Source organism: Pseudomonas paraveronii (assembly GCF_963681955.1).
Lineage (GTDB): Bacteria > Pseudomonadota > Gammaproteobacteria > Pseudomonadales > Pseudomonadaceae > Aquipseudomonas > Aquipseudomonas paraveronii.
The window spans coordinates 3,476,764-3,591,545 of record NZ_OY817130.1 but is presented as its reverse complement, the minus strand read 5'-3'; the positions used below and the strand labels follow the sequence as shown (position 1 = coordinate 3,591,545).

Sequence of the window (114,782 nt, the reverse complement as noted above, 5' to 3'; positions counted from 1 at the left end):
CCATGAGCTTTATCGTCGCACGATGGATCGTCGGTATTTTCACCTTTGTCAGCATGGTGCATTTGTATTGGGCCGCCGGTGGCAAACTCGGCAGCCTCGCCGCCATCCCCCAACTCCCCGGCGAATTCGCCAGCGGGCCCCGCCCGGCGTTCAAGCCCTCGGCGTTGGGCACCTTTCTGGTGGCGCTGGGCCTAGTGGCAATTGCCTTGCTCGTTTGCCTGCGGGCCGGGCTGTATTTTTCGGCGGTGTCCCATGGCGCATTGCAATGGGGCATCAGCGCGATCGCCGTGATCATGTTTGCCAGGGCGATCGGCGATTCGGAGCTGGTGGGTTTTTTCAAGAAGGTAGGTGGTTCGCGGTTTGCGCGGTGGGATACGTATTTTTATTCGCCGTTGTGCCTGGTTCTGGGGGCCGGGTTGTTGGTGGTGGCATGGAGTTGATCGTCTGATCACGCAGCGAGCCTCCACACCCGTTTTGTAGTTTGTTTGCGCTTTGCGCCCCTTCACTTGCGTGGCAGGCGTTCATCCCCGACAGAGCCCTCCCTGTGAGGTTGGGCGCATAGCGATAGCCGTTGAGCCCGCCCACTCCTTTCAGCGGGTCGGGCGTCAGGTAGCGACCACTCTGCGGATTGTAGTAGCGGTGGCGGTGGTAGTGCAGCCCGCTTTCCGGGTCGAAGTATTGACCTTGGGAACGCAGCGGGTTTTCGATTTTTTCGATGTCGAATCGGGTGATCTGGCCGTAGGCGCGGTAGTGCGCGGACCACACGATTTCGCCGTCGGGCGCGGTCAGCTCCTGCGCGGTGCCTAGGTGATCCAGTTGGTAGTGGAACGGCTTGGTGTGGTGTGGACCGAAGCCTTCCAGCAGGGCCAGTGGGCGGAAACTGTCGGGTTCGTAGACGTAGCTGCGATGCAGTTGTGCGTGGTGTTCGGCGATCAGTTTGTCGCCTTGCCAGAAAAACTCGCGGGTCGTGCCGGCAACGGTTTTGCTGATGCGTCGACCAAACGGGTCGTAGCGGTAGTGGGCGGTTTGGCCGTTGGGTCGGGTGAGGCCGATCAGGCGGTGCTGACAGTCGTAGCGGTATTCGGTGATGAGTGGGTGGTCCTTGCCGTGCCGTTCGCGGACGAGGTTGCCAAAGGCGTCGTAGTCGTAGTAGTGGTCCTCCTGGAGCGTCAGACGATCGCCAGCCGGAGTGTAGGCGAAGCGTTCCTGCGCGGCCTGGGAGTGATCGACGCGGGTCAGGCGGTTTAGCGTGTCGTAGTGGTAGCGATGTTCGCCTTTGCGCGTGTCGAGCAAGCGGCTGAGGTTGCCGGCTTGGTCGTAGCCGTATTGGCGGCGGTAGCGAGTGCCTTGGACATCGCAGATGCCATGATTGAACAGACGTTCATGGTCATCGTATTGGTAGCTGCTGAGCAGTTTGCCTTGGGCGCGTTGGTGTTCTCGGCCGGCGTCGAACAGGTGTGAAGTCAGCAGCGCGCCATTGAGTTCGACGGTCGCCAAGTGGCCGCCCTTGTCATGGTTGAACACCAACTGGTTGTTGTCCGGTAAGCGCAGGTGTTTAAGCCGGCCGCAAGCGTCGTAGCCATAGCGGAGTGTGCCCCAGCCCTGATGTTCGGCGATCAGGCGATTTTGCCGGTCATAGGCGAAAGTGAGGGGCCGGTGGTCGTCATTGACGCTGAGAAGGTTGCCTTGGCGGTCGTAGGTATATTCAACGATGCTGCCGTCGGGCAGGGTTTTCCTTGTCAACCGACCGGCGTGGTCTCGCCGGTAGTGGGTGACCAGTAGACTGCCGTCGGCGCCGTGTTCGGTTTTTTCCAGCAGGTGACCGTTGAGGTCGTAGGTGTAGGCGGTGCGTCGGCCGTCAAAGCCGATTTCCTGCTGGAGCAGGCCGTTGGGGTGGTAGTCGAACCGATAGATGTCGCCGATTTCGTTTTCGATTTCGGTGAGCAGCAATCGAACGTGGTCATAGCGGTAGTTGACCTGGGTGCCGTCCGCATTCAAGCGGCGGCTGATCAGGGGCAGACCGTCGATGTAGTCGTAGCGAGTGACGTGCCCCAGTTCATCGCGTTCGGCGGTGATTTTTCCGTAGGGGTTGTAGCTATATTCCCGCGTGCCACCGTCGGGCATGACCACACACGCTAACCGTCCGACACTGTCCCACTGGTACTGGGTCAGCGCCCCATGCTTGTCCTCTTGCGCCACCCGCCGACCGAGATCGTCATAGCGATAGCGCTTCCCGCCGCCGTCCGGCCACTGTTCCTCAAGCAGTTGCCCACGCTCATTCCACACCCGCCGCAGGCAACTGTGGTCAGGAAACCAAACCCCGATCAACTGCCCACATTTGTTGTAGCTATAGTCGGTCACGTTGCCATTGGGGTCGGTCTTACGAATGACATTGCCTTGGTCATTATGCTCGTAGTTCCAAACGGCCTGGCCACGGCGTACTACGCGTAAAAATCCATTGGCATACTCGTAGGACGTTGGCTCATCCTCCCCTGGAAAAAACGCCACCAAGCGTCCGGCGTTGTCGTATTGATACGCCTTCACCGCGCCGAGTGGGTCTTGCTCGACCGTCAGCCGACCCATGTCGTCGTAGGATTTGAAATGCTTGGCGCCATCCGGATCAACCCGCTGCACCAGTCGTGCCTGTGGGGCATTAACATACATTTCCTGGCTCCCATCGGCGTTGTGAAGGGTAACGCTGCCGTCGTCGCCCCAGACATACCGCGTGTCCATCTGCAAAAAACTGGCCCAATGCCGAACACATCGCGCAGCCTTCCCAGCCCCTTCCCACGCCCAAAAGAAACGCGCGCCGCCGGCCAACTGGCGCTCAAGAATGAGGTGCTGCTGGTCGTACCGATAGATCTCGCTTTCCCCGGCAGCATTGGCCGCTGAAGCCAGTCGTCCAATGTCGTCATAGGTGTAGGAAACCACGGTCTGCTCGGTCACCCAGACGCAGTCCGCACGCCCCTTGGCCCGCTCAACCTGGTAATCGACCGCCACCATGCGGCCGTGCTCATAACGCCAAAACAGCGAGCGACCGACACCGTTATCCAATCGCTCAATGCGCCCCAACGCATCGCGGAAAACACGCAGCCGGTTGTCGTAGGCATCGCTGATTGCGGTCAGCACACCGTTGTAGAAGTGGTAGAAACGTGACGCCTGGGACAGCACCAGCTCATCAGGCCAAGCCCCCAGATAGATCGCGGCGTCGGCCAGGCGATTGCTGATTGTCGGTCGCGCCTCAGTCGGCAAGGGCAGGACAGTCGATCGGTTCTCATGGTCAATCCATACCACCGAGTCGTCCGTCAGCGTCAGCCGATGTGCCAGCGAGTGGCCCCAGCCAAACCCCAATCCACAGTCTACGTCCACCGCACGGGTGTGGTACCACCGCGTCCACTCAAACGGCAAAATCCCGTCCAGTGCGGCATCGGTCAGTCTCAGGGAGTCCAGTGCGTGGGCATACCTGGCGTTAACCTGCTGGGGATACTCGGCCGGGCGTTGATCGATGCTGTTCAGCTCAGGGTTGATAAAGGCAATGTGGGAAACGTTAGTCATCCGTGACGTCTCGGCAAAGGGTAAGGCGTCGGAGTCTGCTGCGGAAAAAAGGCGCTGGACGAACGGCTGGAAAAATCAGAAGGGGCTGACACGGCCTGGGGAAAAACCGTATGAAACGACTTGAAAGGGCGACCCAATATGTCGATCCGACTGATTGTGATATCGATATAGACCCGGCCATTTCCGACGAAGGCACCCATTCATACAGTGCGGTAAGGCAATTTAGTGGCCCCTTTGTAACAAAATCCTCGCCAGAATCGCTTTTATTTTCAGGTGGTTAGGTGAGGAAGCAAATGCGCACTGTTGGAATCATGCTGATCGCCTGTTCCCTGGCCGGCGGCGCAGCTGCCGTGCAGGCACGGGAGCTGCGCGAGGGTGACAAGTACATGTGCAGTTGGGGCGCGGGCACGGCTGCCAGGGCTCAGGAACTCAAGCTCTCGGGCGTCTCACTGTATGCCGCGCGGCAGAAGATCCAGACCATCAAGTTCAATAAATCATGGATGCGCATGATGGCCATGGGCATCACCGAACAGACCTATGACAGTCGTTCACGGCTCAAACCCGAGGCGATTCGCCAGAGTTTTTATCAGGATTGCGTGCGCTACAAAGTGGCGCGTAAATAAGGAGGCTCTTGCTGTTCGGCAGCGCGTTTTACAAATCCACGACAATCTCTGCGTTTCAATTTGCATACTATTGCGTCCTGCATTTAGGAGGCAGGTATGCAAATACATATTCGCGTCGCGACGCAGGATGATGTCGATACGCTTTTCGCCATTCGCACTTCAGTGGCGCAGAACTACCTCAGCCGAGAACAGATGGTCGATCTCGGCATCACACCTCAGGTGTTGGCCTACCGCATTCAAGAAGCGGATTGCGCATGGATCGCCAAAGTGGACGGCCAGCCCGTTGCCTTTTCCATGGTTGACCTGGCCGAGGGCGAAGTGTTTGCGATGTTCGTGTTGCAGACACACGAGAACCTCGGCCTTGGGCGAAAATTGATGGCAGTCGCTGAGGCTGCGCTCTTTGAACTGCACGACACGCTGTTCCTGATCACCGACGGGCGCGATGAAGTCCGGGCCAATGGGTTTTACCAACGGTTGGGCTGGTCGGTGGTGGCCACTGTGGAAGGTGACGACGTTCGCTACGAAAAGAGTAGGAAACGCTGAGGTGACGAACCCTTCAGAGCCCCGGTCGCCCGACAGCTTGCGCTACTTCGCGGTCGCGGTGCTGTGTATTGCGGTGTTGTTGGGGAGCTATTTCGTGCACTTCAATACCGAAGTCGACCGCCAGCGTGAAGAGGCCGCCGAGCACCTGGCCCTCTGCAGGCAAGTGGAACGCGTGGCCAGTGCGGCGTCGACAAACAGGATTGAACTTAGCGAGAGGTGCAACCAGTTGAGAGGACAGTCGATGAAAAGTCTTATACAGCGATCGATTGATAACCCCTCTTTATAAAGGGAGATAGTGTTCGCAAGTCACTCCGGTAGTTGCACCAAAAAGTGGCGTTTATATACCTGGCCACCTTAAGAAATGTGTGGTTATTGAATGACTTACAGCGACTTCAGTCCGACGAAAGGATTAAAACCATCTTGTTACAGGTTTAGGCAATCGGTATTATAGCCGCGCGTTCACCTCCCACGGTTTATGCATTTTTAAATCCCAAGTTTCCATCAGCTACTTGGGATTTTTTTTGCCTGGGATTTGACCTCAACTTCAAACGTAAATCTCGGCAAACTCCGCGTGCATCCGTCTATTGTGTTTGTCTTGGTACCGGAGTTGGTCGCAGTTCTGTGAGCCGTTGGCCAGACTAATCATCAACGCGCATGTTCACGGGGGGAGCAGCGGCACGGTGACGCACACCGCCACTGGCACGTTCGTCAAATCCTTCGTCGAACGGCAGTAAGCAAATGGCCTGCTCACGCGAGCGGGCAGAGTGCGGAACTACAGGCGTCGCAGAAAGGATTTGACGATGTGCCGCGTGGTGTCAGTGGTGTCCAGCTCGTCCAGGGCACCATAGGCGTGCCACCGGCAATCGGTGATCTCGTTGCATGGCCGCGCTTGCGCGATGTTCACGACCGACGCCTCGAACACATGGTGCAGCGTGTCGCGCACCTTCAATTCCTGCAGGTACAGCAGCCCGTCGACGTTCAACCCGGTTTCTTCTTCCAACTCCCTCTCGGCTGCGCCGACCGGGCGCTCGTCGCGTTCGACCTTGCCGCCCGGCAACGCCCATTTCGATCTGGCCTTGCGCACGAAGAGGATGTGCCCCTCGTGTTCGCAAATCACCGTTGCGCGTATTTTCACCGTCTGTACCCCGCAGCGAAATGTCTGTCATAAAAGTGTAATGCAAATGTCGTGCTGGGTGATGGTGGCGCACCTGTGTGATGACGTGGATACTGGTCGATTGACGACAACGCACGAGGTAAACAGATGAAAACCGTACGTTGGGGCATGATCGGTTGTGGCAGTGTCACTGAGTTAAAGAGTGGACCTGCTTTCTACAAAGCGCCAGGTTCGGCTCTGGTGGCCGTGATGGGGCGCCGCGAAGAGGTTGTGCGCGATTATGCGGCACGCCACGGCATCGCCCGTTTCTATACCGACGCGCAGGCACTGATTAACGACCCTGAAGTGGACGCGGTGTACATCGCCACACCGCCCGACAGCCACCTCGAATACAGCCTGATGGTCGCCGCTGCCGGCAAGCACTGTTGCGTCGAGAAACCCATGGCACTGAATGCCGAGCAGGGCGCATTGATGCAGCGCACCTTCGAACGTGCCGGGCTGCATTTGTTTGTGTCCTACTATCGCCGTTCGCTGCCGCGGTTCCAGCAAGTGCGCGACTGGCTGCGCGACGGGCGCATCGGCCAATTGCGGCACCTGACCTGGTCCCTGTGCAAGCCGCCGGCCGTCGAAGACACCAGCGCCGCCAACTGGCGCACCGACCCGGCCATTGCCGGCGGCGGCTATTTTGCCGACCTGGCCAGCCACGGCTTTGATCTGTTCCAGTACCTGGCCGGGGACATTGTCGAGGTTGCCGGGTTTACCGCGCGACAGGCCGGGCGGTATGCGGCGGAAGATGCGGTGACCGCCTGCTGGACCTTCAGCTCCGGCGCGCTGGGCATGGGTTGCTGGAACTTTGTCGCGGACCGCCGTGAAGATCGCGTCGAGCTGATCGGCACGCAGGGTCGTATCACGTTTGCGGTGTTCGACGACCAACCCTTGCGGCTTGAAGGGGAAGTCGACGAAGTGCTGGAGGTGCCTTGCCACACGCATATCCAGTGGCACCATGTGTTGGGCATGAATGCGCATATTCGCGGCGACGCCGAGCATCCTGCGCTGGCGATCGAGGCGTTGAAGACCGATCGGATTCTGGACAAGGTGCTGCAACGCAATCCCTACCATCCTGAGTAGTTTTCTTTGGCGACGTGTTGCATTCACGACTTTCGCCGGGCGTTGGTCTGCGCTAACAATGCGGGCTTATTTTTTCAAGGAACAGACGGATGAAATACAAGGCAGCCTGGCTGGCCGTGGGGTGGGTACTGGCAAGTATGGCGACGCAGGCGGCGCCACGGGAGCAGCGGCCGGCGGGGGACTTTGATTTTTATGTGCTGTCGCTGTCGTGGTCGCCGACGTTCTGCCTGGCGCACCCGAACAACGAGCAATGCAGCGGCAAAGGCTACGGGTTTGTATTGCATGGGCTATGGCCGCAATACGCGCGGGGTGGCTGGCCGGCGTCGTGCGATGCGCAGTCGCGGCTGTCGGCCGATGAGCTGGCCAAAGGCGCGTTGATGTTCCCGACGCAGGCATTGCTCAAGCATGAATGGTCCAAACATGGCACCTGCAGCGGTCTGGGCGCCTCGCGCTACCTGCAAGCCACCGATGCGGCCTTGGCCACGGTGCAGATCCCGCAGCAATTGCAGCCGTTCAACGTGCCGGGTTACCTGGAGGCGCGGGAGATCGAGGCGCTGTTTCGCGAGAGTAACCCGGCCATGGGCAACCATGGCGTGGCGGTGATCTGCAAGGGCAAGGTGTTGTCCGAAGTGCGGGTGTGCCTGAGCAAGGAACTGCGTTTTGCCGGCTGCCCCAAGAGTGTGAAAACCCAGTGCCGGGGCGGGGATATCCGGATTCCGGTTCAGCGCTGATCAAGCGGCTGCAGCGAGTGCAATGCAATGGCCGCAGGGGCAGCGGTTGACGTCGCCACCCCGGCGCGGTCCGCCAGGTAACGCGCCGGCGGCTGGCCTACGGCCTTGCGGAACATGGTGATAAAACCGCTGGCATTCTCATAGCCCAAATCCAGGGCGACCCGCTGCACACTTTCGCCCCTGGCCAGTCGTTGCAGCGACAGGATCACATGCAACTGCCGGCGCCAGCGGCCGAAGCTCAGGCCGGACTCCTCCAGTAACAGGCGGGTCATGCTGCGCTCGCTCATGCCGATGCGCACCGCCCATTGTCCGAGCGTGGCTTTATCGCCGGGGTTGGCCAGCAGACTGTCGGCCATGCGGCGCAGCCTCGGGTCTTGGGGCATCGGCAGGTGCAGGCCTTCGATGTGCGCCTGGGCCAGCTCGTCCAGCAATGTGCCGATCAAACGTCCCTGCGCACCGTTCACTTCATACAACTGCGGGAAGCTCACCGCTTTGCCGATCAGCTCATGCAGCAGGCCGGACACCGCCAGGGTGCAGCATTGCGAGGGCAGGGCGCTGGCAGCGTCGGGGTCGATCAGCAGGCAATACACCTCCGCTTCCCCGGAGCCACGGGCGGCGTGGGGCGTACCGCCGGGAATCCACAGCGCGCACTGGCGCGGCACAATCCAGATACCGGCCTCGATTTCGCAATGAATCACCCCGCGCAGCGTGTACATCAACTGGCCTTTGCGGTGGGTGTGCTGAACGTGTTCCCAACTCTCGGACGTACTGCTCGCGCCTACGGCCACCACGGCACGTGGGATTACGTCGGCATCCTTGGCCAATAGCGGATCATGCAGGTCCAGGCGGTGGCGTTTCATAGCGGGCTCGCAGCTTGGCTGAATTGCGAAACATTTTGGCTATTCTGTGCAATGCCGTCCAGCCTTGCGAGCTTTATAGTGAGATCAATTCTCATTAAGGAGCTCTGCCATGCGCCTCGACAGTTCAACATTTCCCGTGGTGAAGATCGTTTTTGATGCGCCGAATGAAGGCGGGTCGCAGGACAGCTTCGTGATGTTCGAAGGCCTGCTGGCACGTCAGCAATCTTTTGTGTTGCTGTATGAAAAAGCCTTGGACGAACTCAATCACGCGCATTCCTACGAAGAGCGCGAGCACGCCTCGCTCTGGATGAGGAAACACCGGCAGACCCTGCGTGCGTATGTCAAAGGCATGATCCAGGTGGAGCCCTGCGCCGCCAAACGCCGGGCACTCAAGCCGTTCGCCATGACCTTCGGCCAGGCCTGGGGTTATCCGCTGCTGCTGGTGGGGTCCAATGACCAGGCATGGGCGCTGGCGCGGGATGTGCTGGATGAGCAGGTGTCGGATGTGACGTATTTCTAAGCCATACACCGCCTCCCGCCAGTGGGCCTGCCGAGTACATTGAAGTATCCTCCGCGCCCCGCTTACCACTGATTCAAAGAACGATGACAGGACAAGACATGCAGGCGCTGTTGGAGTCGATTCTCGACGAAGTTCGTCCACTGATCGGCCTCGGCAAAGTCGCCGACTACATCCCCGCGCTGGCCGACGTGCCCGCTGATCAACTGGGGATCGCTGTGTACGGCAATGACGGCACGGCCTACTGCGCCGGGGATGCCGATACCCTGTTCTCGGTGCAGAGCATTTCCAAGGTGTTCAGCCTGGTGCAAGCCATCGACCACGGCGGCGAAACCATCTGGGAGCGCCTGGGCCACGAGCCCTCGGGCCAGCCGTTCAACTCGCTGGTGCAGCTGGAGTTCGAACGCGGTCGCCCACGCAACCCCTTTATCAATGCCGGCGCGCTGGTGATCTGCGATATCAACCAGTCACGCTTTGCCGTGCCGATTCTGTCGATGCGCGACTTTGTGCGGCGCCTGTCGGGCAACCCGCAGATCCTGGTCAACAGCGTCGTCGCCGAGTCGGAAGCGCAACACGGCGCACGCAATGCGGCCATGGCCTACCTGATGAAGTCGTTCGGCAACTTCCATAACGATGTCGACGCGGTGCTGCACAGTTACTTCAATTACTGTGCGCTACAAATGAGCTGCCTGGATTTGGCCAGGGCGTTCAGCTTCCTGGCCAACGAGGGGGTAAGTGCCCACAGCGGCGAGCAGATTCTGACCGCGCGCCAGACCAAGCAGGTCAACTCGATCATGGCCACCAGCGGGCTGTATGACGAGGCGGGGAATTTCGCCTATCGCGTGGGCTTGCCGGGCAAGAGCGGAGTCGGCGGCGGCATTGTCGCGGTGGTGCCGGGGCAGTTCACGGTGTGCGTGTGGTCGCCGGAGTTGAACGCGGCGGGGAATTCGCTGGCAGGGATCAAGGCGTTGGAGTTGCTGAGTGAGCGGATTGGCTGGTCGGTGTTTTGAGGCCGCTCCCGTATGTGCAGGAAGCATCACGAATCCAAATGTGGGAGGGGGCTTGCCCCCGATTACAGTGTGTCAGTCAATACAGCTGTGACTGATCTACCGCTATCGGGGCAAGCCCCCTCCCACATTTTGGTTCGGTCAGCTATCGCCTATCAGGCAATCGCATCCCAAGCCCGATCACCGTGCTCGTCTTTGATCCGAGTCGGCAAGCCCATCACGTCCAGCGCCTTGAGGAACGGCTCAGCCGGCAGCTCCTCAACGTTGGCCATGTGCTTCACATCCCACTCGCCACGTGCAACCAGCAGCGCAGCGGCGACGGGTGGCACGCCTGCGGTGTAGGAAATGCCCTGGCTTTCAGTTTCAGCAAAGGCTTCTTCATGGCACGCCACGTTGTAGATGAACATCTCGCGCGGCTGGCCATCCTTGGTGCCTTTGACCAAGTCGCCGATGCAGGTCTTGCCGGTGTAGCCAGGGGCGAGCGAAGACGGGTCGGGCAGCACGGCCTTGACCACTTTCAACGGCACCACTTGCAGGCCTTCGGCGGTGGTGACCGGCTTTTCGGAGAGCAGGCCGAGGCTGTTCAGCACGGTGAACACGTTGATGTAGTGTTCGCCGAAGCTCATCCAGAAGCGCACGTTGGGCACGTCGAGGTTTTTCGACAGCGAGTGGACTTCATCGTGGCCGGTCAGGTACAGGTTCTGCGAACCGACCACCGGCAGGTCGTCGGTGCGTTTGACTTCGAACATGGTGTTGCTGGTCCACTGGCTGTTCTGCCAGCTCCACACCTGTCCGGTGAATTCGCGGAAGTTGATTTCCGGGTCGAAATTGGTGGCGAAGTATTTGCCATGGGAGCCGGCATTGACGTCGAGAATGTCGATCGAATCAATGCGGTCGAAATGCTGTTGCTGCGCCAGCGCGGCATAGGCGTTGACGACACCCGGGTCGAAGCCCACGCCAAGGATGGCGGTGATGTTCTTCTGTTTGCACTCTTCCAGGTGGTTCCATTCGTAGTTGCCGTACCACGGCGGGGTCTCGCAGACCTTGCCCGGCTCTTCGTGGATGGCGGTGTCGAGGTAAGCCACGCCGGTATCGATGCAGGCACGCAGCACCGACATGTTGAGGAACGCGGAGCCGACGTTGATGACGATCTGCGATTGCGTCTCGCGGATCAGGGCCTTGGTCGCTTCCACGTCCAGGGCGTTCAGCGCAAAGGCTTGGATGTCGGCGGGTACTTTGAGGCTACCCTTGGCCTTGACGCTGTCGATGATGGCCTGGCATTTGGAGATGTTGCGCGACGCGATAGCAATACGACCGAGTTCGTCGTTGTGCTGCGCGCACTTGTGGGCCACCACCTTGGCGACACCTCCTGCACCAATGATAAGAACGTTCTTTTTCAATTGCTTTATCTCTCCTTTATCCGCCAGCTTACGAAAGGCTGGACAGGTAGTCGTCGTAACCAAATTCACGAACCACCTCGACTGTACCGTCGAGTTGTTTCACTACGATGGACGGCATTTTCAGGCCGTTGAACCAGTTTTTCTTGACCATGGTGTAGCCCGCGGTGTCGATGAACGACAGCCGATCGCCGATGGCCAACGGACGATCAAATTGATACTCGCCGAAAATGTCCCCGGCCAGGCAGGATTTGCCGCACACCATGTAGGTGTGTTCACCCGCGCTCGGCGCCAGCTTGGCGTTGAGGCGGTAGATCAGCAGGTCCAGCAGGTGGGCTTCGATGGAACTGTCGACCACGGCGAGGTGTTTGCCGTTGTAGAGGGTGTCGAGCACGGTGACTTCCAGCGAGGCGCTGTTGGTGATCGCGGCTTCGCCGGGTTCCAGGTACACCTGCACGTCGTACTTCTGCGAGAAGGCTTTCAAGCGTGCGCAGAACGCGTCCAGCGCATAGCCTTCGCCGGTGAAGTGGATGCCGCCGCCGAGGCTGACCCACTTGACCTTGTGCAGCAGCGCACCGAAGCGTTCTTCGATGGTGCACAGCATCTTGTCGAACAGGCTGAAGTCGTCGTTTTCGCAGTTGTTGTGGAACATGAAACCGGAGATCTGCTCGATCACGCCTTCGATTTTCACCGGGTCCCATTCGCCCAGACGGCTGAACGGGCGCGCCGGGTCGGCCAGCAGGTAATCCGAACTGCTCACCTGCGGGTTGACGCGCAGGCCGCGGGTCTTGCCCTCGGAACGCTCGGCAAAGCGCTGCAGTTGGCTGATGGAGTTGAAGATGATCTTGTCGCAGTTTTCCAGCATCTCTTCGATTTCATCGTCGGCCCAGGCCACGCTGTAGGCGTGCGCCTCGCCTTCGAACTTCTGGCGGCCGAGCTTCAATTCATACAGCGACGACGACGTGGTGCCGTCCATGTATTGCTGCATCAGGTCAAACACCGACCAGGTGGCAAAGCACTTGAGCGCCAGCAACGCCTTGGCGCCGGACTGTTCGCGCACGTAAGCAATCTTCTGCATGTTGACCAGAAGTTTCTGTTTATCGATGAGGTAGTACGGCGTTTTGATCATTTTTGAGAGCCTGCGGCGGTGCCTGCCAAAAAAGGACACGCATTGTGCCCGCACTTGGAGCAGATCGAAAGGTTAGCGGGCGGATTTTGCGCGCCGGGTTTCCAAGCATAGTCACGGAATATGACTCTCCAACGGCATGCACCGGCCCAATGTGGGAGGACGCTTGCTCCCGATGGCGGTGGATCAGCTGGCCTATGGGGTGTCTGACACAACGCTATCGGGGGCAAGCCCCCTCCCACATTGGGATCGCGGTGTATCCAGGGCGCTGACATCAAACCGTCATCACACCACCGGGCGCGGCTCCAGCGACCGCAGCGGGCGGCACCCAGGAAAGTAATAAATTCACCTACGCGGGTGCCGACTACCAACTGACGAAGGACCTGATGGTCCAGTACTACTACGCCAACCTCGAAGACTATTACCAACAACACTTTGCCGGCTTGATTCATGTATTGCCGCTGGGCGATTACGGTTCGTTGAAAACCGACCTGCGTTACTTCAAGACCACCTCCGACGGCAAAAACAGCAGCGCCGCCGGGCGCGCCGAAGGCTACAAGTTCGGCGGCTATAGCAAAAATGGCAGCGGTGAAATCGACAACAACACCTGGAGTGCGGCCTTCATCTACTCCCTGGGGTCTCACGCGATTACTGCCGGTTACCAGCAAGTGTCCGATGACAGCAACTTTGCCCAACTCAACCAGGGCGGCCTGGTGAACAAAGGAGAGGGGGGCTCCAGCCTGTACCTCTACACCGACCGGACGGTGCAAACCTTTATCCAGGCCGGTGAGCGCACGGCCTTTGCGCAATACGCCTATGACTTCGCGGCGTTGGGCGTGCCGGGCTTGAAGGCGTCGATGATGTATTTGAAAGGCGACCATATCCTCACCGCCAGCGGGAATAACGCCAGCGAGTGGGAGCGGGATATTTCGTTGGATTATGTGGTGCAGAGCGGCACCTTCAAGAACGTCGGGTTCGGCTGGCGTAACGGTGTGTCGCGCAGTGAGGTCGTGCGGGACCAGGATCAGAATCGGCTGTTCGTGAGCTATTCGATTCCGTTGATGTAACAGCCTGTAGGAGCGAGCTTGCTCGCGAAGAACGCCAACGATCATGCGGGTTGCCTGACGGTACGCGGCGCACTTAGGTTCTTCGCGAGCAAGCTCGCTCCTACAAGGGTCAGGTGTTCAGGCGCCGTGAGGGCGGTATTAACATGAGTAGATCTTGTGATCATCAGGAATAAAATGAGTTTGTCTCACTATGCGAGTCTGCCGACAATGGCCGCCATCACTAACGGTATTGGAGTTGTAAGTCATGGCAGTCGCTCATTCCCTCGGATTTCCACGCATTGGACGCGATCGTGAACTGAAAAAAGCGCAGGAAGCGTTTTGGAAGGGCGAACTCGACGAAGCCGGCCTGCACGCCGTTGGCCGTGACTTGCGCAAGGCGCATTGGGCCTTGCAAAAACAGGCCGGCATCGACCTGTTGCCCGTCGGTGATTTTGCCTGGTACGACCAGGTACTCACCCATTCGCTGATGTTCGGGGTGATCCCTGAGCGCTTCCGCCCGGCGGATGGCAAAGCCACCTTGCAGACCTTGTTCGGCATGGCGCGCGGCGTCAGTGACCCTTGCTGCGGTGGGGCGCACGCTCAGGAAATGACCAAGTGGTTCGACACCAATTACCACTACCTGGTGCCTGAATTCAGCGTCGACCAGCACTTTCACCTCGGTTGGGAGCAGCTCTTCGACGAGGTCAAGGAGGCGCGTGACCTGGGCCACACCGTCAAGCCCGTGGTGATCGGCCCGCTGACGTACCTGTGGCTGGGCAAGGCCAAGGGCAGCGATTTCGACAAGCTCGACCTGCTCGAACGCCTGCTGCCCCTGTACGGCCAGATCTTCCAGCGCCTGGCTGACCTGGGCGTGGAGTGGGTGCAGATCGACGAGCCGATTCTGGTACTCGACCTGCCGCAGGCGTGGAAAAACGCCTTCGAACGCGCCTACAACCTGATCCAGCGCGATCCGCTGAAAAAATTGGTCGCTACCTACTTCGGCGGCCTGGAAGAAAACCTCGGCCTGGCCGCCAACCTGCCGGTTGATGGCCTGCACATTGACCTGGTGCGCGCACCGGAGCAGTACCCGACCATTCTCGACCGCCTACCGGCCTACAAAGTCTTGTCCCTGGGCGTGGTCAACGGCCGTAACGTCTGGCGTTGCGACCTGGAACACGCCCTCGGCACCCTGCAGCACGCCCATGAGAAGCTGGGCGATCGGCTGTGGGTGGCGCCGTCTTGTTCGTTGCTGCACAGCCCGGTCGACCTGGGCCGTGAAGACCAGCTCGATAGCGAGTTGAAAAGCTGGCTGGCGTTCGCGGTCCAGAAGTGCGCCGAAGTGGCCGTGCTGGCCCAGGCCGTCAACCAGCCCGAAGCGCCGAACGTGCTCGCCGCCTTGGCTGAAAGCCGCGCCGTACAGGCGGCCCGTGCCGCATCGCCGCGCATTCACAAACCGGCGGTGCAAGCCCGTGTGGCGGCGATCACCGCTCAGGACAGCCAGCGCCAGTCGCCGTTTGCCCAGCGCATCGAGACACAACGCGCCGGTCTCAAGTTGCCGCCGTTCCCGACCACCACCATCGGTTCGTTCCCACAAACCGCGTCGATCCGCCTGGCGCGCCAGTCCTACAAACAGGGCAAGTTGAGCGAGGCCGAATACGTCGAGGCGATGCACAGCGAGATTCGTCACGCCGTTGAAGTGCAGGAAAACCTCGGCCTGGACGTGCTGGTGCATGGTGAGGCCGAGCGCAATGACATGGTCGAGTATTTCGCCGAGCAATTGGACGGCTACGCCTTCACGCGCTTTGGCTGGGTCCAGAGCTACGGTTCACGCTGTGTGAAACCGGCGGTGATTTTCGGCGACCTGAGCCGCCCGCAGGCGATGACGGTGGATTGGATACGCTACGCCCAAGGCCTGACCCGCAAGGCGATGAAGGGCATGTTGACCGGCCCGGTGACCATGCTGATGTGGTCCTTCCCGCGTGAAGACGTGAGCCGCGAAGTGCAGGCGCGTCAACTCGCCCTGGCGATCCGTGATGAAGTGGTCGACCTGGAAGCCGCCGGCATCCAGATCGTGCAGATCGATGAAGCCGCGTTCCGTGAAGGCTTGCCGTTGCGCCAGGCGCAATGGCAGCACTACCTGGACTGGGCCACCGAAGCATTCCGCCTGTGCGCTTGCGGCGTGCGTGACGAAACCCAGATCCATACGCACATGTGCTACAGCGAGTTCAACGATGTGATCGAGTCCATCGCGGCGATGGATGCCGACGTGATCACCATCGAAACCTCGCGCTCGGACATGGAGTTGCTGGACGCGTTCGAAGCCTTTGCTTACCCGAACGACATCGGCCCGGGCGTCTACGACATCCACTCGCCACGGGTGCCGGACGCGTCGGAAATGGCCAACCTGCTGCGCAAGGCCGCCAAACGGATTCCGGCAGAGCGCTTGTGGGTGAACCCGGACTGCGGCTTGAAAACGCGTGGCTGGCCGGAGACTGAAGCGGCGTTGATCCATATGGTCACGGCAGCGCGTCAACTGCGCGCCGAGTTGGCGTAATACATTTCACAGAAATGCGGGCGGGGACTTGCTCCCTCCCGCATCCGGAGCGGCGACGGGTCACAGGTATTTGAGCCACGCCATATCCCGCCGCCGTGCTTTCAACCCGGCAAACCAGCGCACTGGCCAATACAGTGCAATGGGTAATAGCAGCGCCACCCACCAAATCGCGCCAACACTGTCGAAACCGAAGTAGTCGCCGTGGTCGAGGCCGAACAGCGCCACACACGCGACGTACAGGATTTTCAACACATACAGATGCAACAGGTAAAAGAACATCGGCGCTGCGCCAAATACCGCGAGCAAGCCGATCCAGCGCCGCTGCCCCGCGCGTTCAAGCGCCAGCAGCAATAACAGTCCAATGTCCAGTGTCAACGCGAGAAACAACAGCGAAGGCGGATATTTGGTGACATTGAAAAAGCTCATCAGCGTCGACAGACTGCTGTCATACATCTGCCAAGGCTTCTCGCCATACCCATTGGCGGCCCGCAACAACACGAACCCGACCAACGCACCGAGCCCCGCCCGCAACAGGTAGCGCTGACGCAGGGTCGGCGCCATGGCATTGGCAAACCACGGGCCCAGGCCGTAACCCAGCGCGATCACACCGATCCATGGCAACACCGGGTACGTGATGCGCAATCGCAGGTGATCGGACACCTCGATCCAGCTACGTTCATGCAGGATCGCCCACACAGTCTGCAGCACTGTCCCAGGAGCGAAGTGCAGCGCGTCCAGCAGGTTATGCCCGGCCATGATCACCAATGCCAACGTGATCAGCAGCGGGCGCGGTAACCACACCAGCGCGGCGAGGGCGATCATGCTCAGGCCAATCGCCCAGATCACCTGCAGATAGATGACGCTGGGCGGCAGTTGGAAGGTCCAGGCGAAGTTGACCAGGCTAAACTCCAACACAATCAAGAACAGCCCGCGCTTGAACAGAAAGGCCGACACATCGCGACGGCCCTGATACTTTTGGCCGTACAACCAGGCGGACAGCCCGGTGAGCAACACGAACACCGGCGCGCACACGTGGGCGAGGGTGCGGCTGATAAACAGCGCAGGCTCGGTGCTGTCGATACTCATCGGGTCGCTGACCTGACGGTGCAGCAGGAAGGTCTCGCGCACGTGGTCGAGCAACATGATGAGGATAACCAGACCGCGCAGGGCGTCGATGGACAGTAGGCGTTGGCGTAAGGAAACAGCGTCATTCATGGTCGACGTTCACAAGGGCAGGACGAAAACAGGATGTTATCGTATAACGTATTTATGCGCACTGCTGCGTGTTGTCACTGAGGGCGAGGACGCTCGTGCCTACCACTGGAAGAGGCTGCTGATGAGCAAGCAACGCAACGAGGCAATCCATACCCCGCATGCCGTCGTCGACTTCTGGACGCAAGCCGGCCCCAAGCGCTGGTTCGCCAAGGACGCTGCGTTCGACGCCGCGTTTCGCGACACCTTCTACGCCACTCATCTGCAAGCGGCCCGGCGTGAGCTGGAGGGCTGGTTGAGCTCGGCGCAGGGCGCGCTGGCCTTGCTTATTCTGCTCGATCAGTTCCCGCGCAACGCATTTCGTGGCACGGCGCATATGTTTGCCACGGACCCATTGGCGCGCTTGTATGCGCGGCGCATGGTAGATGCCGGGCTGGATCAATTGATCGAGCCGCAATTGCGTGCGTTTTGCTATCTGCCGTTTGAGCATTCTGAAAACGTGCAGGACCAGCAACGCTCCCTGGTCCTCAATCAGCCGTTGGATGCCAACACGTTCCATTGGGCCAAGGAACACGCGCGGATCATCGAACAGTTCGGGCGCTTTCCCCATCGCAATGAGGTGCTGGCCAGGCTGACCACGGGTGAAGAGCGGGCCTTTCTGGAGAAGGGCGGGTTTGCCGGTTAAACCGCTATTCCGCCGAGGAATGCCCCTATAAAAACTGCGCATTGTCTTTATCGCTGCCGATCTCGTAGCGTGGGCTTTCACCCAAGGAGATCCGTCATGAACCAAGCCGCGCTGCGCCTTTACGTTGATTCGCTGTTCGCCAGCCCCTATGCGATGTCGGTGTTCGTCACCCTGCGCGAAAAAGGTCTGGCATTCGACACCGTGGTCCTTGATTTGGATGCCGCGCAACACCAGACGCACGACTTTGCCCGACTGTCCGTGACCCAGCGCGTGCCGACGTTGGTGGACGGGGACTTCGCCCTGTCAGAGTCCTCGGCGATCAGCGAATACCTGGACGAGGCCTACCCCGAAACCGCGGTGTACCCGGCCGATCCAAAGCAGCGGGCGAGGGCGCGGCAGGCTCAGGCGTGGTTGCGCAGCGATTTGCTGCCGATTCGTCAGGAGCGTTCGACGTTGGTGGTGTTCTATGGGCAGCAGATGCCGCCGTTGTCGCCGCTGGCCGAGGCCGCTGCACACCGCCTGGTCAGTGCGGCGCAGGTGCTGTTGGCGGGTAATCCGGCGTACTTGTTCGGCGCGTGGTCGATTGCCGATTTGGACCTGGCGGTGATGCTTAACCGCCTGATCCTCAACGGCGACAGCGTACCGGCCGAGTTGGTGGACTACGCGCAACGCCAATGGCAGCGGCCATCGGTGCAGGAATGGGTCAATCTGCCAAGGCCCGCGCTTTAGGCCATTCCTGCGCTACGCGCCGGTCCAGCTCTTCCCAGTCGGCCATGCCCAGCACGCGAGTGGTGTTCAACCCTCGCAGATAGCCCAGCAATTGCTGGGCGCTGGCTTGGGCATCGTCCGAGTCGGCCGTCGGGTCTTGCAAGACACGTTCATAGTCGACCAGGTAATCGGCAACCCGCTCGCGATACTCCGGCAATACGGCTTCGCGGATGCGGTCGAAGGTTTTCTGGTGGGGTTTCATAGCGTGGTCCTTATAGATTTTATGTAAGCACTATTGGTTCAGATAATAGTCATCATCGAGGATTGCAAGTTCTGTTTTTTCAGGAAAAGCGGAAAATCGCCCCATCGAGACGCAGTTCAAGGAAATCGCGCGATGAGGACGTTTATTCAACTGGCTTTAATGACCCTGATGATGAGCACTGCGGTCATGATCAACCCGGCAATCGCCGATGAACTGCGTGCAGGCCATTTGCTATCAATCGACGGTAGCGTAGACTCCCTGCGGCACGAGCAGTCAGTGGGGGTGCTGTACAGCGAAAACACGGTCGACAACCTCGGCTACCTTGAACGCTACCACGACACGGCCTTGAATGGCGCTAGGGATGCCCTCGATGGGCGCATCCGCGAGGCGTTCGTCAACAGCTCCGACCCGGAGTTGGCCATCGACTGGTTGATGAGTTCGTTGCAAGGTACGTTTTTGTCGGTGACCGTTTACGACACGCTGGATGCGCTTGTGCAGGCTCACCCCGATGTGGTGGTGATGCTCGACACCCATAACCAACTGTTGACCCCGCGTAACGATCAGGTCGAAGCGCATTTTATCGCGCGCTTCTACGACGCGAACCTGCAGTACATCGCCAAGGCCGAAGGCTCGGTGCATAAGCAAGTGCCATCGGTGTGGACCCGTGACAAGGCCGCCCCGGAGATTGCCGCGCAGATCGAGCAGCAGCGTGATGTCCAGCTCGATGCCTTGAAACAATTTGATGTGTCGCTCAAGGCGTTAGTCCGAGCGGGTTGATGTGAACGTTTCCTTTTATATATTCAGGATTTTTATGCGCTCTTTTTTCGCCCCGGCCCTGGCCTTTGCTTCCTTGTTAATGGCCGGTTGTGTGTCTTCTCCGAATGCTCCGACATTGACCCTGCAAACCGCCAAGACCCCCGAAAGTTATATGCAGTGCGTGTTGCCCAAGCTAGAAAAATACAATATCACTTCGACCGTGACGCAGAACTCGCGCCACGCCAGGGTGGTGTTGACCAGCAAGATTGCCGCCGATGATGTACTGGAGGCCTACAAGTCCCAGGACGGCACCAAGGTGTTCCTGTATGAGCGCAAGCCGCTCGCGTCGACCATCACACCGTCGCGCCTGGAGTTGACGGCGCAAGAGTGCAAGTGACCGCAGGCCACCGATAAACCCTGTGGGCGGGGCTATGGTTTAAGGTGTTGCTTCGTGACTGAAGCTGTCGACAACCTTGATCAGCCCTTGAGCTGCCAACGCCACCAACTCACCGCCTTTCTCCACGGTCGCCAGGGCTGGGTCCGAGCCCATGCGCCCGTCGGGGAAACGCGTGCGGAAGTCCAGCGCTTCACGGATCGGCCCGGTGTTGGCGATCTGCGGCGAATAATCGGCGGACTTGATCGACTCCGGATAAGCCCACTGCGTCACGGCGATTTCTGACGGCGTGGCATGGCTGCCGTGACCGACCGGGAACTGTCGGTGAGCCAGCTCGTTGACGCCTTCCAGATCCCACCAGTTCACCAGTTTCAGCGCAAACCCGGCCGGTTGGCGGGCGAAGCTGGCTTCGGCGTACAGCTCGGAAAACGCCGCTTCAATCGTAGCGATGTTGCCGCCATGGCCGTTGAGAAACAGGATCTTGTCGAAACCGTGCCCGGCCAGTGAACGTACCCAGTCGCCAATTGCAGCAATAAAGGTGGATGGGCGCAGCGAAATGGTGCCGGGAAAGCCCAGGTGGTGCTGGGCCATGCCGATATTGAAGGTCGGGCCGATCAGGATGTCGGCGTGCTTTTGCGCTTGGTGGGCGATGATTTCCGGGCACATCCAGTCGGTGCCCAACAGGCCGGTGGGGCCATGTTGTTCATTCGAACCGATGGGGATCACCACCGTGCGGCTGCGCTCCAGAAACTGGCCGATCTCGATCCAGGTGGACTTATGTAGAAGCATGCGACGCTCTCTCTTATCGGTGGGGACAGGCTAACCGCCACGGATTGTACGACTACTCGCCACCTGTTGGGGTTTGCAGTTGAGGTAGGTCGAAGACTTCAACCAGCGCTGGTCCGGGTACCACGAGAACATGAACTGCCCGTCCTTGAGTTTATCCACCACCTGGCGCGCCACCTGCGGGCGTACCGCCGGGCAGCCCTGGCTGCGGCCGATACGGCCTTCGCGCTTGCTCCACAAGGGGCTGACATAGTCGGCGGCGTGAATCACCAGGGCCCGGTCACGCGCCTGATCATTGAAGCCCGGCTCGAGGCCGTCCATGCGCAGTGAGTAGCCATGAGTGCCCAGGTAACTTTCCCGGGTGCGGAACAGGCCCAGGCTGGACTGATGGCTGCCTTCACGATTGGAGAACTGGGTGGCGAAGTTTTCCCCGGACTTGGCCCCGTGGGCCACCAGGTCGCGCAGCACCAGGGTCTTTTTGCGCAAATCGAAAATCCATAGCCGACGAGCGGTCGAAGGCTGAGAATAGTCAATCACGGCCAGGCGCTCGGAACGATCCTCGCCATTATTGACCGCACACTGCACCGCGCTCAGCGCGCTTTTCAGTACAGCGGGATTGAGTTCTGGAGCCGAGCGCGCCAGGCTGCTATACAAGGAAACAGGGTTGCCGTCGGCGGCGAGCACAACGGTGCTCAGCGTAGCCACGGTCAAGGTCATCAGGCCGAGGCGGCACATAAAAGTCAGCATCTACAGTACATCCCCCCACTGTGGATTGGAGCAAAGCTATTGTTCAAAAAACACGCATGTTACTTGAGCATTTGCTTGCTCGTTGCACCGCTGGTCGCAACAGCCGACGAAGTGCTGATGGACGCGTTGCCGGTGATTCCGGCGAGCCCGGTGCAACAGGCCCTCGCGCAGTTGCCCAGCGTCTGCCCCAGCCTTGCCCCGCGCATCGACGCGGCGACATTGGCGCGCCTGCAGGCGTTCTATCAGCAGCAGGGTGATGTGCCGCTGTGGGCTGCCGCCGAACGCCGCCAGGCACTGCAAACGCAGTTGCTGATGCTGGCCGACGACGGCCTGGACCCCACCCACTATAGCCTGCCCTCGGCGGATGCCGCGGCCAATGTGCTGTGCAGCGATATCGGCACCAGCGAGCAGTACCTGCACGCCCTGCAGGATTTGCATTATGGGCGCCTGCAGCAATCGCGCTTCGAACCGCTGTGGCATTCCCAGCCGCCCACCCGCGACCCGGATACCGAGGTGTTGGCCTTCGCCAGCACGGGCTTGCACGACATGGCGCAAGCCTTCGACCAGGCCCGCCCCGCTGCGGATTTATACCGCAGCCTGCGTAACGTCTACTCCACGCTGCGCCAGCAGCCGTTGCCCCATTGGGATGCGGTCGCCAGTGGGCCGCTGTTGCGCCCCGGCATGGAAGACCCGCGCGTGCCGGAACTGGCGCGGCGCCTCTACCGTGGCGGCTACCTCGCCAGCGAACCCAAGGGCAACGGCAAGCAGTACCGAGACGAACTGGTGCAGGCGGTCAAGACCTTCCAGGTCAGCCACTCGCTGCAATCCGACGGCGTGATCGGCGCCGGCACCGTGGCCGAACTGAATATCAGTCCGTTGATGCGCCGCGAACAGTTGCGTATCAACCTGGAGCGCTTCCGCTGGCTGAGCCAGGACCTGGAGCCCGAAGGCGTGCTGGTCAACGTCGCCGCCGCGCAACTGAGCGTCTATCAGAGTGGCATCCCGGTGTGGCAAACCCGCCTGCAGGTCGGCCGCGCCGAACGCCAGACACCGCTGCTCAAGTCGCGCATCACCCGGTTGACCCTCAACCCGACCTGGACCATCCCGCCCACCATCATGCGCGAGGACAAGCTCCCGGCCATCCGCCTCAACCCCGAATACCTGCGCCAGCAAAACCTGCAAGTGCTCGACCCCGAGGGCCGCCCGCTGGCCCCCGAACACATCGACTGGGCCCGCCCCGGCAACATCCTGCTGCGCCAGGAAGCCGGTCCGCGCAACCCGCTGGGCAAGATCGTCATGCGTTTCCCCAACCCGTACTCGGTGTACCTGCACGACACCCCCAGCCAACCGCTGTTCACCAAAGGCCCGCGCGCGTTCAGCTCGGGTTGCGTGCGGGTTGAACAACCCTTGCTGCTGCGCGACCTGCTGGTGACCCCGGCAGAACGCACTCGCACCGATGAATTGCTGGCCACCGGCGTGACCCATGAATTCCGCCTGGCCACGCCGGTGCCGGTGTTGCTCGGGTACTGGACCGTGGAAGTGGATCGCCAGGGTGGGTTGGTGTATGCGCCGGATATTTATGGGCGCGACCTGGTGTTGATGAAGGCGATGGGGAGCGTGCTCTGATTTGTCACAGTCCACAGCACACCCCATGACGCTGCCTTTCGTGAAGATGCACGCCCATGGCGACGATTTCATCATCATCGATCGCCGTGGTCTGGATGATCCGATCACCGCGCAGCTCGCTCGTCGCCTCGGTCATCGTCACACCGGCATCGGCTTCAACCAGTTGGCGGTGGTGCTCGACTGTGCAGACGCCGCCGCGCGGATCAAATTCTGGAACCCCGATGGCACGCCGTTGCAAACGTGCGGTAGCGCCACGCGCGGCGTGGCCGACCGGCTGATGCACGAAGCCGGCACCGATTCCATCGTGCTGCGTACTGACCGAGGTTTACTGACGTGTGTGCGTGCGTCGGGGCGGCGGGTGTCGGTGAATATGGGCGCGCCATCGCTGGGCTGGGAAACAGTGCCGCTGGCCGAGTCGATGGACACCCTGTGGTTGCCACTCGAAGGTAACCCCGCGGCGTGCAGCATGGGCAACCCCCATTGCACCTTCTTTGTCGCGGACCTGGCCGCCGTCGACGTGGAAACCCTGGGTCCGGCACTGGAAGTTCACGCGCTGTTTCCCGCCAGGACCAATGTGCATTTTGTCCAGGTTGTTGATCGCGGGCATATTCGCCTGCGTATCTGGGAGCGCGGGGGCGGGGTGCCGCTAGGGTCCGGCTCGTGCTGCTGTGGCGCCGTGGTGAACGGAATTCGACGCGGCCTGCTTGACGATAGCGTTGAGGTGCAATGTGACGGCGGCACGGTCACCGTGCAGTGGGACGGGCAGGGCGGCGTGGTGCTGACCGGGAGCGTGGAACCGATCATGCACGGCATCGCCATGCGTCTATAGGATAAAGTTGCGCCTTGCGATGAATCTTCAGGTAACCCATATGAGCCCAGCCCAGGCCGTCGCGATCATTCTGAACAACATCACTGCACTTGAGAGCAGGCTCCCCCTCTCATGAAATGAGCTATCCGGCCATGGCGCTCACGCCAGCACCCTGTAGTCGTTCTGCTGGATCACCGGCTGGTGCTGGCCTTGGACCAGGTGAAGGTAACGGCCGTCCACCAGGTCGATGGGCAGGCAGTCGTCGATGTCCAGCACACCGTCGGTGTGGGCCTGTGACCAGTGGCGCAGCAACTGTTGCTTGCCTTTGCACGTCGCTTCCTTCTTGTCGCGGGCAACCACCAACAGGTAGTGATGCGCCTCGCCAAAGCGGTTGGCCTCGTAGCCGCCCAGGTTGATGAAGTACAGGTGGTGCGCGCCGGCCTGGGGCGCCAAATGGCTGAGCTCGACTTTCCAGCCGTCGACGCCATCGACCGCCATCCACGAATCGATATGCATACCCTTGGGGCTGCCAAACCAGGCGTCGCGTAACTGTGGGTAGGTGGCGTCCAGCGTATCCGCCACGGCGAATACCACGTCATGGACTTCGATCCTGGCCCGTGGGTGCTTACCCCCGAGCATTACGACAAACAGCATTGCAGGCCCTTCCCGGCGATTTGGCAAAAGGCAACCATACTTCGATTGAACCCTTTTGTCCGGTGAATGCCACACTGTTAACCCGCGAACACATCAGGAGGTTGTCATGCGAACCATTGATCTGGCCGGTGTTCCGGTCCCTGTCATCGGCCAGGGCACCTGGCGCATGGGCGAAGACCCGGACCGGCGCCGCGCCGAAGTCGCGGCGCTGCAGTGCGGCATCGAGGAGGGCATGAGCCTGATCGATACCGCGGAAATGTACGGCGAAGGCGGCGCCGAAAGCGTGGTTGGCGAGGCCATTCGCGGCAAGCGCGAGCAGGTGTTCCTGGTGAGCAAGGTCTACCCCCATAACGCCAGTCGCACGGGCGTACCGCGTGCGTGCGACGCCAGCCTGCAACGGCTGGGCACCGAATACATCGACCTGTACCTGCTGCACTGGCGCGGTCAGTACCCACTGGAAGAGACCGTCGAAGCGTTCGAGCGTTTGCGCGAAGCCGGTAAAATCGGCCGCTGGGGCGTTTCCAACTTTGATGTGGCAGACCTGCAGGAACTCGCTTCACCGGCCTGCGCGACCAACCAGGTGCTCTACAACATTCAAGAGCGCGGCATTGAATTCGACCTGCTGCCGTGGTGGCAACAACATCACTTGCCGTTGATGGCTTACTGTCCGATCGCGCAAGGTGGCGAGTTGCTGTCCAGCCCCACCCTCAAGCAGATCGCCCATCGGCATCAGGCAACGCCCGCGCAGGTCGCGCTGGCCTGGGTGGTGCGTCAGGACGGGGTGATCGCCATCCCCAAGGCCGTTACGCCGGAGCATGTGCGGCTTAACGCTGCGGCCGCTCAACTGGTGCTGGACGAGCACGACCTCGATGCCATCGACCGGGTGTTCGGGGCGCCCAAGCGCAAGCATCCGCTGGCGATGGTGTGACGCGATAAAACCCGCGTGGCACTGCGGGTTCATGGCATGCGGTGTCAGCCGCTCACACCATGCAACTCGCAGTATTCGTCCCAGCTCATCCCCGCCATCTGCGCCACTTCCCTATGCACTTCGAGGCGTTGCGCTTCGAATGCCTGGGCGGATTCGGCCGTCAGCTTGAGGGTCAGCTCCCAGGCAAACAGCCCCAGGCGCTCGGCTTCGGCTTCGAACGCTTCATGCAGGCGTTCGGCGCGGTATTGCGCCAGGGTTTCGCCTTTGGCCTGGGCGGCCAGTGGGTTCAGGGTGTCCAGTTGGGTGAGTACATCCGGGTGCTCATGCAGGAATCTGTCCAGCGCGAGTTGATGGGTATCGCCGGGTTGGGACAAAGGTTTACTCCTAGAAAAATGTCAGGCACCCGTGCCGGTGTCCTGGCGAGCCTGTTTACGCCGGGCGCGTTTGTGCAGGCGGCGGTTTATCCTGGTTCGTATGGGGTCAAGAACGAAGAGTAACAGGTACGCCGTCAGCACCAGCGTCAGGTCCATCCAGGTTTCGCTGATGGGCCCTGAAAACACTTCCACGAGCGCCTTGATCAGATAGAGCAGCGCAACCCCACATAACCACAGTACGGCGTTAAACATCAGTGGGTGCATAGTATTCGACCACTTGTGTTGCATCTCAAGCCAACCTCCTTGCTGCCTGCGACTTCAGCCTGTTCCCTGGTTGGAGTATCAGGGAATCCTGAAAAAGCCGCCGATTTTACCTCTTGAAGCTGGCTTAGGGATTGGTTCTTGTCAGAAAGTTCCATTGCTCAATAGCGAACGCGTCAGTGAGCGTGCTGAGGCACCTGAAAACGCACGTGTGCGACCGCAACACTGGCCAAGGCGGCCAGACGCTCGGTGAAGCGCAGTTTGAACAGTGTTTGCGCCATCCTGAGCACCCACGGTGATCGGGCGACCGTGGTGCTGCAAGTGGCGCTGCGGGGCGATCAGTTGCCAGGTTTCGTGCGCAAGCGCGCCGCGTTGGCCTAAGCCTGGGCCTGGGCTGAGCGGTATTCGCGCTGGGTCTGCTCGATCTCTTCGACCAAGCCATCGATCCGCGCCAGGCGCGCACGGTTGTCGTGGTCCCACGGATGAAAGCCCGGTTTGAAGTAGTGCAGCCACGGCCGCAGCATCCGCGGGAACACGCCCTTGGGCCCATACAAAAACTTGAGCATGCGCCAGAACCCTTGCAGGTGCCCGCCGGCCTGGCGGTCGGCAATCAGCAGGCGCAGGTGGAAATCAAACACCACCAGCCAGAAGAGCAGCGTCGTAGTCAGCATCGTCCCGGTGCGCAGCAGGTAGCGCAGCGGGCCTGGCTTGATCACGCGGTTCCACACATCGAACGCCACCGCCTTGTGCTCGGTTTCTTCGAGGGCGTGCCAGTACCACATCTGCTGGTAGCCCTTGAGCGAATCGCCGAAGCGCGAGGGGTCGCTCAGCAGGATTTCCGCGAGCATCGCGGTGTAATGCTCAAGGGCGATGGTCACCGCCAGGTTGAACGACGGCGGCAGGTGTTTTTTCTGCAGGTCGAGGAAGAATTTCAGGCGTCGATCCAGGCGATGTGCCGGCAGGCCTGCGGCGTGCAGCAAGTCGTTGTAGGCCACGTGTTCGCGGCTGTGCATGGCCTCTTGGCCGATAAAACCCTGGATCTCTTGTGTCAGCGTCGGGTCATCGATGCGTTGGCGGTAGTGGCGCACGCTGTCCATGAAAAACAGTTCGCCCTGGGGAAACAGCAGCGACAGCGCATTGAAGAAATGCGTAATGAACGGGCCTTGTTCGTGCCAGTTCTTGATGCGTTCGGCGGGCAAGGCAAAACGGATATCGCGACGGATCGGCAGCATGGGCTTGCTCCTGTTCAGAGACGGGGTTCGTCGTTGGTTTCAAGCACCGGCGTGCGTTGCTTGGGGGCCATACGCTTGCTGGCGAACACCACCAGCGCTTGATAGGCCGCCGGCAGGCAGCGGGCGAGCAGGTCGAGGAAATACGCATCGCGGCCGATGAGTACGCGCCGTTTATTCTTGCGCACGCCCTGCAGGATCACCTTGGCGGCCTGGTCGGCGTCGGTGATGAACAGCTTTTCGAAATCGGCGCGGGCCTGCTGTTCGCTGTGGATCAGAAAGCCGGTCATGTTGGCGTCGATGCGGCTGCTGCGGCAGATATCGGTGCGGATGCCGCCGGGGTGGACGCAACTGGCCGAGACGCCGCAATGTTGCAGGTCCAATTCCTGGCGAAGGGCTTCGGTAAAACCGCGCACCGCGAATTTGCTGGCGTTGTAGCCGCTCATGCCGGGCTGGGCAAACAGCCCGAACACGCTGGAAGTGTTGATCACATGGCCGTCGCCGCTGGCTTTGAGATACGGCATGAAGGCCTTGGTCCCATGCACCACGCCCCAGAAGTTGATGCCGATGATCCATTCCAGATCGCTGTAGTCCACGCCTTCGACGGTGCTCGACAGTGCCACCCCGGCGTTGTTGAAGATCAGGTTGACCTGGCCGTGATCGGCGACGCAGCGCGCGGCCCAGGCCTCCATGGCTTGGCGGTCGGACACATCCAGCACCTGGGTGGTCACGAGCACCGGTGACAGCGTCGACGTCTTGATCAACGCCAAGGTCTGCTCCAGGCCTTGGCTGTTCTTGTCCGCCAGCGCCAGGTGGCAACCTTCGCGCGCCAGGGCCAGGGCCAACGCACGGCCCATGCCGGATGCCGCGCCAGTGATCGCCGCCACGCGGCCGTTGAATGACTTCATGACAGGCTCCCTTCTGCGGTGGAGTGTGGCGCAGCCGTTGCGCGGGGAGCCGCGTCAATCGGCGCCATGCCGGCGACATAATCCTTGAGCGCAAAATGCCGGGTGATTTGTTTGAAGCGCCAGGTCGAGCCCGGCCACAGGGTGGTGTTCTTGCCGGTGCGGGGGTCGAGGTACCAGCTTCGGCAACCGCCGGTGTTCCAGATGGTGCGCGTGAGTTTGTCCTGCAGTTGGCGGTTGTAGGCCTGTTCCACCGAGGGTTTGACGTCTACCGTGGCGATGCGGTGGCGCTGCATCTGTTGCAGCGCATCGAGGATGTAAGCGACCTGGGCTTCGATCATCAGGATCATCGAGTTGTGCCCCAGGCCGGTGTTGGGGCCGATGATCAGGAACAGGTTCGGGTAGCCGGGCACCGTGGCGCCTTTGTAGGCGTGGGCGCCGTCGTGCCAGGCGTCCATCAGGTCGACACCGTGACGCCCGATGATGCAGTCGCGGGGCAGCGGGTCGGTGGCCTGGAAGCCGGTGCCGAAGATCAGGCAATCGGCCGGGTGCTTGACGCCGTCGGCGGTGATCACGCCATCGGCTTCGATGCGCAGCACGCTGTCGGTCACCACCTGCACATTGCTGCGCGACAACGCCGGGTAATAGTCGTTGGAGATCAGCACGCGCTTGCAGCCGAGGGTGTAGTCCGGCGTCAGCGCCTTGCGCAGGGAAGGGCGGGTGACGTGTTTGTGCAAATGCCGCAGGGCGATTTTCTGCACCATCCGCATCAGCCGTGGGTGCCGGGCAAAGCCCACCACGCGGCCTTCCAGCGCCCAATACAAGGCGCCGCGCACCAGCCGTTGGGTGAAGGGCAGGTGCTTGAACGCCCAGCGCTCAACCCGCGAAATCGGCCGGTCGGGCTTGGGCATGATCCACGGCGGGGTGCGCTGAAACAGGTCGAGATGCGCCACCTGCGGCGCGATCTGCGGCACGAACTGAATGGCGCTGGCGCCAGTGCCGATCACCGCCACACGCTTGCCCTTCAGGGCATAGGCGTGGTCCCACTGCTGGGAGTGAAAGCGCTGGCCCTTGAAGCTGTCCAGCCCCGGGATATCCGGCAGCGCCGGGCGCGACAAGCCGCCCATGCCCGACACCAGCACCCGCGCACTGACCTGGCGCCCATTGCTGAAGCTCAGTTGCCAGCGTTGTTGCTGCTCATCGAACACCGCCCGTTGCAGGCCCATGCCGAAGCGCAGATACGGCGCCAGCGCGAAACGTCGAGCGCATTGCTCCAGATAGGCGCGGATCTCCGCTTGCGGGGCGAATTGGCGTGTCCAGTCCGGGTTGGGCGCAAACGAAAACGAATAGACATGGGACTGCACATCGCAGGCGCACCCTGGGTAGTGATTGTCGCGCCAGGTGCCGCCGAGTGTCTCGGCCTGCTCGGCGATAAAGAAGTCAGTAAACCCGGCTTGCTTGAGCTTGATCGCCATGCACAGGCCGGCAAAGCCTGAACCGATGATGGCGATGTCGATGGAATCGCTGTGGGCATTCATAGGCTGTCCTGCATGGGCATCGGATGTGCTCCTGTTTTTGTTTTGTCTTTTAGATAGAACACCATTGCAAAGAAAAATTGAATTACTTTTTTTAAAAAATATTTTAAATAATCTACCTGAAAATATCGCCTACGCTAGTCCCTGGCTCCTCATGTGCGACGTGTCCGACGGTATGCACGAAGTTTAGGTCCAGGGTGTGGACGATGGCTGAGGCCTTGATCAATTCCGGTCGGGCGGTCGGCAGCAGGGAAGCAGAGGACCGAGCTATGGCTGTTGAATGGGTTATTGCTGCGGGTGTGCTGGTCGCAGCGAGCGTTGTGTTAGGGGGCTTCAGTGCCTGGATGACACGGCGCATTGAAGCGGCCGTTCCAGGCAATGGGCGCTTCGTCGAGGTCGATGGCGAGCGCTTTCATTATTACGACGAGGGCAAGGGCCCGGCGCTGGTGATGATTCACGGGCTGATGGGCAGCAGTCGCAACCTGACCTACGCCTTGTCCGGCCAGTTACGCCAGCATTTTCGCGTCATCAGCGTCGACCGACCGGGGTCGGGCTATTCCACCCGGCATCCGGGTACGGCGGCGGACCTGCCGGCCCAGGCCCGGCAAATCGCTGCCTTTATTCAGACGCTGGGCCTGGAAAAACCGCTGGTGCTGGGGCATTCCCTCGGCGGTGCGATTGCCCTGGCACTGGCGCTTGACCATCCCCACGCGGTCTCGGGGTTGATCCTGGTGGCACCGTTGACCCATCCCCAGCGCCTATTGCCGCTGGTGTTCCTGTCATTGGCGGTGCGCCCGGCAGGGTTGCGTCGCTGGCTGTCGCATACCCTGACCCTGCCTATCGGCCTGCTGACCAAAGGTTCGGTGGTCAAAGGCGTGTTCGCCCCCGATCCCGCTCCAGCGGACTTCGCCACCCGCGGCGGTGGGCTGCTCGGCATGCGCCCGGCCAACTTCTACGCGGCCTCCACCGAGATCAACCAGGTCAACGATTACCTGCCGGGCATGGTCAAGCGCTACCCGCAACTGACCCTGCCCATTGGCCTGATCTACGGCGCAAAGGACCAGGTGCTGGACTTTCAAAAGCACGGCCAGGCCCTGGCGAGCCGGGTGCCCGGCGTCAAGCTGCAGTTGGTGGAAGGGCGCGGCCATATGCTGCCGATCACCGCCACGGAGCGCGTGGTGGCGGTGGTGGAACAGGTGGCTAAACGTGCCCGGCCGGTGCAAAACGCCACGGTGTTGCATCCTCCGTTCGCCCTGGCGAGCAAATAGTTGTGCCCTCCGACCTGTGGTTGAACAGCGTCAATGCTTGTCCTAGACACCTGACCCTGTGGCGGGAAAAGAGACTGCTCGGTCACGTCAATAAGGGCTTGAAAAACTAGTTGACGACCTAATGATTCCGCGTTATTTATTTAAAAAAATATTTCAATGTTTATTTTGAAATGATTTTTGAAATGCCTAAGAGCGAATAACAATGAAAAAAACGTCTTTTATCGCATGGTTGATTTCCCGGAGCCTTTCGCGCTCCTCGAACCTGTTTTGCACCTGCCTCGTCCGGAGGTTGCCATGAGTCAGACCCTGGCAACTCCGCAGGTCTGGGTCGACGGCAAACGCCACCTGTGGTGGCTCGGCATCCTGCCCCTGGCAACGCCTTTACTCGCCGGCACACTGGCAATCACCAGCGGCGTGCAACAACTGTGGTGGGTTGGCGTATTGGTGATCTTCGGCCTCATCCCGCTGATCGATGGCCTGTTGGGCGAAGACGTGAGTAACCCGCCCGAGTCCGCCGTCGGCCACCTCGAATCGCAACGCTACTACCGCTGGATCATCTACACCGGCGTGCTGTTCGTCATTGCTTCGGTGGTGATCACCGGCTGGCTGGCGGCCGGCGGTATCGACTGGATCATCCACGGCGGTTTGCTCCAGGCCAGCGCCGCACTGGAGCCTTCGAGCGGGCTGGCAAAAACGGCCGCCTATATCACCTCGCGCACCCAGCTTCACGGTGAGGTCAGTGCGTTCACGTACCTGGGCATGGCCATGTCCACGGGCGCCGCGACCGGCATCGCGATCAACACTGCCCACGAGCTGGGGCACAAGCCCAAGCCGCTGGAAGTGTTCCTGGCCAAAGTCACCCTGGCGCCGACGTTCTATGGGCACTTCTACACCGAACATAACCGCGGCCATCATGTCCGTGTCGCCACCCCGGAAGATCCGGCCAGTTCGCGCCTTGGCGAGAGTTTCTGGGCCTTCCTGCCGCGTTCGGTGTGGGGCAGCACACGTTCGGCGTGGAACCTGGAGCGCGAACGCCTGCGCAAACTCGGCTTGCCGGCCTGGCACTGGAAAAACGCGGTGCTCAGCGCCTGGCTGTACAGCGTGGTGTTGTGGGGCGCGATGATTGTCTGGTTGGGGGCGGCGGTGATTCCGTTCCTGATCATCCAGGGCATCTACGGCTTCTCGCTGCTGGAAGTGGTGAACTACGTCGAACACTACGGCCTTAAACGCCAGAAGTTGCCCAATGGGCGTTATGAGCGTTGCTCACCGCGGCACTCGTGGAACAGTAATCGAATTGTCACCAATATCTTTCTGTTCCAGTTGCAACGGCATTCCGATCACCACGCCAACCCGACGCGCAGTTATCAATCGTTGCGTCACTTCGATGAATCGCCGCAACTTCCCTACGGTTATGCGAGCATGATTGTCTGGGCTTATGTACCGTACTTGTGGCGACGACGGATGGATCATCGAGTGCTCAGGCATTATGCCGGGGATATCACCCTGACCAATCTTCAACCGTCCAAGCGTTTGCACTATCTGACACAATACGGCGGCCATACTAAGACGTTTTGAGATGAACTGAGAAAGTTACCTAGCGTGCTCGGGATCTTTGTGTCGCGCGGTTTTTTATCGCCCGTCGTTTGTTGATTTCATTGCAAGAAAGTTGTTTGACCCCACAACAATAAAAGCAAGGGAAGGACGTCCACCATGCAAGCACCTGCCAAGTTCACCGCCCATATTCTATTGGCGGCATTGGGTCTGATTGTCTATCAACAGGCCCAGGCTGCCCGTATTGAACCTGCCGGCAGTGCGTTTACTGCGCAAGGCCCTATCAGTTTTTCCAAAGGCAAACTGATCAGTGCCGACTGCACCATCAAGGTGGCGGGCAAGGTCGCCGCCGATGGTTCCTCGGTCAATGTCGACAAGGTCGAATTCGACGGCGGCCTCAAGTGCAGCCGGGTCGAAGCCATCAACCTGCCGTGGATATTAGTGGCCAAAGACACCCAAAGCGGCTCGATGTCGAAGATCAGCGTGGACGTCCACGCCTTTGGCCTGGGCGGCAAGTGCGGCCCGTCCACGGCCGACGGCACCTGGGATAACGCCACCGGCAAGTTGGAAGCCGCCAATGTGCCGATTGGCGAAGACTGCAAGATCAAGACGGTGTCGATCAAGATGCCGGCCAACTTCAAAGTTGTCGAATAACTACATCCGATAGTTGCAGCGGTAATTGAATTGAAATTTGGCTGGAAAGGGAAGTTCTGCAGTTTCTCCGTGACCTCTCGTTCATGGCCATTACCCCTGGCGAAATGATTCGCCATAACATGTGAGGAAAAATAATGAAAAGTTTGAAAACCCTCGTATCGTTGTCCGCTTTGACCGTGTGCATGGGTGCTGCTTCGATGGCGAATGCTGTTAGTCTGAGCCCACTCAACACAGGGTTCACTGCTACAGGCACCATTGTCACGAAGTCTCCATCTTCGTTCCAAATTCCGATTACCTGTAACGTGACTTTTACTGGGTCTGTCAACAGTGCTGGCCTCGGCATCATTACCAGTGCAGTAGTAAGCGGATCTAGCGACGTGTGTAACTATCCACAGACAACTCCTTACTTGCCTTGGACGTTGACCGCCACAAGTCTGTCGGGCGCCGCTGCGCTTGGCACCGTCGCTGGTGTTGGCTTCAATATTAATCATGCCCCTCTGCCTGTAACTACCTGTGGTCCGTCGCCTATTTCGGTCGGTTACAGCAATACCACGCACGTCCTGACTGCGTCCGGTCAGGCTGTGGCACCAAATTGCACAGTGCAAACCTTGAACGTGACCGTTACCTCGGCCACATCCACACCCATCACCGTTGTTCCTTGATTCTGGTTTGAGAACTAAGGGCTGATCACCCGTTAAAAGGCAGGCGTCTTTAATAGGGCGCCTGCTGTTGGTTTTTTTGAATCTGTTTTTTCTTTAAAGAACGCTGTTGGGTCGCGTAGTTACTTGATTCGAGAATAACTGGAAAGGCCTGCGGAACAAGGCATACCCGGTAATACCGGCGCTTAAAATAATCAGGAGTGGTAAATGAAAAATAAAAAACAACACGCTCGCACATTATTAGGGCTGGCTATAGTGAGCGGACTGGTAGCCGCGAGTTCAGCACAGGCCGGTGGCTTCGCCACGCCAACTTTCGGGGCAGAGGGGTGGGGTCGCGCATTTGGTGGTGGTTCAATGTTTAAAGATGACCCGTCATCGGCGTACAACAACCCTGCTGCCATGGCGTTCATCGATCACAATGTCGCGCAATTCAACATCGATTACGCGCGTATCAATATCAAATACAAGGGAACGGCCAAGGATTATGCTGGCAATGATCCGGCCAAAGTCACTCTTGATCCAGTTAACGGCACTTTCGACTCCGTCCCGCGTACCGGTGACGGTGGCCAAGGCGGTTTCACTGCCTGGTTACCTACTGGTTTTATGGTTATGCCGCTGGGTGACCGTTTCGCCTTCGGTCTAAGCCAGGTCGTGCCGATGGGCGCGCGTACCACTTGGGACGACGATTGGATCGGACGCGACTTTGCTGTGGATACCCGAATCGAAACGGTGGGGGTGACCGGTTCCTTGTCATTCAAGGTCAATGATGAGTTCTCTGTCGGTGGCGGCGCCATTGTTCAGCACACCAAGGGTTTTGTGAGCCAGAACATCGACCTGTTTGCCGCTGCAGCCCTTTCGCCAGCGATAGGCGCTGCGTTTCCTTCCGGTGCGGGATACTCGCTGATACGAGTGAAGGTCGACAATACCTCGGTGGGCTGGTTCGCAGGCTTGGCTTGGAAGCCCACTCTGCAAGACACCATTGGCCTGAACTATCATGCAAAAATTAAAAACAAACTAGAGGGTAAGTACAGCATTTATGCTGATCCATTTTCCAAGGGACTGATCGACTCTGGTCTTCCTTCTCAAGCCTACCCGGGGCTTACGCTTAACTCGAATGGCGCCAATGCCACCACTCAACTGGATGTTCCCGCCAACGCGTCCGTTGACTGGGTGCACCAGTTCACCGACCGATTCACCCTCGGCGCCAGCGTCACCTGGACCCAGTGGTCATCGTTCAAAAACCTGACCTTGAAATCTGAAGGCTCCACCATTGTGGCCATTCCTTATAACTACAAGGATGCCTGGATGGTCTCCCTCGGTGGCGACTACAAACTCACCAACGACTTCACTCTGCGCGCCGGTGTGGCAACGGACCAGACGCCTACCCGGGACTCCACCCGCGACCCACGTATTCCAGACGGCGACCGGATTTTCACGTCCCTGGGCTTCGGCTACAAGATCCGGGCTATCCCAGGCCTGGGCATCGACGGTTCTTACTCCCACCAGTTTGTTGAGAAGGCCAAGCTGCAAACCCACAACCAGGATCGCCTGGGCGGTGCAACCTTGGACGGCAAGGCGGAGGCTTATGGGGACGTAGTCAGCCTGGGGGTCACCTACGAGTTTTGATCTACTGTCGCCACGCCACTGTCCGTGAGCAGTCAGCGCATCTTTCTGCCCGGCCTGGGGCTGGCATTGCATCGACGGGTCGCCCACGCGACCCGTTCCGATCCCTTCACCACTAATCAACCCGGCTGACTCTTTAGGCCGTTAATTTTTTTGTCAAATGACTAAATAAAAATTTTAAAACAAAATTTGAAATTGTCTTTTTAAGTTTGTAGTGTGGCTTTACGTCACAGGTCATTCCGATCTGTTTGGGCGTTGGCCGTCCCCTGAATCAAGTTGAGGTATCCCCATGGTGATCTGGTTATTGGTGGGTTTCGCAGCCGCGATTGCCCTGGCGTATCGACAAGCCGCCGCTATCCACTGGCTGGGCGCCGGCCTGGCCTGGCTGGCGGCCGGCTACCTGTTCAACGTGGTCGTCGTTTTCGGCACCACCGTCGTGGCGCTGCTGGTGGTGTTGCCAGCGTTGCTGATGACCATCAAACCGCTGCGCCGCAGCCTGCTGACCCGCCAGGCTCTGAGCCTGTTTCGTACCATCATGCCGGCAATGTCCGACACCGAGCGCGCGGCCATCGAGTCCGGCACTGTGTGGTGGGATGCCGAACTGTTCAGCGGCCGACCCGACTGGCAGCGCTTGCTGCAAGCCGCGCCGGCCAGCCTGAGTGCCGAGGAACAAGCGTTCCTCGACAACGAAGTCGAAACCCTGTGCGACATCGCCAACGACTGGGAAACCACCCAGGTCTGGCAAGACATGTCCCCCGCAGGCTGGCAATACACCAAGGACGCCGGTTTCCTCGGCATGATCATTCCCACGCAGTACGGCGGCAAAGGCTTCTCCCACTACGCGCATTCGCAAGTGGTGATGAAGCTGTCGACACGCTGTTCGGCGGCGGCGATTTCGGTGATGGTGCCCAACTCCCTGGGCCCGGCGGAACTGCTGCTGCATTACGGCACCGATGCCCAGCGTAATTACTACCTGCCGCGCCTGGCGCGTGGCGAAGACATCCCGTGTTTCGCGCTGACCAGCCCGTATGCCGGTTCCGACGCCGGGGCGATTCCAGACCTGGGCATCGTCTGCAAAGGCCTGCACGAAGGCGAGGAAGTGCTGGGTTTCAACGTGACCTGGGACAAGCGCTACATCACCCTTGGCCCGATTGCCACGGTGCTCGGCCTGGCGTTTCGCGCCGAAGACCCGGATGGCTTGCTCGGGCAGCCCGGTTCGCTGGGGATCACCTGTGCGCTGATCCCGACGTCCCATCCCGGCGTCAACAGCGGTCGCCGGCACTGGCCGCTCAACGCGGTGTTTCAGAACGGTCCTACCACCGGCAAGGATGTGTTCATTCCCCTGGACTGGGTGATCGGTGGCCGCGAACAAGTCGGCAACGGCTGGCGCATGTTGATGGAATGCCTGGCGGCCGGCCGGGCGATTTCCCTGCCATCGGCCAACGTCGGCCTGGGCAAGGTCGCGGTACGCGGCACCAGCGCCTATGCGGCGATGCGCAAACAGTTCGGCCTGCCCATCGGCAAGTTCGAGGGCGTGCAGGCGCCGTTGGCGCGCATGGCTGGGCATTTGTATGCCTGCGATGCGGTGCGCAAGGTGTCGGTGGCGTCCCTGGATGCGGGGGAAAAACCCTCGGTGATTTCGGCCATCGCCAAGTACCACGTCACCGAGCGCGCGCGGATGATCGTCAACGACGGCATGGATATCGTCGCGGGCAAGGGCATCTGCATGGGCCCGAATAACTTCCTGGCCCGTGCCTATCAGCAAAGCCCGATTGCGATCACGGTGGAGGGCGCGAACATCATGACGCGCTGCCTGATCATCTTTGGCCAGGGCCTGATTCGTTGCCATCCCTATGTGTTCCGCGAGATGGAGGCCGCGCGCAACCCCGACCGACGCAAGGCGCTGGAGGCGTTCGACAGTGCGATGTTCGGCCATGTGAGCTTTGTCCTCGCCAACACCACACGCGCAGCGGTGCATGCGTTGACCGGCGGGCGCTTGATTGGCGCCCCGGTGAAGACCGACCCGGCGTTGGCGTCCTACTATCGCCAGGCCAATCGGCTGTCGGTGGTGCTGGCATTGATCTCGGATGTTTCCATGGGCGTGCTCGGCGGTGCGCTCAAGCGCAAGGAAAGTATCACCGGGCGTCTGGGCGATATTCTGTCGCAGTTGTACATCCTGTCCTGCGTGCTCAAGCGCTTTGAAGATGACGGCCGGCCCCAGGCGGATTTGCCGCTGGTGCATTGGTCGGCCCAGGATGCGTTGCTGCGCGCCCATGAAGCCCTCGCCGAAACACTCGATAACTATCCGTCGAAAGCCGCGGCGGCGGTGGTGCGCGGCTTGAGTTTTCCGTTTGGCATGCCGTTGCGCAAACCCTCGGATCGGCTGCTGGCTCAGGTGGCGGATGTGGTGCAGACCCCCGGCGAAACCCGTGAGCGCTTGCTGGCCAATTCCTACATCCCACGTCCGGAAATCGACAAGCTGGCCTACGGCGAATTGGCTTTCCGCCTGTTGCCGCAGGTGGAGCTGATCGAAGCACGGCTCAAGCCCGCGATCAAACAGGGCTTGCTTGAACCGATGCCCATCGCCGCCACGGCCTTTGCCGCGTGGCGCGTCAAGGCGCGGGCGCTGGACTTGATCAGCAGCGACGAAGACGCTTTGCTCGCACGCTATGTGGAATATGCCGACCACGCCATCCAGGTCGACGACTTCGCGCAGGACTTCGGCCTGCTGGAGGCGTTGCAGCAACGCAAGCAAGCGTTGGAACCGTCCACCAAGCGTCGTACCAGCCAGGGCGAGAATGCTTCGGTCAATTGAGTGGCACTGAATGAACGCGCCCACATGGCTCGGGCGCTCATGCCGATACCGTATTGAGAGTGGATGTTTATATGAGTGACAGCTACCTTTCGTTCGTCAATTCCCCCTGGGGCCGACGCCTGGCCCAGGCCATCGGCCTGCCGCAACCGTTGCCGCTGCAACGCCATCGCAGTGGCCAGCAAGGCCTGGCCAACCCGGTGATCGTCGCCGGGGCAGGGCGCCTGACTGCGCAAGTGCAACAGATTTTCAGCGCCACCGACACGGTCGCCGCCACTGCGGCGACCCTCAAGGCGCCGTCCACGGTCAAGGTGCAGGGGGCGGTGTTCGATGCCTCCGGCGTAGTCGACCTGCAGCAGCTCGATGAGCTCTACGTATTTTTCCACGCCAACGCTAAGCGCCTCGCCCAGCATGGCCGCGTGGTGGTGCTCGGCACCGCCCCGGAACACTGCAAGGACTTGCCCCAGGCCATCGCCCAGCGTGCCCTCGAAGGCCTGGTGCGTTCGCTGGCCAAGGAACTGCGCCGGGCGATCACCGTGCAATTGATCTACGTCGCACCAGGGGCCGAAGACGCCTTGGACAGCAGCCTGCGTTTCTTTCTGTCGCGCCGTTCGGCCTATGTGTCGGGGCAGGTGGTGCGTCTGGAAAAGCCGGTGGACGGCCACGTCAGCGTCAACTGGGACAAACCCTTCGCCGGCCGCCGCGCACTGGTCACTGGCGCTTCCCGTGGTATCGGCTTGGCGATTGCCCAGGTGTTGGCGCGGGACGGCGCGCATGTCGTGTGCGTGGACGTGCCTCAGGCGCAGGACGCGCTGCAGCAGGCCGCCGCCAGTGTGGGTGGCTCGGCGCTGGCGCTGGACATCACCGCAGCGGATGCGGTGGCGCTGTTGCAGGCGCATGTCAGCCAATACGGCGCCTTCGACGTGGTGGTACATAACGCCGGGATCACCCGCGACAAGACCATCGCCAAGATGACCGAAGTGGCCTGGCGCAGTGTGTTGGCGGTCAACCTGGAAGCGCCGTTGCAACTGAGTAACGCGCTGCTGGAAGGCCAGGGCTTGAACCCCGGTGGGCGCATCGTCTGTGTGTCGTCGATTTCCGGCATCGCCGGCAACCTTGGGCAAAGCAACTACGCCACGTCCAAAGCCGGTGTCATCGGCCTGGTCCATGGCCTGGCACCGCTAGCGGCGGCGCAACAGGTTACGGTCAATGCGGTGGCGCCCGGTTTCATCGAAACCCAGATGACCGCAACGATCCCGCTGCTGATCCGCGAAGCGGGGCGGCGCATGAATTCGCTGTCCCAGGGCGGCCTGCCGACCGACGTGGCCGAGACCATCGCCTGGCTGGCTCACCCGGCGTCCGGCGGCGTCAACGGCCAAGTCGTGCGCGTGTGCGGCCAAAGCCTGCTGGGAGCCTGAACCATGGACGACATGACCCAGATCATCGACCCGCTACCGTCGCGCACCGAGTTGCTGCTGGACAGCGTGCGCGCCCTGCGCAAACCCAAGCTCGACGGCGCGCCTGAGTTGCCCAAGGCGCGCCTGGTACGTTCGGCGGTGGCGTTGTCGGCCGCCGACATCGCCACCTATGGCCGCGCCTGTGGTTTCCGGCGTGAGCAAGGCGTGCCGCTGTCCTATCCCCACGTGCTGGCGTTCCCGTTGCACCTGATGTTGCTGACCCGGCCGAGCTTCCCATACCCGGCCAGCGGCATGGTCCACCTGGCCAACCGTATTCGTCAGCAGCAGCGCTTGCACGAAGGCCAGGCCCTGCGCCTGGAAGTGTTTTGCGAGCGCTGGGTCGCCCACCCCAAAGGGCAGGCCTTGAGCATCGCGACCCGCGCCTACAGTGCCGGCACCCTGGTGTGGGAAAGCGACAGCCTGTACCTGCGCCGGGAGATTAAAAATCCCTTGGGGGAGCCTTGGAATGACGGACTGCCGTTACAGCAAGAGGGCCTGTTGCGCACCCAGCGTTGGGTGCTGCCGGCGGATTTGGGGCGGCGTTTCGCCGCTGTTTCGGGGGATTTCAACCCGATCCACACCTCGCTGATCGGCGCGAAACTGTTTGGCTTTCGCCGCGCCATCGCCCATGGCATGTGGACCCTGGGCCGCGCGTTGGCTTCCCAGCAGCCACCCGGTGGCCTGGACCAGGCCGAAGCCCATTGCGACTTCAAGCTGCCGATCTTCCTGCCCGGCCAGGTTGCCCTGTGGAATCGCCCGGTAACCGGCCCGCGCCGTGAATTGGAAGTGCGCAATGTTGCCGGGGATAGGCCCCATATGCGCGGGTTGTTCATCTGGAATGAGAGCCTTAAATGAGTGACTACAGCTTCAACCCGGCCCCGACTCGCCGCGTGGCGATCATCGGCGGCAACCGTATTCCGTTTGCCCGTTCGAACACGGTGTATGCCCACGACAGTAATCAGGATTTGCTGGTGGCGGCACTGCAAGGCCTGGTCGACCGCTACAACCTGCACGGCCAGCGTCTGGGTGAGTTTGTCGCTGGCGCTGTGATCAAGCACTCGCGGGATTTCAACCTGGCGCGTGAGTCGCTGTTATCGACCACGCTGTCCCCGCAAACCCCGGCCTACGACCTGCAACAAGCCTGCGGCACCGGCTTGGAAGCGGCCTTGCTGGTGGCGAATAAAATCGCCCTCGGCCAGATCGAGGTGGGCATTGCCGGCGGCGCCGACACCACGTCCGACGCTCCCATCGGCATCAATGAAGCGCTGCGCCGCACCTTGCTTGCGGCCAATCGCGCCAAGGCCCTGGGCGACAAGGTCAAGACGCTGCTGAAGGTGCGTCCGTCGATGTTCTTCAAGCCGCTGCTGCCGCGCAATGGCGAACCGCGCACCGGCCTGTCCATGGGCGAGCACTGCGAAGAAATGGCCAGGCGCTGGCAGATCAAGCGCCTGGCCCAGGATGAATTGACCCTCACCAGCCACCAACGGCTGGACGCTGCTTACAACCGCGGCTTCTTCGACGACCTGATCAGCCCCCATCGCGACCTGGCGCGGGACAACAACCTGCGCGCCGACACCAGCCTGGAGAAGCTCGCCAGCCTGTCCCCGGCCTATGACCGCCCGAACGGCACGCTCACGGCGGGCAACTCCACACCCCTGACCGACGGCGCCTCGGTGGTGCTGTTGGCCAGTGAAGCGTGGGCCGCCGAACACGGCTGGCCGGTATTGGCCTACCTGCGCACCGGCGAGACCGCGGCGGTGAACTTTGTCGACGGCAGCGAAGGCCTGCTGATGGCCCCGGCCTACGCCGTGCCACGCATGCTCAAGCGCGAAGGCCTGGGCTTGGCCGACTTCGATTTCTTCGAGATTCATGAAGCGTTCGCCGCCCAGGTGCTCTGCACACTCAAGGCCTGGGAAGACGCCGATTACTGCCGCGAACGGCTGGGGTTGGACGCGCCGCTGGGCGCCATCGACCGCGCGAAGATGAACGTCAACGGTGGCTCCCTGGGCTGCGGTCATCCTTTCGCCGCGACCGGCGGCCGGCAATTAGCGGCGTTGGCCAAGGCCATTCACGAGCGCGGCGGCGGTCGCGGCCTGATTTCGATCTGTGCGGCGGGCGGGCTGGGCATTACCGCCATCGTCGAAAAGTAGCGCTATCAAAAACAACAATAAGGAGACTGCCATGAACGCTATCAGCCTGGAACACACCGAACGGGTCTGGTTGAACGCTTACCTGCCTGGCGTCCCGGCGGACATCGATGCCGGTATCGAGGACTACCCGTCGCTGCGCGAGGTGTTCCTGGAGCACCTGGAAAAATTCCGCGAACGGGTGGCCTACGTCAGCATTGGCACTGAAATGACCTACGCCGACTGGCAGGTACAAGGCGTCGCGTTTGCCGCCTGGCTGCAAGGCCAGGGCGTGAAGACCGGCGACCGCGTGGCGCTGATGATGCCCAACTGCTTGCAGTACCCGATCTGCCTGCTGGGGACGATCCTGGCCGGAGCGGTGGTGGTCAACGTCAACCCGCTGTACACCGCCCATGAGCTCAAGCATTTGCTCAATGACAGCGGCGCCGAGACCGTGGTGATCTTCGAGAACTTCGCGCACACCCTGGAAAAAGTCATCCCCGGCAGCAGCGTCAAGCGCGTGGTGGTGGCGACCATCGGCGACTTGCTCGGCACCTTCAAGGGCGCGGCGATGAACTTCATCCTGCGCCGCGTGCAGAAGCAGGTGCCCAGGTTCAACCTGCGCGGGGCGGTGCGGTTCAATCAGGCGCTGAAACAGGGACGGGCACTGAACCATTTTCCGGTGGACATGCACCTCGACGACCTGGCCTTCCTGCAATACACCGGCGGCACCACGGGTGACGCCAAGGGCGTGATGCTCAGCCATCGCAACATCATCGCCAACCTGCTGCAAGCCAAGGCCTGGGTCGGCAACCAATTGGACCAGGATCAGCAGGAAACCAACGTCACCTTGCTGCCGCTGTATCACATCTTTTCGCTGACGGTGAACTGCCTGATGTTCATGTGCCTGGGCGGGCGCAACATCCTGATCGCCAACCCGCGGGACGTGAAACGCGTGCAGATGATCCTGCGCAAGGAGCGCTTCAACGGGATTGCCGGGGTCAACACGCTGTTTAACGGCCTGCTGGAGAACCAGGAGTTCTGCGCGCGGGACTTTTCCGCCCTGCGCATGGTGATCGCCGGCGGCATGGCCACGCACACGGCGGTGGCCAAGCGCTGGAAGGCAGTCACCGGACTGCCGATCATCGAAGGCTACGGGCTGACCGAATGCTCGCCGGTGGTGAGCATCAGCCCCATCGATATTTCACGCATGCGCGAGATGGAATTCACCGGCAGCATCGGCGTGCCCTTGCCATCGACCTGGGTGCGTTTTATGCGGGAAGACGGCCAGTTGGCCGCGCTTGGCGAGCAGGGCGAACTGCAAGTGCGCGGCCCGCAGGTGATGCAGGGCTACTGGAAGCGGCCCAAGGAAACCGCCGAAGTGCTGGATGCCGAGGGCTGGCTGTCGACCGGTGATATCGGGGTGATGGATGCGCGCGGCTATATCCGCCTGGTCGACCGCAAGAAGGACCTGATCCTGGTCTCGGGCTTCAACGTGTACCCCAATGAAATCGAAGACGTGGTGGCGCTGCACCCCGGCGTCGCTGAAGTGGCGGCGATCGGCGTGGAAGATGGCGTGACCGGCGAGCGGGTGAAGATCATCGTGGTGCGCAAGGACCCGAACCTGACCCAGGAGCAGCTCCTGGCCCATTGCCGGGAATACCTGACGGGGTACAAGGTGCCCAAGTTTGTTGAGTTTCGCAGCACAGAGCTGCCCAAGACCACAGTGGGCAAGGTGCTGCGCCGCGCGCTGCGCTAATTCGAAGGTGTCGATGATCAAAATGTGGGAGGGGCGGTGCGACGATTCGACTTGCCCCCGATAGCAGTGTGTCAGTCAATACATGCATGACTGATCCACCGCCATCGGGGGCAAGCCCCCTCCCACATTTCAGACCGAGTTCACATTGACCCAGCGTTGTTCTCGAGCCGCCACCCGAATCGCCGCCGCCAGGCGCTCGACCGCCCACGCCGCTTCAAAGTCGCTGCCGTCCGCGCCCTGGCCGGTCACGGCCATGATCAACGCCTATTGCCGGGAATACCTGACGGGGTACAAGGTGCCCAAGTTTGTGGAGTTTCGCAGCACAGAGCTGCCCAAGACCACAGTGGGCAAGGTGCTGCGCCGCGCGCTGCGCTAATTCGAAGGTGTCGATGATCAAAATGTGGGAGGGGGCAAGCCCCCGATAGCAGTGTGTCAGTCAATACATGCATGACTGACCCACCGCCATCGGGGGCAAGCCCCCTCCCACATTTCAGACCGAGTTCACATTGACCCAGCGTTGTTCCCGAGCCGCCACCCGAATCGCCGTCGCCAGCCGCTCGACCGCCCACGCCGCTTCAAAGTCGCTGCCGTCCGCGCCTTGGCCGGTCACGGCCATGATCAACTCCTATTGCCGGGAATACCTGACGGGGGACAAGGTGCCCAAGTTTGTGGAGTTTCGCAGCACAGAGCTGCCCAAGACCACGGTGGGCAAGGTGCTGTGCCGCGCGCTGCGCTAATTCGAAGGTGTCGATGATCAAAATGTGGGAGGGGGCTTGCCCCCGATAGCAGTGTGTCAGTCAATACATGCATGACTGACCCACCGCCATCGGGGGCAAGCCCCCTCCCACATTTCAGACCGAGTTCACATTGACCCAGCGTTGTTCTCGAGCCGCCACCCGAATCGCCGTCGCCAGGCGCTCGACCGCCCACGCCGCTTCAAAGTCGCTGCCGTCCGCGCCCTGGCCGGTCACGGCCATGATCAACTCCTGCACTTCCAGCGTTTTCAATTCGTTGTAGCCCAACTGATGACCGGCGGCCGGGCTGAACGCCGCGTAGCCGGGCAGGGCGGGGCCGGCCAGCAAGCGTTGGAAACCGTCCTGGCCCTTGCGGCACAGGCGCAGTTCATTCAAGCGCTCCTGATCGAAGGCCAACGTGCCTTGCGTCCCGCTGATCTCAAAACCCAGGTGGTTCTTGTAGCCGTGCTTGAGCCAACTGCTGCTCACTGTGCCGCGCGCGCCGTTGGCGAAACGCAGCAGGGCGTGCACCTGGTCATCCACAGCGATGGATTTGAGTGTGTCGCCGCCTTTGACGGCGGGGCGCAGGGCATGCACGGTCTGTGTATCGGCACACACGCTGACCACATCGCCCACCAGATAGCGTGCCATCGACAGCAAGTGACTGCCCAGGTCCGCCAGGGCGCCACCGGCATGTTCCACTTCGCAGCGCCACGACCAGGGTGAGGTCGGGTCGGCCATGAAGTCTTCGCTGAACTCTCCCTGGAAACTGATGATGTCGCCCAATTCACCGTTGGCGATGATCTGCTTTGCCCACCCGATCATCGGGTTGTGCTGGTAGTTGTAGCCGACTCGCGTCACCACGCCCGCCGCACTGGCCGCGCGGCGCATCGCGTCGGCCTGCTCGAGGCTGACGGCCAGGGGTTTTTCGCAGTACACCGCCTTGCCCGCGGTAATCGCGGCCATGGCCATGGGGTAGTGCAAATGGTTCGGCGTGGTGATCGCCACCACATCGACCGTGGGGTCGTTGACCAGTGCGTGCCAGTCGCCATGGGCCTGGGCAAACCCCCAGGCGTTGGCGCAGCGCTGGGCGCGTTCGGTGTCGGCATCGGCCAGGGCGGCCAGTTTGAGGCTGACCGGCAGTTCAAATACCGTGCGGGCGTTATTGAACGCCAAGGCATGGGCACGGCCCATGAAGCCAGTGCCGATCAGGCCGATTCCGAGTTCGCGCATCGCCGTGGTCCTTTGGATTATTGTTTTCAGGGAGGCTATTAATGGAATATAAATTCAAATAATTCAAGATGTGGAAAAAAAAATTCATTCCTGCGCCCGCATCATTGCGGTTGATGGGGCTACATTCAGCGCATGGCCAAAAGCCGCCAGTTAACAAAAGATAACGTAGCGTCGATTGTCAGACGATTCGAAACCCCGATAGGATGGCCCCTGCTTCCTCCAGGCGCTCTAGATTGCAGGTTTCAGAGCCCGGGAAGGTAAGACGACCTAACAATAATAAATGGGAGAAAGGTCTATGAGTGAGCCTGTCATGGGTTGGGTTGTTTGCCGCCCACGCGCCGCACGCAGGGTTGCGTTGCTGGCCACAGCGCTCTCGCTGTTTGCAGGTGCCGCGTTGCCGGCACTCGTGCTGGCAGCCAGCGATACCCCCTTACAGCCGGTGTTGGCGATTGAATCCCCCAAGGCCGCCAAAGGCCTGATGATCGACGTAGTCCACGCAGGCTCGCGTCTGGTGGCGGTCGGTGATCGCGGGCACATCCTCTATTCCGATGACCAGGGCAGCACCTGGACCCAAGCCAAAGTCCCCACCCGCCAGTTGCTCACGGCGGTGTTTTTTGTCGATGACCAGCAAGGTTGGGCCGTCGGCCACGATGCGCAGATCCTGGCCAGCACCGACGGCGGCGCCACCTGGACCCAGCAATACCAGGACCTCAAGCGCGAAGCGCCGTTGCTCGACGTGTGGTTCAACGACGCCCACCACGGCCTCGCCGTCGGCGCCTATGGGGCGCTGATCGAAACCACCGACGGCGGTAAAACCTGGGAGGACGTCAGCGACCGCCTCGACAACGAAGACCAGTTCCACCTCAACGCCATCGCCTCTATCAAGGACGCCGGCCTGTTTATCGTCGGCGAGCAGGGCAGCATGTTCCGCTCCAGCGACGACGGCCAGACCTGGGAAAAACTCGAAGGCCCGTACAATGGCTCGCTGTTCGGCGTGATCGCCACCGCCCAGCCGCACACCCTGTTGGCCTATGGCTTGCGCGGCAACCTCTACCGTTCCACGGATTTCGGCAGCACCTGGGCGCAGGTCGAGCTGAAGGCGGCGCGCGGCGCCCTGGAGTTCGGCTTGTCCGGGGCGACCTTGCTCGCTGACGGCGCGCTGGTGGTGGTCGGTAACGGCGGCAGCGTGGTGGTCAGCCATGACGACGGCCAGACCTTCAGCGTGTTCAATCGCCCGGACCGTATTTCACTCTCGGCGGTGACGGCGGCGGGCAATGGCAACTTGGTTCTGGTCGGGCAGGGTGGTGTTCGTGTAGCTACGCCAACCGGCGCCGAACCCACAAAACAATAAGAAGGCGGGGAAAGAATGAGCAGTCATCACAACGATAAAGCGACCTTTCTTGAGCGCCTGATCTTCAACAACCGCCCGGCAGTGATCGTCATCTGTCTGCTGGTGAGCATTTTCCTGTTCTGGCAGGCGACGTTGATTCGCCCGTCCACCAGCTTCGAAAAGATGATCCCGCTCAAGCACCCCTTCATCGAAAAGATGATGGAGCACCGCAACGACCTGGCCAACCTGGGCAACACCGTGCGTATTTCGGTGGAGGCCAAGGACGGTGACATCTTCACCAAGGACTACATGGAGACCCTGCGCCAGATCAACGACGAGGTGTTCTACATCTCTGGCGTCGACCGCTCGGGCCTCAAGTCGCTGTGGAGCCCCAGCGTGCGCTGGACCGAAGTGACCGAAGAAGGTTTTGCCGGCGGTGAAGTGATCCCGCAGAGCTACAACGGTTCGCCGCAAAGCCTCGATCAACTGCGCAACAACGTGCTCAAGTCCGGCCAGGTTGGGCGGCTGGTGTCCAACGACTTCAAGTCGAGCATCGTCGACATTCCGCTGCTGGAGTCCTACCCGGACCCGCAGGACCAGGGCAAGTTGCTGGCGCTGGACTATCGGCAGTTCTCCCATGAACTGGAAGACAAGATCCGCACCAAATTCGAAGCGCAGAACCCCAACGTCAAGATCCACATCGTCGGTTTCGCCAAGAAGGTCGGTGACCTGATCGACGGGCTGGTGATGGTCGTGCTGTTCTTCGGCATTGCCTTCGTCATCACCCTGGTGCTGTTGCTGTGGTTCACCAACTGCCTGCGCAGTACCGTCGCGGTGTTGAGCACCACGTTGGTGGCGGTGGTCTGGCAACTCGGCTTGATGCACTTCTTCGGCTTCGGGCTCGATCCGTATTCGATGCTGGTGCCGTTCCTGATCTTTGCCATCGGTATTTCCCACGGCGTGCAGAAGATCAACGGTATCGCCCTGCAATCGAGCGACGCAGACAACGCGCTGACGGCCGCACGGCGCACCTTCCGGCAACTGTTCCTGCCGGGGATGATCGCGATTCTGGCGGATGCGGTGGGTTTCATTACGCTGTTGATCATCGACATCGGCGTGATCCGGGAACTGGCCATCGGCGCGTCCATCGGCGTGGCGGTGATCGTGTTTACCAACCTGATCCTGCTGCCGGTGGCGATTTCCTATGCCGGTATCAGCAAGCGCGCCGTCGCCAGAAGCAAGAAAGACGCGAATCGCGAGCACCCGTTCTGGCGCCTGCTGTCGAATTTCGCCAACCCGAAAGTCGCGCCGATTTCCGTGGCCCTGGCGCTGGTCGCGTTTGGCGGCGGCCTCTGGTACAGCCAGAACCTCAAGATCGGCGACTTGGATCAAGGCGCGCCGGAGCTGCGTCCGGATTCGCGCTACAACAAGGACAACAATTTCATCATCAGCAATTACTCCACCAGTTCCGACGTGCTGGTGGTGATGGTCAAGACCAAGGCCGAAGGCTGTTCGCGTTATGAAGCCATGGCGCCCATCGACCAGTTGATGTGGAAGATGCAGAACACCGAGGGCGTGCAGTCGGCGATCTCGCTGGTGACCGTGTCCAAGCAGATGATCAAGGGCATGAACGAGGGCAACCTGAAATGGGAAACCCTGTCGCGCAACCCGGACGTGCTGAACAACTCCATCGCCCGCGCCGATGGCCTGTACAACAACAACTGTTCGCTGGCGCCGGTGCTGGTGTTCCTCAACGACCACAAGGCCGAAACCCTCGACCGCGCCGTGCATGCGGTGCAGGACTTCGCCAAGGAAAACAACAAGGACGGCCTGGAATTCATCCTCGCCGCCGGTAACGCCGGGATCGAGGCGGCCACCAACGAGGTGATCAAGGCGTCGGAGCTGACCATCCTGGCCCTGGTGTACCTGTGCGTGGCGACCATGTGCATGATCACCTTCCGCTCCTGGGCGGCGACCCTGTGCATCGTGCTGCCGCTGGTACTGACGTCGGTGCTGGGCAACGCGCTGATGGCGTTCATGGGCATTGGCGTCAAGGTCGCGACCTTGCCGGTGGTGGCGCTGGGCGTGGGGATCGGCGTGGACTACGGCATATACATCTACAGCCGTCTGGAAAGTTACCTGCGCGCCGGTTTGCCGCTGCAAGAGGCGTATTACCAGACGCTCAAGTCCACGGGGAAGGCCGTGCTGTTTACCGGGTTGTGCCTGGCGATCGGCGTGTGTACCTGGATCTTCTCGGCGATCAAGTTCCAGGCCGACATGGGCCTGATGCTGACCTTCATGCTGCTGTGGAACATGTTCGGTGCGCTGTGGCTGCTGCCGGCGCTGGCAAGGTTCCTGATCAAACCGGAGAAGTTGGCCGGGCAGAAAGGCAATTCGCTGTTCGCCCACTGAGTGCAGCGGTGGGGGCGGTTGCGCCCCCACCGACAACGTCACGCCGCGCTTATCGGCTTGCGCGCGGTGTGGGCGCGATCGCCAGGAACAGCTGATCCACCGGCGGCGTGATCAATACGTAGACAATCCGCCTGATCGGCTCGGCGCCCGGCTCCTGGGGGTTGCGCAAGCTGGCCTGGACGTGTTGCTTGAGCAAATCCTTCTGCGTGTATTTGCGCTGCTCCGCCAGTTTCAGATGGGCGCGGGTATAGTGCGCGGGCGGGGCGTCGGCGCTGGCGTAATGGAAGTGGGCATACCACAACACCGTCGGCGGTTTTTGCGCTTTGTCGTACACCGCGTACTCGGTGAAGAAGTCGCCACTGAGGGTTGGCCGTTGCGGGTCGGCCAGGCTGGTCAGGTTGATATCGATCTGCTGGTGCTGCCACAGGTAGTCGAGGCTTTCCTGGGTCGGCCACTGACGCTTGTAGCCTTCGCTGCACACCCGTTCCGCCAGGCGCAGCATGTCGCGGGCCTGGGCCTGGTACTCATCGATCAGGTCCTGGGCCGAGGGTTTGTCGAGGTGGTCGCGCTGGATTTCCGCGGCCAGCGCCGTGAGTTTGTTTGCGTGCCCGCTGAGCAGCTCATCCCAGTCGCCAGGGTTGACCTGTTGGCGTGTGAGGGGTGAATCGAGCTTTTGCTGGTCGCTGGCAATGACACGCTCAATGCCGCTACGCTGTTCGATCAGGTCCTGGGCCAGGCCTTTGAGGGTCGCCAGTGTGCGGCCTCGCGGCGCCGGCATGGGGGCTGGGGAGGGCTGCTCGGCGGTGGTCGCCCAGCCGTCCGCATGCTTGTTGAAGGAGGCAACGGCTTCACCGGTCAGCGTATCGGTGAGGGTGAAGCGTTCCTCGGGGTGCTGCGCATCGGCCGGCTTGAGTTCGCCGATCAAATACTCTTTTTTGCGGGTCTTGAACACGCGCTTTGTCGGCGCCTTGGCGCGCAGGGTTTTCGACAGCGGCAGCACCACCTCCAACGCTTCCTGCTTGCGCACCACCGCTTCCAGCTCGCTGTTCGCCAGCGCCTGGGCGTATTCGAGGCCCGCCAGCAGACGTTCAGCCTGCGGGCGCAGGCGGCTCGGGTTGAGCGCCTTGAGTACGCGGATCGCCTCTTCATAACGGCGGTACTTTTTCAGCACGCTCTCGTACACATCCCGTTGTTCGACCAGGGTGTATTCGGTGCTGCTGCGCACTTCGACATGAGACAGCAACGCCTCGCTCAGGTCGGTTTGCTCCAGGCGTTTGACGTACAGTTCTTCCTGCGGCGGCAGGCGTATGTCGGTCATCTCCACGCTGGTGACGGCCAGGTAGTCGAGGGCGTTGAGCCGCAGGTTGTCGGGGAAAAAATTCTGCGGGTATTCGATCTGTGCCAGCAGCGCCTGGCGTATCGTGCGCCCGGCCAGCGAATCGCTTTCCAGCTGTTCCAGGGTAGTTTCCATGGCGGTGGAGACGTCGGCCATGTGCTGGCGAATGTCCGCCGACTCGATGGCGTTGCGCACGTATTCGTCGTAGACCGCTGTGTCGCCCAGCAAGTTGTTTACGAACATGCGGCGCGCCATCCGCGCCATGGGTTCACCGGCGCTGGAAAAACGCACGGCGTTCAACCGGCCCAACAGCAGCTCATGGATAAACAGTTGTTGATCCCAAATCGTCTTGAGAATCTGGGCGCGATCATGCACATGGATGCCGGCGCCGCCGACCTTTTCCAGCTCCACACCCAATTTGACCATTTCCAGGCGCGGGGTCAGCGATTGGGCAAACAGCAGTTCCAGGTTCTCCAGCAGAATCTTGAACTCGGTGCGCAATTGCTGATGTTTGAGGGTTTCGCGCTGATGCCGTGCTTCCAGGGCGGGCCTTTGTTGGTCGCTGGCTTTTTGCAGGAGGTTCCACACCAATTGCACGGTCTTACGTTGTTTCACCAAGGTATCCAGGGCCGGTGATATCTGCGTCGCGGCTGCCTGGAAGGGCGCCATCAGGTGCTGCATGTCTTCGCTGAGCACCTGCACGCGGGCGATCACTTCTTTTTTACGGCGCAGGTTTTCTTCGCGCAAGGCGGCCATACGTTTGGGGCCGCCACCCAGCAGTTTGAGCCCGCGGTCCAGCGTCCAATGACCGTTGCCGTCGGTCCTCAGTTGAATCCCGGGATGCTCGGGTTTTTGTGGGTGAATGATGAACACGTCGCCGAAGCCCGGGACAATGCTGACCCGGAATAGCAGGCCCGCCACCGAGGCATGCCACAGGCCGTCGATGCGGTACAACCCTTGGTGAGGCCCGATGTCGATCGGCGCGGGAGCCGGCACGGGCCACGGCACGTTGACGGCGCGCAGTTTCTCCAGCAGCGCGGCCGCGGCCGTGTCGCCGGCCAATGAGTGGTCGAAGTCCAACAGGGTGCGGCCGCCGCCGGGTGGTTCGCTGGGCAGGCCGATGACGCCGCGTTCGACCACCGCCGCCTGCCGGGTGATCTGGCCGGGCGCGCGCGTTGCGGGCTGTTCGTCGAGCACAGGGCTGGCGGTGTGCGCGCTGAGGGGGCCTTGATGCACCAGCAGCATGCCGATGTTGAGCAGCAGGTCGACCCACGCCAACTCCTTCGCCCTGGGGTCAGGGCTCTCCAGCGCCGGCAGGTCCTGGGTCAGGCTTTGTGTCGCCTGGATCAGCCAGCCGATCGTCGCCAGGGGCCCGCGCACGGCCATCAACAAGGTGTTGAAGCCCAATTGCATGCCTTCGAGGATCAACGCCCAGCGGCTTTGTGTGTTCGAGGTCGACTCGCGCTCGGCCTGGTCCAGCAACTGGCGGGTTTCGCAGCCGAACAGATAGTCCATCAGGCTGCCGTGGCTGAGCGCTTGCAGGATTTCATCGCTGCTCGCATCGCCGGCCGCCGCCAGTTCGGCGGGTTTGGGCACCTCGGGCAGCCGGTCGAACTCCGAGCCGATGCCGATGCGTATGATGTGCGGCTGGCTGAACCCGCCGTTGCTGTAGATCGCCCTGGCCGGGTCGGCGAGCCAGGTCAGCACGCTTTCCTGTAGCGCACCGGGTTGCACGATAGCCGCCAACAGCTGCTCGCGGCTGGCGAATTCGAGCAGCGAATCGCGATAGGCCGGACGGTACAGCAGGTGCGGGCCTCGGCGGGTGTCGAGGGGTTCGATGATGAACATGTTTTGCACCACATCCGCCGTGGCCGCAGGCGTGCGCAGAAAGGCCAGGGGGCGGATCACGATTTCGTCGCCATCGACCCGGCGCGCCAGCGGGTTGGCGGCGAGCAGCGCCCGCACGCAGCGGGCGCCGCGTGCGGTCAGGCCCGCTTCGCCTCTGATCGCGTGCTCCAACGCCTGGGTTTTCAGGTGAACGGGCCGCTGTTGCGCGAACAGGCGCTGGCGTTTGCGCGCCACCTCCGTGTCGCTCATCAACTCCCGACGCAGGTAGGCGGGGTAGTTGCTGCCGATGTCCACACGCTGGACCAGTTGCAGCACGTAGGCGGGCGTCAACCACGCTTCGAGCGCACGGCCGGTGCGATGGCTGAGGGTCATGCGCCCTTTGGGGCTTCCCGACAGGTTCTTCAACGCCAGGTCCACCAGGCTCATGGAGACCGGCTCGATGTAACCGCCTGCAAGGCTGCCCACCGCGACATGAAAGGTCAGGGTCAACTCATCGGCCCGGTAGCCGGCGGCGCGTGCCGCGTCGTTGCAGGTGCGCTGGCTGCCCAGGGCGACGGCGCGATCCAGGCACAACTGGTGGTTCAAGTGTTCGGTGGCGTAGCTGCGCAGGGTTTCCAGGGCATCGAAATCTGAGTCGCCGAGGGTCTGGCGCTTGATCGCGGCCTGTTCAAGCAGGCATTCGCGGTAGGCCAGGCGGTCGGCGGCGCTGGCGCGTTGCAGCCAGTCGGGCAGGGCGGCCTGGATGGACGCCAGCGTAGCCAGCGCTGTACCGCTGGCGCTGGAGAAATCCCGCGCCGGTTGGGTGATCGCGGCAAACCGTTGTTCCAGGGCCTGCACCGTGGTGTTGGCCGGGAGTTGAAGGGCGGCCAGGTCCTCCAATTGCTGGTTGAGGATCAGCGCGGCCTGGACCTCGAAAATATTGCCGTCGGGTTCGTACTGCTGCCAGGTGATGCTGTCGGCACTGAAGCGCTGTTGCAGGCGGTCGGCCCAGGCTTGGCCGAAGGTGTCCAGGTCCCGATAGGCCTCGATTTCGCCGGATAGACGGCACAGCAACACCTGTTCGCGGCACACCACCAGCAGGTCGCTCGCTTGCAATGTGAGCAGGCTGCCTGCGTGCGTCAGGTGGGCTTGCAGCGTATAGGCATGAATCGTGTTGTCGGGGGCCGGGCGGCGTGCGCGGGTTGTGCGGTCGGGGTAGCGTGCCAGCGTATTGAGGATGTTCAGCGGTTGGGCGTGGCGTGCGGCAGAGTCGAGCAGCGCGCCTTGCAGCACGTTGGCCAGCCATTTCCAGCGGCTGCCGCCAGCGTCGCTGTCTTCGCCCCAATAGGCGGCCAAGGCGTCTTGGAAGCCGATGAACAGCAGCGACGGCAGTTCGCGAATGATGGCCTCGATGACGTCAAGAGCATAGGCGTGGGTGCCATTGGCCGGATAACTGAGCCGCGCGCCGCTGGTATCGCTCAAGTAGCTATCCAGGCCTTGGCGCGCCGACACATCGGGAAAGCTGCCGTCGGCGAGATGGCTCAGCGCGACCTCCAGCAATGGCAGCAACGCCCGCCCGCCACCGTCACGGGGCACGGCCAGGCGCAGGTCGGCGACGGGTTGCGTCAGCGGCGGGTATTTTTCCGCCAGGTTGCGCGCCAGCATTTGCGCGGTGACTGAGCGCAGGGTCGGGCGCTTGAGAAACTGGGCTTGAACCGCTTCCCGGAGCGGGTGGGCGGCGAGGGGGGGATTGCGGTCTGGCATGGGTATTCCTTTATGTTGAATAAAGACGTGCCCTTGCACGGTAATCCGCGGTGTGGCTTGGATGCGGTAGCCGGTTATGGTTTTAGGCCCTGACGACAAAGTGGCCTATGATTAGCCCTTTGAACCTGACGAAAGACTGTGATGACTACTACTTTGACGGCCGTCCTTGCCACCAGCGACATGCTTGAAATCGACGGGCTGCACGCCTTCGAGTTCACACTGGAGGACGAACAGCTGCTGATCATCGCCATGGATGGCCGTGCGCAAAAACGCTGGAGTTTCAGCCTGGAACAGCTGCAGGCGGCGGTCTTCGATGAAACCTCGAACAGCTGGACCCTCACCGGTGATGTGGGCGAGCACCGCCTGTCCTGCGTGAACGCCTTCACCGGCAATAACCATGATGAGGATGAAGCGGATGCTGATGCGTAAGTTCTGGCCCTTGTTGATCGCGGGCAGTGTCGGGGCGATGTCGGTGCAGGCGGCACCGGCCGACACCTATGAACTGTTGGTCGGCAGCTACACCGCCGGCAGCAGCGAAGGGATCTATCGCCTGCAATTCGACAGCCGCACCGGGCAGTTCCAAGGCAAGCCGGTATTGGCGGCGAAAGCGGCCAACCCGTCCTGGCTGACGGTCTCCAAGGACCAGCAGCATCTGTTTGTGGTGAATGAAAACGGCCCCGGCCAACAGGACGCGGTCGGTCGCGTCAGCAGCTACCGCATCGACCCGCAGAACCATCAGCTCACGCTGATCAACCAGGTACAAAGCCTGGGCAGCGAGCCGACGCATTCCAGCGTGGCCGCCGATGGCCGCTACCTGTTCGTCGCCAACTACTCGGTGCTCGAAGACCCGGGCGGCAGCCTGGCGATTCTGCCGCTGGACGCCCAAGGCAAGCTGTCGGCGCCGGTGCAGTTGAGCGGGCATCCGGCGAGCCGGGTCAACCCGGAGCGCCAGGCGTCCAACCATGTGCATTCGGTGGTGCCGTCGCCGGATGGCAAGTACGTGTTTGTGCAGGACCTCGGCGCGGACAAGGTGTTTGCCTACCACTACGACCCCAAGGCCAACCCGGAACGGCCCCTGACCCCGGCCAACCCGGCGTCGGTGCCACTGCCACCGGGCAGCGGCCCGCGTCATTTGCTGTTCAGCGCCGACGGTAGACACGCGTGGCTGACCACCGAGATGAGCGCCCAGGTCGCGGTGTTCGATTACCGCGACGGACAGCTCAAGCAAACCCAGTTGGTGGACTTCGCTGCCGGGCAACCGCTGTCCAACAAGGCCGGCGCGGCGTTGCACGCATCAAGCGATGGCAAGTTCCTGTATGTGAGCAATCGCGGCACGGCCAATCAGTTGCTGGTGTTCAGCATTGACCCGGACACCGCACACCTCAAGGAACTGCAGCGCCGTTCCGTGGAAGGCGACCACCCGCGCGAGTTCAGCCTGGACCCGAGCGGCAAGTTCCTGTTGATCGCGAACCAGAAAAGCAATGAAATCGTGGTGGTCGAACGCGACCCCAAAACCGGCCTGCTCGGTAAAACCGTGCAAAAACTGCCGATCGATGCGCCCAGCGACCTCAAGTTCCTGCTGCGTCAATAAGCCACAGGCCCCGCACAGCGGGGCCTGATCCTCTTTATTAATTCGATTGATAACAGCTACTGTTTCAAAGCATTTCTAAGGCCCAACCCTCGGGCGTAAGTTGAGTTCCAAGGCCTCCACGGCCACTCAACCAAACGAACACAAGGGTTACCGACATGAACTTCAATCTCTTCTCGATCATCGCCGCCTCCGCTGTTTCCGCCACTGTCGCGTTGCCGGCTGCCGCCAGCGTGAACGTTATCGGCAAACAATCCAGCACCAGCGCCTACACCCAGAAATACCTGCAACAGAGTGCCAACTTCTACGCCGCACTGGATCACAAAACCCAGTACTGAGCGACATGTGGGAGCAGGCGTGCTCCCACACTCATTTAGACCGATTCAGGTTTTTGCCATCACCGCGATAAACAGCGGCGACTCCAGAAACCATTGCAACCACGCCTGCACCCGCCGGTATGACGTGCGCGCAAACCACTCCCGATCGACATGCGCAAACTGCCGCACAAACGGCGCCACGGCCATATCCGCAAGGCTCGGGTGATCGGCCAGCAAATACGCGCGGTCTGCCAGCAACCCCTCCAGCTTCTGCAAAAACACCTCACCTTCGGCTCGATAATGTTCCATCGGCTGCTCCGGGTAGCGTTCGGCATACTTGTATCGATTCAGGTGATGTTTGAAGCCCTGGTCATTCTCGGCAATCAGCGCCAGTACCGCAGGATCACCCTGGAGCAACCAGTCTTGCGGGTCGTTTTGTGCCAAGGCCCAGCGCATGATGTCCAGGCTTTCGTCGATCACCCGGCCGTCGACGCTCAACACCGGCACCGTGCCTTTGGGCGACAGCGCGAGCATCTCGGCCGGCTTGGCCTTGAGGCTGACTTCGACAATCCGCGCCGGCACGCCGCAATAGCGCAAAGCCAGGCGGGCGCGCATCGCATAGGGGCAACGGCGAAACGAGTACAGCAGCGCCTCGCTCACTTCACCTCCACGGTGCTCAAGCCATTGCCCTGGCGCTTGACCTGGATCTGTACCGGGATGCGCTCGTGCATTTCCTGTACGTGGGAAATTACCGCCACCTTGCGGCCTTGGGCTTGCAGGCCGTCCAGTGCGTCCATGGCCAACTGCAGGGATTCCGGGTCGAGGCTGCCAAAACCTTCGTCGATAAACAGCGACTCGATCTTCAAGGTACTCGACGCCATCGATGCCAGGCCCAGCGCCAGCGCTAGCGAAACGAGGAACGTCTCGCCGCCGGACAATGAATGCACCGAGCGCAGTTCGTCGCCCATTTCCGTGTCCATCACCAGCAGGCCGAGCATGCTGCCGCCGCGTTTGAGGCGGTAGCGGCGCACCAGTTGGCGCAGTTGTACGTTGGCGTGGTGCACCAGCAAATCGAGGTTGTAGGCCTGGGCGATCTTGCGGAACGTGTCGCCGGTGGCCGAGCCGATCAGCGCGTTGAGGCGCGCCCAGCGTTGCCATTCGTCATAGGCCTTGGCGATCTGTTCGTCCAGGGCGTGGTTGGCGTCCTGGCGGCGCTGGTCTTCGGATTGCCGCGCGCGCAGTTCGGCGCAGTGTTTTTCGCCGTCGGCCAGTTGCTGGTTGAGCGCCGCCAGGCTGCTGTCCAACTGTTCTGCTTCCAGATTGCCGTTGTGCAGCGCCTGGTGCTCGGCCAGGCGTTGTTCGCGCTCCTGCAGCAGCACACTGGCTTGCTCGACGGCTTTTTCGCTGCTGTGTAGCTGCTGGCGCAGTGCGCTGGCGTGGGCGTCGTCGAAGGCCAGCAGGCGCTTGAGCCCGGCGTCGTCCAGGTCGGGGTGCAGGGCGCGCCACTCGCACAAGCGCGTCGCGAGCGCTTGCTGTTCGGATTGCAGCGTGTGCTGACGGTCCTGCTGGGCCTTGAGGTCGGCGGCCAGTTGGATCAACGCGTTGCGGATGTCCTGCACCAGTTGGTTGGCGTCGGCTTCGCGTTGGCGTGACTGCGCCACGGCCTCTTCGAGTTGCTGTTGCCAGTCTTCGGCACGCGGGTGCTGACCGAGCAGGCCGCTGAGTTTTTCCTGGGCCGCGTGTTGCTGAGCGGCCAGTTCGCCGACCTGCTGGCGCAACGCGTCAAGTTGCTGCTGGCGATGCTGCTGATGGGTGTGCGCTTTCTCGATCGCCTGCTGACGCTCTTGTTGCTCGGCCAGTTCATCGCGCTGGTGGGCCAGCTCTTCGAGGCGCTGGCTGACCTGTTGGTCCAACAGCATGAAGGTCGCCGCCGGTTCGCTGCGCAGCCCTTCCAGTGTTTCGGTCGGCAACAGGCTGGCGAAGGCCTGCAGTTCTTCGTCGAGGCGTTCGCGGTCGTTGGCCAGCTCGCGTTGCTGGTCGATCAGCAGTTGGCGAGCTTGCTGGCCGGCGTCTTGGGCTGCTTGTAGCTGTTGCTGCAGGCGCCCGGCGTTTTGTTGCAGGTTGAGCAGGGCGCCTTGGCGTTGCTCGTCCTGGCTGATGTTTTGCGTCAGTTGACTGAGCTGCTGGGCCAGCCAGTCGCTGCGCCGGGCGGCGTCCTGATTGAACAACGAGGCCGACAGCGGGTGCGCGTCCAGGCTGGGCGCCAGGGTGTGCTGTTGCGTCGTCAGTTGCTCCTGTTGTTGCAGGAATTCTTTTTGCTGGGCGATCAAGCCGCCGACTTCGCCGCGCAGTTCGGTGAGTTTTTCCTTGAGGCTGTCGACGGCTTGCTGCGCCATGGCCTCTTCGTTTTCGTCGTGGCGACCGAGGCTGTGCAGCAACGCTTCGGGCTGGTGATACGGATGCTCATGGCTGCCGCACACCGGGCAGGGCTGACCATCCTGCAATTGCTCGCGCAACTCTTCGACGCTGGCACTGCGCGCCAGACGCTGGCGCTCCAGCAACTGCTTGGTCACCGTCAGGGTTTGTTCGGCGACCGTGAGTTCGGCTTTGGTGTGCAGGCCGGTCTGGTTCAACCGGTCGCGTTGTTGTTGGGCGTCCGACAGTTTCTGCGTCAATAAGGCCGCTTGCTGGTCCAGCTGTTGCTGGCTGTCCCACAGCCGGGTCAGGTCTTCAAAGGCGCGTTGCTGCTTGCGATTGTCTTGCAGCAGGCTGGCGAGCAACTGGATCTGTTCGGCGACGGCGTGAGGCTCGGCACCGGCTTCCTGGTACAGCAAGTCGAGGGCGTCGCGTTGTTGGGCGAACTTCTCGGCGGCGGCGGTGGCGCGCTGTTCAAGTTGCGGCAGTTCGGCCTGGCCCTTGTTCAGGCGATTGCCGATCAGCATCAATTGTTGCAGGCGGTCGCGGTAGACGTTCCAGGCCTCGCTCAACGGCGCGAGGGCGGCACTGCGTTCCAGGCCGGTGGCCAGACGTTGCAGGCGCTCGGCGACGTGGCTGTGCTTTTCCTGCAACCCCTTGAGCAAGGCCTGACCTTCGGCGCAGGCGGTTTCGTGCTGTTGCTGGTCCTCGTTGCGCTTGGCCAGTTCCTTGGTCAAGTGGGCGAGGGTGTTCTGTTCCTCGAAGGCCTGGCGCAGCAAAGGCACGGCGTCGGCCTGATCTTTCAGGGCCGCGGCCAGCGCCGTTTGGGCGGATGCCTGCTGCTGTTGGGCTTGTTCCTGGCGCTCATGCAGATCGGTTTGCTGCTCGATATGCGCTTGAATGTGCGCCGCCAGCGGCGTGAGCACGGTGTCGAGTTCCGCCTGGCGCGCGAAGTGATGGCGCTGCGGTGCCAACTGTTCCAGGCGGCTCAAGTCCTCGCGCTGCGGACCTTGGCTGTCCCAGTGTTGCTGGGCTTGCTGCAACTGTTCGACGGCACTGAGCTGGCGCTCCTGCCATTCGCGCAGTTCCTTGAGCCAGGTGTGCTGCAGCTCCAGTTGCTTGAGCTGGGCTTGCTCGGTCTTGAGCTGTTGTTGCGCCTGGGCCAACTGTTGGTCCAGTTCGGCGCGGGCCTCCGGGGCCAGGGGCACCACGCCGGTGGCCTGGTCCTGCAGTTGTTTGTGCGCGTCCTTGGCGTCCTTGGCCTTGTCGAACGCGCGACGGCCGAGCTGGGTGTAAAGCGCGGTGTCGGTGAGCTTTTCCAGCAGTTCGCTGCGCTCGTTGTCGTTGGCCTTGAGGAAGGCACTGAACTCGCTTTGCGCCAGCAACACGGCGCGGGTGAACTGCTCGAAGTTCAGGCCCAGGGCCAATTCCAGTTGGGTCTTGTATTCGGTTTTCTGGCTCGCCAACAGTTGGTCGCTGTCCAGGTCGATCAGGCTCTGCCGGCTGTTCTGCAACTTGCCGCTGGCTTTGTCGCGGGCGCGGTTGGCTTCCCAGCGCGCGCGGTAGCGGCGGCCGTTGACGCCGACAAAATCCACCTCCGCATAGCCGCCGCCGGTGCCGCGTCGCAGCAGTGTGCGCGGGTCGCCGATGGAAATATCGCTGTCGGCGTCGGGCATCTTGGCCTGGCCGGTATCGCCCAGGCGCGGCACGGCACCAAACAGCGCCAGGCACAGCGCGTCGAGCAAGGTGCTTTTGCCGGCGCCGGTCGGCCCGGTAATCGCGAACAAACCGGCGCTGGCCAGGGGCTCGGCGGTAAAGTCGATCTCAAACGGGCCGGCCAGGGAGGCGAGGTTTTTCAGGCGGATGGCGAGGATCTTCATGGCTGTTCGCCCTCCTGTTGCACTTCCTGGAGCAGCACCGCGAAGTCCTTCAAGGTCTGTTCATCCACTTCACTGCCGTAGTTGTCCTGCCAGGCGCGGCTGAACAGCTCCTGGGGGGTGAGCTGGTCGAGTTCGATCAAGCGCTCGTCGTTGGAGTCGTCGCTGCCGCGTTTGCCGGCGTACTCGGCGGCGATGCGCACCAGGCGCACGGCTTTGCCTTGCAGGGCGGTTTCGATTTGCTGGCGCAGGTCGGGCTGCGGTTCGTCGAGGCGTACCCGCACTTCCAGCCAGGGCTGGCGCTGGGTTTCGGCGAGCAGGTCGATGTCCGGCAGCTCGCCCAATTGCTTGAGGATGTCGGCCAGGGGCGCGGCTTCCAGGCGTTGCAGGTTGACCGAACGAGGGATCAGGCGCGGTTCGACGTTGACCAGGGCTTCGCCGTCGAAGGTCACGTCGAGAATCTGGTGCTGGTAGCCGATTTCGGAAAACGACAACGGGATCGGCGAGCCGCTGTAGCGAATGCGTTCTTCGCCGTTGACCCGTTGTGGCTTGTGCAAGTGGCCGAGGGCGACATAGCTGACGCTGGCATCGAACAGGCTGGCGGGCAGCGCTTCGGCATTGCCGATGATCAGGCTGCGCTCGGAGTCTTCCGACACCGAACCGCCGGCCATATGCGCATGGCTGATGGCAACCAGCGCCTGGCCCGGCTGGCGCTTGGCGTTGGCGGCGGCGATCAGCCATTCATGCACCTGGCCAATGCCGCGCAGGTAGTCGTCGCCCAGGTGCGCCCCGGTGACTTCCGCCGGGCGCAGGAATGGCAGCGCCAGGCACCAGGCGGCGATCTTGCCGTCGGCGCCGGGCAGTGGGATCAGCAACCGCTCGGCATCCAGTTGCCCGTCATCCAGCCACAACACCCGGCCCAAGGCATGGGTGCGCAAGCGGCGCATCAACGGTGCGGGCAATTCGATGCGCGAGCCGGAGTCGTGGTTGCCGGCGATCATCACAATCGTGAGATTGGGGTTTTGTTCGTGGGCGCCGATGATGAAATCGTACAGGCGCTCCTGGGCTTTGAGTGGCGGGTTGACCGTGTCGAAGATATCGCCGGCGATCAACAGCACATCCGGCGTGTGCGCGCCGAGCTGGCGCAGCAGCCACTCGAGGAAACAGGCGTGTTCGAAGTCGCGTTCCTGGCCATGCAGGTTTTGCCCAAGGTGCCAGTCGGAGGTGTGAAACAGACGCAAGGCGAGCTCCGTGGAGAAGATGAAAAGGAGAGGAGTTTACCTGTATTGCGAACACGCTGCTCCAGACGACGCAGATCCAGTGTGGGAGGGGGCTTGCTGCGATGGCGGTGGTCCGCTTGCTCAGTGTTGTCTGGCCCACCGCCATCGGGGGCAAGCCCCCTCCCACAGGGGGATGCGGTGTGTGTTATGCCTTGGCTGGCAGGTAATCCGGGGCGCGGTCGGACAGGGTTCGGGACATTGTCGACCAGGCGACGCAGATCGAATGTGGGAGGGGGCAAGCCCCCTCCCACAGGGGTATGCGGTGTGCGTTATGCCTTGGCTGGCAGGCAATCCGGGGCGCGGTCGGACAGGGGGCGGGACATTGTCGACCAGACGACGCAGATCGAATGTGGGAGGGGGCTTGCCCCCGATGGCGGCGTGTCAGACAACATCATAATTGACTGATACACCGCTATCGGGGTGGCGGTGGGTCCGCTTGCTCAGTGTTGACTGGCCAATCACCGCACCCGACTCTCGATTCGCGACGTATCGGGAGGGGGGCTATTTGGGATACAACGGCGGCAAGCTGGTGGTATCGGTCGTCGGGTCTTGCTCGCGTTCGGCCATCGGAATGGCTTTAACCGCGCGCCACAGTTCTTCACCCAGCCAGTAGTGGCCGCTTTCGCTGTACAGCGCGCCGTTCAGACCGTCCAGTGCATCGGACAGCGGCACGAAGCGCGCGGCCATGTCGGCCAGGGTTTCCGGTTGTTGCCTGGCCCAGGCGTCGAGGGCCTGGCGGGTGGCCTGGGGGTCGTTGGCCTGGGTCGCGCGCTTGAGGTCGTCGAGCAGGGTGCGCGGGCTTGGGCCGGTTTGTGCGGCGCGCTGCACCGCCGGTTGGCGACGCGCACGCCACCACAGGCCGAAACCCAGCAATGTAGTGCAGGCGAGGAGCAGGGTGCTCAGTTGCCACAGCCACAGGCGGCTATCGTCGGGGGCGGTGATGATGGTCGGTGTGGCGGGCGTATCCACCACCAGGCTCGGGTTATTCGCCACTTGCAGGGTGCGGGCGGGCAGGCTGGTGCGTTCGAGGTGGTCTTCATGGGTGTTCCACCACACCACTTCCACCGCCGGCAATTCCAGGGCGCCGGCGCGGGTGGGTACCAGGGCTTCGCGGTCTTCACGGCTGCCGATCAGACCACGGTCGTTGTTCTGGTTGCCGAGTACCGGTTGGTCCGGGTAGCGGCGCAGGCCATTGATCTCGGTGCTCGGCAGCCCCGGCAGTTGTGCGCTGGACAGGCCTTCGGCCTTGACCGTCAAGCTGCGGGTCAGGGAATCGCCGATCTGCACGTGGTCCGGCTCGGGGTTCCAGTTTTCGCTCAGGGTCAGGCTGCGTGCCGGTAGCCACGGCGCATCGGCGGGGTACAACTCGGGCTTGGGTTTGACCGTCAACTCGATGGGCGCGGTGCTGACGTGAATCAGCTTGCCCGGCTTGGTGCCTTGCAGCGTGTTCTCCTGCGGCGGGCGCGATTCCACCAAGGTTGCGCTGAAGGTCTGCGCCGCAATCGTCAGGCTGCCGCTGTGCTGCGGGTAGATCGCGTAGCGGGTTTCGATCACGCCATGGCGAATGCTGTTGATGACTTTCTCGTAGGTGCGCGATTCGCCCAGTTGCTCGATACGCGCATCGGGAATCTGCAGCGGTGTGAGGCTGCTGTCGTCGTACAGCGACACCGAGTGATACACGCGTACCGTCAACAGTGTCTGGGCTTGAACGTACACGCTGTTCTGGTCGAGGTTGGACTCGACGAACACCGGCGCGAGTTCGGCGTTGGTGTCCTGGCTGGTGGTTTCCAACACTTGCAGGCTGATCGGCTGGGTCGTGTATTCACCCACTTGCAATGGCGGGATCACCACGGTGCCGTTTTCCTTGGGCAGCAGAGTGATGATCCAGCGCGTGGTGGCGTGGTTGTCGCCGCCGAGGGTGGTGAGTTGGTTGATCTGGCGGGTGCCGCTGACTTCGAACTGCGCATCCAGCGGCGACAGGTCGGGTTTGCCGAACTGGGTGACGTCGCTGGATTCCACCGTCAGTTCCACCGTTTCCCCGGCGTTGAGGCGGCTGCGGTCGACGCTCGCGACCAGGTTCGCCGCCTGGGCGTGGCCTGCCGATAACGCGAGCAGAAGCAGAAGGGTGGTGCGGCGGCTCATCGAGTCTTGTCCTGATGCTGTTGCTGTTCGTACCAGAATTTGCGGCGCAGCAGTTCGCCGGGGTTGTCCGGGATCTCCTGCAGCCATTGTTCCAGGGCCTGGCGATGTTCATCGTCCAGGCTGGCGTCGCTCGGGCGCAGCGGCGGGGTGGTGGTTTGCTCATCCCCCAGTTCGCTGCCTGGCACGTCATTGCCGCCCGCTTGTGGCGTGGCGCCGGCCTGGGTGTCGCCGGTGCCGGCCTCGCCTTGGCTGGGGGACGATGGCTCGCCACTCGTGGCACTTTGCCCGCTGGTGCCCGGTTGCGCAGTTTGGCCGGGTTGGGTGGTTTCGTCATCTTCGTTTTTTGCAGGCTTGGTCGACTCGGGCTGCGCCTGTTGTTGTATCAGGCTTTCCACCAGTGCCTTGTTTTTCAGGGCCGGCAGCAGATCAGGCTGGGCTTCCAGCGCCTGCTCGTAGGCGTCGATGGCCGCTTCCAGCTCACCGGACCTGGCCAGCGCGTTGCCGCGATTGTAGTGGGAGTAGGCGTCGCTGCCCTCGGCAAAGCGCTTGATGGCTTCGGCGTAGTTACCCGCCTCGTACAGCGCCACGCCTTGCCATTGCGGGTCTTTGAAGTGTTCGGCGGCTTCGGCGGGGCGTTTTTTCTTCAGCAGGTACTGGCCTTGCTGGTCGGGGCGCAGCCACAGGTCCTGGAGTTCGAAGGCATAGCTGGGCTGCGGCGCGCCCAATAGCAGCAATGGCAGGCAGAACAGCCAGCCACGGCGCCCGGCGCAGGCCGCCAGCAGCAACAGCGGCAGCAGCAGCCAGTAACCCTGGTCGGCCCAGGTGTCGAGGTGCAGCAGTTGGCCGTCGTTGCGCAGGGCCTGCGGCGCGTCGAGCATGCCGAGTTGGCGCAGGTCCTTGTCGTCCAGGCGCGCGGCACGGTAGCGGCCGCCCATTTCGTCGGCGAAGGCTTTGAGGGTCGGGCTGTCGAGGCGCGGTACTAGGATTGCACCCTGTTCGTCCTTGAGGAACTCGCCGCTCTCCAGGGTCACCGGGGTGCCTTCGCGACTGCCGATGCCGAGGATCGACAGGTTTGGCGCCTGGCCGCCTTGCAGCAGCAAGCGGATGCCCTGGCGCTCCTGCTTGGACAGCGATGAGCCGATCAGCAACAGGCGGCCCTGGCCGAGGCCGCCGTGCTTGAGCAGGTCCAGGGCTTTCTCCACGGCCAGGTCGGCGCGGTGGCCGGGTTCAGGCATCAACGAGGGGCGTAGCGCTTCGAGCAGGTTGCGGCTGGTGGCCAGGTCGTCCGACAGCGGCACCAGGGTGTGGGCGCTGCCGGCATACACGACGATGGCGGTTTGTGCGTCGCTGCGCGCCTGCAACAAGTCATACAGTTTGCGCCGCGCCTGTTCCAGGCGGCTGGGTGGGCTGTCGGTGGCGAGCATTTGCGGGGTCAGTTCGAGCAGCACCACCAGCGGATCGGAAGGCTTCTGGCTGGCCTGCTCCACCCGTTGCCAACTGGGGCCGAGCAAGGCCAGCACCGCCAGCAGCCAGGCGATACCGAGCAGCACCCACGGCGATTTGCTTTCGCGCCCGTTGCCACCGCTGAGCAGCACGGCATGGAACGCCGGCGGCAGGATCATCTGCCAGCGCCCGGCGCGTTTTTGTCGATGCCAGAGTTGCCACAGCAACCAGCCGAGCAGCGGCAGCAGCAACAGCCACCAGGGACGGAACCAGTGCGGCCACAGGTCGATCATCGACGCCTCCGCAAACGCAGGCGTTTGAGGCGCTGGCGCCATTCAGGGTGTTGTTGCAGAAAATGCCCCTTGCTCGACAGTTTGTCGAACAGCCGTTGCAGGGCGTTGTCCGGCCAGCGCTCCTGCACCACCAGCAACAGGCTGAGAATCAGCGCCAATGCCAGGGGGCCGCTGTACAGCGCCTGCGCCGGGCGCGCCTGGGTGGGTTGCTGTTCGACGGGTTCGAGTTGGTCGAGGGTTTCCTTGACCGCTTGCAGCTCTGCGCCATCGCGGGCACGGAAGTAGCGGCCACCGGTAGTCTCGGCGATAGCCTTGAGCGCCGGTTCGTCGAGATCCAGGCTCGGGTTGACGCCCAGGATGCCGAGGGAGCCGGTTTGTTCAGGATCGGCGCCGATACCGATCGGGTAGATCTTCACGCCTTCTTCAGCGGCCAGGCGTGCGGCGGTCAGTGGGTCGATCCGGCCTCCGTTGTTGGCGCCGTCCGTCACTAGGATCAGTACACGGCTTTGTGCCGGGCGCTGGCGCAGGCGTTTCAAGGCCAGGCCGATGGCGTCTCCGATGGCGGTGTTCTTGCCGGCGATGCCGATGCGCGCTTCATCGAGCCAGGTGCGTACCGTGCGGCGGTCGAAGGTCAGCGGCGCTTGCAGGTAGGCTTGGCTGCCGAACAGGATCAGGCCGACACGATCGCCTTCGCGCCCTTCAAGAAAATCGCCGAGCAGGTGCTTGACCAAGGTCAGGCGGCTGACGTCTTCGTCCTGCCAGTGCATGTCGGGAAAGTCCATGGAGCCGGACACGTCCACTGCCACCAGTAAATCGCGGCCACTGGCGGCAATCGGCAGCGGCTCACCGAGCCATTCCGGGCGGGCGGCGGCGGTCAACAGCAGCAGCCACAGCACGACGAAAGGCGCCTGTTGCCGCCAGCCCGGCAGGTTCGAGCGGGCGCGGCGGCCCGCGAGGCCTTCGAGGTCGCTGAGGTAGCTGACTTTCAGCGCTGGCTCACCGCTGTCGGCTGCCGGCAGCAACAGGCGCATCAGCCAGGGCAGTGGCAACAGGGCGAAGATCCACGGCCAGGCGAACTCAAACATGTTTGCGAATCCAGGTGTCGACCGCCTGGGTCAGGCCGGCGATGGCTTTGTCGTCGAGTTTGCATTCGGGTTTATAGGCGCCTTCCACCAGCACCATCCAGCGCGTGAGGCCGGCGGCGGGGCAGCGGTTATCGAGAAACGCCAGCCATTTGCGGCCATTGAGGGTATGGCTCTGGCTGTAGGGGTAGTCGTTGCGGCATAAGCGCTTGAGCAAGCCATTGAGTTGCTGCAACCAGGCCCCGGCCGGCGCGCCGTCGTAGGGTTTGGGCATCAGGGCCAGTTCGGCCAGGGCGGCGATGCGCAGCGGGTCCAGCGGTTGTTCGGCGCGGGACATGGGGCGCTGCGCGGGCAGGAAACGGCGCAGCGACCACACGCCCCAGCCCAGCAGCGGGATCACCAGCAGCAACAGCCACCAGCCTGGCGCGGGCGGCCAGAAGCTGATCGCGGGCGGGGCGATCAGCGGTTGGAGTTGGTCGAGGCTGCTCATTGCTTTTTAACCGGGCGTTGCGGGTTGAGATATTCGCGCAGTTGCTCGACCATTTCGCTCTGGGTGCTCAAGGGCATCAGCAATACCCGCAGTTTCTGCGCGAGCAGCTCCCAGCGGGCGATGCGCGCTTCGGCCTGGGCCTTGTAGGCCTGGCGCAAATCGAAGTTCAGCGTGTCCAGTTCCAGTTGCGCACCGCGTTCGGCAAAGCGCAGCAGCCCGGCGGCGGGCAGGGCATGGTCGAGCGGGTCGGAGATCGGCAACAGCAGCAGGTCGCAGTGGCGTGACAACAGGCTCAGTTGTTGTTCGGCGCCTTCGGTCAGTGCGCGCTCGTCGCAGATCACGATCACCAGGCTGCCCGGGCGCAGCACTTCACGGCCACGGCGCAGGGCCATGCCCAGGGCGTCGGTTTCCGGGTGGCTTTCGGTGTTCAGGCTCTGGTTGACCCGCACCAGGCGGTTGAGCAGTTGCAGCAGGCTTTGCTTGCTGCGTCGCGGTTTGATTTCGTAGTGCTCGTTGTCGCCGAAGACCAGCCCGCCGACGCGGTCGTTATGCCCTAGCGCCGCCCAGCCGATCAGGCTGGCCGCCTGGGCTGCGAGCACCGACTTGAACATCTGTCCCGAACCGAAAAACAAGCGGCAGCTTTGCTCGACCATGATGAAAATCGGGCGTTCGCGCTCTTCGTGGAACAGCTTGGTGTGCGGTTCCTGGGTGCGCGCAGTCACGCGCCAATCGATGGTGCGCACATCGTCGCCAGCCTGGTAGACGCGTACCTGGTCGAAGTCGACCCCGCGCCCGCGCAGCTTGGAGTGGTGCAGGCCGATCAGTGGGCTGCGTTGGCTCGGCGTGGAAAACAGCTGCACTTCGCGCACGCGGTGGCGCATCTCAATCAATTCGCCGAGCGTGACGCGGACGCCTAAGCTTGCGTTTATCGATTTCAAGCGACGGCAACGACGTCGAGAATGCGTTGCACTACGCGGTCTTGGTCAATCCCGGCAGCTTCGGCCTCGAACGATAGAATGATGCGATGGCGCAGCACGTCGAACAGCACCGCCTGGATATCTTCCGGGCTGACGAAGTCACGCCCGGCCAGCCAAGCATGGGCACGGGCGCAGCGGTCAAGGGCGATCGAGCCGCGTGGGCTGGCGCCGTAGGCAATCCACTCGGCCATTTCCGGGTCGAATTTGGCCGGGGTGCGTGTGGCCATGACCAGTTGCACGAGGTATTCCTCCACCGCATCGGCCATGTACAGCCCGAGGATTTCCTTGCGTGCGGCAAAGATCGCCTGCTGGCTGACGCGGCGCTCGGGTTTGGTTTCGCCATTGAGCGCCTCGCCACGAGCCTGCTGCAGGATGCGCCGCTCCACGGCAGCGTCCGGGAAACCGATCTTGACGTGCATCAGGAAACGGTCGAGCTGGGCTTCGGGCAGCGGGTAGGTGCCTTCCTGCTCGATGGGGTTTTGCGTGGCCATCACCAAAAACAGCGGCGACAGCTCGTAAGTACTGCGGCCCACACTGACCTGGCGCTCGGCCATGGCTTCGAGCAAGGCCGACTGCACCTTGGCCGGGGCGCGGTTGATTTCGTCCGCCAGCACCAGGTTGTGAAAGATCGGCCCTTGCTGGAACACGAAACTGCCGGTTTCGGGGCGATAGATCTCGGTACCGGTGATGTCGGCGGGCAACAGGTCGGGGGTGAACTGGATACGATGGAACTGCGCTTCAATGCCTTCGGCCAACTCCTTGATGGCCTTGGTCTTGGCCAGGCCCGGCGCGCCTTCTACCAGCATATGGCCGTCGGCAAGCAAGGCGATCAACAGGCGATCGATGAGTTTTTCCTGGCCGAGAATCTGCGTAGAAAGAAAAGTTCGCAGCGCAAGCAGCGCTTCACGATGTTCCATCGATGACGGTTCCTGGAGAGATGAGCCCGGTGGTCGAGAAGCAACGCCGGGCTTGGGAGGCTTACTTTAATGCATCGAGGGGGGTGGCGACTAACGGCGTAACGAGTATTTTTGGCAAAACCTGTAGGAATTTTGTGTGGGAGGCGATCACGCCCGGACGTAGGTGCCAGTGCCTTTGAGGATGTTTTGCAAGGTTTCCTCCACCTCGGCCAGGTCCGATGCGGCCGTGGCGTGGGTGATCTCCAGGAGATCCTTGCCACCCATTGCGTCGGCATCACCCGCTGCCAGCTCTACCCGCAAGGTCGTGTCACTCAGCGTGACCTTCAGCCCATCCAGGGTGGACGGCTCGTAATCCCAGGTCAGCTCCACTTCATCTTCATCGGGGTAGCGGGTCAGCATGAACATCTCGCCGCTTTGACCGTGGCAGCAGAGCATGGCCATGTTGTCTTCTTCTTCGTCACATGGGTTGACGATCAGGTTGGTAGTGATCAATTGCATGGCAGTCCTATGAGTTTATTGGCCGCAAAAGCAGGATTCTGCCACTGCGGCCATATTTATGTCGGTATGAATTCAATCCGTGCGTCATGGTTTGAGTGCAAAGGTTTTAACCGCGTTGGAGAACGGCGCCGCTGCGTTGCCAAGGGCACTCGTCGCAATGGGTGTCACGGCTCGCCAGGCACCGTCGAGTATGCGATCAGGTCCGCCAGGCCGGTTATTGACCGTGTCATCTATTCCGATACCCACCCGCCCCAATCCCGTCCCTAACGAGAAAGCGGTCAGTAGATAACCTACAGGGGGGAAGGCGAACCCTAGTGGCGCAAGCACCGTGGTGCCCAAACTCAGATACCCCAACGCTCGGATGACGGTGTTTTTTGTATGGTCTGAATTGAGCACGAATTGGTAATACGCGTCTGATCGAGTGGCAGACTCGGTGCGTTTCTGAGTTTCCTTGAAGGGGTCGTCCACGGTCTTTCCGGCGAACATACCTCCTTCTTCCCAGGCGTGGAGCCGTTCGTAGTAGGCATCGGCACCTTGTTCTTTTGCCAGGTTTTGGTGGATCTGCAAGCGCTTTTGAATGCCGCCGTAAAACAGGGTGCTGGGTGCGTCGTCCATAAGGAAATGACTTAAAAATGAGTTTTCATTATGGGGGGCGGCAATGTGTGCGCCGAGCCACTTATTCATTTCTTTGGGTGAGTCGGACGGAATGATTTGAGGGTCGTTTCCTGGCATGAAGAGCAGCGTTCTCTGGGTTTTCTTGTCGCGAACATAGAATACGTCTGAAGACTGGGCGCCGCTGTAACTGAGGAATTTTATTTCCAGGTCAGGGTCTGGCTGATAGGGCTTGTTGAGATCGTCAGGTGTGAGTTGTGCGAATGATTTGCCGTGTGGCGTTCCGGCCGCCCGCTCAGCGAGGCGCAGGTCTTCCTTGCTCAGGGAGTGATTGTGATATTGCTGGCTGGCGGCCTGTAAGAAATTAAACTTTATACGTGTCGGATACGCTTTTCGGTTGGTGTCCCAATACTGATCAATGTATGTGTCGTATGGCTTTTTATAGGCGTGGTCCCACGTCATTTTCATAAAGTCGTCAGGCGACAGGGGAACCTGGTTTTCAGCGCTGTATGCGTTGGGAGACGAACTGCCGGGCTCGGTATAAATGCCTGTGTAGTGCGTTGAAATCCTTTCTCCGTCAGGCGCATTGAAGACGCCGTTGATACTGGGCTGGTCTTTAGAGTGCCTTGAGCTTTCTTGTATATCAAAGCTGGGCTTGCCGTTCTTATAGGTTGAATATCTAAACAGCGGCATGCCTGACGGTAGTTCTTCGCCCTGGATGTTTCGCATGGCTGCATCGGTGAGTGAGATTTTTCTTATGATATATCCCTTGTGGGGGCGCTTGTGCGAAGTGTGGTCGTAAGCGATGGTCGTCAAGTAGGTTTTATCTGGATCAACATCTAATCCAAATTGCTGTTTTATCTGATGTTTGACGTGCGCTGCCACAAGGTGTCTCGGGCCCGTAACAGGGGGGACGGTATCCGTTATGTGGTTTTCGAGCGCCGGGTTTCGAACGAAGGAACCTCGGTAGTCGGAGGAGGGGGCTCCACCAGGGTGTCCGTGGAATGCTCTTATTTCTTCGGCGTATGAGGGGGGCGCGTAATCCGGGAGATTATCGAGTTTCCATTGCGACGATTTGCCAGCGTTTTGCAGCTTCCACGTGTCGAACCGCTCTTGATCACTGGTCGGCTGCGGCCTGGGGGCCGGCTGATTGTATTTATCCCACTCGGCAGAATATACGCCGCTGTCGGCGAACGAAATCGGCGGTTTGATGTTGTCCGGTGACGGGATGGATTGCGAAATGATGGGCGAGGGAGTTGTTGGCGTAATCATGACGGGCCTGCAATAGATGACAGTCGGTAAACCACGCTCCCTGTGTATTTTTTGATTGGCGGTTGGCGCAGGAAAAGTTCCCTGATGTTCGAGGTCTGTTGCTTGATGTGCTGTAGGTATGTGCCGACGGGCTTCGAGTGTGTTGGCTATCATTGGCTTGAAATCGGCGTCGGTGACCGGTTTTTTTGTAGTCTGGGAGGGTGTGGTTGCCCTTTGTGCAACCCTGCATTGCCAGCCGATGACCGAATATGTCGCAGCGCCGCAAGCAGCGGTCTTCCTACACTCGTTAAGCTGCGCAACGGATGTGCCCTCTGTCGGGAGCCAGACCTGCCCGTCATACCGTCGCCTGGCAAGGTGTACGTCTAATGGAAGTTGTATGTGACCTGATCGTCTTGTCCAGCTTCACCCACCTGTCACCCTGATTCGTTTATGGTACTTACATCGTTACCTGCGAACAGAGCTGACGGTCTCCCCGCAAGGGGATAACACGCGACGCTTCCATCAATAACAAGCCCAAGCGGAGTACCACAGATGGCGTTCTTCACCGCAGCCAGCAAGGCCGACTTCCAGCATCAACTGCAAGCGGCACTGGCGCAGCACATCAGTGAACAGGCACTGCCACAAGTGGCGCTGTTCGCTGAACAATTTTTCGGCATCATTTCCCTGGACGAACTGACCCAACGTCGCCTTTCCGACTTGGCCGGTTGCACCCTGTCCGCCTGGCGCCTGCTTGAGCGCTTCGACCACACCGAACCCCAGGTGCGGGTCTACAACCCCGATTACGAACGTCATGGCTGGCAGTCGACCCACACTGCGGTCGAAGTACTGCACCATGACCTGCCATTTTTGGTCGACTCGGTACGCACCGAGCTGAACCGCCGTGGCTACAGCATCCACACCCTGCAAACCACCGTGCTCAGCGTGCGTCGTGGCAAAAAAGGTGAGTTGCTGGAAATCCTGCCTAAAGGCACCCAGGGCGAAGGCATCCAGCAAGAATCGCTGATGTACCTGGAAATCGACCGCTGCGCCAACGCCGCCGAACTGAACGTGCTGAGCAAAGAGCTGGAGCAGGTACTGGGCGAAGTGCGCGTGGCCGTGGCCGATTTCGAGCCGATGAAAGCCAAGGTCCAGGAACTGTTGGCCGGTATCGACGCCAGCCAGTTCAGCATCGACGGCGAAGAAAAAGCCGAGATCAAGAACTTCCTGGAATGGCTGGTGGGCAACCACTTCACCTTCCTCGGCTATGAAGAGTTTGTGGTACGTGACGAGGCGGACGGCGGTCATATCGAATATGACGCCGGCTCCTTCCTCGGTCTGACCAAGCTGCTGCGCGCCGGCCTCACCGCCGACGACCTGCGCATCGAAGACTACGCTGTGTCGTACCTGCGCGAACCGACCGTGCTGTCGTTCGCCAAGGCCGCGCACCCGAGCCGCGTGCATCGCCCGGCTTATCCGGACTACGTGTCGATCCGCGAGATCGACGCCGATGGCAAGGTCATCAAGGAATGCCGCTTCATGGGCCTGTACACCTCGTCGGTGTACGGCGAAAGCGTGCGGGTGATTCCTTATATCCGCCGCAAGGTCGCGGAAATCGAGCGCCGTTCGGGCTTCCAGGCCAAAGCGCACCTGGGCAAGGAACTGGCGCAGGTGGTCGAAGTACTGCCGCGTGACGACCTGTTCCAGACCCCGGTCGACGAGCTGTTCAGCACCGTAATGTCGATCGTGCAGATCCAGGAACGCAACAAGATCCGCGTGTTCCTGCGCAAAGACCCCTACGGGCGTTTCTGCTACTGCCTGGCCTACGTGCCGCGCGACATCTATTCCACCGAAGTACGCCAGAAGATCCAGCAAGTGCTGATGGATCGCCTGAAAGCCTCGGACTGCGAGTTCTGGACGTTCTTCTCCGAGTCCGTGCTGGCCCGTGTGCAACTGATTCTGCGGGTCGACCCGAAAAACCGCCTGGACATCGACACGCTGCAGCTGGAAAAAGAAGTGGTGCAGGCCTGTCGCAGTTGGCAGGACGACTACTCCAGCCTGGTGGTCGAAAGTTTCGGCGAAGCCCACGGCACCAACGTGCTGGCGGACTTCCCGAAAGGTTTCCCGGCCGGCTACCGCGAGCGTTTTGCTGCGCATTCGGCCGTGGTCGACATGCAGCACTTGCTCAGCCTGACTGAAGCCAACCCGCTGGTGATGAGCTTCTATCAGCCGCTGGGCCAGGTGTCCGGCCAGCGTGAGCTGCATTGCAAGCTCTACCATGCCGACACCCCGCTGGCGCTGTCCGACGTATTGCCGATCCTGGAAAACCTCGGCCTGCGCGTGCTGGGTGAATTCCCGTACCGCCTGCGTCATGCCAATGGCCGTGAGTTCTGGATCCATGATTTCGCGTTCATTGCCGCCGAAGGCGTGAACCTGGACATCCAGCAGCTCAACGACACCCTGCAGGACGCGTTCGTGCATATCGTGCATGGCGATGCCGAGAACGATGCGTTCAACCGCCTGGTACTCACTGCTGGCCTGCCGTGGCGCGACGTGGCGCTGCTGCGTGCCTACGCCCGCTACATGAAGCAGATCCGCCTGGGCTTCGACCTGGGTTACATCGCCAGCACCCTGAACAACCACACCGACATCGCCCGCGAGTTGACCCGGTTGTTCAAGACGCGCTTCTACCTGGCGCGCAAGCTCGCCGCCGACGACCTGGAAGACAAGCAGCAACGCCTGGAACAAGCGATTCTCAGCGCCCTGGACGAGGTTCAGGTGCTCAACGAAGACCGCATCCTGCGGCGCTACCTGGACCTGATCAAGGCCACCCTGCGCACCAACTTCTACCAGACCGACGCCAACGGCCAGAACAAGGCGTACTTCAGCTTCAAGTTCGACCCGCGGGCCATTCCCGAGCTGCCCAAGCCGGTGCCGAAGTTTGAAATCTTCGTCTATTCGCCACGCGTCGAAGGCGTGCACCTGCGCTTTGGCAACGTTGCGCGTGGCGGCCTGCGTTGGTCCGACCGTGAAGAAGACTACCGCACCGAAGTGCTCGGCCTGGTCAAAGCCCAGCAAGTGAAGAACTCGGTGATCGTGCCGGTGGGCGCCAAGGGCGGCTTCCTGCCGCGTCGCCTGCCATTGGGCGGCAGCCGCGACGAGATTGCGGCCGAGGGCATCGCCTGCTACCGCATCTTCATTTGCGGCCTGTTGGACATCACCGACAACCTCAAGGACGGCGCCCTGGTGCCGCCGGTCAACGTCGTGCGGCATGACGGCGATGACCCGTACCTGGTCGTCGCCGCCGACAAAGGCACCGCGACGTTCTCCGATATCGCCAACGGCATCGCCATCGACTACGGCTTCTGGCTGGGCGACGCGTTCGCTTCCGGTGGTTCGGCCGGTTACGACCACAAGAAAATGGGCATCACCGCCAAGGGCGCGTGGGTCGGTGTGCAGCGTCACTTCCGTGAGCGCGGCATCAACGTGCAGGAAGACAGCATCACGGTGGTTGGTGTCGGCGATATGGCCGGTGACGTGTTCGGTAACGGCCTGTTGATGTCCGACAAACTGCAACTGGTCGCGGCCTTCAACCACCTGCATATCTTCATCGACCCGAACCCGAACCCGGCGACCAGCTTCGTCGAGCGTCAGCGCATGTTCGAGCTGCCGCGTTCGGCGTGGACCGACTACGACACCAGCATCATGTCCGAAGGCGGCGGCATCTTCTCGCGCAGCGCGAAGAGCATTGCCATCTCGGCGCAGATGAAAGAACGCTTCGACATCAAGGCCGACAAGCTGACCCCGACCGAACTGCTGAACGCCTTGCTCAAGGCGCCGGTAGACCTGTTGTGGAACGGCGGGATCGGGACTTACGTCAAGGCCAGCACCGAAAGCCATGCCGATGTGGGCGACAAGGCCAACGACGCGCTGCGCGTCAACGGCAACGAGCTGCGCTGCAAGGTGGTGGGCGAGGGCGGTAACCTCGGCATGACCCAACTGGGGCGTGTGGAATTCGGCCTCAATGGCGGCGGTTCGAACACCGACTTCATCGACAACGCCGGTGGCGTGGACTGTTCCGACCACGAAGTGAACATCAAGATCCTGCTCAACGAAGTGGTGCAGGCCGGCGACATGACCGACAAGCAACGCAACCAGTTGCTGGCGAGCATGACCGACGAAGTCGGCAGCCTGGTGTTGGGCAACAACTACAAGCAAACCCAGGCCCTGTCCCTGGCCGCGCGCCGTGCCTACGAGCGTGCCGCCGAGTACAAGCGCCTGATGAGCGACCTGGAAAGCCGTGGCAAGCTGGACCGCGCCATCGAGTACCTGCCGACCGAGGAACAGCTCGTCGAGCGAGCCGGCACCGGCAAGGGGCTGACCCGTCCGGAGCTGTCGGTGTTGATCTCCTACAGCAAGATCGACCTCAAGGAAGCCCTGCTCAAGTCGCAGGTGCCGGATGACGAGTACCTGACCCGTGACATGGAGACCGCGTTCCCACCGAGCCTGGTCGCCAAGTTCGGCGAGGCGATGCGTCGCCACCGTCTGAAGCGTGAGATCGTCAGCACCCAGATCGCCAACGACCTGGTCAACCACATGGGCATCACCTTCGTTCAACGACTCAAAGAGTCGACCGGCATGAGCCCGGCCAACGTGGCGGGCGCCTATGTGATCGTGCGCGACATTTTCCATCTCCCGCACTGGTTCCGTCAGATCGAAGCCCTGGACCACCAGGTGTCTGCCGACGTGCAACTGGAGTTGATGGACGAGCTGATGCGCCTGGGCCGTCGTGCCACGCGCTGGTTCCTGCGCAGCCGTCGCAACGAGCAGGATGCCGGGCGTGACACCGCGCACTTCGGTCCGCACCTGGCTGCGTTGGGCCTCAAGCTCGACGAACTGCTGGAAGGCCCGACCCGTGAAGGCTGGCAGAACCGCTATCAGGCTTACACCGAAGCCGGCGTACCCGAGCTGTTGGCACGCATGGTTGCAGGCACTACCCACCTGTACACCTTGCTGCCGATCATCGAAGCCGCCGACGTGACCGGGCATGACGCCGCCGAAGTGGCCAAGGCCTACTTCGCCGTCGGCAGCGCCCTGGACTTGCCGTGGTACCTGCAGCAGATCAGCGATCTGCCGGTAGCCAACAACTGGCAGGCCCAGGCCCGCGAAGCCTTCCGCGACGACGTGGACTGGCAGCAACGGGCGATCACCATTTCCGTACTGCAAATGGCCGACGCGCCACAAGACATGGAAGCCCGCGTGGCCCTGTGGCTTGAGCAGCACCAGGACATGGCCGATCGCTGGCGCGCAATGATGGTGGAAATCCGTGCTGCGGTCGGCACGGACTACGCCATGTATGCGGTGGCCAACCGTGAGTTGCTCGACTTGGCGTTGAGTGGTCAGCCGGTGCTGCAATCGGCTTGATTCAGCGGTAAAAAAAGTGGGAGGGGGCAAGCCCCCTCCCACTTTTTGTTTGTGCGTTTACTGGAGATCAGTGGTGCTTGAGTAGTTTGCTTTCCAGCTGATCCAGGTGCTGGGTCATCAACGACACGGCTGCGCTGACATCCTGTTGCTCCACCGCCTCCACGATTGCCACATGCTCCTGCCACGCGCAGTACGTGCAGGCTTTCGCTTCAAACTGCGCAATGATCAACGACGTCAATGGCACCAGGCTATTGAGGAACTGTGCCAGCGGCCCATTGCCGGCAATGGCCGCCAATTGCAGGTGAAACTCCCCCGACAAACGAATCGCCGGCCCGCGCTGGTCGCCCTGGATGCACTCGCGTTCGCGGGCAATCAGCTCGCGCAGTTGGCATATCTGCGCGGGCGTTGCCTGGGCACAGGCCAGTTGCACCACCGTGATCTCCGTCATCCGCCGCGCTTCCAGAATCTGGCGTGTTTGCTGCGCATCTGGCGCAGCCACTTGGGCACGCTGGTTGGGGCGCAGGATGATCACTTGTTGCTGGGATAGCTTGGCCAGTACCCGGCGAATCACGCTGCGGCTCACGCCAAAGGTTTCGCCCAGGCCGTCTTCGGTAAAGCGGCTGGAGGGGCCGATGCGTTGTTCGAGGATAGCGTCGAACAGCCGGGGGTAGATGTCGTCCACGGCGGGCTTTTTACCTGCCACCAGGCGCAGGGCAGGGAGGATCGGGTCGCGTTGCAGGGCGTGGGCGGTCATGGCCGGTCTCCAGAAAGTCAGCTACCCAGATGGTCGTCCGGGATGTTCAAGCGAATGCCCATGCGCAGGCCTTCTTGGAGGATGTGTCGGCGCATCTCGGCACTGGCCAAGGCGCTGTTTTTGTTGCGGATGGCGCGCACCACGGCGTCGTTTTCCTGCAGGCGCTCCGCGAGGTGTTCGGGAGAATTGCGCAGCACCTGGGCGCTTTGCTTGAGGGCGTTGCTGGTTTGCTGCACCACGTTCTGGAAGATTGGGTTGGAGGTGAGGGCGAACAGTTCTTCGTGGAAACCGATGTAGGCGTTCATGCCGGCTTCGGCGTCGCCGGCGTCCAAGGCTTCGCGCATGTCCATCAACGTCAGGCGCAGTTGGCCGACTTCCTTGCTGCTGATGGATTGGGCCACCAGGCCGACAATGAACGGCTCCAGGGTGTAGCGCAGTTGCAGGATGTCTTCGAGGCTGGCGTCGGCCACGGCGTCGCTCGATTGCGGCTCGCTGATGCTGGTTTCCAACACCACTACGCCCTTGCCGGGCATGGCGCGCACCAGGCCGAGGGTTTCCAGCACGATCACGGCTTCACGCAGGCTTGGGCGGCTGATGCCCATTTGTTCGGCCAGTTCACGCTGGCCGGGCAGCATTTCGCCCCGGCGCCACTGGCCCCGCGCCAGGGCGGCGCGGAGTTTTTCTACGACTGAATTGACGACGGTTGAGGGGGTGATCACGTCGATGGCTCCTTGATGTTGCGAATACAATTGCCACAAAGGCGACGATTAAGTGTGGGAGCGGGCTTGCCCCAGATAGCAATGTATCAGTCACCTGCGATGAGGCTGATCCAGCGCAATCGGGGGCAAGCCCCCTCCCACAGGTGATCTGTGTCGCTCATGCCAATGGGTCAGAACTCCTGGTGCGCGGGCACTACCGGCTTTTTAGCCTGGAACGCATAACCCTGCTGGCCGGCGAGTACCTTGTTGGCGCGCTGGATGTCGATGTCTTTTTCCCAGCGCGCAATGGCGATGGTGGCGACGCAGTTGCCAATCAGGTTGGTCAATGCGCGACCGATGCCCATGAACCAGTCCACGGCCAGCACCAGCACCAGGCCGACCACCGGAATCGCCGGGATGGCCGTGAGTGTCGCCGCCAGAATCACCAGCGCCGAGCCCGGAATGCCATGGGCGCCCTTGGAGGTGATCAACGACACCAGCAGGATAGTCAGCAAGTCGGTCATCGACAGCGGTGTGCCGGTGGCGTTGGCGATAAACACGATGGCCAGGGTCAGATAGATCGAGAATCCGTCGAGGTTGAACGAATAGCCTGTCGGAATCACCAGGCCCACGGTGGAACTGCCGATGCCCAAGTGTTCCAGTTTACGCATGATCTGTGGCAGCACCGCGTCGGACGAGGCGGTGCCCATCACGATCAGCAGTTCTTCGCGCAGGTACTTGAGCAGCGGCAGCATGCGCAGGCCGGACAGGCGCATCACCAGGCCGAGGATCACCCCGACAAACATAAAGCAGGTCAGGTAGAACAGGCCTACCAGGCTGCCCAGGTGCTGCAGTGAGTCCAGGCCGTAGGTGCTGGTGGTAAAGGCGATTGCGCCGAACACGCCGATCGGCGCCAGGCGCACGATCATGCCCATGATGCGGAAGATCACGTGACTCAGCTCGTTGATCAGCCGCGAAATGCCCGACGCCGCTTCACCCACCAGGTTCAAGGCGCTGCCGAACAGCACCGAGAACAGCAGCACTTGCAGCACGTTGTTGTCGGCAAACGCACCGATCACCGAGTTGGGGATCAGGTCCATCAGGAACTGGCTGGTGCCCTTGATGTGTTGGCCCTTGTCGGCCAGTTCATGCAAGCCGGCGGAGGACAATTGCTCCAGGTGGATATTCGCGCCAGTACCGATACCGGTGCTGAAGGCCATGAGCAGGCCGATCACCAACGCGACGGTGGTCAGCACTTCAAAGTAAATCACTGACTTCAAGCCGATGCGCCCGACCTTTTTCAAGTCGCCGGCACCGGAGATACCGCTGACCACCACGCAGAACACGATCAGGCCAATCAACATCTTGATCAGTTTGATGAAACCGTCACCCAGGGGTTTGAGTTGCGAGGAGAATTCGGGAAAGGCCAAGCCGCAGAGGATGCCGAGCATCAGACCGATCAAGACTTGCAGGAAAATCGAACGCGAGCACCATCTGAGCATGGGAGGGATCTCTATTCGGTGCCCTGGTGGTTCCAGGGCTTAATTATTGTGGTCATACCGGTAAGTCCAGTGCGTGGCCAGTCTACGCTTGGGTTTTTCCCGATCACAAGTAAATATTCCGCGCTTGGCGGGTTCCGGTCTGACCAGTTGCTTTGCGAGGGCGGTGCTTGAGCGGTTGACGGGGCGCAAATTTTTTCGCTTATCATCCGCCGCTGAGTACGCGAGGTGACGGATGGACAAACCAGGACTGAGCACCAACGACGCGGGGCTGACCCATTGCAGTTGGCGTACCGCTGCGCCGGAATATCTGCATTACCACGACCACGAATGGGGCGTGCCGGTGGCGGACGACATTCAGTTGTACGAGAAGATCTGCCTGGAGGGTTTTCAGGCGGGGATGGCGTGGATCACCATCCTGCGCAAGCGCGAGCACTTTCGGCGGGCGTTCGACGGTTTTGATTTTCGCCGGGTGGCTCAGTACGGCGAAGAGGATATCGAGCGCCTGATGGTCGACCCTGGCATCGTGCGCAACCGCGCGAAGATCATCTCGACCCTCAACAATGCGCGCAGGGCATGCGAGTTGGTGGAAGAAAGCGGTTCGCTGGCGAAATGGCTCTGGTCATTCGAACCGGCGCCTGAAGAGCGCCCGGCGGTAGTGGACCTGGCTTACTGGAAGGCCAATCCGACGTCACCGGCTTCGGTGCGCTTGTCCAAGGCCTTGAAGAAACGCGGATGGACCTACGTGGGGCCGACCACGATGTATGCGTTGATGCAGGCGACGGGGATGGTCAATGATCACCTTGAAGGCTGCGTCTGTCGTGAGCGGGTCGAAGACCACCGCCGCCTGTTCAGGCGCCCCTGAATCGTGCGGGAAGGCCCGTTAGCCAATGTGCTGGAGAATGTCGCGCACCTTATCCAGCGCCGGGTCGATGTCCAGGGTTTCGATCGCGCCGAAGCCGATGATCAAACCCGGGCGTACCGGCGTGTCGTGAAAGAACACATCGAGCGGATACAGGCCCACTTCCATCTGGCGTGCCAGTTCCCGCAGCCGCGGGATGTCCACCGCCACCTTGCACAGCGCTGCCATATGAAAGCCGGCCACGGTGGGCACCGCGTCGAACCACGGCGACAGGTCGCCCGCCAGGCGTTGCAGAATGCGTTCGCGGCGCCCGGCATACACGCTGTGGCAGCGGCGAATATGCTTGAGCAGATAGCCTTCGCTGATGAACTTGGCCAGCGCCCATTGCGGCAGGGTGGAACTGTGTTGATCAGTCAATTGCTTGGCCTTGAGCACCGCGCCATAAATCGCCGGCGGCAGTACCGCATAGCCCAGGCGCAACTCCGGCAGCAGGGTTTTGGAGAAGGTGCCGACGTAAGTGACCACGCCACGGGTGTCCATGCTTTGCAGGGAGTCGGTGGGGCGGCCTTCGTAACGGAATTCGCTGTCGTAGTCGTCTTCGATAATGATCGCCCCCAGCTCGAACGCGCGGGCCAGCAGGGCTTCGCGGCGCGCCAGGCTCATGGGCATGCCGAGGGGAAACTGGTGGGACGGCGTCACATAGATCAGCCGCGCGCCGTCAGGGACCTGGTCGACCTGAATACCCTGATCGTCGATGGGCACCCCGATAACGTTTGCTCCCATCGCCATGAACAACTGGCGCGCCGGGCTGTAGCCGGGGTCTTCCATGGCGACGATGCTACCCGGCTCCAGCACCACGCGGGCGATCAGGTCGAGTGCCTGCTGCGCGCCGTTGGTGACCACAATGTCGTCGGCGCTGCATTTGACCCCACGGGAAAACGCAATGTGCCCGGCGATGGCGCTGCGCAACGCCGGCAGGCCTTCGGGCTGGCTGTAGAGACCACTGTTCTGGGCCATACAGCGCAGGGCGTCCTGGGTGCAGCGCCGCCATTCGTCCTGGGGGAATTGCTGGCGGCTGGTGGCGCCGCCGAGGAATTCGTAGCGCAGGGCGCTGTCGCGCGTGGGGTGATGCATGGGCGAGGGCAGCGCCTGCCACTTCGCCAGGTTGGCGGCGCAGGCCAGGTCGGTGGCGGTTTGTAGGCGTTCGGTCGGCGGAGTGCGGCCGTTGACGAACGTGCCTCGTCCGATCCTGCCCACCAGCAGGCCTTCGTAGGTCAGGGTGGCGTAGGTGTCGGACACGGTCTTGCGTGACACGCCCAGTTGCGCGGCCAACAGACGGCTGGGCGGCAGTTGCGCCCCGGCGGCCAGGCGTCCGGAGTCGATGGCTTCGCGCAGTTGCTGGTAGAGCTGTTCGGCCAGGTCCTTGCGGCCGTTGATGATCACGTGCAGTTCCATGTTTGTCCTGAGGGGCTGAATCGCTCCAAGACTACTCGCAGGTGACGCTTGCTCCAAAGGGGCGGTAGGACAACGCGATAAAAAAAGTGGGAGCGGGCCAGCTCCCACCTGGGGATTGTGCTGCTTAGGTGGTTAGGACAGGAAGCCACCGTCCACGTTCAGCGACACACCGGTGGTGTAGCTCGATGCATCGCTGGCCAGGTACAGCACCGCGCCGGCCATCTCGCTTGGGTCCGCCACGCGCTTGAGCGGGATCTGCGCCAGGGCCATTTTCAGGATCGCGTCGTTCTTCACCAGCGCCGAGGCGAACTTGGTGTCGGTCAGGCCCGGCAGCAAGGCGTTGCAGCGGATGCCGAATTCGGCGCATTCCTTGGCGAACACCTTGGTCATGTTGATCACGGCGGCCTTGGTTATCGAATAAATGCCTTGGAACACGCCCGGTGAGATGCCGTTGATCGAGGCCACGTTGATGATGCTGCCGCCACCGTTTTCGCGCATCAGCTTGCCGGCTTCCACCGACATGAAGAAGTAGCCGCGAATATTCACATCCACGGTTTTCTGGAAGGCGCCCAGGTCGGTGTCCAGCACGTTGCAGAATTGTGGGTTGGTCGCGGCATTGTTGACCAGGATGTCCAGGCGCCCAAACTGTTCGCGGATGCCGGCGAAGACCTGGGTGATCTGCTCCATTTCACCGATATGGCAGGCAACCGCAGTGGCCTTGCCGCCGTCGGCGATGATCGCATCCGCCACGTGCTGGCAGCCTTCCAGCTTGCGGCTGGAGACGATCACATGGGCGCCTTGCTGGGCCAGCAACTTGGCGATGGCCTCACCGATGCCACGGCTGGCGCCGGAGACAAAAGCGATCTTGCCGTCGAGGTCGAACAGGTTGGTCTTGGACATGGGGGTTCCTTGTGGGTCTTGGCTCGGTCGATCAGAGGGCGGATTTTCCGATGACATTCAGGCTCATCTGCTCCAGCAGCTTGTTCATCTGAATGAACTGCGCAAAGCGTTTGTCCTGGGTCTGGCCATGGAAAAAACGGTAGTAGATCTGCTGCACGATGCCGGCCAGGCGGAACAGGCCGTAGGTGTAGTAGAAGTCGAAATTGTCGATCTCAAGGCCGGCGCGCTCGGCGTAATAGTCGACGAACTGGCGGCGCGTGAGCATGCCGGGCGCGTTGCTCGGCTGGCGGCGCATCAGTTGCACGGGCGCCGGGTCGGCGGCTTCGATCCAGTAGGCGAGGGTGTTGCCCAGGTCCATCAGCGGGTCGCCGAGGGTGGTCAGTTCCCAATCCAGCACGCCGATGATCTGCATCGGGTTGTGCGGGTCGAGGATCACGTTGTCGAAGCGGTAGTCGTTATGCACGATGCTCGAGGTGGGATGGTCGGCCGGCATCTTGTCGTTGAGCCAGGCGCGCACGGCCTCCCAGCGCGGCGCGTCGGGGGTCAGGGCTTTTTCGTAGCGGTCACTCCAGCCGCGGATCTGGCGCGCCACGTAACCTTCGGGCTTGCCCAGGTCGGCCAGGCCGCAGGCGCTGTAGTCCACTTGGTGCAGTTCGACGAACTTGTCGATAAAGCTTTTGCACAGCGCTTCGGTCTTGCTCGCGTTCAGGCCCAGTTCGGCCGGCAGATCGGAGCGCAGGATGATGCCGTTGACGCGCTCCATCACATAGAACTCGGCGCCGATCACCGATTCATCGGTGCAATGCACGTAGGCCTTGGGGCAGTAGGGAAAGCCGTCTTTAAGTTGATTGAGAATGCGGAATTCGCGGCCCATGTCGTGGGCGGACTTGGCCTTGTGCCCGAACGGCGGGCGGCGCAGCACGAACTCCTGGCCCGGGTATTCCAGCAGGTAGGTCAGGTTGGACGCGCCGCCGGGGAACTGGCTGATCTTGACCGTGCCGCTCAGGCCCGGAATATGGGCCTTGAGGTAGGGATCGATCAGGCTGGCATCAAGTTCTTCGCCTGGGCGGATCTGGGTCGATTGGTCGTTCAGCGCCATGCTTATCCCTTCTGCTTATTCTAAAGGCCTCGGACTATTGGCTAATCTAATGCGCCCAGCCGCCCGGCCACAAGGTCGGGGCGGCTTAATAGGTTCGCGTGTTGGATGATGATCAGCGTGCCTGATCGGTCATTTTTCGGGCGGCGGCAAGGCGACCGGCGTCAGCACCGGACGACCGGCGAAGTACTCCAGCAGGTTGTCGGCCACCCGTTGCACCGTATCGTGGGCGGCTTCCGGCGACAGCCCGGCCACATGGGAGGTCAGCACGGTATTGCTCAGGCGCTTGAGGGCGTCGGGCACCTTGGGCTCGTCGTCGAACACATCCAGCGCCGCGCCGCCGATACGGCGCTGCTCCAGGGCGGCGATCAGGTCGGCGGTCACCACCACGCTGCCACGGCCGATATTCACCAGGTAGCCGTTCGGCCCCAACGCATCCAGGGCATGCCGATCGATCAAGTGGCGCGTGCTGGGGCCGCCGGGCGTGGCCAGGATCAGGAAGTCCGAGGTGCGCGCCAGCTCCACGGCGGTCGAGCAATAGGTGTAGTCCACGTCATCGCGCGGCTGGCGGTTGTGGTAGCTCACCTGCATGCCGAACCCGAGGGCGGCGCGCTTGGCGATCTCCAGTCCCACCGCGCCGAGCCCGAGAATCCCCAGTTGCTTGCCGCCCAGGGACGGGCGCATCACCTTGGGCCACTCGCCGTGGCGCACCGCCGCGTCTGTTTGTGGAATGCCGCGTACCAATGACAGCAACAAGGCCATGGCGTGGTCCGCCACCGACGGCGCGTTCACGCCGGCACCGTTGGTCACCACGATCCCGCGATTGCTCGCTGCCTGCAGGTCGACATGCTCATAGCCGGCACCGATCACGCAGATGATCTCCAGCAGCGGCAGCGCGGCGATTTCTTCGGCATACAGACCCAGTGGGCCACGCGTCAGTACGGCTTTGATCTGCCCACCATGGGCCTTGATGGCCTGTGCGCGTTCGGCGGGCGTTGGCGCCAGGATCACATGAAAGTCATTGCTTTCGATGATGGGCAGGTATTCGTTGATGGTTTCGACCAGAACCAGAACAGTGGCGGGCATGGGGCAGCTCTTGCTGTGGAGAGTGATGCCTGGATTATGCGGTTTTTTTGTAGTCCGAAATGCCTGGGGGTGAAAGATATTTCCCCGGCTGAAGGGGATCAAGGACGACCTTGGCTGAGGATGCACCAGGCATTTCGGCGAGACATGCAAGTGTCTACTTAGGTTGAAGACGCTGTGCATGCCCTCGGGTGTTACTGGGGTTGCCTCACCTTGTTGATTTCTGCCTGTGCGATTTCCCTGAAATCATAGGTCGGGAAAAACTCTGTTTTGTAGGAGCCCCACGCGCTGTTTTCCAATGCGAGGTTTACCGCCGACAGGCGTGAGGCGGGTAAGCGTAGGACGACCACCTGCCCGATACCCATGGTGATGTTCCAACTGACAACTTCTACCCCCTCCGGTGGAAAAACTTTATAAAACTCTTGTGTGGCGAGTTGGGCCCTCAGTTCGCTGAGTGGGCGTGATTGATCATGTTTGAGAAACACCGTCAGCATGATCGCATTGTCCGGCGTGGCGACAGGCGCTTTTGCGATAGGAGGGACTTTAGATTGCGCATTAACGCCGGCCGATATAAAGGTGGACAGCAATACGGTGGATATCAGTAATGACTTGAGTTGTGTTTTCATAAGTGGACATTTCTTTGTTGGTTTTGTTGTCGGGGTTATTCAGGGAATGGTTCAAGTGCCTGGCGGCATCGAGCTGATATTTGGATAACTCAGTGAGAGGTCACGGTTTTTATAGCGCCTTTGTAAGGTGCATGAACGACATAGATACGGACAGTCTCGTTGGTCTCGATCATGTCTAGGGGCACTTCCCGCGAATAGGTGAACTCCGCGTTATTCAGTGTCTCCAGCCGCCGCACGACGGTCCTGATCGGGCCTTTGTCAGGCACCAGGATATGGTTTTTTTGATCGCCCGTGACAAGGAAGTAACCGCCGCCGCCATGGTCATACTTTGATTGCCCGGTGTCGGCGTAGAAAAACTCATAGCGATTGCGCATGGGGTCCCACATGGATATACCCACCACGCCTGGATACTTGTCTTTGACGTCAACTTCCGGGTGGCCTTCTATATAAACTTTAGTGGTCAGCCATTGGGGGGATGAGGCCAACGCCTGGACATCGGCTTTGGTATTCATTGACTGCCCATGACTGGCCAGGGGCGAGAGAAACCCAATCAAAAAAAAGCCTGTAAGGATCATTTTGTATTTATGCATGAAATAATTCCTGGTCCAGGGTGTGTGAGGTGTTTTTATCGTTATTATTTATAGATTGTAATGTTTGGTGCGGCGGTGGATAAAATATAGGCGTGATGAGGCGGTGTTTCAATGCGGTGGAAAATGTTGTAACAAATTCGCTGTTGATTGCGTTAAGGGCTTTTCAAATATTTTGAATTAATAAAATAAAGGTGGGTTGGTTGCGATTGCACGGTCTATAAAAACCGTCGGGCAATTTTAAGGTTATGTTTAATGTTACAGGCGTGTGAAGTGGGACGAGCAAGCTCGGTCCCACAGTATTTACTGTTGTCAGAAACTGACCTCGGCCGCTCTCACACGTTGCGCAAACGCTCCGGCCAATGTGGCATTGTGATGTTCGATGATCGCCGCCGCCGACAGCGTTGCGGTGTCCATGCAGGTATGACCATCTTCGGGCAGGATCACCGAGAACCCCAGTTCTACTGCTACGCGGCAAGTGGTATCGATACAGAACTGGGTTTTCATCCCGACAATCACCAGTTCATTGACCTGTGTCGCGCGCAGTCGCTGCGCCAGATCGGTACCGAGGAAACAACTGGGGCGGGTTTTATTGAAGAACTGGTCACGAGCCTCATCGACATCCAGTGCGTGCCACACCTGCCAATACGGGCTGCCCGCTGCAATCGGTGAGCCCGCCGGGCCAGTGTGACGGGCGACGAAGATCGGTGCGCCGGCTGTGCGGGCGCGACGGATCAGTTGGTTAATGGTCTCCAGCACGCGCTCGCGTTCGAAGGGTTGGTCCGGGCCATCGTACAAACCGGTTTGCATATCGATGATCAACAGGGCGTCAGCCATGGTGTTGCTCCTTGCGTGTGCCAGATGGAGGCGCAATAAAAAGGCCCCGTCCATTGCTGGCGGGGCCTTGGGTTGAATCTGTGAGGTGTCTAGTTCAAGCCCCCACGGCAACCGCACGACCCGCCGGAAGCGGTCGTTGTGGTGGTGCGGGTGAGGCGTAGCTGAAATAGGTTCATAGGCCGATCATGCTGGGCATGCGTTTGACAGTCAACAGTCGCAGGTATTCTCTTACAAGGCATAACGATGTTTCGGTCACTCATGACGGATTCATCTGATACGCCACTGCCCCTGATGCGCTCCACGCTGAGCGCGCCAAAAATAGCCGAAAACCTCGCTCTTGAGCCTCTGCACCGCTTAACCGTTCCTCAGCTAAGCCTTTGCTTATTCAAAAGAATCCCGGACAATCGCGCCCCTGTTATGGTTGGGGCGCTGCCTGTCAGGTTTTTCTGACTCGTCCCTGCTGTGGAAATGCGGAGATCCGATCGGATGAATGATCAGGCCAATAGCGTCGACGAACGCTATGTCACGACACCTGTAATCCTTACAAGCTGGAGCCGTCAGGACACCACCTGGATGCTTGGGCTATTCGGCACGGCGATTGGTGCTGGCACTTTGTTTCTACCTATCAACGCCGGCCTTGGCGGCTTCTGGCCGTTGGTGATCCTGGCGCTGCTGGCCTTCCCGATGACGTTTTTTGCCCACCGTGGCTTGACGCGTTTTGTGCTGTCCGGTCGTGAAGGTTCCGACATCACCGACGTGGTCGAAGAGCACTTCGGCGTCAAGGCCGGTGCGCTGATCACCTTGCTGTACTTCTTTGCGATCTTCCCGATCCTGCTGATCTACAGCGTGGCGCTGACCAACACCGTCGGCAGCTTCATGGAGCACCAGTTGCACATCATGCCGCCGCCACGGGCGATCCTGGCATTTGTGCTGATCCTCGGCCTGCTGGCCGTGGTGCGTTGCGGTGAGCAGGCGATCGTCAAGGCGATGAGCTTGATGGTGTATCCGTTCATCGTCGCCTTGCTGTTTCTGGCGGTGTACCTGATCCCCCACTGGAATGGTGGCATCCTCAGCACCGCCAGCGTGGTCCCGGCGCCTTCGGCGTTGCTCAGCACCTTGTGGCTGGCGATTCCGGTGATGGTGTTCTCGTTCAACCATTCGCCGATTATCTCGGCCTTTGCCGTGGACCAGAAGCGTCAGTACGGCGCGAACGCCGATGAGCGCAGCTCGCAGATCCTGTCGCGCGCGCATCTGTTGATGGTGGTGATGGTGCTGTTCTTCGTGTTCAGTTGCGTGCTGACCCTGTCGCCAGCGCAATTGGCCGAAGCGAAAGCACAGAACCTGTCGATCCTGTCGTACCTGGCCAACCACTTCGACAACCCGACCATCGCCTTCGCCGCGCCGTTGATTGCATTCGTGGCAATTGCGAAGTCGTTCCTGGGCCACTACATCGGCGCCAGCGAAGGCCTCAAGGGCCTGGTCGCGAAAACCGGCCGCCGCCCGACACCGAAGAGCCTGGACCGCATGACCGCCGCCTTCATGCTGCTGGTGTGCTGGATTGTCGCTACGCTTAACCCGAGCATCCTTGGCATGATCGAGACGTTGGGCGGGCCGATCATTGCATCGATCCTGTTCCTGATGCCGATGTACGCGATCCGCAAGGTGCCGGCGATGGCCAAGTACCGTGGGCAGGCGTCCAATGTGTTTGTCACGGCGGTCGGCCTGGTGGCGATTACCGCGTTGATTTACTCGCTGATGTCCTGACAGCGCGCTGCACCAACCAGGGCTGATTCGCAGACATGGCGGATCAGCCCTTTTTTACGCTCGTAAAACCTGACGCGGCGCAACCGCCGCACGGCAATGGGCGCTAAGCTGGAGCACTTTTTTAGCCAGGATGGGTGGGGCCGATTGAACACTGAAACCGATGCGCCCGTTGTCGCTGCGTCGAAGCGTACCCAGGACATACTCGCCGGCTTATCGATTGCCGGTTTACTGCTGCCGGAGGCAGTGGCCTATTCCAGCATTGCCGCGCTGCCGCCCCAGGCCGGTGTGATTGCCTTGTTTGCCGGGCTGGTGTGCTACGGCCTGTTCGGCACCAGCCGCTTCGCGATTGTCTCGGCTACCTCGTCGTCGGCGGCGGTGTTGGCGGCGGCAACGGCCAGCCTGGCGGGTGATGATCCGGCGCTGAGGCTGTCCCTGGCTTTCGGGCTGGTGTTGATCATTGGCGTGTTTTTTCTCTTGGCCGGGTTGTTCAAGCTCGGTGGTGTCACCTCTTTTATCGCCAAGCCGGTGTTGCGCGGGTTTGCCTTCGGCCTGGCGCTGACCATCATCCTCAAGCAACTGGCCGGTGTGGTGGGTGTTCACCTGACCGATAACAACCTGATCCGCTTCCTGCCGCAGTTGCTGGAGCAACTGCCGCACTGGAACTGGCCCGCCGCCATGGTGGCCGCGATGGCATTGCTGGTGTTGTGGCTATGCGACCGCGTTCCGCGCCTGCCCGGCGGGTTGGTGGTGATAGTGCTGGGCATTGTTGCCGGCCAGAGCCTGAACCTACAGGCCCAGGGCGTGGCGCTGATCGGCCTGATTGACCTGCGCCTGGAGCTGGGGCATTTGCCGGTGCTGCCGTTTGCCGATTGGCTGCGCCTGGGCGAGTTGGCGTTTGCGCTGGTCATGATTTTGTATGCAGAGTCCTACGGCTCGATCAGTTCGTTCGCCCTTAAACATGGCGACCGGGTGTCGTCCAACCGCGATTTGCTGGCGCTGGGGGCGGCTAACCTGGTGTCCGGTTTGTTCCACGGCATGCCGACGGGCGCCGGGTATTCGGCGACCTCGGCGAACGAGGCGGCTGGCGCCTATTCGCGTTGGGCGGGGATTGTCGCGGCGCTGGTGATCCTGGCGATTGTGTTGACGGTGCTGCCGTATGTTGCGCTCACGCCGGAGCCGGTGTTGGCGGCGGTGGTGATTTATGCCCTGGGCCGCGGTTTGAGCTTGCAGCCCCTGGGGCGTTACTTCCTGTGGCGGCGCGACCGTTTGCTGGCGGTGTGCGCGGTGGCGGCCGTGCTGGTGCTCGGTGTGCTGGATGGCTTGTTATTGTCGGTCGCGATCAGCGTGGTGTTGATGTTGCGCCAGATGTCGGCAGCCGATATCCAGGTGCTTGGGCGGCTGGGCGACACTCATGACTTCGTGGACCGCCTACACCATGCCGATGCGCTGACCATCCCCGGCGTATTGATCATACGGCCGAGCGAAGCGCTGTTTTTCGCGAATGCCGAGCGCATCCTCGGCGCTGCCCTGCGCTTGATACGCCAGTCATCCGCGCAGATGGTGGTGTTGAGCCTGGAAGAGTCCCACGACCTCGACGGCACCAGCGTCGAAGCGCTGGCCGCGTTTTTTGCCCAGGTACGCGCACAGGGCAAGCAACTGGTGCTGGCACGGGTGCGACATGATGCCCATGAAGTATTGCAGATGCTGCCCGAGGCGCAGGCGCCAGAGGTTTTGCTCAGCGGCTTGAGCGTTGATGGGGCGGTGCAACTGGCGCTGCGGGCCCATCCACAGGCATAAAAAAACGCCGCGTATCTTGCGATACGCGGCGTCCTTTACATCAACACACCCTTAGGCTTGCAGCACCGGGATGTTGGCGTTTGCAGCGCTTTCACGGAACTCGGCGATCTGATCGAAACTCAGGTAGCGATACACATCGCTGGCCATGGTGTTGATCTTCGCGGCGTATTCCATGTACTCCTCGACGGTCGGCAGGCGACCCAGGATCGAAGCCACCGACGCCAGCTCGGCCGAAGCCAGGTAGACGTTGGCGCCATCGCCCAGACGGTTCGGGAAGTTACGGGTCGAAGTCGACACAACGGTCGAATTCGGCTCTACACGTGCCTGGTTACCCATGCATAGCGAGCAGCCCGGCATTTCCATGCGCGCGCCAGCCTTGCCGTAGATGCCGTAGTAGCCTTCTTCGGTCAGTTGGTGAGCGTCCATCTTGGTCGGCGGCGACAGCCACAGACGGGTTGGTAGCTGACCCTTGACCTGATCCAGCAGTTTACCGGCAGCGCGGAAGTGACCGATGTTGGTCATGCACGAACCGATGAACACTTCGTCGATCTTCTCGCCAGCAACGCTGGACAGCAGACGGGCGTCGTCCGGATCGTTTGGCGCGCAGAGCACAGGCTCCTTGATGTCGGCCAGGTCGATCTCGATGATTTCGGCGTATTCCGCGTCGGCATCGGCCACCATCAGCTCCGGGTTGGCAACCCAGGCTTCCATCGCTTGGGCGCGACGTTCCAGGGTGCGTGCATCGCCGTAGCCTTCGCCGATCATCCAGCGCAGCAGGGTGATGTTGGAGTTCAGGTACTCGGTGATCGACTCTTTCGACAGCTTGATGGTGCAACCGGCAGCCGAACGTTCAGCCGAGGCGTCGGACAGCTCGAAGGCTTGTTCGATGCTCAGGTTGTCCAGGCCTTCGATTTCCAGGATGCGGCCGGAGAAGGCGTTCTTCTTGCCTTTCTTCTCTACGGTCAGCAGGCCAGCCTGGATCGCGTAGTAAGGAATGGCATGAACCAGGTCACGCAGGGTGATGCCAGGTTGCATTTTGCCTTTGAAGCGCACCAGGATCGATTCCGGCATGTCCAGTGGCATTACGCCAGTGGCTGCGGCGAACGCTACCAGGCCGGAACCGGCCGGGAACGAGATGCCCATCGGGAAACGGGTGTGGGAGTCACCACCGGTGCCGACGGTGTCCGGCAGCAGCATGCGGTTCAGCCAGCTGTGGATGATGCCGTCGCCTGGGCGCAGCGACACGCCGCCACGGGTCATGATGAAGTCAGGCAGGGTGTGGTGGGTGGTCACGTCGATCGGCTTAGGGTAAGCCGCGGTGTGGCAGAACGACTGCATCACCAGATCGGTCGAGAAGCCCAGGCACGCCAGGTCTTTCAGTTCGTCACGGGTCATAGGACCGGTGGTGTCCTGGGAACCCACGGTGGTCATCTTAGGCTCGCAGTAGGTGCCTGGACGAACGCCAGCCACGCCGCATGCCTTGCCGACCATCTTCTGCGCCAGGGTGAAACCCTTGGTGCTTTCGGCCGGAGCTTCCGGCTTCTTGAACAGGTCGGACGGTGGCAGGCCGAGTTCGGCACGCGCCTTCTCGGTCAGGCCACGGCCGATGATCAGCGGGATACGGCCGCCGGCGCGGACTTCGTCCAACAGCACCGGAGTCTTCATTTCGAAGGTGGTCAGGACTTCATCGGTACCGTGCTTGCAGACTTTGCCAGCATGCGGGTACAGGTCGATCACGTCGCCCATGTTCATGTTGGTGACGTCGAACTCGATCGGCAGTGCGCCAGCATCTTCCATGGTGTTGTAGAAGATCGGAGCGATCTTGCTGCCGAAGCAGAAACCACCGGCGCGCTTGTTCGGCACGTAAGGAACGTCGTCGCCGAAGAACCACAGTACGGAGTTGGTTGCCGATTTACGCGACGAGCCGGTACCGACCACGTCACCGACGTAGGCGATCGGGAAGCCTTGGCCGCGCATTTCTTCGATCTGCTTCATCGGGCCGGTTTTGCCTTGCTCGTCCGGCACGATACCGTCGCGAGCCATTTTCAGCATGGCCAGGGCGTGCAGCGGGATGTCAGGGCGGGACCAGGCGTCCGGCGCAGGCGACAAGTCGTCGGTGTTGGTTTCGCCAGAGACCTTGAACACGCGCAGGCTGATCTTGTCGGCCAGGGTCGGACGGTTCTTGAACCACTCGCCGTCGGCCCAGGACTGGATCACGCCTTTGGCGTGTGCGTTGCCGGCCTTGGCTTTTTCAGCCACGTCGTGGAACGCATCGAACATCAGCAGGGTGTGCTTGAGTTGAGCGGCGGCGACAGGTGCCAGTTCGGCGTTGTCGAGCAGCTCGACCAGGGTCACGATGTTGTAGCCGCCTTGCATGGTGCCAAGCAGTTCAACGGCGCGTTTCTTGTCGATCAGGGGAGAAGTGGCTTCGCCCTTGGCCAGGGCAGACAGGAAACCGGCTTTGACGTAGGCTGCTTCGTCAACACCTGGTGGAATGCGGTTGGTGATCAGGTCAACGAGGAATTCTTCTTCGCCAGCCGGAGGATTTTTCAGCAGCTCAACCAGGCCTGCGGTTTGTTCGGCATTAAGCGGCTGGGGAACAATACCCAGGGCTGCACGCTCTTCGATATGTTTGCGATACGCTTCAAGCACAGTTATTACCCTCATCAGTGGTCCCACGGGACGCTCATCCAGAAATGAACGGCACGCACGCGCTCGGGGGCCTTTTGGGCCGCAAAGCCTGCGCTGCCGACATTCCTCACAGAAGCTGCTTTCAAAGTTTTACGCCTGCAGAACGGAGCTGATGAGGGTTGGCGCTGGCTTGACCTGCGGGGTCATTGACCATCGCCAATACCGTTCTGAAGGATCGACTGTGCTCGTGACGCTTTGAAAACAGCTTCCAGCGGATTATTGGCGCCTTATAAGGCCGGTTGATTCTACGGCAAATAATTTCTAAAGGTAAGTTGCCAAGCCAAGTTTGCGGGGTGATGAACCTTAGACAAAGGGCTAACATGGTGCACTGTTTCGCTGATTTGCGTGTTGCCACCCATGTCCAACCACACCATCAAGACCCCCTGCGTAGGCCTGTGCTCCACGGTTTACGGTGACCTCGTGTGTCGCGGATGCAAGCGCTTCCACCACGAAGTGATCCAGTGGAATGGCTATAACGAAGAGGAAAAACGCGCGGTCTGGCTACGGCTCGAGCAACTGCTGGTGCAGGTCATGGCCGGCAAGCTGGAGGTTTTCGACCCCAAGACCCTGCGCGGCCAACTGGAACAACGCAAGATTCGCTTTGTACCGCACCAGTCAGAGTACTGCTGGGCGTACCAGTTGATCGCTCGCGGGGCGCGGGTGATTTCCAACCTGGAGGCCTATGGCATGGTGCTGCTGCCGGAGTTTCGCGAGTGGAGCCTGCCGGAGCTGCGCGATGCCATCGACCGTGAGTTTTTTATCCTGTCCGAGGCGCATTACCAGCGCTATATCGCGCCGGGGTTTCTCAAGGATGTGTTGGGGGCCTGACGATCAGGCCTGGTTGGCCAGCTTTTCCAGCTGATCCGTCAGTGTCTGCGGCTTGAGCACCAGCACATCGCTTTCCAGTGCATCCAGCACCACTTCCGCCGTATTGCCGATCAGCGCCCCGGTCAGCCCGGTGCGCGCCACGGTGCCGATGATCGTCACTGCCGCTTTCAATGTGTAGGCGGTATGGGGAATCAGCACATCCGCCGGGCCTTCTTCGATATGCAGGTGGGCGTCGTCTATATCAAATTCGGTCTGGAATGCCGTGCACTGCTTGCGATAGCGCGCCTCGATGGTTTCCTTGAGCTGAAACACCGGGTCGCCGGCCGAGAGCATCGGCGATGGATGGGCACTGATTACATGCAGTGAGGCCTTAGACAGGCTGGCGATGTCGAAGCCGTAGTCGACGATCATGTGGTGCAGCGCGCGGTGTTCGGCGTCGGTATTGCCCACATCGATGGCTGCAAGAATGACGCCGCCGCTCCATGGGGTTGCCGTCTTGACCAGCAGGACCGGCGCAGGGCAGTAGCGCAACAGCTTCCAGTCCGCCGGGGTCAGCAGCGCCTTTTTCAGTGGGCTGTCGGCGTAGTGCTGCTTGATCACCAGGCCACAGCCTTCGGCCTGCTGCACGTCGATGATGGTTTCATGCAGGCTGTTACTCCACGCCTGTTCGGTCGTGACGTTGTAGCCGTCTTCCGTCAGGCCGGACTTGAGCAGACTCAACAGCGCTGAATGCTCACGCTTTTTGTCGCACACCAGTAGGTGCAGATGCGCGCCGGTGGCCCCGGCGATCAGTTTGGCGCGCTTGAGGGCCAGGCTTTCCGAATGCTCGGGCTCAAGGACCACCAGGATGCTGCGGATGGCTTGCATGGTCGGGACTCTCCAGAAAGGGGGCGTTGAGCAACTATAGTTGCTGCCCGCCAGACGTCATGTTGATACACATCAAGGCCAGTGGCTGGTGGTCTGCGGCGCGGTCGGTATAATCGGCGGCCTATTGTGATCCTTTGCCCGTGAGCCCGATGAACCTGCCCGAAATCCACGAATTCCTCGGCTGCCCCACCCCTGGCGCCTGGGTCCAGGCCGCACTGGCCGATCAGGAAACCCTGTTGATCGACCATAAAAACTGTGAATTCAAGGCCGCCAGCACCGCCTTGAGCCTGATCGCTAAGTATCACAGCCATGTTGACTTGATCAATATGATGTCGCGCCTGGCACGCGAAGAACTGGTCCACCACGAACAGGTCATGCGCCTGATGAAGAAGCGCAAGGTCGAGCTGCGCCAGTTGCACGCCGGGCGTTATGCCTCGGGGTTGCGCAAGGTGGTGCGCACCCATGAACCGGTCAAACTGGTTGACACCCTGGTGGTTGGCGCCTTTATCGAGGCGCGCAGTTGCGAGCGTTTCGAGGCCCTGGTGCCGCATTTGGACGAAGAACTCGGCAAGTTCTACTTCGGCCTGCTGAAAAGCGAGGCGCGGCACTACCAGGGTTACTTGAAGCTGGCGTACCAGTACGGCGAGGCCAAGGACGTTGCCCTGGTGATCGAGCGGGTGAGGGCGGCCGAGCAGGCGCTGATCGAGTCGCCGGACGTCGAGTTCCGCTTTCACAGTGGCGTACCGGCCTGAGGCGACGGCGACGCCAGGTCATCCTTGCGCATAGTGCTGCCTGTAATGGCGTTAAAAATTGCAGGCTATTTGTTAAAAACTCTTAAAAGCATGAAGTTTCATCGCGCGTGGCCGACCAAGCGCTGCTGCCGGACAGCTTGCCTTCTATACTGCGCGCACTTCAATCTGCGTCGCACACTGAGAGCTTATGGAAAACCTGGGTCTGGGCAAGGTCCTGCTCGTTGAGGATGATGAGAAGCTGGCAGGGCTGGTCGCGCACTTTCTGGCACAGCACGGTTTTGAAGTGCGGGTGGTGCATCGCGGCGATGCAGCCTTGGCGGCCTTCCTCGATTTCAAGCCAAAGATTGTCGTGCTCGACCTGATGCTGCCCGGCCAGAGTGGCCTGCATGTGTGTCGCGAGATTCGCACGGTGTCCGACACGCCGATCGTGATCCTCACCGCCAAGGAAGACGACCTGGACCACATTCTCGGCCTGGAGTCCGGCGCCGATGACTACGTGATCAAACCGATCAAACCGCCGGTGTTGCTGGCCCGCCTGCGTGCGTTGCAACGTCGCCAGGCGCCGGAGCCGACGGTACGCGGGGCCATCGAGTTCGGGCGGCTGGCGATTGACCGCAGTTGCCGGGTGGTCAGCCTGGGCGGCGAGAAGATCGACCTCACCACCATGGAATTCGAGCTGCTGTGGTTGCTTGCCAGCAGCGCCGGCAAGATCCTCTCCCGCGATGACATCCTCAACCGTATGCGCGGCATCGCCTTTGACGGCCTGAACCGCAGCGTCGACGTGTACATCAGCAAACTGCGCGGCAAGCTCAACGACAACCCCCGTGAACCGGTGTGCATCAAGACCATCTGGGGCAAGGGCTATCTGTTCAATCCGTTTGCGTGGGAGGTCTAGATGCTGCGCCTGTTTCTACGCCTGTATGTGATTCTGGCCCTGGGCCTGGCGGGCGCGATCTGGCTGGTCAACTACACGTTCGACGAGTTGCTGCCCGAAGCCAACGAAACCTATAACCGCGAAGCCCTGCGTGGCCCGGCCTACGGCCTGGTCGAGCAATTGCGGCCGCTGCTCGGCGAAGCGCGGCAAGCTCGGCTGGCCGAGTTGCAACCCCACTATGGGTTGCCTTTGAAACTGGTGGAAAAGGACGCCCTGGCACTGACCGAGCGCGAACAAAAACTCCTGGGCGACGGCTTGCTGGTGGTGCGCGGGGACTTCAAGGAGTTCCTCGCCCGTATCGACGCGGGCCCGCAGTTGCTGGAAATAAAACTGCCTGAGGAACCCAAGTGGCTGTACCTGTGGGCCTACGGTTTTCTCGGGTTGTGCCTGGCTCTTGTGCTGTACTTTTGGGTACGCCCGCACTGGCGCGACCTTGAACACATCCGCCTGGCCGCCCAACGCTTCGGCGACAACGACCTCTGCTCGCGCATCCTGTTGCCACGTCGCTCCACCGTGCGCGAACTGGCCGGGCATTTCAACCAGATGGCCGAACGCATCGAAAGCCTGATTGCCAACCAGCGTGAGTTGACCAACGCGGTCTCACATGAACTGCGCACGCCTATCGCGCGCTTGTCGTTCGAGCTCGACCAGCTCAAACAACAGGCCGATCCCCGGCAGAGCCGTGCACTGATCGCCGACATGTACGCCGACCTTTGCGAGTTGGAGGAAATGGTCTCTGAACTGTTGACCTACGCCAGCCTGGAGCGCGGCGCCACCCAGGTCACGCGGGAGGCTATCGAGGCTCACAGTTGGCTCGACAGCGTGATCGGCAGCGTCGCCCTGGAGGCTGAGGCGGAAGGCGTGCAGTTGTCCTTGCGCAGGTGTGAGGTCGACGTTATCCAGATCGAACCGCGCTTCATGGCGCGCGCGGTGATCAACCTGCTGCGTAACGCCATTCGTTACGCCGACCGCCGGGTAGAAGTGTCGCTGGTCAAGTTCGGCAGCGGTTATGAGGTGCGGGTCTGCGACGACGGCCCGGGCATACCCGAGGAGGGCCGGGCGAAGATCTTCCAGCCGTTCATACGCCTCGACGCCAGCCGTGACCGCCGCACCGGCGGCTTCGGCCTGGGCCTGGCGCTGGTGCAGCGGGTCAGCCAATGGCATGGCGGGCAGGTGCTAGTGCAAGACTCCGAGTGGGGCGGGGCGTCGTTTCGGATGAGCTGGGCGTATGACGCTTGACGCTCTGGAATGCGAGGGCGATCAACGCTGGGCGCAACGGTAAAATCGCGCCTGCGAGTCTGCCGTCACGGACGGTTAACGGCTAAGCCCCAACCGTTCATGCCACTGCGCGATCGACTCCTGCGGGTATTCATCGAACTGCAGGTCGCCCTTGCGCACGCTGACTTCGACCCAGGGCGCCTTGGAGCCGAGCATCAGGTGCGTGTGTTGCGGCGGCACCGGCAATGGCGTGTCGATGGCCGAGGCAAAGGGATGGATCAGCTCCGGCCACTCCGGGCTGAACAGCCATAGCGCGCTGCCGCATTGTGAGCAGAAATGCCGCTCGGCGCTGCTGGCATGGGCGCGGCTGGCACCCTCGGGCTTGAGCCGGGCGTGGTAGATCGAGATCAGCTTGCGCCCGCGCACCTTCAGGCTGTTGCTGTCGCCCGCCAGGTTGATTGCGTAACCGCCGCCGCCCTGGGTCTTGCGGCAAATCGAGCAATAGCAGCGCTGGTAAGGGTAGGGATGGGCACTGGTCAGACTGAACGTCACGGCGCCGCAATGGCAGGAACCTTCGAGTTGCATGGGCAGTCTCCTCTGGCAAGGTGACTCTGGAGTCTAGGCGCTTTGCAGCATTAAGGTCGCGATCAGGGCGTGAAGGGTCCCCGGCAGCGCTTCCAGCTCGCGCAACAGGATGCTGCGCTCGCGAATCGCCCACGGCTTAAGTTCATTGATGCTGAAATGCAGCACCTGCAAGCCTGCGGCTTGCGCCGGTCGGCGATGGCCGCCGGTGGAGGGCGCGCTCGGCGCCCTGGTTCAGGCTTCAGTTATCCAGCGCGCTCAAGATCGCATGGGCAACCTTGATCCGCTCGGCATTTGGATAGTTCTTGTTCGCCAGGATCACCACGCCCATGTCCTTGCTCGGCACATACGCCACATAGGCTCCAAAGCCCCCGGTTGAGCCGGTTTTGTTGTACAGCACGTTGGCCGGTTGCGCTTGCGGTGTCGCCAGCCAATGGGGGCGGTGGGGTTCCATTGCCATCGGTGTCGAGTTGCCGTCAATCAGCGCTTGCAGGGCGATGGGGTAGGGGTAGTACTCCCAACCCAGGCCTTGGGTCATGCCGTTCACGGTGTAATAGCCGGTGTGGGTGCTGGCGATGGCCTGTTGCAGCGGCTTTTCCAGGGTTTGCGGGTGCATGTTGGCGATCACATAGCGTGCCAGGTCGTGAGTGCTGGTCTTGATGCCGTAGGCTTCGCTGTCCAGTGCGCCGGGGCTTACGCGAACGGGCTTGTGGTGTTTATCGTAGCCTTGAGCGTATTGGCCTGACTGCTCGGCGGGCACGCTGACGTAGGTGTTGCTCAGGCCCAGTTTGGGCAGCAGGGTTTTCTCCATGGCGACATTGAAGGGCTGGCCCAGGCTTTGCGCCGCGAGGTAGCCAAACAGGCCGATGCTCGGGTTGGAATAGAGGCGTTGCGCGCCTGGGGCGTAGGTGGGTTTCCAGTGCTGGAAGTAGCCGAGCATGGCGTCGGCACTGTCGGCCGCGTCCGGAAACTGCAGCGGCAGGCCGCCGGGGGTGTAGGTCGCCAGTTGCAGCAGGCTGATCTGGTCAAAGGCGCTGCCGGCCAGCGCGGGCCAGTATTGGCTGGCCTGGTCCGACAGCTTGAGCTTGCCGGTAGCCTGGGCGTAACCCCCCAGGGTCGCGGTGAACGTTTTGCTCACCGAGCCGATTTCAAACAAGGTGTTTTCGCTGACTGGTCGCTGGGCTTCCTTCGATGCCGTACCGTAGTTAAAGTATTGCACCTTGCCGTTTTGCACCACCGCCACCGCGAGGCCGGGAATGGCCTGCTGCTGCATCAACGGTTTGACGCTGGCGTCTACCACGGCCTGCAGGTCGGCGGCCAGGCATTGGCCGGCGCCGAGAAGTATCGCCAGCGCCGTTAAATGACGCACTCCAAACAAGGGTTGTCGGGGCATGATATCGCTTCCATGAATGTGATCGATTGAATGAAGAGCCTGCGCGGGCGTGGCAACGTTAGACAGTTCGCCGGGCCTGGGCAAACGATGTTATCTCGCACCAGCCATTAGAATAATTAGGGTCAAGCATGCTGCGTTCCCATCTGCCCCTCAACGCGCTACGCGCATTTGAGGCTTCCGCCCGGCATCTGAGTTTTACTCGGGCCGCCATCGAGTTGTGCGTCACCCAGGCAGCGGTCAGCCATCAGGTCAAGAGCCTGGAGGCGCAACTGAACGTCACCCTGTTCAAGCGCCTGCCGCGTGGCCTGATGCTGACCCGCGAAGGCGAGACGTTGTTGCCGGTGGTGCGCGAATCCTTCGACCGTATTGCCCATACCCTGGGCCAGTTCGAAGGCGGGCATTACCGCGAAGTGCTCACCGTCGGCGCGGTCGGCACCTTTGCGGTGGGCTGGCTGTTGCCGCGCCTGCCGGACTTTCAGCGCCGCTACCCGTTTATCGATCTGCGCCTGTCGACCCACAACAACCGCGTCGATGTTGCCGCCGAAGGCCTGGACTACGCGATCCGTTTCGGCGCCGGGGCCTGGCATGGCACCGACGCCTGCCAATTGCTCGAAGCACCGCTGACGGCGCTCTGTGTGCCGCCAATCGCCGAGCAATTACATACGCCGGCCGACCTGTTGAAACATACGCTGCTGCGCTCCTATCGCGCCGATGAATGGAGCCTGTGGTTCCAGGCCGCCGGGCTGCCTGCCGACACCCTGGTGTCGCGCAGCATCGTGTTCGACTCGTCACTGGCGATGATGGAAGCGGCCTTGCAGGGCGTCGGTGTGGCGTTGGCCCCCGCGCTGATGTTCTCGCGACAACTGGAAAGTGATGCGATCCGGCAGCCCTTCAACGTCGGCATCAGCACCGGCAGTTACTGGTTGACGCGCTTGCAGTCACGCGCCGAAACCTCGGCGATGCTGGCGTTCAAGGGGTGGCTGTCGGAGGTGGCGGCGCAGGGTTGAGATTTTTATCAGGAGACAAAATGAAAGACTTGTCGCCGGCTAACCTCCACGCATTCAAAGGCAGTCAGGTCAGGTATTGGTTGAACCACCCCAGTGTGCGCTGCCACGCCAGGTTCGCTGCGGCCTCGTCATAGCGTGGCGTCGAGTCGTTATGAAAACCGTGGTTGGCGCCCTTGTAGATAAACGCTTCATAGCGGGTGCCTGCTGCCTTCAAGGCCTTCTCATAGGCCGGCCAGCCTTCGTTGATCCGCGTATCCAGCTCGCCGTAATGCAGCATGATCGGCGCCTTGATGCGCGGCACGTCCTTGTCCTGCGGCTGACGCCCGTAAAACGACACGGCGGCGCCCAGTTCCGGGTAGGCCACGGCCGCCGCATTGGCCACGCCGCCGCCATAGCAGAAGCCGATAATCCCGACTTTGCCGGTGCTGCTGTCGTGGTGCATCAGCCACTCGATGGCGGCGAAGAAGTCGTTCATCAGCTTGGTCGGGTCGACCTTTTGTTGCAGCTCTACGCCTTTTTCGTCGTTGCCGGGGTAGCCACCCAGCGATGTCAGGCCATCCGGCGCGAGCGCAATGAAGCCGGCCTTGGCCAAGCGCCGGGCGACGTCTTCGATATAGGGGTTGAGCCCACGATTTTCATGCACCACGACCACCGCCGGCACTTTGCCGGTGGCCTTGGCCGGGCGTACCAAGTAGCCGCGCACTGTGCCGTTGCCCTTGGGCGAGGGGTAGGTGATGTAGTCGGCGACGATGTCCGGGTCGGTGAATTTCACTTGCTCGGCCAAGGCGTAGTTGGGGCTCAGCGCGGCGAGCAGCGCCGACGCAGTCAGCCCGCCAAAGGTGAACAATGCGGCGCGGTCGAGAAATTGGCGGCGGTTGATCTTGCCGTGGGCGTAGCCGTCGTAGAGCTCCAGCAGTTCGGGGGCAAAGTCTTTGGCGGTGAGACGAGTCATCGGTGCTGTCCTCGATTAGCGGTGCCAGTCAATGTAGACCAGGATCACTCATTGCGACCGTGGGCGGCAGCGGCCAATTGCCCGGTATCGACGCGCACGAACACCGAATCGCCGATCGCCGTGAGTACATCGCCGGCATACACCTCGCAGACCACACGACTTTTGCGCCCCACATCGCCCTCGACCCGGGCACGCAAGGTCAGCATGACGCCCAGGGGCGTGGGCTTGATGAATTTGATCCCGAGATGGCCGGTCACGCAGTCGATACGCGGCAGGCTGCCGGGTTCACGTTGTTCGGCGCGGTAGTGGTAGGCCATGGCGGTCCAGTTCGAGTGGCAGTCCACCAGCATGGCGATCAGGCCACCGTAGACCAGATCCGGCCAGCCGCTGTATTTCGCTTCCGGTTGGTGCTCGGCGACCACATGAACGCCATCGGCATCCCAACGGCTCTTGATATGCAGGCCGTGGGGGTTGCTGCCGCCGCAGCCGTAGCAGATGCCTTCGGGGGCGGTGGTGTCTTGCAGTGAAGGGGTGTGCATGCCAAGTCCTTATTGTTCTGGAGTGACTCTCCTGTTTAACAGGACACGCGCCGGATGGGAATAATGCCATCGCAGCAGACGCTAGCGCGCAAACCGCTTGGCCCCGGCCACGCAGCCGATCACCGCGACCGTCACCAACACCATGCCCAGGCTGACCTGCTCATGCAGCAGGCCCGCCGCCAGCGCCAGGCCGAAGAACGGTTGCAGTAGCTGCAACTGGCCGACCGCGGCGATGCCGCCCTGCGCCAGCCCGCGGTACCAGAACACAAACCCGATCAACATGCTGAACAGCGCCACATAGCCCAGGCTCAGCCATGCCGGCAGGCTGATGCCGGTGAAGGTCGGCGGCGCGAGCATCAGGCTCAACGGCAGCGCCACCGGCAACGACACCACCAGCGCCCAGCAGATCACTTGCCAGCCGCCCAGGCTGCGCGACTGCTTGGCGCCCTCGGCATAGCCCAGGCCGCACACCAGCACCGCCAACAGCATCAGCAGGTCACTGGCCGGGGCGGCGCTCAGGCCCTGGGCGATGGCATAGCCCATCACCAGCGCACTGCCCAGGATCGAAAACAGCCAGAACACCGGGCGTGGCCGCTCGCCGCCGCGCAGTACGCCGAAGACTGCGGTGGCCAGCGGTAGCAGACCGATGAATACGATGGAGTGCGCGGAGGTCACATATTGCAGGGCCAGCGCCGTCAGCAAGGGAAAACCGATGACCACGCCAAGGGCAACGATGGCCAGGGGCATCCATTGCGCGCGCGCTGGGCGCTTTTCCTTGAATAACCACAATAGGCACAGTGCCAGCCCGCCGGCCAGGGTGGCGCGCAGCAGGGTGAGGAACACCGGCTCGAATTCCATCACCGCCAGGCGCGTCGCCGGCAGCGAACCGCTGAAAATCACCACGCCGATAAAACCATTGATCCAGCCCTGGGTGCTGTTGGCCAGGGGATTGAGCGGTGAGGTCTGTTCCATGAAGATGGCCCGAAAAAGGAGAAGTTGCGTGCGGGCCATGCTAGGCATGAAGATTAAGACAATCAAAAAATTGTCATGGATACATCGCCGATGCCCCGCGCCCGTTACAAAACCCTGGTCGACACCTTTGCCGAGGACATCCGCAGCGGCAGGCTATCGCCCGGCGCCCGCCTGCCCACCCATCGACAACTGGCCGCGCGCCATGGCCTGGCGCTGGTCACCGCCAGCCGGGTGTATGCCGAGCTGGCGGCCATGGGCTTGGTCAGTGGTGAGACCGGTCGCGGCACTTTCGTGCGCGAGATTTCCCTGCCGCCGGGGCAGGGCAGTGGGCAGATGAGCGTGGCGCCGGGCATGCTGGATCTGAATTTCAACTACCCGTCATTGCCGGGTCAGGCCGATCTGCTGCGCACGGCGTTGCGTCAACTGGCGCTGTCGGGGGATCTGGAGGCGTTGTTGCGCTACCAGCCCCATGCCGGGCGCCAGCATGAGCGTGCGGCGGTGGCGCGCCATCTGCTGAGTCGAGGGCTGACGGTCGAGGCCGACCAAGTGCTGGTGGTCAGCGGCGCGCAACATGGGTTGGCCGTGACGCTGATGGCGCTGCTCAAACCGGGGGATGTAATCGCCGTCGACGCGTTGACGTATTCGGGGTTCAAGGTGCTGGCGGAGACCCTGCACCTGGAAATGCTGCCGATCGCAGTCACCGCCAGCGGCCCGGACCTCGATCATCTGCACAGCCTGTGTCGCCAGCGTCCGGTGCGTGCGGTGTACAGCATGCCGACCCTGCATAACCCGCTGGGCTGGGTAATGGGCCTGGAGCAGCGCGAACAGCTGGTGGCCATCGCCCGTCAGCACAATCTGATGATCATCGAGGACGCCGCCTACGCGTTTCTGGCAGAACATGCGCCACCGCCTTTGGCGACACTCGCACCGGAACGCACGGTGTATGTCGGCGGCCTTTCCAAAAGCGTCGCCACCGGCCTGCGGGTCGGCTTTGTGTCAGCCCCGGCGGCTTGGGTGAAGGCTCTGGAGCGCAGCATCATGGCCACGACCTGGAATGTGCCGGGGGTGATGAGCGCGATTGCAGTGGCCTGGCTCGACGACGGCACGGTCGCCCAGTTGGAAGCACAAAAACGCCAGGATGCCCAGGCGAGGCAGGCATTGGCGGCGCAGGTGCTGAAGGGGCTGGCGTACATCAGCCATCCCTCGTCGTATTTTCTCTGGTTACCCTTGGAGGAGGATGCCCGCGCCGATCAGATCGCAATGACCTTGCAGCGCGAAAATGTCGCCGTGTCCACCGCCGAACCGTTTGCCGTCGGCGCACATGTGCCCCATGCACTGCGCCTGGCGCTGGGTTCGGTGGGCATGACGGCGCTGCACGAGGCGTTGGTGGCGGTACGCAAGGTGGTGGCGTGGTGACGCTATCCGGTACTTCCTGCATAACTGGCACATCGCTATGCTACGGCGAAAACAACAAACCGCCTTGTGAGAAAAAATGGAATTTAATTGGCACAGCGACCCCATCACCCGCAGCACCCCGATCACCCCTCACTACAAAAACACCCAGAACGTGCGCCGTTTCATGCTTGAACACTGCGGCCCGAGGTTCAAGTTCGACCGCGCATTCATGGCCTGGATTCGCAACGACACGGCCAAAACCCTAGGCGACATGGTGGATGAGTGGCAGCGTCGAAACGACTGCTTATGATCACCCAAGGCATGGCGGTACTGATCGACTACGGCGTGCATTTGACGCCAGGCCTGCTGCTGTTCGGCGCGTGGTTCGCGCTCACCCCCAGGTCGATGACGGCGATGCGCATCCTGATTCTGTTGGCGGCGTTTGTGCTGATGCGCGATGCGATGACGCCGTTGCGCATGTGGTCGCTCAGTGACGACGTGCAGATTGCATTCACCGCCAATGCCTTTGTGCTGGCGGCGCTGGGCGGTCTGTCGCTGTTGCTGGTTGCCGGGCTGGCGTGGGTGGCGCCGGATTTGTCGCGGTTGGTCCTGTGGTCCAAAGGCGATTGCGCCGTCGGACTGGCGACGGGGTTGGCGGTGGGCTGCCTGATCGGCGTGCCGCTGCGGCTTTACCAGGGAGTGGATACGCAAGCGATCCACGACTACTGGGTGTGGCTGCCAGGCATGGTGGTATTGGCCTACGGCGCCAATGCGTTGGAAGAGGTGTTGTTTCGCGGTTATCTGCAGGGGTATCTGGAGCAACAACTGACGCCGCTGCGGGCGGCCTTGATCAGCGGCGTGGCGTTCGCGGCCTGCCATGCCTTCCTGGCCCTGAGCGTCACCCAACTGGGCTGGCCGGTGTTGCTGTTTACCCTGATCGAGGGGCTGGCCTGCGCATTGTTGCGCATGCGTCATGGTGTGTTGGCCGCGACGCTTGCCCATGGCACGGCGATCCTGTTGATTGCCGTGCCTCTCGGTGCCTGAGTAGCCTGCGCAACCATGTGGGAGCTGTGGCTCCCACATCTGGACCGCGCGTCAGCGTGGCGCGAGCGCCGGTGTACGCGGCGGAATCAGGCGTTTGCTGCCGGTGGCCTCATACGCCGACGCCAGTCGCAGCAGTGTAGAGTCATCGTAGGCACGCCCGGCAAAGGTCAGCCCGACCGGCATGCCGATATCCGCCATCACGCCCATCGGCACGGTAACGGTCGGCACGCCCAGATGGCGAATGGCAAGGTTGCCGTTGGCTACCCACACGCCATTGCTCCAGGCGATATCGGCGGATGCTTCATTCACATCGGCATCGGCAGGGCCGACGTCGGCCACGGTAGGGAAAATCACCGCGTCGAGGCCGAGCTTATCCATCCAGTCTTCCAGGTCGATACGCCGGGTCTGTTCGAGGCCGCGCAAGCCGTCGGGCAGGGTGCTGATCTGGTCCCACGGGGTGATCCCGCGTTGGGCCATGCGCACGTATTCGTCCATGCCGGCGGCCAGTTCGTCCTCGCGGTTGGGCAAGGTGCCAGGGTCATGGGGGAAAATCTTCGGCCCGTCGACATCCGCCAGGCGGTTCAGGTTCGGGTCGTTATTGGCGCGCAAGAAATCATCGAAGGCCCACGCGGACAGTTCCCACAACTCATCGTGCAGGAATTCCTTGGACACCAGGCCACGGGTAAACACCGTCGGCGCGCCGGGACGGTCGCCTTCGCAGTTGGACACCAGCGGGAAATCCACCTCGATGACTTCGGCCCCGGCGGCTTCGAGGGCCTGGCGGGCGGCTTGCCACAGGGCGATGACACTGGCGCGGGTGATGATTTTTTGCCCGGTCGGGCCACCGATGCCGGGTTTCTCACTGGTGCCGGCGTCGGGGTCGGCGTTGATGTACATGCGCGGTACGCCAAAGCGTTTGCCCGCGAGGGATGCGGCTGTCGCGGCCAGTTCAGCGTAAGAAACCGGGCGCACCGAGGCGACGCTGGGGATCGGCACCCAAGGCTGTAGGCGCCACAGGTCGCCACGGGTGTCGGGGTCTTCGGCGACCACCACGTCGAGTACTTCCAGCAGGTCGGCCATGGTGCGTGCGTAAGGCACCACCACGTCCATGGTCGGGGTCAGCGGCCAGTTGCCGCGCACCGAAATCACCCCGGGGGACGGGGTGTAGGCACACAGGCCATTGTTCGACGCCGGGCCACGCCCGCTCGACCAGGTTTCTTCCGCCAGGCCGAATGCCGCGAAGCTCGCGGCAGTCGCGGTGCCGGCGCCGTTGGACGAACCGGAGGCAAACGGTGCCGTCAGGTAGGCGGCGTTATACGGGCTTTCCGCGCGGCCATACACGCCACGCTGCATGCCGCCATTGGCCATCGGCGGCATGTTGGTCTTGCCCAGGCAGATGGCGCCACCGGCCCGCAGCCGTTCGATGGTGAAGGCGTCGCGATGGGCAATCAGCTTGGCGAACGCCGGGCTGCCGGACGCCGCCGTGAGGCCCTTGACCAGGTAACTGTCCTTGGCGGTATAGGGAATGCCATCCAGTGGTCCGAGTGTTGCGCCCTTGGCCCGGCGGGCATCCGACGCCTGGGCTTCTTCCAGGGCTGCGGGGTTGCGCACCACCACGGCATTCAGCGCGGTCGCGGTCTGCGCACCGTCATAGGCGTCAATCCGCGCCAGGTAAGCCTGGACCAGTTCAACGGCCGTGGTCTGGCCGGACTCAAGCGCCGCGCGCAATTGGGCAATGGAGACTTCGGTAACTTGCATCACGTTTTTTTCGCCGCCTTCAAGTGGGGGTATGGCGGCAGTCTACGGACAGATATTTCACAAAACCAGCGGCGAATAATCTTCGAAAGCGCGGCGCATGACCTGCCACGTGAAGTCGTCGGCGGGAATCAGATGCTCGATCCGCAGCGAGGCGAGGGTAATGTCCTGGGGCATGCCGAAGGTGGTGAAGGTCGATAAAAAGTTCAGCTCGCCCAATGTTGAGCGCACACGGGTCAACACCAGTGGCGGCATATCGCTGGGCAACTCGGCATGGGCGGGTACCGGCAGGCTGACCAACAGCGCCGCCAACGACGGGTTGGCCAAGGCCTCGCGGGTTGCCCGTTGCCAGGCGAGAGTGCGGATCTCCTCGGCGTTGATCAGGTGATCGCCCAGGCCGCCCGATTGCAGCAAAGTGCTCAGCAGGTTCACACCATCGGCCGCGTCCGGGTTGATCCCGACCAACCCAAAGAGCGCGGCGGTGCTGGTGTTGGCCGCCAGCACTTGCCACTCACTGCCGAGCAGAATCGCCGGCGCGGGGTTGTTGGCGTGCAGCACATGGCTGACGGCTTCGCGAATCGCCGACATGGCCGGCGAGGCGAGGGGGGTGGCGGTATAACGCGGGGCGAAGCCGGCGGCGAGGAATACGCGGTTGCACTGGTCGAGGGGCGCCTGCAGCGCGGTCAGCAGATTGTGCAAGGTGCCGGCGCTCGGCTTGGCGCGGCCGGTTTCCAGGCAACTGAGATGGCGCTGCGAAACACCGGTGATCAGGGCCAGGTCGAGCTGGCTCAAATGCGCCTGTCGGCGTAGCCGGCGCAAGTGTTCGCCGGCGGTAACAGGGTTGTCCATGCGTGACCATGACCTCCGAGGTCATTGCGAGGGGCTGAACCTTATCACTATCGTGGGCCTCGATCACTTCAAGGAAGAGACCATGCACAGACCCTATATCGCCCTGGCCGCTTTGCTCGGGTTTTCGCTGTATACGCTGATGACGATGCTGACCGCGCAGCAGTCGCTGCTGGAGTTTGGACGGCAACTGCTGTCGCAGCCGGACACCGCGCAAGTAGTGATCGACCTGTACCTGATGGCGCTGCTGGCCTGTGTGTGGATGTACCGCGATGCCCGGCGGCGAGGGCGTTCGGTGGTTTCGGTGCTGCCTTACTGGGTGCTGACGGCGCTGTTCGTTTCGGTGGGGCCGCTGCTGTATATCGTCGTCAATGGGTTGCGGGACGAATGAGCTTTTGCGTGTCTACGCACTGTGCGCTTGGCGCACTCTGGCCTATGGGGTGCTCGGCTCCAGAATGACCTAAAGGGAGCCGACCTCCTCAAACGCTAACTGTAGGAGCCGGCCCCGTGCGATCTGCCCGCCGAATACCGTCACACTCGTGGCAGGCTCAATCGATCAAACGCCCTTGGTCGAGGGCAACAGGATCGTCAGAACCCCCACCAGCGGCAGGAACGAGCACAGCTTATAGACGTACTCGATGCCATGGCTGTCCGCGAGCAACCCCAGCAATGCGGCGCCGATACCGCTGAAACCGAACATCAGGCCAAAGAACACGCCGGCAATCATCCCGACATTGCCCGGCACCAGCTCCTGGGCGAAGACGACGATGGCCGAGAACGCCGAGGCCAGGATGAAACCGATCACCACGCTGAGCATTGCGGTCCAGAACAGGTCGACATAGGGCAGCGCCAGGGTGAACGGCGCTGCACCAAGGATGGAGAACCAGATGACGGTCTTGCGCCCGATCCGGTCGCCGATTGGCCCGCCAAAGAAGGTGCCTGCGGCCACTGCGCCGAGGAACAGGAACAGGTAGAGCTGGGAACTGGCGACCGACAGGTTGAATTTCTCGATCAGATAGAAGGTGAAATAGCTGGTCAGGCTGGACATGTAGAAGTACTTGGAAAACACCAGCACGGCCAGCACCGCCAGGGCGAAGGTCACACGGCTTTTCGACAGGCCGTGGGTGGCTTTGCTGCCTTGCTTGAGCTTGAACAGGTTGAGGTGGTTGCGGTACCAGCGGCTCAAGCCATACAGCACCAGGATCGCGAACACCGCAAACAGGCCGAACCAGGCGATCTGCCCTTGACCATAGGGAATCACGATCGCCGCCGCCAACAGCGGGCCGAACGCGCTGCCGGCGTTGCCGCCGACCTGGAAGGTCGATTGCGCCAGGCCGTAGCGCCCGCCGGAAGCCAGGCGCGCCACCCGTGACGTTTCCGGGTGGAAGGTCGATGAGCCGACGCCGATCAGCGCCGACGCCAGCAAAATCGCCGGGAACGTGCCGACAAACGCCAGCATCAGGATGCCGATCAAGGTACACACCATGCCCGCCGGCAGCAGCCAGGGCTTGGGGTGGCGGTCGGTGTGGTAGCCGATCCACGGTTGCAGCAGGGAAGCGGTCAGTTGGAAGGCCAGGGTGATCAGGCCGACCTGGGTGAAGCTCAGTCCATAGTTGGCCTTGAGCATTGGGTAGATCGAGGGCAGCACGGCCTGGATCAGGTCATTGATCAAATGCGCCAGGGCGCAGGCGCCGAGAACGCGCATGACCAAGGGGCTGACGTGGGGCGGGCTGGAGGCGGCGGCGGGAGACGCGGTCAAGGTCGACATGCAGGCATTCCATACAAGGCAGTGAACGACGGGGAGGCGGGCAGCGATGATTTAAACCGCCGCTCCATGGATGAACTCGGTGTTTATGCTAGATTTGCCGAAAATGCCTGTCTCACGAAATTCGGGCAGCAAACATCGCAAAAAGGGCGAAGCCATCAAAACACTGGATAAATTTCTGCGGGATATCGACGAGGGCGAATGGGCCGTCATCAGTTCGGCCACCGACTATGCCGATAACTGGGTGATCCCCGAGCACAGCCACGAGAAGCATCAACTGCTGTACGCCACCGAAGGCGTGATGGTGGTGCATTCGGCGCAAAATCAGTGGACGGTGCCGCCCAATCGCGGCTTCTGGATGCCCTGCGGGCACGTGCATTCCCTGCGCTGTGTCGGCGCGCTGAAAATGCGCAGTGTATTTGTGCGCCCCGCGAGTTTTCCGAACCTGCCGAGCGAAACCAAGGCCGTCAGCATTTCACCGCTGCTCAGTGAACTGATCAAGGCCTCGGTCAGCTTGAAGCCGCCGTATGCCGAAGATTCGCGGGACGCGCGGATCATGCACCTGATCCTCGACGAACTCGCCCTGTTGCCGGCCTTGCCGCTGTCCCTTCCCCAGCCTGCAGACCCGCGCATCCGCCGGATTTGCCTGGCGTTGCAGGATGACCCGGGCGATGCCTCGACCGTGGCGGATTGGAGTGAGCGCCTGGGCCTGGACCAGACCACCATCCAGCGCCTGTTCCGCCGCGAAACCGGGCTGACTTTCGGCCAGTGGCGCCAGCAAGCGCGGTTGCTGCTGGCGCTGGAGCGGATAGCGGTGGGGGAAAAAATCATCGATGTGGCGTTTGAGCTGGGCTATGAAAGCCCCAGCGCTTTTACCAGTATGTTCAAGAAGCAGTTTGGCAAGACGCCGAGTCAATTCTTTCGCTAGCGCCAGGCTCGTCGAGCGTTAACACGGCGGGGTGCTCGCGTACACGTCCAGCAGGCTGTTGAAGGCGTCGATGTCCAGCGGTCGGCTGAGGAAATAGCCTTGACCTTCGTCACAAGCCACAGCCTTGAGCAGTGCCAGGTGTTCGGCGGTTTCAATCCCTTCTGCCGTTACCGTCAGCGACAGGGCGCGTCCCAAGCCGACAATGGCCTGAATAATCGCCTTGTCATCGGCGCTGTCCTCCAGCCGGTTCAAGAAGCTGCGGTCGATTTTCAACCCGTCGAACGGGAACGCGCGCAAGTAGCTTAAGGATGAGTAGCCGGTGCCGAAGTCATCCATGGCGATGCGGATACCCAGGTGCTTGAGGGTGTGCATGACCTCAAGCGCGCGGACGGCATCGTCGAGCATCACGCTTTCGGTGATTTCCAGCTCCATGCGCGTCGGCTCGATGCCTGATTTGTGCAGGGCTTGCCGCACACGCTCGACCAGGTTGCCGCGCTTGAATTCGGTGGGCGACAGGTTTACCGACACAAAAAGCTGGTCCGGCCACTGCGCGGCGCACGCGCAGGCGGTTTCAAGCACCCAGTCGCTCAGCGAGAGGATCAACCCCGACTCTTCGGCAATCGGAATGAACGTGTCCGGTGCGATCAGGCCACGCTCCGGGTGTTGCCAGCGCACCAGCGCTTCGGCGCCGACCATTTGCCCGTCGCTGATGCGATAGCGCGGTTGGAAGTGCAGGCGCAATTCTGCGTGCTTGATCGCAAACCGCAGGTCGCTTTCCAGGCGGCGCCGTTCGATGATCCGCGCGTTCATTTCGCCGGAATAAAAACGCCAGGTATTGCGCCCGGCCGCCTTGGCTTCGTACAGGGCGATATCGGCGTAGCGCAGTAACTCGGCGGCCCCGTTGGCGTCATTGGGCGCGAGGGCAATGCCGATACTGGCGCTGATGAACACGTCCTGCTCGTCGACTCGGATCACCCGTTCGACAGACTCGATCAAGCGCCGGCACAGGGCTTCGACTTCGTCCTGGGCGCCGGCGTCGATGAGGATCAGCACAAATTCATCGCCGCCGACGCGGGCGACCAGGTCACCGTGGCGCACGCAATCGGAGAGGCGGCTCGATACCTCATTGAGCACACGGTCGCCGGCCGCATGCCCGAGCAAGTCATTGACCGGCTTGAACCGGTCCAGGTCCAGGCTGAGCATGACCAAAGGGTGCTCCAGGGTGGGCAACGCTTTGAGTTTTCCGTCCAGAAACGCTTGCAGGCGCGTGCGATTGGGCAGCCCGGTGAGGGCGTCGTGCAGGGACAGGAACTCGATGCGGCGCCGCGCTTCGACTTCTTCGGTCACATCGGTGGCGGTCCCGCGAAACCCGCCGCAGGGCATCCCGCGCGCCGACAGCCGGGTGGTGCGCTCCCGCCCCTGGGCGTCGACGTAGCGACACTGAATGCTGATGTCCGCGAGCCGCCCGGGCGTGGTCAGCCACTGTGAAAGGGCATCGGCATCGATGTCCAGCAGGTCGTGCAGGGGGGCGTCGATCCAGGCCTGGCGGTCCAGGCCCGTGACGCTTTCGAAGCGTTCCGACAGGTAGGTAAAACGCAACTGGTCGTCTATTTCCCAGACCCAGTCCGAACTGGCTTCCACCACATCGCGAAAGCGCGCTTCGCTGGTGGCCAACGCGTTTTGACTGTCTTGCAGCGAGGTGTGGGTGGTATCGAGGGCTTGGGCGTCCGCCGTGGTACGGCGCACAATCAGCCAGGTCATCAGGCACACCAGCAACGCCGCCAGGCCCAGCAACGGCAAGCCGACAACCATCAGCCGCACACCGGGCCGTTCGGGGCGCCAATGCAGGCTGCCGGCCGCGCCGTTATCACCCAGGGCAAACAACAAGGTTTGGCCGATTTCATCGGGTTTGGCGATGTGCAGGTGATCGACGCCAAAATCGTTGCCGATTTCGGTCAGCTTGGCGCTGTTGAGGATGTCGATGAAGAGCAATACCGAGGCCTTTCGGCCATCCGCTATCACGGTGGGGTCAGTGCCTGGCGTTAACGCCGCTGCCGCCACCAGTGTGGGGTTGCCGCGCACGTTAATGAACCTCGTGATCGGTGCGTCCTCAGCAGCGCTTGCGCGTGCTTGTTCGAGCATCGCCGTGATGGGCTGGTCGAGCCATTCGGAGAGCTCGATCGGTTGCATCTTGCCCTCGACCACCGCGTACACCGTGCGGTCCAGGTCGTTGACGACAAACACGCCTTGAAAACCGAAATCATGGAACAGCGTGGAGCCGACGTTGTCGCGAGCATAGGCCCAATCCGTGTCCACGTTAATGTGCAGGTGTTTGTAGGCATCGCCCCAGAACGCGTAATCCTTGACGGTCATGCGCTGGGATTTTTCCAGGGATTGCACCGCCTTGCGCGTGTAGAAGGCGCTTTCGCTGTCTTCGAATCGGTCCAGCTCGTGGGCGAGGTACACCAGTGAATAACTGGCTGCTGCAAACACGCAGGCGAGCAGCGCGACGCACTGGAACAGCGACGTGCGCGCCATCGACAGGCTGGTGCGCTGGGAAAGGTTGCGAATGATCGGGGCGAGGGTATTTGGCATTGATTCTCGCAGGGCGTCGCCGCTTGTCAGGGTGATGACAGGCTATCGGCAGCCTTGCGGGGAAAATGAGCGTTTGAGGCGCGGCGCGCCCAATATCCCGGTACCTGGCTCAAGTGTGGGCGGGTGGCCTTAGTTGATTCGAGGCATGGAACCTCATCCCAACAGCCGCGGGAGAGGAGGGCGTGGGTCTGCCGGTTGCAGGTTCAAGGAGTTTGGCTTTGGCCAACTGCTGGATCAGCGCTTCGCTGGGCTTTTTTGGCGGGACATTAGCCAGGCGTGCTTCCAGCCATTGCAGTTTGCCGTCCCAGGCGGGGAGTTTGGCGGGGGGTAGGGGGAGGATTTCGTTGATTTCGGGGACTTTGGGGGCGGCATAGGAGTAGTTTGCGAGAATTCGCCAGATTTTCTCATAGCGTTCGGCGCGCTCAAGGTCTTCCTGCTGGCCGAGGTAGTACAAACGATCATCCGACTTGGGGCCGAGAAAGCCTTTACTCAGAAAGGACGCGGAGGTGCTGTCACCTGCAATTAACCCAAGTTGAAATGCC

At 61.5% G+C, this 114,782-nt stretch carries 97 protein-coding genes and 6 pseudogenes (1 of these 103 running past the window's edge); 50 read left to right on the top strand and 53 right to left on the bottom strand.

Going from position 1 to position 114,782, the window contains the following annotated elements; translation table 11 throughout:
• The first annotated feature begins 2 nt into the window (after nt 1-2).
• Nucleotides 3-440, top strand: coding sequence for a DUF3995 domain-containing protein (locus U5A08_RS16465; RefSeq protein WP_253396436.1), 438 nt, complete (start codon nt 3-5; stop codon nt 438-440).
• Nucleotides 441-540: 100 nt separating this feature from the next.
• Here the strand turns inward: U5A08_RS16465 and U5A08_RS16460 are convergent.
• A pseudogene (locus tag U5A08_RS16460) lies at nt 541-3,441 on the bottom strand (RHS repeat-associated core domain-containing protein); the annotation flags it as partial.
• Nucleotides 3,442-3,665: 224 nt separating this feature from the next.
• Between U5A08_RS16460 and U5A08_RS16455 the strand changes: the two are divergent.
• From U5A08_RS16455 to U5A08_RS16445, 3 genes are all read left to right on the top strand, one after another.
• Nucleotides 3,666-3,836 carry a hypothetical protein gene (locus tag U5A08_RS16455; protein ID WP_307513299.1) on the top strand — a complete coding sequence of 57 codons (171 nt, stop codon included), beginning with the start codon at nt 3,666-3,668 and terminating at the stop codon, nt 3,834-3,836.
• 12 nt (nt 3,837-3,848) lie between these two features.
• Complete coding sequence (locus tag U5A08_RS16450) at nt 3,849-4,178, top strand: hypothetical protein (protein ID WP_026136677.1); 330 nt, start codon at nt 3,849-3,851, stop codon at nt 4,176-4,178.
• Nucleotides 4,179-4,274: 96 nt separating this feature from the next.
• Entirely contained in the window at nt 4,275-4,721 is a 447-nt protein-coding gene (locus U5A08_RS16445) for a GNAT family N-acetyltransferase (protein WP_321847464.1), read from the top strand.
• Nucleotides 4,722-5,493: 772 nt separating this feature from the next.
• Here U5A08_RS16445 and U5A08_RS16440 read toward each other — a convergent pair.
• The gene (locus U5A08_RS16440) at nt 5,494-5,856 is read right to left on the bottom strand and encodes an NUDIX hydrolase (RefSeq protein WP_253396432.1); all 363 of its coding nucleotides are present in this window, start codon (nt 5,854-5,856) and stop codon (nt 5,494-5,496) included.
• 126 nt (nt 5,857-5,982) lie between these two features.
• On the opposite strand from U5A08_RS16440, the gene U5A08_RS16435 reads away from it, so the two are divergent.
• Together U5A08_RS16435 and U5A08_RS16430 are read left to right on the top strand one after the other, a co-directional pair.
• On the top strand, nt 5,983-6,963 hold the full coding sequence (locus U5A08_RS16435; protein ID WP_253396430.1) for a Gfo/Idh/MocA family protein: 981 nt from the start codon (nt 5,983-5,985) through the stop codon (nt 6,961-6,963).
• Between the two features lie 89 nt (nt 6,964-7,052).
• Nucleotides 7,053-7,694, top strand: coding sequence for a ribonuclease T2 family protein (locus tag U5A08_RS16430; RefSeq protein ID WP_253396428.1), 642 nt, complete (start codon nt 7,053-7,055; stop codon nt 7,692-7,694).
• Here U5A08_RS16430 and U5A08_RS16425 read toward each other — a convergent pair.
• Nucleotides 7,685-8,554 (bottom strand): AraC family transcriptional regulator, encoded by an 870-nt coding sequence (locus U5A08_RS16425; RefSeq protein WP_321847461.1) that lies wholly within the window; start codon nt 8,552-8,554, stop codon nt 7,685-7,687. The two genes, U5A08_RS16430 and U5A08_RS16425, sit on opposite strands and share 10 nt — an antisense overlap.
• Nucleotides 8,555-8,663: 109 nt before the next feature.
• Between U5A08_RS16425 and U5A08_RS16420 the strand changes: the two genes are divergently transcribed.
• Both U5A08_RS16420 and glsB read left to right on the top strand, forming a co-directional pair.
• The gene (locus U5A08_RS16420) at nt 8,664-9,074 is read left to right on the top strand and encodes a hypothetical protein (protein WP_321847459.1); all 411 of its coding nucleotides are present in this window, start codon (nt 8,664-8,666) and stop codon (nt 9,072-9,074) included.
• 98 nt (nt 9,075-9,172) lie between these two features.
• On the top strand, nt 9,173-10,081 hold the full coding sequence (gene glsB / locus U5A08_RS16415) for a glutaminase B (RefSeq protein WP_253396422.1): 909 nt from the start codon (nt 9,173-9,175) through the stop codon (nt 10,079-10,081).
• A gap of 152 nt (nt 10,082-10,233) precedes the next feature.
• Here the strand turns inward: glsB and U5A08_RS16410 are convergent, their stop codons facing one another.
• Both U5A08_RS16410 and U5A08_RS16405 read right to left on the bottom strand, forming a co-directional pair.
• The gene (locus U5A08_RS16410; RefSeq protein ID WP_321847457.1) at nt 10,234-11,478 is read right to left on the bottom strand and encodes a saccharopine dehydrogenase family protein; all 1,245 of its coding nucleotides are present in this window, start codon (nt 11,476-11,478) and stop codon (nt 10,234-10,236) included.
• 28 nt (nt 11,479-11,506) lie between these two features.
• Entirely contained in the window at nt 11,507-12,604 is a 1,098-nt protein-coding gene (locus tag U5A08_RS16405) for a carboxynorspermidine decarboxylase (RefSeq protein WP_321847456.1), read from the bottom strand.
• A 283-nt stretch (nt 12,605-12,887) separates the two neighbouring features.
• On the opposite strand from U5A08_RS16405, the pseudogene U5A08_RS16400 reads away from it, so the two are divergent.
• From U5A08_RS16400 to metE, 3 genes and pseudogenes are all read left to right on the top strand, one after another.
• Nucleotides 12,888-13,668: pseudogene (locus U5A08_RS16400) on the top strand (OprD family outer membrane porin); the annotation flags it as partial.
• A gap of 18 nt (nt 13,669-13,686) precedes the next feature.
• A pseudogene (locus tag U5A08_RS16395) lies at nt 13,687-13,773 on the top strand (outer membrane lipoprotein carrier protein LolA); the annotation flags it as partial.
• Nucleotides 13,774-13,912: 139 nt separating this feature from the next.
• Entirely contained in the window at nt 13,913-16,201 is a 2,289-nt protein-coding gene (metE, locus tag U5A08_RS16390) for a 5-methyltetrahydropteroyltriglutamate--homocysteine S-methyltransferase (protein WP_321847454.1), read from the top strand.
• Between the two features lie 60 nt (nt 16,202-16,261).
• On the opposite strand, the gene U5A08_RS16385 is transcribed toward metE, so the two are convergent.
• Entirely contained in the window at nt 16,262-17,416 is a 1,155-nt protein-coding gene (locus U5A08_RS16385) for an acetyltransferase domain-containing protein (RefSeq protein WP_321847453.1), read from the bottom strand.
• A 121-nt stretch (nt 17,417-17,537) separates the two neighbouring features.
• Between U5A08_RS16385 and U5A08_RS16380 the strand changes: the two genes are divergently transcribed.
• On the top strand, nt 17,538-18,098 hold the full coding sequence (locus U5A08_RS16380; RefSeq protein WP_321847452.1) for a DUF924 family protein: 561 nt from the start codon (nt 17,538-17,540) through the stop codon (nt 18,096-18,098).
• Nucleotides 18,099-18,194: 96 nt separating this feature from the next.
• On the top strand, nt 18,195-18,827 hold the full coding sequence (gene yfcF / locus U5A08_RS16375) for a glutathione transferase (protein WP_321847451.1): 633 nt from the start codon (nt 18,195-18,197) through the stop codon (nt 18,825-18,827).
• Here yfcF and U5A08_RS16370 read toward each other — a convergent pair.
• Nucleotides 18,802-19,068 (bottom strand): hypothetical protein, encoded by a 267-nt coding sequence (locus tag U5A08_RS16370; protein WP_247403901.1) that lies wholly within the window; start codon nt 19,066-19,068, stop codon nt 18,802-18,804. The genes yfcF and U5A08_RS16370 overlap by 26 nt on opposite strands.
• Before the next feature lie 132 nt (nt 19,069-19,200).
• Here U5A08_RS16370 and U5A08_RS16365 point away from each other — a divergent pair, with 132 nt between their 5' ends.
• The gene (locus tag U5A08_RS16365) at nt 19,201-19,845 is read left to right on the top strand and encodes an ATPase (RefSeq protein ID WP_253396409.1); all 645 of its coding nucleotides are present in this window, start codon (nt 19,201-19,203) and stop codon (nt 19,843-19,845) included.
• A 34-nt stretch (nt 19,846-19,879) separates the two neighbouring features.
• Nucleotides 19,880-20,221 carry a hypothetical protein gene (locus U5A08_RS16360; protein WP_253396407.1) on the top strand — a complete coding sequence of 114 codons (342 nt, stop codon included), beginning with the start codon at nt 19,880-19,882 and terminating at the stop codon, nt 20,219-20,221.
• A 39-nt stretch (nt 20,222-20,260) separates the two neighbouring features.
• Here the strand turns inward: U5A08_RS16360 and U5A08_RS16355 are convergent, their stop codons facing one another.
• On the bottom strand, nt 20,261-21,007 hold the full coding sequence (locus U5A08_RS16355; protein ID WP_253396405.1) for a creatininase family protein: 747 nt from the start codon (nt 21,005-21,007) through the stop codon (nt 20,261-20,263).
• Between the two features lie 30 nt (nt 21,008-21,037).
• Nucleotides 21,038-21,751 (bottom strand): murein L,D-transpeptidase catalytic domain family protein, encoded by a 714-nt coding sequence (locus U5A08_RS16350; protein ID WP_253396403.1) that lies wholly within the window; start codon nt 21,749-21,751, stop codon nt 21,038-21,040.
• 39 nt (nt 21,752-21,790) lie between these two features.
• Here U5A08_RS16350 and U5A08_RS16345 point away from each other — a divergent pair, with 39 nt between their 5' ends.
• Nucleotides 21,791-23,377, top strand: a complete 1,587-nt coding sequence (locus tag U5A08_RS16345; RefSeq protein WP_321847448.1) for a L,D-transpeptidase family protein — start codon at nt 21,791-21,793, stop codon at nt 23,375-23,377.
• A 25-nt stretch (nt 23,378-23,402) separates the two neighbouring features.
• Nucleotides 23,403-24,206: a diaminopimelate epimerase gene (dapF, locus tag U5A08_RS16340; RefSeq protein WP_321847447.1), complete on the top strand. Its 804-nt coding sequence runs from the start codon at nt 23,403-23,405 to the stop codon at nt 24,204-24,206.
• A 138-nt stretch (nt 24,207-24,344) separates the two neighbouring features.
• Here the strand turns inward: dapF and U5A08_RS16335 are convergent, their stop codons facing one another.
• Nucleotides 24,345-24,839: a DUF1543 domain-containing protein gene (locus U5A08_RS16335; protein ID WP_253396397.1), complete on the bottom strand. Its 495-nt coding sequence runs from the start codon at nt 24,837-24,839 to the stop codon at nt 24,345-24,347.
• A 106-nt stretch (nt 24,840-24,945) separates the two neighbouring features.
• On the opposite strand from U5A08_RS16335, the gene U5A08_RS16330 reads away from it, so the two are divergent.
• Complete coding sequence (locus U5A08_RS16330) at nt 24,946-25,767, top strand: aldo/keto reductase (protein WP_321847444.1); 822 nt, start codon at nt 24,946-24,948, stop codon at nt 25,765-25,767.
• A 44-nt stretch (nt 25,768-25,811) separates the two neighbouring features.
• On the opposite strand, the gene U5A08_RS16325 is transcribed toward U5A08_RS16330, so the two are convergent.
• Together U5A08_RS16325 and U5A08_RS16320 are read right to left on the bottom strand one after the other, a co-directional pair.
• Nucleotides 25,812-26,141, bottom strand: a complete 330-nt coding sequence (locus U5A08_RS16325; RefSeq protein WP_253396393.1) for a DUF6388 family protein — start codon at nt 26,139-26,141, stop codon at nt 25,812-25,814.
• A gap of 21 nt (nt 26,142-26,162) precedes the next feature.
• Nucleotides 26,163-26,429, bottom strand: coding sequence for a hypothetical protein (locus U5A08_RS16320; protein WP_247403933.1), 267 nt, complete (start codon nt 26,427-26,429; stop codon nt 26,163-26,165).
• A gap of 222 nt (nt 26,430-26,651) precedes the next feature.
• Here U5A08_RS16320 and U5A08_RS16315 point away from each other — a divergent pair, with 222 nt between their 5' ends.
• Nucleotides 26,652-26,783 (top strand): hypothetical protein, encoded by a 132-nt coding sequence (locus U5A08_RS16315; RefSeq protein WP_301295014.1) that lies wholly within the window; start codon nt 26,652-26,654, stop codon nt 26,781-26,783.
• Here U5A08_RS16315 and U5A08_RS16310 read toward each other — a convergent pair.
• From U5A08_RS16310 to U5A08_RS16300, 3 genes are read right to left on the bottom strand one after another with little or no spacing between them, the layout of a single operon-like run.
• Nucleotides 26,780-27,634: a metal-dependent hydrolase gene (locus tag U5A08_RS16310; RefSeq protein WP_321847437.1), complete on the bottom strand. Its 855-nt coding sequence runs from the start codon at nt 27,632-27,634 to the stop codon at nt 26,780-26,782. The genes U5A08_RS16315 and U5A08_RS16310 overlap by 4 nt on opposite strands.
• Before the next feature lie 14 nt (nt 27,635-27,648).
• Nucleotides 27,649-28,539 carry an SDR family NAD(P)-dependent oxidoreductase gene (locus tag U5A08_RS16305; RefSeq protein ID WP_321847436.1) on the bottom strand — a complete coding sequence of 297 codons (891 nt, stop codon included), beginning with the start codon at nt 28,537-28,539 and terminating at the stop codon, nt 27,649-27,651.
• Nucleotides 28,536-30,074: a flavin-containing monooxygenase gene (locus U5A08_RS16300; protein WP_253396387.1), complete on the bottom strand. Its 1,539-nt coding sequence runs from the start codon at nt 30,072-30,074 to the stop codon at nt 28,536-28,538. Before U5A08_RS16300 ends, U5A08_RS16305 begins: the two co-directional genes overlap by 4 nt.
• A 266-nt stretch (nt 30,075-30,340) precedes the next feature.
• Between U5A08_RS16300 and U5A08_RS16295 the strand changes: the two genes are divergently transcribed.
• The 10 genes from U5A08_RS16295 (at nt 30,341) to U5A08_RS16250 (ending at nt 43,980) form a co-directional block, all read left to right on the top strand.
• Nucleotides 30,341-31,339, top strand: a complete 999-nt coding sequence (locus U5A08_RS16295) for an alpha/beta fold hydrolase (RefSeq protein WP_321847435.1) — start codon at nt 30,341-30,343, stop codon at nt 31,337-31,339.
• A gap of 294 nt (nt 31,340-31,633) precedes the next feature.
• Nucleotides 31,634-32,914 (top strand): alkane 1-monooxygenase, encoded by a 1,281-nt coding sequence (locus U5A08_RS16290; RefSeq protein ID WP_321847434.1) that lies wholly within the window; start codon nt 31,634-31,636, stop codon nt 32,912-32,914.
• Between the two features lie 135 nt (nt 32,915-33,049).
• Entirely contained in the window at nt 33,050-33,544 is a 495-nt protein-coding gene (gene praA / locus U5A08_RS16285; protein ID WP_321847433.1) for an alkane oxidation protein activator PraA, read from the top strand.
• Between the two features lie 134 nt (nt 33,545-33,678).
• Nucleotides 33,679-34,206, top strand: coding sequence for an alkane oxidation protein activator PraB (gene praB, locus U5A08_RS16280; protein WP_253396379.1), 528 nt, complete (start codon nt 33,679-33,681; stop codon nt 34,204-34,206).
• 204 nt (nt 34,207-34,410) lie between these two features.
• Nucleotides 34,411-35,829 (top strand): outer membrane protein transport protein, encoded by a 1,419-nt coding sequence (locus U5A08_RS16275; protein ID WP_253396377.1) that lies wholly within the window; start codon nt 34,411-34,413, stop codon nt 35,827-35,829.
• 286 nt (nt 35,830-36,115) lie between these two features.
• A complete protein-coding gene (locus tag U5A08_RS16270) occupies nt 36,116-38,641 on the top strand; it encodes an acyl-CoA dehydrogenase (protein WP_321847429.1) in 2,526 nt (841 codons plus the stop codon).
• 71 nt (nt 38,642-38,712) lie between these two features.
• The gene (locus tag U5A08_RS16265) at nt 38,713-40,056 is read left to right on the top strand and encodes a 3-oxoacyl-ACP reductase (RefSeq protein ID WP_253396374.1); all 1,344 of its coding nucleotides are present in this window, start codon (nt 38,713-38,715) and stop codon (nt 40,054-40,056) included.
• A gap of 3 nt (nt 40,057-40,059) precedes the next feature.
• Nucleotides 40,060-40,950: a MaoC family dehydratase gene (locus U5A08_RS16260; RefSeq protein ID WP_253396372.1), complete on the top strand. Its 891-nt coding sequence runs from the start codon at nt 40,060-40,062 to the stop codon at nt 40,948-40,950.
• A complete protein-coding gene (locus U5A08_RS16255) occupies nt 40,947-42,245 on the top strand; it encodes an acetyl-CoA C-acetyltransferase (RefSeq protein WP_321847427.1) in 1,299 nt (432 codons plus the stop codon). Before U5A08_RS16260 ends, U5A08_RS16255 begins: the two co-directional genes overlap by 4 nt.
• 31 nt (nt 42,246-42,276) lie before the next feature.
• Nucleotides 42,277-43,980: an AMP-binding protein gene (locus U5A08_RS16250; protein WP_321847426.1), complete on the top strand. Its 1,704-nt coding sequence runs from the start codon at nt 42,277-42,279 to the stop codon at nt 43,978-43,980.
• 129 nt (nt 43,981-44,109) lie between these two features.
• Here U5A08_RS16250 and U5A08_RS16245 read toward each other — a convergent pair.
• Nucleotides 44,110-44,241 (bottom strand): annotated as a pseudogene (locus U5A08_RS16245) (gfo/Idh/MocA family oxidoreductase); the annotation flags it as partial.
• On the opposite strand from U5A08_RS16245, the gene U5A08_RS16240 reads away from it, so the two are divergent.
• Nucleotides 44,234-44,356: a hypothetical protein gene (locus tag U5A08_RS16240; protein WP_321847425.1), complete on the top strand. Its 123-nt coding sequence runs from the start codon at nt 44,234-44,236 to the stop codon at nt 44,354-44,356. The pseudogene U5A08_RS16245 and the gene U5A08_RS16240 sit on opposite strands and share 8 nt — an antisense overlap.
• 114 nt (nt 44,357-44,470) lie before the next feature.
• On the opposite strand, the pseudogene U5A08_RS16235 reads toward U5A08_RS16240, so the two are convergent.
• Nucleotides 44,471-44,605, bottom strand: a pseudogene (locus tag U5A08_RS16235) (gfo/Idh/MocA family oxidoreductase); the annotation flags it as partial.
• On the opposite strand from U5A08_RS16235, the gene U5A08_RS16230 reads away from it, so the two are divergent.
• Entirely contained in the window at nt 44,595-44,717 is a 123-nt protein-coding gene (locus tag U5A08_RS16230; RefSeq protein WP_321847423.1) for a hypothetical protein, read from the top strand. The pseudogene U5A08_RS16235 and the gene U5A08_RS16230 sit on opposite strands and share 11 nt — an antisense overlap.
• A gap of 114 nt (nt 44,718-44,831) precedes the next feature.
• Here the strand turns inward: U5A08_RS16230 and U5A08_RS16225 are convergent, their stop codons facing one another.
• Complete coding sequence (locus tag U5A08_RS16225) at nt 44,832-45,947, bottom strand: Gfo/Idh/MocA family protein (RefSeq protein WP_321847422.1); 1,116 nt, start codon at nt 45,945-45,947, stop codon at nt 44,832-44,834.
• A gap of 310 nt (nt 45,948-46,257) precedes the next feature.
• Here U5A08_RS16225 and U5A08_RS16220 point away from each other — a divergent pair, with 310 nt between their 5' ends.
• The gene (locus U5A08_RS16220) at nt 46,258-47,298 is read left to right on the top strand and encodes a WD40/YVTN/BNR-like repeat-containing protein (RefSeq protein ID WP_253400398.1); all 1,041 of its coding nucleotides are present in this window, start codon (nt 46,258-46,260) and stop codon (nt 47,296-47,298) included.
• A gap of 15 nt (nt 47,299-47,313) precedes the next feature.
• Nucleotides 47,314-49,689, top strand: a complete 2,376-nt coding sequence (locus U5A08_RS16215; RefSeq protein ID WP_253396362.1) for an efflux RND transporter permease subunit — start codon at nt 47,314-47,316, stop codon at nt 49,687-49,689.
• A 49-nt stretch (nt 49,690-49,738) separates the two neighbouring features.
• Here the strand turns inward: U5A08_RS16215 and U5A08_RS16210 are convergent, their stop codons facing one another.
• On the bottom strand, nt 49,739-54,616 hold the full coding sequence (locus U5A08_RS16210) for a dermonecrotic toxin domain-containing protein (RefSeq protein WP_321847421.1): 4,878 nt from the start codon (nt 54,614-54,616) through the stop codon (nt 49,739-49,741).
• A 141-nt stretch (nt 54,617-54,757) separates the two neighbouring features.
• Here U5A08_RS16210 and U5A08_RS16205 point away from each other — a divergent pair, with 141 nt between their 5' ends.
• The 3 genes from U5A08_RS16205 to U5A08_RS16195 all read left to right on the top strand — a co-directional run bounded on the left by U5A08_RS16205 (nt 54,758) and on the right by U5A08_RS16195 (nt 56,542).
• Nucleotides 54,758-55,045: a DUF5629 family protein gene (locus U5A08_RS16205; RefSeq protein WP_321847420.1), complete on the top strand. Its 288-nt coding sequence runs from the start codon at nt 54,758-54,760 to the stop codon at nt 55,043-55,045.
• Nucleotides 55,032-56,207: a lactonase family protein gene (locus tag U5A08_RS16200; RefSeq protein WP_321847419.1), complete on the top strand. Its 1,176-nt coding sequence runs from the start codon at nt 55,032-55,034 to the stop codon at nt 56,205-56,207. Before U5A08_RS16205 ends, U5A08_RS16200 begins: the two co-directional genes overlap by 14 nt.
• Before the next feature lie 155 nt (nt 56,208-56,362).
• Entirely contained in the window at nt 56,363-56,542 is a 180-nt protein-coding gene (locus tag U5A08_RS16195; protein WP_247407075.1) for a hypothetical protein, read from the top strand.
• Between the two features lie 45 nt (nt 56,543-56,587).
• Here the strand turns inward: U5A08_RS16195 and U5A08_RS16190 are convergent, their stop codons facing one another.
• From U5A08_RS16190 to U5A08_RS16140, 11 genes are all read right to left on the bottom strand, one after another.
• Complete coding sequence (locus U5A08_RS16190) at nt 56,588-57,181, bottom strand: glutathione S-transferase (RefSeq protein ID WP_321847417.1); 594 nt, start codon at nt 57,179-57,181, stop codon at nt 56,588-56,590.
• Nucleotides 57,178-60,816, bottom strand: a complete 3,639-nt coding sequence (locus U5A08_RS16185) for an AAA family ATPase (protein WP_321847416.1) — start codon at nt 60,814-60,816, stop codon at nt 57,178-57,180. The genes U5A08_RS16190 and U5A08_RS16185 overlap by 4 nt, the downstream gene beginning before the upstream one ends.
• Nucleotides 60,813-62,054: an exonuclease SbcCD subunit D C-terminal domain-containing protein gene (locus U5A08_RS16180; RefSeq protein ID WP_321847415.1), complete on the bottom strand. Its 1,242-nt coding sequence runs from the start codon at nt 62,052-62,054 to the stop codon at nt 60,813-60,815. Before U5A08_RS16180 ends, U5A08_RS16185 begins: the two co-directional genes overlap by 4 nt.
• A 540-nt stretch (nt 62,055-62,594) precedes the next feature.
• Nucleotides 62,595-64,235, bottom strand: a complete 1,641-nt coding sequence (locus U5A08_RS16175; protein ID WP_321847414.1) for a BatD family protein — start codon at nt 64,233-64,235, stop codon at nt 62,595-62,597.
• On the bottom strand, nt 64,232-65,971 hold the full coding sequence (locus U5A08_RS16170; RefSeq protein ID WP_321847413.1) for a tetratricopeptide repeat protein: 1,740 nt from the start codon (nt 65,969-65,971) through the stop codon (nt 64,232-64,234). The genes U5A08_RS16175 and U5A08_RS16170 overlap by 4 nt, the downstream gene beginning before the upstream one ends.
• Nucleotides 65,968-67,056: a vWA domain-containing protein gene (locus U5A08_RS16165; protein WP_253396347.1), complete on the bottom strand. Its 1,089-nt coding sequence runs from the start codon at nt 67,054-67,056 to the stop codon at nt 65,968-65,970. Before U5A08_RS16165 ends, U5A08_RS16170 begins: the two co-directional genes overlap by 4 nt.
• Nucleotides 67,049-67,543, bottom strand: a complete 495-nt coding sequence (locus U5A08_RS16160) for a DUF4381 domain-containing protein (RefSeq protein WP_253396346.1) — start codon at nt 67,541-67,543, stop codon at nt 67,049-67,051. The genes U5A08_RS16165 and U5A08_RS16160 overlap by 8 nt, the downstream gene beginning before the upstream one ends.
• On the bottom strand, nt 67,540-68,472 hold the full coding sequence (locus U5A08_RS16155) for a DUF58 domain-containing protein (RefSeq protein ID WP_247401648.1): 933 nt from the start codon (nt 68,470-68,472) through the stop codon (nt 67,540-67,542). The genes U5A08_RS16160 and U5A08_RS16155 overlap by 4 nt, the downstream gene beginning before the upstream one ends.
• A 5-nt stretch (nt 68,473-68,477) precedes the next feature.
• Nucleotides 68,478-69,437: an AAA family ATPase gene (locus U5A08_RS16150; protein ID WP_017739127.1), complete on the bottom strand. Its 960-nt coding sequence runs from the start codon at nt 69,435-69,437 to the stop codon at nt 68,478-68,480.
• 147 nt (nt 69,438-69,584) lie between these two features.
• The gene (locus tag U5A08_RS16145; RefSeq protein WP_321847412.1) at nt 69,585-69,935 is read right to left on the bottom strand and encodes a hypothetical protein; all 351 of its coding nucleotides are present in this window, start codon (nt 69,933-69,935) and stop codon (nt 69,585-69,587) included.
• Nucleotides 69,936-70,019: 84 nt separating this feature from the next.
• Nucleotides 70,020-71,819 (bottom strand): dermonecrotic toxin domain-containing protein, encoded by a 1,800-nt coding sequence (locus U5A08_RS16140; RefSeq protein ID WP_321847411.1) that lies wholly within the window; start codon nt 71,817-71,819, stop codon nt 70,020-70,022.
• Between the two features lie 531 nt (nt 71,820-72,350).
• Here U5A08_RS16140 and U5A08_RS16135 point away from each other — a divergent pair.
• The gene (locus U5A08_RS16135; protein ID WP_321847410.1) at nt 72,351-77,219 is read left to right on the top strand and encodes an NAD-glutamate dehydrogenase; all 4,869 of its coding nucleotides are present in this window, start codon (nt 72,351-72,353) and stop codon (nt 77,217-77,219) included.
• 67 nt (nt 77,220-77,286) lie between these two features.
• Here the strand turns inward: U5A08_RS16135 and U5A08_RS16130 are convergent, their stop codons facing one another.
• The 3 genes from U5A08_RS16130 to U5A08_RS16120 all read right to left on the bottom strand — a co-directional run bounded on the left by U5A08_RS16130 (nt 77,287) and on the right by U5A08_RS16120 (nt 80,188).
• Nucleotides 77,287-77,973 (bottom strand): GntR family transcriptional regulator, encoded by a 687-nt coding sequence (locus U5A08_RS16130; protein ID WP_321847409.1) that lies wholly within the window; start codon nt 77,971-77,973, stop codon nt 77,287-77,289.
• 17 nt (nt 77,974-77,990) lie between these two features.
• Nucleotides 77,991-78,692 (bottom strand): FadR/GntR family transcriptional regulator, encoded by a 702-nt coding sequence (locus U5A08_RS16125; protein WP_247401638.1) that lies wholly within the window; start codon nt 78,690-78,692, stop codon nt 77,991-77,993.
• A 170-nt stretch (nt 78,693-78,862) separates the two neighbouring features.
• Nucleotides 78,863-80,188, bottom strand: a complete 1,326-nt coding sequence (locus U5A08_RS16120; RefSeq protein WP_321852236.1) for a C4-dicarboxylate transporter DctA — start codon at nt 80,186-80,188, stop codon at nt 78,863-78,865.
• Between the two features lie 217 nt (nt 80,189-80,405).
• On the opposite strand from U5A08_RS16120, the gene U5A08_RS16115 reads away from it, so the two are divergent.
• Nucleotides 80,406-81,035, top strand: coding sequence for a DNA-3-methyladenine glycosylase I (locus U5A08_RS16115; protein WP_321847408.1), 630 nt, complete (start codon nt 80,406-80,408; stop codon nt 81,033-81,035).
• A gap of 18 nt (nt 81,036-81,053) precedes the next feature.
• Here the strand turns inward: U5A08_RS16115 and pdxR are convergent, their stop codons facing one another.
• From pdxR to U5A08_RS16080, 7 genes are all read right to left on the bottom strand, one after another.
• Nucleotides 81,054-82,487, bottom strand: a complete 1,434-nt coding sequence (pdxR, locus tag U5A08_RS16110; RefSeq protein WP_321847407.1) for a MocR-like pyridoxine biosynthesis transcription factor PdxR — start codon at nt 82,485-82,487, stop codon at nt 81,054-81,056.
• 132 nt (nt 82,488-82,619) lie between these two features.
• Nucleotides 82,620-83,387 carry an SDR family oxidoreductase gene (locus U5A08_RS16105; protein ID WP_253396334.1) on the bottom strand — a complete coding sequence of 256 codons (768 nt, stop codon included), beginning with the start codon at nt 83,385-83,387 and terminating at the stop codon, nt 82,620-82,622.
• 31 nt (nt 83,388-83,418) lie between these two features.
• Entirely contained in the window at nt 83,419-84,486 is a 1,068-nt protein-coding gene (locus tag U5A08_RS16100; protein WP_253396332.1) for a phosphotransferase family protein, read from the bottom strand.
• A 129-nt stretch (nt 84,487-84,615) separates the two neighbouring features.
• Nucleotides 84,616-85,569 carry a 2-hydroxyacid dehydrogenase gene (locus U5A08_RS16095; RefSeq protein ID WP_253396330.1) on the bottom strand — a complete coding sequence of 318 codons (954 nt, stop codon included), beginning with the start codon at nt 85,567-85,569 and terminating at the stop codon, nt 84,616-84,618.
• A 191-nt stretch (nt 85,570-85,760) separates the two neighbouring features.
• Nucleotides 85,761-86,192, bottom strand: a complete 432-nt coding sequence (locus U5A08_RS16090) for a hypothetical protein (RefSeq protein ID WP_321847406.1) — start codon at nt 86,190-86,192, stop codon at nt 85,761-85,763.
• A gap of 89 nt (nt 86,193-86,281) precedes the next feature.
• Nucleotides 86,282-86,782 (bottom strand): DUF4822 domain-containing protein, encoded by a 501-nt coding sequence (locus U5A08_RS16085; RefSeq protein ID WP_321847405.1) that lies wholly within the window; start codon nt 86,780-86,782, stop codon nt 86,282-86,284.
• A gap of 309 nt (nt 86,783-87,091) precedes the next feature.
• Entirely contained in the window at nt 87,092-87,616 is a 525-nt protein-coding gene (locus tag U5A08_RS16080; RefSeq protein WP_253396324.1) for a cysteine hydrolase family protein, read from the bottom strand.
• A 486-nt stretch (nt 87,617-88,102) separates the two neighbouring features.
• Between U5A08_RS16080 and U5A08_RS16075 the strand changes: the two genes are divergently transcribed.
• Both U5A08_RS16075 and U5A08_RS16070 read left to right on the top strand, forming a co-directional pair.
• Complete coding sequence (locus U5A08_RS16075) at nt 88,103-89,380, top strand: serine/threonine transporter (protein ID WP_321847404.1); 1,278 nt, start codon at nt 88,103-88,105, stop codon at nt 89,378-89,380.
• A 144-nt stretch (nt 89,381-89,524) separates the two neighbouring features.
• Nucleotides 89,525-91,177, top strand: a complete 1,653-nt coding sequence (locus U5A08_RS16070; protein ID WP_321847403.1) for a SulP family inorganic anion transporter — start codon at nt 89,525-89,527, stop codon at nt 91,175-91,177.
• A gap of 51 nt (nt 91,178-91,228) precedes the next feature.
• Here the strand turns inward: U5A08_RS16070 and acnB are convergent, their stop codons facing one another.
• Entirely contained in the window at nt 91,229-93,829 is a 2,601-nt protein-coding gene (gene acnB / locus U5A08_RS16065) for a bifunctional aconitate hydratase 2/2-methylisocitrate dehydratase (protein ID WP_253400396.1), read from the bottom strand.
• Between the two features lie 396 nt (nt 93,830-94,225).
• Here acnB and U5A08_RS16060 point away from each other — a divergent pair, with 396 nt between their 5' ends.
• Nucleotides 94,226-94,696, top strand: coding sequence for a DUF1289 domain-containing protein (locus U5A08_RS16060; protein ID WP_247401612.1), 471 nt, complete (start codon nt 94,226-94,228; stop codon nt 94,694-94,696).
• 3 nt (nt 94,697-94,699) lie between these two features.
• Here U5A08_RS16060 and U5A08_RS16055 read toward each other — a convergent pair whose 3' ends face one another.
• Complete coding sequence (locus U5A08_RS16055) at nt 94,700-95,563, bottom strand: universal stress protein (protein WP_253396321.1); 864 nt, start codon at nt 95,561-95,563, stop codon at nt 94,700-94,702.
• 149 nt (nt 95,564-95,712) lie between these two features.
• Between U5A08_RS16055 and U5A08_RS16050 the strand changes: the two genes are divergently transcribed.
• From U5A08_RS16050 to U5A08_RS16040, 3 genes are all read left to right on the top strand, one after another.
• Nucleotides 95,713-96,315, top strand: a complete 603-nt coding sequence (locus tag U5A08_RS16050; protein ID WP_321847402.1) for a MiaE family protein — start codon at nt 95,713-95,715, stop codon at nt 96,313-96,315.
• A gap of 187 nt (nt 96,316-96,502) precedes the next feature.
• A complete protein-coding gene (locus U5A08_RS16045) occupies nt 96,503-97,210 on the top strand; it encodes a winged helix-turn-helix domain-containing protein (protein ID WP_247401615.1) in 708 nt (235 codons plus the stop codon).
• Complete coding sequence (locus U5A08_RS16040; protein WP_253396318.1) at nt 97,211-98,488, top strand: ATP-binding protein; 1,278 nt, start codon at nt 97,211-97,213, stop codon at nt 98,486-98,488.
• Between the two features lie 75 nt (nt 98,489-98,563).
• Here the strand turns inward: U5A08_RS16040 and U5A08_RS16035 are convergent, their stop codons facing one another.
• The 3 genes and pseudogenes from U5A08_RS16035 to ampC form a co-directional block, all read right to left on the bottom strand.
• The gene (locus U5A08_RS16035; protein ID WP_321847401.1) at nt 98,564-99,052 is read right to left on the bottom strand and encodes a GFA family protein; all 489 of its coding nucleotides are present in this window, start codon (nt 99,050-99,052) and stop codon (nt 98,564-98,566) included.
• Between the two features lie 33 nt (nt 99,053-99,085).
• Nucleotides 99,086-99,190, bottom strand: a pseudogene (locus U5A08_RS16030) (LysR family transcriptional regulator); the annotation flags it as partial.
• A 100-nt stretch (nt 99,191-99,290) separates the two neighbouring features.
• Nucleotides 99,291-100,442 carry a class C beta-lactamase gene (ampC, locus tag U5A08_RS16025; protein ID WP_321847400.1) on the bottom strand — a complete coding sequence of 384 codons (1,152 nt, stop codon included), beginning with the start codon at nt 100,440-100,442 and terminating at the stop codon, nt 99,291-99,293.
• Nucleotides 100,443-100,570: 128 nt separating this feature from the next.
• Between ampC and U5A08_RS16020 the strand changes: the two genes are divergently transcribed.
• The gene (locus U5A08_RS16020; protein ID WP_321847399.1) at nt 100,571-101,449 is read left to right on the top strand and encodes a LysR family transcriptional regulator; all 879 of its coding nucleotides are present in this window, start codon (nt 100,571-100,573) and stop codon (nt 101,447-101,449) included.
• 64 nt (nt 101,450-101,513) lie between these two features.
• Here U5A08_RS16020 and yghX read toward each other — a convergent pair whose 3' ends face one another.
• The 3 genes from yghX to U5A08_RS16005 all read right to left on the bottom strand — a co-directional run bounded on the left by yghX (nt 101,514) and on the right by U5A08_RS16005 (nt 103,912).
• Nucleotides 101,514-102,401: a YghX family hydrolase gene (yghX, locus tag U5A08_RS16015; RefSeq protein WP_321847398.1), complete on the bottom strand. Its 888-nt coding sequence runs from the start codon at nt 102,399-102,401 to the stop codon at nt 101,514-101,516.
• A 44-nt stretch (nt 102,402-102,445) separates the two neighbouring features.
• Entirely contained in the window at nt 102,446-102,940 is a 495-nt protein-coding gene (locus tag U5A08_RS16010; protein ID WP_253396308.1) for a PaaI family thioesterase, read from the bottom strand.
• Between the two features lie 81 nt (nt 102,941-103,021).
• Nucleotides 103,022-103,912 carry a DMT family transporter gene (locus tag U5A08_RS16005; RefSeq protein WP_321847397.1) on the bottom strand — a complete coding sequence of 297 codons (891 nt, stop codon included), beginning with the start codon at nt 103,910-103,912 and terminating at the stop codon, nt 103,022-103,024.
• A 90-nt stretch (nt 103,913-104,002) separates the two neighbouring features.
• Between U5A08_RS16005 and U5A08_RS16000 the strand changes: the two genes are divergently transcribed.
• From U5A08_RS16000 to U5A08_RS15990, 3 genes are all read left to right on the top strand, one after another.
• Nucleotides 104,003-105,328, top strand: a complete 1,326-nt coding sequence (locus U5A08_RS16000; RefSeq protein WP_321847396.1) for an aminotransferase-like domain-containing protein — start codon at nt 104,003-104,005, stop codon at nt 105,326-105,328.
• A gap of 76 nt (nt 105,329-105,404) precedes the next feature.
• A complete protein-coding gene (locus tag U5A08_RS15995) occupies nt 105,405-105,617 on the top strand; it encodes a DUF6434 domain-containing protein (protein ID WP_253396302.1) in 213 nt (70 codons plus the stop codon).
• Nucleotides 105,614-106,351 (top strand): CPBP family intramembrane glutamic endopeptidase, encoded by a 738-nt coding sequence (locus U5A08_RS15990; RefSeq protein ID WP_321847395.1) that lies wholly within the window; start codon nt 105,614-105,616, stop codon nt 106,349-106,351. Before U5A08_RS15995 ends, U5A08_RS15990 begins: the two co-directional genes overlap by 4 nt.
• 51 nt (nt 106,352-106,402) lie before the next feature.
• Here U5A08_RS15990 and U5A08_RS15985 read toward each other — a convergent pair whose 3' ends face one another.
• Nucleotides 106,403-108,112: an amidase gene (locus U5A08_RS15985; protein ID WP_321847394.1), complete on the bottom strand. Its 1,710-nt coding sequence runs from the start codon at nt 108,110-108,112 to the stop codon at nt 106,403-106,405.
• 54 nt (nt 108,113-108,166) lie between these two features.
• On the bottom strand, nt 108,167-108,955 hold the full coding sequence (locus tag U5A08_RS15980; protein WP_321847393.1) for a helix-turn-helix domain-containing protein: 789 nt from the start codon (nt 108,953-108,955) through the stop codon (nt 108,167-108,169).
• 82 nt (nt 108,956-109,037) lie between these two features.
• On the opposite strand from U5A08_RS15980, the gene U5A08_RS15975 reads away from it, so the two are divergent.
• Nucleotides 109,038-109,343: a DUF2834 domain-containing protein gene (locus tag U5A08_RS15975; RefSeq protein ID WP_253396294.1), complete on the top strand. Its 306-nt coding sequence runs from the start codon at nt 109,038-109,040 to the stop codon at nt 109,341-109,343.
• A 165-nt stretch (nt 109,344-109,508) separates the two neighbouring features.
• Here the strand turns inward: U5A08_RS15975 and U5A08_RS15970 are convergent, their stop codons facing one another.
• Nucleotides 109,509-110,720, bottom strand: a complete 1,212-nt coding sequence (locus U5A08_RS15970) for an MFS transporter (RefSeq protein WP_253396292.1) — start codon at nt 110,718-110,720, stop codon at nt 109,509-109,511.
• Nucleotides 110,721-110,823: 103 nt separating this feature from the next.
• On the opposite strand from U5A08_RS15970, the gene U5A08_RS15965 reads away from it, so the two are divergent.
• A complete protein-coding gene (locus tag U5A08_RS15965) occupies nt 110,824-111,645 on the top strand; it encodes an AraC family transcriptional regulator (RefSeq protein ID WP_253396289.1) in 822 nt (273 codons plus the stop codon).
• 18 nt (nt 111,646-111,663) lie between these two features.
• Here the strand turns inward: U5A08_RS15965 and U5A08_RS15960 are convergent, their stop codons facing one another.
• Nucleotides 111,664-114,240 (bottom strand): bifunctional diguanylate cyclase/phosphodiesterase, encoded by a 2,577-nt coding sequence (locus U5A08_RS15960; RefSeq protein ID WP_253396287.1) that lies wholly within the window; start codon nt 114,238-114,240, stop codon nt 111,664-111,666.
• 109 nt (nt 114,241-114,349) lie between these two features.
• Nucleotides 114,350-114,782: the final stretch of an SEL1-like repeat protein gene (locus U5A08_RS15955; RefSeq protein ID WP_321847392.1), read on the bottom strand. It continues 662 nt past the right edge of the window; 433 of the gene's 1,095 nt are visible here — the last part of the coding sequence; its start codon lies beyond the right edge, outside the window; the stop codon is at nt 114,350-114,352.

Bases quoted from the DNA above. Each gene is read 5' to 3' on its own strand.
- U5A08_RS16310 (WP_321847437.1), bottom strand. From the start codon at position 27,634: ATGCTGCCGATCCGTCGCGATATCCGTTTTGCCTTGCCCGCCGAACGC.
- U5A08_RS16090 (WP_321847406.1), bottom strand. From the start codon at position 86,192: ATGAAAACACAACTCAAGTCATTACTGATATCCACCGTATTGCTGTCC.
- U5A08_RS16150 (WP_017739127.1), bottom strand. From the start codon at position 69,437: ATGGAACATCGTGAAGCGCTGCTTGCGCTGCGAACTTTTCTTTCTACG.
- U5A08_RS16420 (WP_321847459.1), top strand. From the start codon at position 8,664: ATGCGCCTCGACAGTTCAACATTTCCCGTGGTGAAGATCGTTTTTGAT.
- U5A08_RS15980 (WP_321847393.1), bottom strand. From the start codon at position 108,955: ATGGACAACCCTGTTACCGCCGGCGAACACTTGCGCCGGCTACGCCGA.
- U5A08_RS15960 (WP_253396287.1), bottom strand. From the start codon at position 114,240: ATGCCAAATACCCTCGCCCCGATCATTCGCAACCTTTCCCAGCGCACC.
- U5A08_RS16260 (WP_253396372.1), top strand. From the start codon at position 40,060: ATGGACGACATGACCCAGATCATCGACCCGCTACCGTCGCGCACCGAG.
- U5A08_RS15975 (WP_253396294.1), top strand. From the start codon at position 109,038: ATGCACAGACCCTATATCGCCCTGGCCGCTTTGCTCGGGTTTTCGCTG.
- U5A08_RS16430 (WP_253396428.1), top strand. From the start codon at position 7,053: ATGAAATACAAGGCAGCCTGGCTGGCCGTGGGGTGGGTACTGGCAAGT.
- U5A08_RS16220 (WP_253400398.1), top strand. From the start codon at position 46,258: ATGGGTTGGGTTGTTTGCCGCCCACGCGCCGCACGCAGGGTTGCGTTG.
- pdxR (WP_321847407.1), bottom strand. From the start codon at position 82,487: ATGGAACTGCACGTGATCATCAACGGCCGCAAGGACCTGGCCGAACAG.
- U5A08_RS16380 (WP_321847452.1), top strand. From the start codon at position 17,538: ATGAGCAAGCAACGCAACGAGGCAATCCATACCCCGCATGCCGTCGTC.
- U5A08_RS15970 (WP_253396292.1), bottom strand. From the start codon at position 110,720: ATGTCGACCTTGACCGCGTCTCCCGCCGCCGCCTCCAGCCCGCCCCAC.
- U5A08_RS16435 (WP_253396430.1), top strand. From the start codon at position 5,983: ATGAAAACCGTACGTTGGGGCATGATCGGTTGTGGCAGTGTCACTGAG.
- U5A08_RS16445 (WP_321847464.1), top strand. From the start codon at position 4,275: ATGCAAATACATATTCGCGTCGCGACGCAGGATGATGTCGATACGCTT.
- U5A08_RS16020 (WP_321847399.1), top strand. From the start codon at position 100,571: ATGCTGCGTTCCCATCTGCCCCTCAACGCGCTACGCGCATTTGAGGCT.
- U5A08_RS15995 (WP_253396302.1), top strand. From the start codon at position 105,405: ATGGAATTTAATTGGCACAGCGACCCCATCACCCGCAGCACCCCGATC.
- U5A08_RS16075 (WP_321847404.1), top strand. From the start codon at position 88,103: ATGAATGATCAGGCCAATAGCGTCGACGAACGCTATGTCACGACACCT.
- U5A08_RS16055 (WP_253396321.1), bottom strand. From the start codon at position 95,563: ATGCAAGCCATCCGCAGCATCCTGGTGGTCCTTGAGCCCGAGCATTCG.
- U5A08_RS16270 (WP_321847429.1), top strand. From the start codon at position 36,116: ATGGTGATCTGGTTATTGGTGGGTTTCGCAGCCGCGATTGCCCTGGCG.
- U5A08_RS16135 (WP_321847410.1), top strand. From the start codon at position 72,351: ATGGCGTTCTTCACCGCAGCCAGCAAGGCCGACTTCCAGCATCAACTG.
- U5A08_RS16240 (WP_321847425.1), top strand. From the start codon at position 44,234: ATGATCAACGCCTATTGCCGGGAATACCTGACGGGGTACAAGGTGCCC.
- U5A08_RS16275 (WP_253396377.1), top strand. From the start codon at position 34,411: ATGAAAAATAAAAAACAACACGCTCGCACATTATTAGGGCTGGCTATA.
- U5A08_RS16385 (WP_321847453.1), bottom strand. From the start codon at position 17,416: ATGAATGACGCTGTTTCCTTACGCCAACGCCTACTGTCCATCGACGCC.
- U5A08_RS16005 (WP_321847397.1), bottom strand. From the start codon at position 103,912: ATGGAACAGACCTCACCGCTCAATCCCCTGGCCAACAGCACCCAGGGC.
- U5A08_RS16210 (WP_321847421.1), bottom strand. From the start codon at position 54,616: ATGCCAGACCGCAATCCCCCCCTCGCCGCCCACCCGCTCCGGGAAGCG.
- U5A08_RS16040 (WP_253396318.1), top strand. From the start codon at position 97,211: ATGCTGCGCCTGTTTCTACGCCTGTATGTGATTCTGGCCCTGGGCCTG.
- U5A08_RS16045 (WP_247401615.1), top strand. From the start codon at position 96,503: ATGGAAAACCTGGGTCTGGGCAAGGTCCTGCTCGTTGAGGATGATGAG.
- U5A08_RS16170 (WP_321847413.1), bottom strand. From the start codon at position 65,971: ATGATCGACCTGTGGCCGCACTGGTTCCGTCCCTGGTGGCTGTTGCTG.
- U5A08_RS16230 (WP_321847423.1), top strand. From the start codon at position 44,595: ATGATCAACTCCTATTGCCGGGAATACCTGACGGGGGACAAGGTGCCC.
- dapF (WP_321847447.1), top strand. From the start codon at position 23,403: ATGACGCTGCCTTTCGTGAAGATGCACGCCCATGGCGACGATTTCATC.
- U5A08_RS16085 (WP_321847405.1), bottom strand. From the start codon at position 86,782: ATGCATAAATACAAAATGATCCTTACAGGCTTTTTTTTGATTGGGTTT.
- U5A08_RS16140 (WP_321847411.1), bottom strand. From the start codon at position 71,819: ATGATTACGCCAACAACTCCCTCGCCCATCATTTCGCAATCCATCCCG.
- U5A08_RS16035 (WP_321847401.1), bottom strand. From the start codon at position 99,052: ATGCAACTCGAAGGTTCCTGCCATTGCGGCGCCGTGACGTTCAGTCTG.
- U5A08_RS16365 (WP_253396409.1), top strand. From the start codon at position 19,201: ATGAGGACGTTTATTCAACTGGCTTTAATGACCCTGATGATGAGCACT.
- U5A08_RS16195 (WP_247407075.1), top strand. From the start codon at position 56,363: ATGAACTTCAATCTCTTCTCGATCATCGCCGCCTCCGCTGTTTCCGCC.
- metE (WP_321847454.1), top strand. From the start codon at position 13,913: ATGGCAGTCGCTCATTCCCTCGGATTTCCACGCATTGGACGCGATCGT.
- U5A08_RS16330 (WP_321847444.1), top strand. From the start codon at position 24,946: ATGCGAACCATTGATCTGGCCGGTGTTCCGGTCCCTGTCATCGGCCAG.
- U5A08_RS15965 (WP_253396289.1), top strand. From the start codon at position 110,824: ATGCCTGTCTCACGAAATTCGGGCAGCAAACATCGCAAAAAGGGCGAA.
- U5A08_RS16295 (WP_321847435.1), top strand. From the start codon at position 30,341: ATGGCTGTTGAATGGGTTATTGCTGCGGGTGTGCTGGTCGCAGCGAGC.
- glsB (WP_253396422.1), top strand. From the start codon at position 9,173: ATGCAGGCGCTGTTGGAGTCGATTCTCGACGAAGTTCGTCCACTGATC.
- U5A08_RS16175 (WP_321847414.1), bottom strand. From the start codon at position 64,235: ATGAGCCGCCGCACCACCCTTCTGCTTCTGCTCGCGTTATCGGCAGGC.
- U5A08_RS16250 (WP_321847426.1), top strand. From the start codon at position 42,277: ATGAACGCTATCAGCCTGGAACACACCGAACGGGTCTGGTTGAACGCT.
- U5A08_RS16300 (WP_253396387.1), bottom strand. From the start codon at position 30,074: ATGAATGCCCACAGCGATTCCATCGACATCGCCATCATCGGTTCAGGC.
- praA (WP_321847433.1), top strand. From the start codon at position 33,050: ATGCAAGCACCTGCCAAGTTCACCGCCCATATTCTATTGGCGGCATTG.
- U5A08_RS16225 (WP_321847422.1), bottom strand. From the start codon at position 45,947: ATGCGCGAACTCGGAATCGGCCTGATCGGCACTGGCTTCATGGGCCGT.
- U5A08_RS16145 (WP_321847412.1), bottom strand. From the start codon at position 69,935: ATGCAATTGATCACTACCAACCTGATCGTCAACCCATGTGACGAAGAA.
- U5A08_RS16060 (WP_247401612.1), top strand. From the start codon at position 94,226: ATGTCCAACCACACCATCAAGACCCCCTGCGTAGGCCTGTGCTCCACG.
- U5A08_RS16335 (WP_253396397.1), bottom strand. From the start codon at position 24,839: ATGCTGTTTGTCGTAATGCTCGGGGGTAAGCACCCACGGGCCAGGATC.
- U5A08_RS16080 (WP_253396324.1), bottom strand. From the start codon at position 87,616: ATGGCTGACGCCCTGTTGATCATCGATATGCAAACCGGTTTGTACGAT.
- U5A08_RS16115 (WP_321847408.1), top strand. From the start codon at position 80,406: ATGGACAAACCAGGACTGAGCACCAACGACGCGGGGCTGACCCATTGC.
- U5A08_RS16185 (WP_321847416.1), bottom strand. From the start codon at position 60,816: ATGAAGATCCTCGCCATCCGCCTGAAAAACCTCGCCTCCCTGGCCGGC.
- U5A08_RS16360 (WP_253396407.1), top strand. From the start codon at position 19,880: ATGCGCTCTTTTTTCGCCCCGGCCCTGGCCTTTGCTTCCTTGTTAATG.
- U5A08_RS16050 (WP_321847402.1), top strand. From the start codon at position 95,713: ATGAACCTGCCCGAAATCCACGAATTCCTCGGCTGCCCCACCCCTGGC.
- U5A08_RS16405 (WP_321847456.1), bottom strand. From the start codon at position 12,604: ATGATCAAAACGCCGTACTACCTCATCGATAAACAGAAACTTCTGGTC.
- U5A08_RS16265 (WP_253396374.1), top strand. From the start codon at position 38,713: ATGAGTGACAGCTACCTTTCGTTCGTCAATTCCCCCTGGGGCCGACGC.
- U5A08_RS16355 (WP_253396405.1), bottom strand. From the start codon at position 21,007: ATGCTTCTACATAAGTCCACCTGGATCGAGATCGGCCAGTTTCTGGAG.
- U5A08_RS16105 (WP_253396334.1), bottom strand. From the start codon at position 83,387: ATGTCCAAGACCAACCTGTTCGACCTCGACGGCAAGATCGCTTTTGTC.
- U5A08_RS16305 (WP_321847436.1), bottom strand. From the start codon at position 28,539: ATGAAGTCATTCAACGGCCGCGTGGCGGCGATCACTGGCGCGGCATCC.
- U5A08_RS16425 (WP_321847461.1), bottom strand. From the start codon at position 8,554: ATGAAACGCCACCGCCTGGACCTGCATGATCCGCTATTGGCCAAGGAT.
- U5A08_RS16320 (WP_247403933.1), bottom strand. From the start codon at position 26,429: ATGCAACACAAGTGGTCGAATACTATGCACCCACTGATGTTTAACGCC.
- U5A08_RS16455 (WP_307513299.1), top strand. From the start codon at position 3,666: ATGAAACGACTTGAAAGGGCGACCCAATATGTCGATCCGACTGATTGT.
- praB (WP_253396379.1), top strand. From the start codon at position 33,679: ATGAAAAGTTTGAAAACCCTCGTATCGTTGTCCGCTTTGACCGTGTGC.
- yfcF (WP_321847451.1), top strand. From the start codon at position 18,195: ATGAACCAAGCCGCGCTGCGCCTTTACGTTGATTCGCTGTTCGCCAGC.
- U5A08_RS16350 (WP_253396403.1), bottom strand. From the start codon at position 21,751: ATGCTGACTTTTATGTGCCGCCTCGGCCTGATGACCTTGACCGTGGCT.
- U5A08_RS16100 (WP_253396332.1), bottom strand. From the start codon at position 84,486: ATGGCGCTGAACGACCAATCGACCCAGATCCGCCCAGGCGAAGAACTT.
- U5A08_RS16255 (WP_321847427.1), top strand. From the start codon at position 40,947: ATGAGTGACTACAGCTTCAACCCGGCCCCGACTCGCCGCGTGGCGATC.
- U5A08_RS16205 (WP_321847420.1), top strand. From the start codon at position 54,758: ATGACTACTACTTTGACGGCCGTCCTTGCCACCAGCGACATGCTTGAA.
- U5A08_RS16095 (WP_253396330.1), bottom strand. From the start codon at position 85,569: ATGCCCGCCACTGTTCTGGTTCTGGTCGAAACCATCAACGAATACCTG.
- ampC (WP_321847400.1), bottom strand. From the start codon at position 100,442: ATGCCCCGACAACCCTTGTTTGGAGTGCGTCATTTAACGGCGCTGGCG.
- U5A08_RS16010 (WP_253396308.1), bottom strand. From the start codon at position 102,940: ATGCACACCCCTTCACTGCAAGACACCACCGCCCCCGAAGGCATCTGC.
- U5A08_RS16465 (WP_253396436.1), top strand. From the start codon at position 3: ATGAGCTTTATCGTCGCACGATGGATCGTCGGTATTTTCACCTTTGTC.
- U5A08_RS16165 (WP_253396347.1), bottom strand. From the start codon at position 67,056: ATGTTTGAGTTCGCCTGGCCGTGGATCTTCGCCCTGTTGCCACTGCCC.
- yghX (WP_321847398.1), bottom strand. From the start codon at position 102,401: ATGACTCGTCTCACCGCCAAAGACTTTGCCCCCGAACTGCTGGAGCTC.
- U5A08_RS15990 (WP_321847395.1), top strand. From the start codon at position 105,614: ATGATCACCCAAGGCATGGCGGTACTGATCGACTACGGCGTGCATTTG.
- U5A08_RS16160 (WP_253396346.1), bottom strand. From the start codon at position 67,543: ATGAGCAGCCTCGACCAACTCCAACCGCTGATCGCCCCGCCCGCGATC.
- U5A08_RS16215 (WP_253396362.1), top strand. From the start codon at position 47,314: ATGAGCAGTCATCACAACGATAAAGCGACCTTTCTTGAGCGCCTGATC.
- U5A08_RS16130 (WP_321847409.1), bottom strand. From the start codon at position 77,973: ATGACCGCCCACGCCCTGCAACGCGACCCGATCCTCCCTGCCCTGCGC.
- U5A08_RS16450 (WP_026136677.1), top strand. From the start codon at position 3,849: ATGCGCACTGTTGGAATCATGCTGATCGCCTGTTCCCTGGCCGGCGGC.
- U5A08_RS16200 (WP_321847419.1), top strand. From the start codon at position 55,032: ATGCTGATGCGTAAGTTCTGGCCCTTGTTGATCGCGGGCAGTGTCGGG.
- U5A08_RS16290 (WP_321847434.1), top strand. From the start codon at position 31,634: ATGAGTCAGACCCTGGCAACTCCGCAGGTCTGGGTCGACGGCAAACGC.
- U5A08_RS16370 (WP_247403901.1), bottom strand. From the start codon at position 19,068: ATGAAACCCCACCAGAAAACCTTCGACCGCATCCGCGAAGCCGTATTG.
- U5A08_RS16000 (WP_321847396.1), top strand. From the start codon at position 104,003: ATGCCCCGCGCCCGTTACAAAACCCTGGTCGACACCTTTGCCGAGGAC.